97 protein-coding genes, 3 tRNA genes and 2 pseudogenes (2 of these 102 cut by a window edge) are annotated in these 115,343 nt (G+C 63.4%); 30 read left to right on the forward strand and 72 right to left on the reverse strand.

The annotated features are described in order from the left end of the window. From ACVWWJ_RS16990 to ACVWWJ_RS17005, 4 genes are all read right to left on the reverse strand, one after another. Positions 1-1,935: the 5' portion of a chemotaxis protein CheA gene (locus ACVWWJ_RS16990; protein WP_456968817.1), read on the reverse strand. It extends 45 nt beyond the left edge of the window; 1,935 of the gene's 1,980 nt are visible here — the first part of the coding sequence; it begins with the start codon at positions 1,933-1,935; its stop codon lies off the left edge, out of view. Positions 1,936-1,988: 53 nt separating this feature from the next. Beyond that, positions 1,989-2,351 carry a response regulator gene (locus ACVWWJ_RS16995; protein ID WP_046968490.1) on the reverse strand — a complete coding sequence of 121 codons (363 nt, stop codon included), beginning with the start codon at positions 2,349-2,351 and terminating at the stop codon, positions 1,989-1,991. Between the two features lie 10 nt (positions 2,352-2,361). Further along, on the reverse strand, positions 2,362-2,679 hold the full coding sequence (locus ACVWWJ_RS17000) for an STAS domain-containing protein (RefSeq protein WP_456968818.1): 318 nt from the start codon (positions 2,677-2,679) through the stop codon (positions 2,362-2,364). A gap of 352 nt (positions 2,680-3,031) precedes the next feature. Continuing rightward, positions 3,032-3,199, reverse strand: a complete 168-nt coding sequence (locus ACVWWJ_RS17005; RefSeq protein WP_456968819.1) for a DUF4926 domain-containing protein — start codon at positions 3,197-3,199, stop codon at positions 3,032-3,034. A 48-nt stretch (positions 3,200-3,247) separates the two neighbouring features. On the opposite strand from ACVWWJ_RS17005, the gene ACVWWJ_RS17010 reads away from it, so the two are divergent. Beyond that, positions 3,248-3,736, forward strand: a complete 489-nt coding sequence (locus tag ACVWWJ_RS17010; RefSeq protein ID WP_456968820.1) for a contact-dependent growth inhibition system immunity protein — start codon at positions 3,248-3,250, stop codon at positions 3,734-3,736. Positions 3,737-4,103: 367 nt separating this feature from the next. Here ACVWWJ_RS17010 and ACVWWJ_RS17015 read toward each other — a convergent pair whose 3' ends face one another. The 14 genes and pseudogenes from ACVWWJ_RS17015 to ACVWWJ_RS17080 form a co-directional block, all read right to left on the reverse strand. Beyond that, positions 4,104-4,280 carry an endonuclease toxin domain-containing protein gene (locus ACVWWJ_RS17015; protein ID WP_456968821.1) on the reverse strand — a complete coding sequence of 59 codons (177 nt, stop codon included), beginning with the start codon at positions 4,278-4,280 and terminating at the stop codon, positions 4,104-4,106. A gap of 42 nt (positions 4,281-4,322) precedes the next feature. Next, positions 4,323-5,410 (reverse strand): IS3 family transposase gene (locus ACVWWJ_RS17020; protein WP_456967568.1). Its coding sequence is split into 2 segments (ribosomal slippage): positions 4,323-5,158 and positions 5,158-5,410, totalling 1,089 coding nucleotides; the frame shifts between segments, so codons are not numbered across the junction. A 110-nt stretch (positions 5,411-5,520) separates the two neighbouring features. Next, positions 5,521-5,952 (reverse strand): annotated as a pseudogene (locus ACVWWJ_RS17025) (integrase core domain-containing protein); the annotation flags it as partial. Between the two features lie 565 nt (positions 5,953-6,517). Then, the gene (locus ACVWWJ_RS17030; protein ID WP_456968822.1) at positions 6,518-6,850 is read right to left on the reverse strand and encodes a hypothetical protein; all 333 of its coding nucleotides are present in this window, start codon (positions 6,848-6,850) and stop codon (positions 6,518-6,520) included. Positions 6,851-6,957: 107 nt separating this feature from the next. Next, positions 6,958-18,366, reverse strand: a complete 11,409-nt coding sequence (locus ACVWWJ_RS17035) for a hemagglutinin repeat-containing protein (protein WP_456968824.1) — start codon at positions 18,364-18,366, stop codon at positions 6,958-6,960. 44 nt (positions 18,367-18,410) lie between these two features. Then, complete coding sequence (locus tag ACVWWJ_RS17040; protein WP_456968825.1) at positions 18,411-20,066, reverse strand: ShlB/FhaC/HecB family hemolysin secretion/activation protein; 1,656 nt, start codon at positions 20,064-20,066, stop codon at positions 18,411-18,413. Between the two features lie 200 nt (positions 20,067-20,266). Next, positions 20,267-21,331, reverse strand: a complete 1,065-nt coding sequence (queA, locus tag ACVWWJ_RS17045; protein ID WP_456968826.1) for a tRNA preQ1(34) S-adenosylmethionine ribosyltransferase-isomerase QueA — start codon at positions 21,329-21,331, stop codon at positions 20,267-20,269. 213 nt (positions 21,332-21,544) lie between these two features. Next, the gene (locus ACVWWJ_RS17050) at positions 21,545-23,923 is read right to left on the reverse strand and encodes a hypothetical protein (protein ID WP_456968827.1); all 2,379 of its coding nucleotides are present in this window, start codon (positions 23,921-23,923) and stop codon (positions 21,545-21,547) included. Beyond that, positions 23,920-25,140, reverse strand: a complete 1,221-nt coding sequence (locus tag ACVWWJ_RS17055) for a DUF3142 domain-containing protein (RefSeq protein ID WP_456968828.1) — start codon at positions 25,138-25,140, stop codon at positions 23,920-23,922. The genes ACVWWJ_RS17050 and ACVWWJ_RS17055 overlap by 4 nt, the downstream gene beginning before the upstream one ends. A 59-nt stretch (positions 25,141-25,199) precedes the next feature. Continuing rightward, positions 25,200-25,802: a response regulator transcription factor gene (locus ACVWWJ_RS17060; protein ID WP_159893461.1), complete on the reverse strand. Its 603-nt coding sequence runs from the start codon at positions 25,800-25,802 to the stop codon at positions 25,200-25,202. Then, positions 25,799-26,932, reverse strand: a complete 1,134-nt coding sequence (locus ACVWWJ_RS17065) for a sensor histidine kinase (RefSeq protein ID WP_456968829.1) — start codon at positions 26,930-26,932, stop codon at positions 25,799-25,801. Before ACVWWJ_RS17065 ends, ACVWWJ_RS17060 begins: the two co-directional genes overlap by 4 nt. After that, positions 26,932-28,149, reverse strand: a complete 1,218-nt coding sequence (locus tag ACVWWJ_RS17070) for a sensor histidine kinase (protein WP_456968830.1) — start codon at positions 28,147-28,149, stop codon at positions 26,932-26,934. Before ACVWWJ_RS17070 ends, ACVWWJ_RS17065 begins: the two co-directional genes overlap by 1 nt. A 6-nt stretch (positions 28,150-28,155) precedes the next feature. After that, positions 28,156-28,935 (reverse strand): ABC transporter permease, encoded by a 780-nt coding sequence (locus tag ACVWWJ_RS17075; RefSeq protein WP_159893455.1) that lies wholly within the window; start codon positions 28,933-28,935, stop codon positions 28,156-28,158. Continuing rightward, positions 28,932-29,852, reverse strand: coding sequence for an ABC transporter ATP-binding protein (locus ACVWWJ_RS17080; RefSeq protein WP_456968831.1), 921 nt, complete (start codon positions 29,850-29,852; stop codon positions 28,932-28,934). The genes ACVWWJ_RS17075 and ACVWWJ_RS17080 overlap by 4 nt, the downstream gene beginning before the upstream one ends. Before the next feature lie 216 nt (positions 29,853-30,068). Between ACVWWJ_RS17080 and ACVWWJ_RS17085 the strand changes: the two genes are divergently transcribed. The 4 genes from ACVWWJ_RS17085 to ACVWWJ_RS17100 all read left to right on the forward strand — a co-directional run bounded on the left by ACVWWJ_RS17085 (position 30,069) and on the right by ACVWWJ_RS17100 (position 35,773). Continuing rightward, positions 30,069-31,568, forward strand: a complete 1,500-nt coding sequence (locus tag ACVWWJ_RS17085; protein WP_159893451.1) for an aminotransferase class III-fold pyridoxal phosphate-dependent enzyme — start codon at positions 30,069-30,071, stop codon at positions 31,566-31,568. Positions 31,569-31,767: 199 nt separating this feature from the next. Beyond that, positions 31,768-32,088, forward strand: coding sequence for a PsiF family protein (locus tag ACVWWJ_RS17090; RefSeq protein WP_159893449.1), 321 nt, complete (start codon positions 31,768-31,770; stop codon positions 32,086-32,088). A 173-nt stretch (positions 32,089-32,261) separates the two neighbouring features. Next, positions 32,262-32,900, forward strand: coding sequence for a uracil phosphoribosyltransferase (gene upp, locus ACVWWJ_RS17095; protein ID WP_456968832.1), 639 nt, complete (start codon positions 32,262-32,264; stop codon positions 32,898-32,900). 137 nt (positions 32,901-33,037) lie between these two features. Then, positions 33,038-35,773, forward strand: a complete 2,736-nt coding sequence (locus tag ACVWWJ_RS17100) for a lamin tail domain-containing protein (RefSeq protein WP_456968833.1) — start codon at positions 33,038-33,040, stop codon at positions 35,771-35,773. A 147-nt stretch (positions 35,774-35,920) separates the two neighbouring features. Here ACVWWJ_RS17100 and pip read toward each other — a convergent pair whose 3' ends face one another. Next, a complete protein-coding gene (gene pip / locus ACVWWJ_RS17105; protein WP_456968834.1) occupies positions 35,921-36,877 on the reverse strand; it encodes a prolyl aminopeptidase in 957 nt (318 codons plus the stop codon). 113 nt (positions 36,878-36,990) lie between these two features. After that, the gene (locus tag ACVWWJ_RS17110; RefSeq protein ID WP_456968835.1) at positions 36,991-38,373 is read right to left on the reverse strand and encodes an FAD-binding oxidoreductase; all 1,383 of its coding nucleotides are present in this window, start codon (positions 38,371-38,373) and stop codon (positions 36,991-36,993) included. Positions 38,374-38,496: 123 nt separating this feature from the next. Between ACVWWJ_RS17110 and serA the strand changes: the two genes are divergently transcribed. Next, entirely contained in the window at positions 38,497-39,732 is a 1,236-nt protein-coding gene (gene serA, locus ACVWWJ_RS17115; RefSeq protein WP_159893443.1) for a phosphoglycerate dehydrogenase, read from the forward strand. On the opposite strand, the gene ACVWWJ_RS17120 is transcribed toward serA, so the two are convergent. The 3 genes from ACVWWJ_RS17120 to ACVWWJ_RS17130 form a co-directional block, all read right to left on the reverse strand. Next, positions 39,726-40,139: a VOC family protein gene (locus ACVWWJ_RS17120; RefSeq protein WP_456968836.1), complete on the reverse strand. Its 414-nt coding sequence runs from the start codon at positions 40,137-40,139 to the stop codon at positions 39,726-39,728. The genes serA and ACVWWJ_RS17120 overlap by 7 nt on opposite strands. Then, positions 40,136-40,651, reverse strand: a complete 516-nt coding sequence (locus ACVWWJ_RS17125) for a helix-turn-helix domain-containing protein (RefSeq protein WP_456968837.1) — start codon at positions 40,649-40,651, stop codon at positions 40,136-40,138. The genes ACVWWJ_RS17120 and ACVWWJ_RS17125 overlap by 4 nt, the downstream gene beginning before the upstream one ends. A gap of 87 nt (positions 40,652-40,738) precedes the next feature. Beyond that, positions 40,739-41,686: a sensor domain-containing diguanylate cyclase gene (locus ACVWWJ_RS17130; RefSeq protein ID WP_159893437.1), complete on the reverse strand. Its 948-nt coding sequence runs from the start codon at positions 41,684-41,686 to the stop codon at positions 40,739-40,741. A 357-nt stretch (positions 41,687-42,043) separates the two neighbouring features. Between ACVWWJ_RS17130 and ACVWWJ_RS17135 the strand changes: the two genes are divergently transcribed. Both ACVWWJ_RS17135 and ACVWWJ_RS17140 read left to right on the forward strand, forming a co-directional pair. Beyond that, positions 42,044-45,112 carry a TonB-dependent receptor gene (locus ACVWWJ_RS17135; RefSeq protein WP_159893435.1) on the forward strand — a complete coding sequence of 1,023 codons (3,069 nt, stop codon included), beginning with the start codon at positions 42,044-42,046 and terminating at the stop codon, positions 45,110-45,112. A gap of 200 nt (positions 45,113-45,312) precedes the next feature. Continuing rightward, a complete protein-coding gene (locus ACVWWJ_RS17140; RefSeq protein WP_456968838.1) occupies positions 45,313-45,975 on the forward strand; it encodes a hypothetical protein in 663 nt (220 codons plus the stop codon). A gap of 160 nt (positions 45,976-46,135) precedes the next feature. On the opposite strand, the gene ACVWWJ_RS17145 is transcribed toward ACVWWJ_RS17140, so the two are convergent. The 9 genes from ACVWWJ_RS17145 to thrS all read right to left on the reverse strand — a co-directional run bounded on the left by ACVWWJ_RS17145 (position 46,136) and on the right by thrS (position 53,808). Further along, positions 46,136-46,212 (reverse strand) — tRNA-Pro (locus tag ACVWWJ_RS17145). A gap of 46 nt (positions 46,213-46,258) precedes the next feature. Beyond that, positions 46,259-46,615 carry a MerR family transcriptional regulator gene (locus tag ACVWWJ_RS17150; RefSeq protein ID WP_036114913.1) on the reverse strand — a complete coding sequence of 119 codons (357 nt, stop codon included), beginning with the start codon at positions 46,613-46,615 and terminating at the stop codon, positions 46,259-46,261. Continuing rightward, positions 46,596-46,895: an integration host factor subunit alpha gene (ihfA, locus tag ACVWWJ_RS17155; RefSeq protein WP_036114917.1), complete on the reverse strand. Its 300-nt coding sequence runs from the start codon at positions 46,893-46,895 to the stop codon at positions 46,596-46,598. The genes ACVWWJ_RS17150 and ihfA overlap by 20 nt, the downstream gene beginning before the upstream one ends. A 1-nt stretch (position 46,896) precedes the next feature. After that, positions 46,897-49,278 (reverse strand): phenylalanine--tRNA ligase subunit beta, encoded by a 2,382-nt coding sequence (gene pheT, locus ACVWWJ_RS17160; protein ID WP_456968839.1) that lies wholly within the window; start codon positions 49,276-49,278, stop codon positions 46,897-46,899. A gap of 33 nt (positions 49,279-49,311) precedes the next feature. Then, positions 49,312-50,304, reverse strand: a complete 993-nt coding sequence (pheS, locus tag ACVWWJ_RS17165; protein WP_456968840.1) for a phenylalanine--tRNA ligase subunit alpha — start codon at positions 50,302-50,304, stop codon at positions 49,312-49,314. A 99-nt stretch (positions 50,305-50,403) separates the two neighbouring features. Beyond that, positions 50,404-50,763 carry a 50S ribosomal protein L20 gene (gene rplT / locus ACVWWJ_RS17170; RefSeq protein ID WP_159894944.1) on the reverse strand — a complete coding sequence of 120 codons (360 nt, stop codon included), beginning with the start codon at positions 50,761-50,763 and terminating at the stop codon, positions 50,404-50,406. A 14-nt stretch (positions 50,764-50,777) separates the two neighbouring features. Continuing rightward, positions 50,778-50,975, reverse strand: a complete 198-nt coding sequence (rpmI, locus tag ACVWWJ_RS17175; RefSeq protein WP_046966439.1) for a 50S ribosomal protein L35 — start codon at positions 50,973-50,975, stop codon at positions 50,778-50,780. A gap of 358 nt (positions 50,976-51,333) precedes the next feature. Beyond that, entirely contained in the window at positions 51,334-51,861 is a 528-nt protein-coding gene (gene infC, locus ACVWWJ_RS17180) for a translation initiation factor IF-3 (protein WP_456969731.1), read from the reverse strand. Between the two features lie 45 nt (positions 51,862-51,906). After that, positions 51,907-53,808: a threonine--tRNA ligase gene (gene thrS / locus ACVWWJ_RS17185; RefSeq protein ID WP_159894946.1), complete on the reverse strand. Its 1,902-nt coding sequence runs from the start codon at positions 53,806-53,808 to the stop codon at positions 51,907-51,909. A 232-nt stretch (positions 53,809-54,040) separates the two neighbouring features. Between thrS and ACVWWJ_RS17190 the strand changes: the two genes are divergently transcribed. After that, the gene (locus tag ACVWWJ_RS17190) at positions 54,041-55,051 is read left to right on the forward strand and encodes an NAD-dependent epimerase (RefSeq protein WP_456968841.1); all 1,011 of its coding nucleotides are present in this window, start codon (positions 54,041-54,043) and stop codon (positions 55,049-55,051) included. Positions 55,052-55,206: 155 nt separating this feature from the next. On the opposite strand, the gene recD is transcribed toward ACVWWJ_RS17190, so the two are convergent. The 6 genes from recD to ACVWWJ_RS17220 form a co-directional block, all read right to left on the reverse strand. Beyond that, positions 55,207-57,084 carry an exodeoxyribonuclease V subunit alpha gene (recD, locus tag ACVWWJ_RS17195; RefSeq protein WP_456968842.1) on the reverse strand — a complete coding sequence of 626 codons (1,878 nt, stop codon included), beginning with the start codon at positions 57,082-57,084 and terminating at the stop codon, positions 55,207-55,209. Then, positions 57,081-60,728, reverse strand: a complete 3,648-nt coding sequence (gene recB, locus ACVWWJ_RS17200; RefSeq protein WP_456968843.1) for an exodeoxyribonuclease V subunit beta — start codon at positions 60,726-60,728, stop codon at positions 57,081-57,083. Before recB ends, recD begins: the two co-directional genes overlap by 4 nt. Further along, positions 60,725-64,150, reverse strand: a complete 3,426-nt coding sequence (gene recC, locus ACVWWJ_RS17205) for an exodeoxyribonuclease V subunit gamma (protein ID WP_456968844.1) — start codon at positions 64,148-64,150, stop codon at positions 60,725-60,727. The genes recB and recC overlap by 4 nt, the downstream gene beginning before the upstream one ends. Positions 64,151-64,217: 67 nt before the next feature. Beyond that, positions 64,218-64,637 carry a CopD family protein gene (locus ACVWWJ_RS17210; protein ID WP_159894952.1) on the reverse strand — a complete coding sequence of 140 codons (420 nt, stop codon included), beginning with the start codon at positions 64,635-64,637 and terminating at the stop codon, positions 64,218-64,220. Positions 64,638-64,697: 60 nt separating this feature from the next. Then, positions 64,698-65,024: a hypothetical protein gene (locus ACVWWJ_RS17215; protein ID WP_456968845.1), complete on the reverse strand. Its 327-nt coding sequence runs from the start codon at positions 65,022-65,024 to the stop codon at positions 64,698-64,700. Positions 65,025-65,117: 93 nt separating this feature from the next. Next, positions 65,118-65,675 carry a hypothetical protein gene (locus tag ACVWWJ_RS17220; RefSeq protein ID WP_456968846.1) on the reverse strand — a complete coding sequence of 186 codons (558 nt, stop codon included), beginning with the start codon at positions 65,673-65,675 and terminating at the stop codon, positions 65,118-65,120. 478 nt (positions 65,676-66,153) lie between these two features. On the opposite strand from ACVWWJ_RS17220, the gene ACVWWJ_RS17225 reads away from it, so the two are divergent. Then, a complete protein-coding gene (locus ACVWWJ_RS17225) occupies positions 66,154-67,077 on the forward strand; it encodes a hypothetical protein (protein ID WP_456968847.1) in 924 nt (307 codons plus the stop codon). A gap of 49 nt (positions 67,078-67,126) precedes the next feature. Here the strand turns inward: ACVWWJ_RS17225 and ACVWWJ_RS17230 are convergent. Continuing rightward, positions 67,127-67,201, reverse strand: a tRNA-Val gene (locus ACVWWJ_RS17230). A gap of 83 nt (positions 67,202-67,284) precedes the next feature. Beyond that, the gene (gene uvrB, locus ACVWWJ_RS17235; RefSeq protein ID WP_159894956.1) at positions 67,285-69,306 is read right to left on the reverse strand and encodes an excinuclease ABC subunit UvrB; all 2,022 of its coding nucleotides are present in this window, start codon (positions 69,304-69,306) and stop codon (positions 67,285-67,287) included. A 62-nt stretch (positions 69,307-69,368) separates the two neighbouring features. Here uvrB and ACVWWJ_RS17240 point away from each other — a divergent pair, with 62 nt between their 5' ends. The 3 genes from ACVWWJ_RS17240 to tmk all read left to right on the forward strand — a co-directional run bounded on the left by ACVWWJ_RS17240 (position 69,369) and on the right by tmk (position 71,133). Continuing rightward, entirely contained in the window at positions 69,369-69,977 is a 609-nt protein-coding gene (locus ACVWWJ_RS17240; protein WP_456968848.1) for a GspH/FimT family pseudopilin, read from the forward strand. Between the two features lie 48 nt (positions 69,978-70,025). Next, positions 70,026-70,102: transfer RNA gene (locus ACVWWJ_RS17245), tRNA-Asn, on the forward strand. 344 nt (positions 70,103-70,446) lie between these two features. After that, complete coding sequence (gene tmk / locus ACVWWJ_RS17250) at positions 70,447-71,133, forward strand: dTMP kinase (protein WP_456969732.1); 687 nt, start codon at positions 70,447-70,449, stop codon at positions 71,131-71,133. 538 nt (positions 71,134-71,671) lie between these two features. Here tmk and ACVWWJ_RS17255 read toward each other — a convergent pair. The 5 genes from ACVWWJ_RS17255 to ACVWWJ_RS17275 all read right to left on the reverse strand — a co-directional run bounded on the left by ACVWWJ_RS17255 (position 71,672) and on the right by ACVWWJ_RS17275 (position 75,490). Next, complete coding sequence (locus ACVWWJ_RS17255) at positions 71,672-71,845, reverse strand: hypothetical protein (protein ID WP_456968849.1); 174 nt, start codon at positions 71,843-71,845, stop codon at positions 71,672-71,674. An 876-nt stretch (positions 71,846-72,721) separates the two neighbouring features. Further along, positions 72,722-73,393: a Fic family protein gene (locus tag ACVWWJ_RS17260; protein WP_456968850.1), complete on the reverse strand. Its 672-nt coding sequence runs from the start codon at positions 73,391-73,393 to the stop codon at positions 72,722-72,724. Between the two features lie 842 nt (positions 73,394-74,235). Beyond that, entirely contained in the window at positions 74,236-74,757 is a 522-nt protein-coding gene (locus tag ACVWWJ_RS17265) for a hypothetical protein (RefSeq protein WP_456968851.1), read from the reverse strand. 326 nt (positions 74,758-75,083) lie between these two features. Beyond that, positions 75,084-75,308 carry a hypothetical protein gene (locus ACVWWJ_RS17270; RefSeq protein WP_159894960.1) on the reverse strand — a complete coding sequence of 75 codons (225 nt, stop codon included), beginning with the start codon at positions 75,306-75,308 and terminating at the stop codon, positions 75,084-75,086. Continuing rightward, complete coding sequence (locus tag ACVWWJ_RS17275; protein ID WP_159894962.1) at positions 75,308-75,490, reverse strand: DUF3606 domain-containing protein; 183 nt, start codon at positions 75,488-75,490, stop codon at positions 75,308-75,310. Before ACVWWJ_RS17275 ends, ACVWWJ_RS17270 begins: the two co-directional genes overlap by 1 nt. 197 nt (positions 75,491-75,687) lie before the next feature. Here ACVWWJ_RS17275 and ACVWWJ_RS17280 point away from each other — a divergent pair, with 197 nt between their 5' ends. After that, positions 75,688-75,849: a hypothetical protein gene (locus ACVWWJ_RS17280; protein WP_456968852.1), complete on the forward strand. Its 162-nt coding sequence runs from the start codon at positions 75,688-75,690 to the stop codon at positions 75,847-75,849. A gap of 55 nt (positions 75,850-75,904) precedes the next feature. On the opposite strand, the gene ACVWWJ_RS17285 is transcribed toward ACVWWJ_RS17280, so the two are convergent. The 10 genes from ACVWWJ_RS17285 to grxD form a co-directional block, all read right to left on the reverse strand. After that, positions 75,905-76,177, reverse strand: coding sequence for a DUF2845 domain-containing protein (locus ACVWWJ_RS17285; protein WP_159894964.1), 273 nt, complete (start codon positions 76,175-76,177; stop codon positions 75,905-75,907). Positions 76,178-76,261: 84 nt separating this feature from the next. Further along, positions 76,262-76,867 carry a DNA-3-methyladenine glycosylase gene (locus ACVWWJ_RS17290; RefSeq protein ID WP_456968853.1) on the reverse strand — a complete coding sequence of 202 codons (606 nt, stop codon included), beginning with the start codon at positions 76,865-76,867 and terminating at the stop codon, positions 76,262-76,264. After that, on the reverse strand, positions 76,867-77,001 hold the full coding sequence (locus ACVWWJ_RS17295) for a hypothetical protein (RefSeq protein ID WP_456968854.1): 135 nt from the start codon (positions 76,999-77,001) through the stop codon (positions 76,867-76,869). The genes ACVWWJ_RS17290 and ACVWWJ_RS17295 overlap by 1 nt, the downstream gene beginning before the upstream one ends. A gap of 49 nt (positions 77,002-77,050) precedes the next feature. Further along, positions 77,051-77,206 carry a DUF3309 family protein gene (locus tag ACVWWJ_RS17300; RefSeq protein ID WP_139980751.1) on the reverse strand — a complete coding sequence of 52 codons (156 nt, stop codon included), beginning with the start codon at positions 77,204-77,206 and terminating at the stop codon, positions 77,051-77,053. A 141-nt stretch (positions 77,207-77,347) separates the two neighbouring features. Further along, positions 77,348-78,745: a nucleotide 5'-monophosphate nucleosidase PpnN gene (ppnN, locus tag ACVWWJ_RS17305; protein WP_159894969.1), complete on the reverse strand. Its 1,398-nt coding sequence runs from the start codon at positions 78,743-78,745 to the stop codon at positions 77,348-77,350. A 336-nt stretch (positions 78,746-79,081) separates the two neighbouring features. Then, positions 79,082-82,351: a TonB-dependent receptor gene (locus ACVWWJ_RS17310; RefSeq protein WP_456968855.1), complete on the reverse strand. Its 3,270-nt coding sequence runs from the start codon at positions 82,349-82,351 to the stop codon at positions 79,082-79,084. Between the two features lie 268 nt (positions 82,352-82,619). Beyond that, positions 82,620-84,329: a lysophospholipid acyltransferase family protein gene (locus ACVWWJ_RS17315; protein ID WP_456968856.1), complete on the reverse strand. Its 1,710-nt coding sequence runs from the start codon at positions 84,327-84,329 to the stop codon at positions 82,620-82,622. Positions 84,330-84,516: 187 nt separating this feature from the next. Further along, entirely contained in the window at positions 84,517-85,113 is a 597-nt protein-coding gene (locus ACVWWJ_RS17320) for a YhgN family NAAT transporter (protein WP_456969733.1), read from the reverse strand. 60 nt (positions 85,114-85,173) lie between these two features. Then, positions 85,174-85,947: an SDR family NAD(P)-dependent oxidoreductase gene (locus tag ACVWWJ_RS17325; RefSeq protein WP_456968857.1), complete on the reverse strand. Its 774-nt coding sequence runs from the start codon at positions 85,945-85,947 to the stop codon at positions 85,174-85,176. Continuing rightward, positions 85,944-86,267 (reverse strand): Grx4 family monothiol glutaredoxin, encoded by a 324-nt coding sequence (grxD, locus tag ACVWWJ_RS17330; protein WP_159895234.1) that lies wholly within the window; start codon positions 86,265-86,267, stop codon positions 85,944-85,946. Before grxD ends, ACVWWJ_RS17325 begins: the two co-directional genes overlap by 4 nt. 107 nt (positions 86,268-86,374) lie before the next feature. On the opposite strand from grxD, the gene ACVWWJ_RS17335 reads away from it, so the two are divergent. Further along, positions 86,375-86,953: a superoxide dismutase gene (locus tag ACVWWJ_RS17335; RefSeq protein ID WP_159895232.1), complete on the forward strand. Its 579-nt coding sequence runs from the start codon at positions 86,375-86,377 to the stop codon at positions 86,951-86,953. Between the two features lie 177 nt (positions 86,954-87,130). On the opposite strand, the gene ACVWWJ_RS17340 is transcribed toward ACVWWJ_RS17335, so the two are convergent. Beyond that, positions 87,131-88,285, reverse strand: a complete 1,155-nt coding sequence (locus tag ACVWWJ_RS17340; RefSeq protein WP_200851882.1) for a 5-(carboxyamino)imidazole ribonucleotide synthase — start codon at positions 88,283-88,285, stop codon at positions 87,131-87,133. Then, positions 88,282-88,797 carry a 5-(carboxyamino)imidazole ribonucleotide mutase gene (gene purE / locus ACVWWJ_RS17345; RefSeq protein WP_159895230.1) on the reverse strand — a complete coding sequence of 172 codons (516 nt, stop codon included), beginning with the start codon at positions 88,795-88,797 and terminating at the stop codon, positions 88,282-88,284. The genes ACVWWJ_RS17340 and purE overlap by 4 nt, the downstream gene beginning before the upstream one ends. Positions 88,798-88,874: 77 nt before the next feature. Here purE and ACVWWJ_RS17350 point away from each other — a divergent pair, with 77 nt between their 5' ends. The 4 genes from ACVWWJ_RS17350 (at position 88,875) to ACVWWJ_RS17365 (ending at position 92,902) form a co-directional block, all read left to right on the forward strand. Continuing rightward, positions 88,875-89,165 carry a Trm112 family protein gene (locus tag ACVWWJ_RS17350; RefSeq protein ID WP_159895228.1) on the forward strand — a complete coding sequence of 97 codons (291 nt, stop codon included), beginning with the start codon at positions 88,875-88,877 and terminating at the stop codon, positions 89,163-89,165. Between the two features lie 78 nt (positions 89,166-89,243). After that, a complete protein-coding gene (locus ACVWWJ_RS17355; protein WP_456968858.1) occupies positions 89,244-91,526 on the forward strand; it encodes a DUF1631 domain-containing protein in 2,283 nt (760 codons plus the stop codon). 61 nt (positions 91,527-91,587) lie between these two features. Continuing rightward, a complete protein-coding gene (nadC, locus tag ACVWWJ_RS17360) occupies positions 91,588-92,466 on the forward strand; it encodes a carboxylating nicotinate-nucleotide diphosphorylase (RefSeq protein ID WP_456968859.1) in 879 nt (292 codons plus the stop codon). 40 nt (positions 92,467-92,506) lie between these two features. After that, positions 92,507-92,902: a DUF3301 domain-containing protein gene (locus ACVWWJ_RS17365; protein WP_159895222.1), complete on the forward strand. Its 396-nt coding sequence runs from the start codon at positions 92,507-92,509 to the stop codon at positions 92,900-92,902. A gap of 128 nt (positions 92,903-93,030) precedes the next feature. On the opposite strand, the gene ACVWWJ_RS17370 is transcribed toward ACVWWJ_RS17365, so the two are convergent. The 5 genes from ACVWWJ_RS17370 to petA form a co-directional block, all read right to left on the reverse strand. Continuing rightward, entirely contained in the window at positions 93,031-93,462 is a 432-nt protein-coding gene (locus ACVWWJ_RS17370; protein ID WP_159895242.1) for a ClpXP protease specificity-enhancing factor, read from the reverse strand. A 56-nt stretch (positions 93,463-93,518) separates the two neighbouring features. Next, on the reverse strand, positions 93,519-94,166 hold the full coding sequence (locus tag ACVWWJ_RS17375) for a glutathione S-transferase N-terminal domain-containing protein (RefSeq protein ID WP_159895220.1): 648 nt from the start codon (positions 94,164-94,166) through the stop codon (positions 93,519-93,521). 68 nt (positions 94,167-94,234) lie between these two features. Next, the gene (locus ACVWWJ_RS17380; RefSeq protein ID WP_200851880.1) at positions 94,235-94,990 is read right to left on the reverse strand and encodes a cytochrome c1; all 756 of its coding nucleotides are present in this window, start codon (positions 94,988-94,990) and stop codon (positions 94,235-94,237) included. Continuing rightward, entirely contained in the window at positions 94,983-96,272 is a 1,290-nt protein-coding gene (locus tag ACVWWJ_RS17385; protein ID WP_159895218.1) for a cytochrome b, read from the reverse strand. The genes ACVWWJ_RS17380 and ACVWWJ_RS17385 overlap by 8 nt, the downstream gene beginning before the upstream one ends. Beyond that, on the reverse strand, positions 96,272-96,871 hold the full coding sequence (gene petA / locus ACVWWJ_RS17390; protein WP_063573455.1) for a ubiquinol-cytochrome c reductase iron-sulfur subunit: 600 nt from the start codon (positions 96,869-96,871) through the stop codon (positions 96,272-96,274). Before petA ends, ACVWWJ_RS17385 begins: the two co-directional genes overlap by 1 nt. Positions 96,872-97,067: 196 nt before the next feature. Here petA and ACVWWJ_RS17395 point away from each other — a divergent pair, with 196 nt between their 5' ends. Then, positions 97,068-98,252 carry a S1C family serine protease gene (locus ACVWWJ_RS17395; RefSeq protein ID WP_456968860.1) on the forward strand — a complete coding sequence of 395 codons (1,185 nt, stop codon included), beginning with the start codon at positions 97,068-97,070 and terminating at the stop codon, positions 98,250-98,252. A 144-nt stretch (positions 98,253-98,396) separates the two neighbouring features. Here ACVWWJ_RS17395 and ACVWWJ_RS17400 read toward each other — a convergent pair whose 3' ends face one another. Further along, the gene (locus tag ACVWWJ_RS17400) at positions 98,397-99,665 is read right to left on the reverse strand and encodes a lytic transglycosylase domain-containing protein (RefSeq protein ID WP_456968861.1); all 1,269 of its coding nucleotides are present in this window, start codon (positions 99,663-99,665) and stop codon (positions 98,397-98,399) included. A 158-nt stretch (positions 99,666-99,823) separates the two neighbouring features. On the opposite strand from ACVWWJ_RS17400, the gene miaB reads away from it, so the two are divergent. The 5 genes from miaB (at position 99,824) to ACVWWJ_RS17425 (ending at position 104,857) form a co-directional block, all read left to right on the forward strand. Further along, complete coding sequence (miaB, locus tag ACVWWJ_RS17405; RefSeq protein WP_456968862.1) at positions 99,824-101,173, forward strand: tRNA (N6-isopentenyl adenosine(37)-C2)-methylthiotransferase MiaB; 1,350 nt, start codon at positions 99,824-99,826, stop codon at positions 101,171-101,173. Positions 101,174-101,178: 5 nt separating this feature from the next. Next, on the forward strand, positions 101,179-102,156 hold the full coding sequence (locus tag ACVWWJ_RS17410; protein WP_456968863.1) for a PhoH family protein: 978 nt from the start codon (positions 101,179-101,181) through the stop codon (positions 102,154-102,156). Beyond that, complete coding sequence (gene ybeY / locus ACVWWJ_RS17415) at positions 102,153-102,614, forward strand: rRNA maturation RNase YbeY (protein WP_456968864.1); 462 nt, start codon at positions 102,153-102,155, stop codon at positions 102,612-102,614. The genes ACVWWJ_RS17410 and ybeY overlap by 4 nt, the downstream gene beginning before the upstream one ends. Positions 102,615-102,732: 118 nt before the next feature. Beyond that, positions 102,733-103,602 carry a transporter associated domain-containing protein gene (locus ACVWWJ_RS17420; protein ID WP_159895206.1) on the forward strand — a complete coding sequence of 290 codons (870 nt, stop codon included), beginning with the start codon at positions 102,733-102,735 and terminating at the stop codon, positions 103,600-103,602. Positions 103,603-103,648: 46 nt separating this feature from the next. After that, positions 103,649-104,857 carry a lipoprotein N-acyltransferase Lnb domain-containing protein gene (locus ACVWWJ_RS17425; protein WP_456968865.1) on the forward strand — a complete coding sequence of 403 codons (1,209 nt, stop codon included), beginning with the start codon at positions 103,649-103,651 and terminating at the stop codon, positions 104,855-104,857. A gap of 18 nt (positions 104,858-104,875) precedes the next feature. Here the strand turns inward: ACVWWJ_RS17425 and ACVWWJ_RS17430 are convergent, their stop codons facing one another. Beyond that, positions 104,876-106,147 carry a hypothetical protein gene (locus ACVWWJ_RS17430; RefSeq protein ID WP_456968866.1) on the reverse strand — a complete coding sequence of 424 codons (1,272 nt, stop codon included), beginning with the start codon at positions 106,145-106,147 and terminating at the stop codon, positions 104,876-104,878. A gap of 258 nt (positions 106,148-106,405) precedes the next feature. On the opposite strand from ACVWWJ_RS17430, the gene ACVWWJ_RS17435 reads away from it, so the two are divergent. Together ACVWWJ_RS17435 and ACVWWJ_RS17440 are read left to right on the forward strand one after the other, a co-directional pair. After that, entirely contained in the window at positions 106,406-107,431 is a 1,026-nt protein-coding gene (locus tag ACVWWJ_RS17435) for a magnesium and cobalt transport protein CorA (protein WP_456968868.1), read from the forward strand. Between the two features lie 70 nt (positions 107,432-107,501). Further along, positions 107,502-108,233 carry an AAA family ATPase gene (locus tag ACVWWJ_RS17440; RefSeq protein WP_456968869.1) on the forward strand — a complete coding sequence of 244 codons (732 nt, stop codon included), beginning with the start codon at positions 107,502-107,504 and terminating at the stop codon, positions 108,231-108,233. Positions 108,234-108,264: 31 nt separating this feature from the next. Here the strand turns inward: ACVWWJ_RS17440 and ACVWWJ_RS17445 are convergent, their stop codons facing one another. The 5 genes and pseudogenes from ACVWWJ_RS17445 to ACVWWJ_RS17465 all read right to left on the reverse strand — a co-directional run bounded on the left by ACVWWJ_RS17445 (position 108,265) and on the right by ACVWWJ_RS17465 (position 112,120). Further along, positions 108,265-108,906: a hypothetical protein gene (locus ACVWWJ_RS17445; protein WP_456968870.1), complete on the reverse strand. Its 642-nt coding sequence runs from the start codon at positions 108,904-108,906 to the stop codon at positions 108,265-108,267. An 82-nt stretch (positions 108,907-108,988) separates the two neighbouring features. Continuing rightward, positions 108,989-109,260 (reverse strand): annotated as a pseudogene (locus ACVWWJ_RS17450) (integrase core domain-containing protein); the annotation flags it as partial. A 282-nt stretch (positions 109,261-109,542) separates the two neighbouring features. Beyond that, positions 109,543-109,902, reverse strand: coding sequence for a toxin-antitoxin system YwqK family antitoxin (locus ACVWWJ_RS17455; RefSeq protein ID WP_456968871.1), 360 nt, complete (start codon positions 109,900-109,902; stop codon positions 109,543-109,545). Between the two features lie 1,278 nt (positions 109,903-111,180). After that, positions 111,181-111,537, reverse strand: coding sequence for a hypothetical protein (locus ACVWWJ_RS17460; protein ID WP_456968872.1), 357 nt, complete (start codon positions 111,535-111,537; stop codon positions 111,181-111,183). 295 nt (positions 111,538-111,832) lie between these two features. Further along, positions 111,833-112,120 (reverse strand): DUF2750 domain-containing protein, encoded by a 288-nt coding sequence (locus ACVWWJ_RS17465; RefSeq protein ID WP_456969734.1) that lies wholly within the window; start codon positions 112,118-112,120, stop codon positions 111,833-111,835. An 8-nt stretch (positions 112,121-112,128) separates the two neighbouring features. Here ACVWWJ_RS17465 and ACVWWJ_RS17470 point away from each other — a divergent pair, with 8 nt between their 5' ends. Genes ACVWWJ_RS17470 through ACVWWJ_RS17480 form a run of 3 tightly spaced genes read left to right on the forward strand, consistent with a single transcriptional unit; the run spans position 112,129 to position 113,160 of the window. After that, positions 112,129-112,545, forward strand: a complete 417-nt coding sequence (locus tag ACVWWJ_RS17470; RefSeq protein ID WP_456969769.1) for a hypothetical protein — start codon at positions 112,129-112,131, stop codon at positions 112,543-112,545. Further along, positions 112,475-112,867: an AAA family ATPase gene (locus ACVWWJ_RS17475; RefSeq protein ID WP_456968873.1), complete on the forward strand. Its 393-nt coding sequence runs from the start codon at positions 112,475-112,477 to the stop codon at positions 112,865-112,867. The genes ACVWWJ_RS17470 and ACVWWJ_RS17475 overlap by 71 nt, the downstream gene beginning before the upstream one ends. Continuing rightward, complete coding sequence (locus tag ACVWWJ_RS17480; RefSeq protein WP_456968874.1) at positions 112,750-113,160, forward strand: AAA family ATPase; 411 nt, start codon at positions 112,750-112,752, stop codon at positions 113,158-113,160. The genes ACVWWJ_RS17475 and ACVWWJ_RS17480 overlap by 118 nt, the downstream gene beginning before the upstream one ends. Before the next feature lie 41 nt (positions 113,161-113,201). Here the strand turns inward: ACVWWJ_RS17480 and ACVWWJ_RS17485 are convergent, their stop codons facing one another. The 3 genes from ACVWWJ_RS17485 to ACVWWJ_RS17495 all read right to left on the reverse strand — a co-directional run. Beyond that, on the reverse strand, positions 113,202-113,972 hold the full coding sequence (locus ACVWWJ_RS17485) for a hypothetical protein (protein WP_456968875.1): 771 nt from the start codon (positions 113,970-113,972) through the stop codon (positions 113,202-113,204). A 214-nt stretch (positions 113,973-114,186) separates the two neighbouring features. Further along, on the reverse strand, positions 114,187-114,846 hold the full coding sequence (locus ACVWWJ_RS17490; protein WP_456968876.1) for a hypothetical protein: 660 nt from the start codon (positions 114,844-114,846) through the stop codon (positions 114,187-114,189). 97 nt (positions 114,847-114,943) lie between these two features. After that, a protein-coding gene (locus tag ACVWWJ_RS17495) for a hypothetical protein (protein WP_456968877.1) crosses the window boundary here: on the reverse strand, positions 114,944-115,343 show its 3' portion. The gene runs 29 nt beyond the window's last position; only the last 400 of its 429 coding nucleotides appear in the window; the start codon falls outside the window, past its right edge; the stop codon is at positions 114,944-114,946.

Genomic DNA, 115,343 nt, shown 5'->3' on the forward strand with positions numbered 1-115,343 from the left:
GTCGGCGATAAGCGCGACGGAGCCATCGGCGAGGATGGTCGCGCCGGAGATACCGGTCACGCGACGGTAGTTGGCTTCGAGCGACTTCACGACCGCCTGCTGCTGGCCGATCAGTTCGTCGACGAACAGGCCGATACGGGTGCCCTCGCCTTCCACGACGATCACGATGCCTTCGTCCACCGCGCGACGCTGCCCGGCACAGCCGAACACGTCGAACAGGCGGACGATCGGCATCCAGTTGTCGCGGAAGCGGAACAGCTCGCCACCGCCGGCCACGCTGCGGACGGTATCCGGCTTGACCTGCACCGACTCGATGATGGACACGAGCGGCACGATGTAGATTTCCTCGCCCACCGCGGCGGTGAGGCCGTCGATGATGGCGAGCGTCAGCGGCAAAGTGATGGTGAACGTGGTGCCACTGCCCTGCACGCTGCGAATGGCGACGGTGCCGCCCAGGTCCATGACATTGCGACGAACCACGTCCATGCCCACACCACGACCGGAAAGGTCCGTAGTCGCTGCGGCGGTGGAGAAGCCCGCCTCGAAGATCAGGTCGCTTACAGCCTCGTCGGACATCCCTTCGCCGGTGGCGATGATGCCGCGCTGGATCGCCTTTGCCACGATGGCGTCGCGATTGAGGCCGGCGCCGTTGTCGGCCACTTCGACGACGATCGAACCGCCGCGATGGAAGGCTTCCAGACGCAGGGTGCCGGTGTCGCCCTTGCCTGCGGCGAGGCGCTTGTCCGGCATTTCCAGGCCATGGTCGATCGCGTTGCGGACCAGATGGACCAGCGGATCGCCGATCTTCTCGAGCACGGTTTTGTCGAGCTCCGTGGTCTCGCCGCGCATGTCGAGCACGACCTTCTTGTCGAGCTTCTGCGCCAGGTCGCGGACCAGGCGCGGGAATCGGTTGAACACCGTGCTGATCGGCAGCATGCGGATGCTCATAACGCTTTCCTGCAGCTCGCGCGTATGGCGGCCGAGCTGGGCCAAGCCATGGCGAAGCATTTCAAGCTGCGAGGCATCGACGCCGTCGTTGAACTGGCTGAGCATGGACTGGGTGATGACCAGCTCGCCGACGAGGTTGATCAGCGTGTCGATCTTTTCGATGCCGACGCGGACCGAGCTCGACTCACTGTTGGCAGCGGGATCGCGCACGGCACGCGGGCCGGCGGCGGCCACAGGAGCAGCCACGGCAACCTCGGCGACCGGCGCCGGAGCGGCAAGGCGCGGCGTGACCGTCAGATCGCAATCGCCGTCCACCCAATCGAACACACCTTCGACAGCGGCGCGCTTGGCACCGGCGTCGAGGCGCAGCGTCCAGCCGAGGTAGGACGACTCGGCGTCCATGTCGGCCAGCGCGGGAAGCTTGCTGGCGTCGCAGGTGACCGCGAGGGGGCCGAGGGCCTCGAGTTCGCGGAACATGCGCGCCGGATCGTTGCCGGACTTCAGCAGGTAATCGAAGGGACGGAAGGCGATATCCCAGCCTTCGACCGCCTCGGCCGGTGCGGCAGCCTTCGCGGCTGCCACGGGAGCCACCGCAACGCCGGAGACCATGGCCGAGAGCTCGGCCAAGAGGGCCTGGCTTTCCGCCGTGGCGGCCGGCTGACCGGTCATCGACAGGGAAAGCATGTCGCGCACGGTGTCGCCCGATCGCAGCAACAGTTCCACCACGGCCTTCGCCATCGGACGGCGGCCGCTGCGGACCTCGTCCATCAGGTTCTCGGCGACGTGGGTGAAGGCGGCGACCTCGGTGAAACCGAACGTGGCCGCACCGCCCTTGATCGAGTGGGCGGCACGGAACACCACGTTGATCAGCTCCGGATCCTCGGCGCCCTCGTCCAGGGCGAGCAGGGCCTGCTCCATGGCGTCGAGACCATCGAGGCTCTCCTCGTAAAACGCCTTGTGGAATTGCGCCAGATCGACTTTGGACATGGGGAGACCCTGGAATTACCGGAACACTGAGGTGGAAACAGACGCGGCTGGGATCAGCCGAGGACGCGGTTGACCGTGGCCAGGAGCTGGTCCGGATCGAACGGCTTGACCAGCCAGCCCGTCGCACCGGCCGCCTTGCCTTCCATCTTCTTTTCCGGGTTCGACTCGGTGGTGAGCATGAGGATGGGGATGCCGCGGTAGTCCGCACGGGTGCGGATCTCGCGAACCATCGTGATGCCATCCATAACCGGCATGTTCACGTCGGCCAGGATCAGGTCGAACTTGTGCACGGCTGCCGAATCGAGTGCCGCCTGGCCGTTGTCGGCCTCTTCGACATCGTGGCCGGCGCCGCGAAGGGTGAAGGCCACCATGCTGCGCATGGAAGCCGAATCGTCTACCGCAAGAATCTTAGCCATCGGAGCACCTTCAGTTCACGCCGGCGCGAGCCGGCAGTTCAATCAATGAGTCAAGGCCCAGCACGGCCACGCCGCGCTGAAGGCTGTCGCTGGCACCGGTCCAGGTCACGGGAAGCCCGGCCGCACGCGCATCGCGGGAAAACGCCGCGAGCAGCTGCAGGGCCGACGTGTCCACCTGGGCCACCGCGGTACCGTCGAGTTCGACGGCATCGCCGGCGGCCAGCGCCTTGAGCAGGGTATCGCGCAAGGCCGGGGCCGCGGCGATACGCAGGTCCGCGTCGAGCGCCAGGGGCGCCCGCGTTGCGTCTTTGGAGGATTTCTTCGCCATCGTCCGATACCGGTTCGGCCCTGGGCGCGTGTCGCCCGGGGGTTCGTTCGATGGTCTTATCGGCCTTGGGGGGAAAAGCTTTAGGGGGTGGTGCTAGCGAGGTTCGCAACCGCCTGGTTCAGGAGAGATATCAAGGGCTCAAGCTCGAGGCTCCATGTGCCGCCGTCGATAGCTGGGTAGATGTCGATCTTGAGGCTCTTCACGGCTCGCGAGATACCTCGGCCAGCTGTCGAGGACCTTGCCACATCTCGAAGACGACATTTTCCCGATCCGGAAGGCTCGCGATATTTGCAGTTAGCTGACTCAGCTTTACTCGACCGGCTCGGTGTCGCCTGATCGTAGTCGCTCGTTTCTACGTGTCAATGACTCGGAGTTGAGATGCGGACAGCGAAAGGAGTGCAATCGTCTGCCCTTGCCCGTCTGAAAACTCGACCTCGTAACCTTCGACTGGCGAGCTATAAACCTCGATAACATATCCGCGCATACCTGCGCGCAACTGCTCGACGGGGATACGTGGCAACGAAGGGCGTGACGTTGAATGTCAAGGTCGTAGCTGGGGAGTGAGAAGATGTTGAAAGAGTCCAAGGCCGCAAGCGTCTCCATGAATGAAAGGTTCATTTGCGTCGAGACCTATTCGGGGCGTGGCCTGATGGGGAGGGATCCTGGTGGTGTGTGCGAATTCCATGGTCTTGATGTGCCTGAGTCCATCCTCGGCGACTCGTTACGTAGAGCTTTAGAAGCGAGTCGGTGGATAACGATGGAGGAGTACCCTGTTTTCTTCGATGGCGAACATTCAAGGCAGGTCAATCAAGCGTGGACTGAGCGCGCCATCGAACGTTTCGGCGGCAGGACGGAAGTTGCTATCTACAAAAAAATGGTCACGTGCTCCGTACGAAGTCAGGATGGCCTGATAATACTCAGGCCGAGTGTTCACGTGAAGCTGAAGGCATGGAGTGGCGATGGTGTATTGCCTTCTGAGTATGTCGAATTGGCGACATCCTCCACCGATGTGGCCCTCGGCGACGGCTTGCGATCGGCTCTTGCTAGGTGTAGATGAAAGCAGATCGCGAAGGGCTGGATTTGATTTAGACTGACGTCGACCTTTTTTCAGGCACTCCGACACTAGACTCGGGCCGCTCGCGATGTTGACCACGCGGTTTCGCCTCGGGAACGCGACAACACGACAACACGAGCCAACTGTGGGCTCGACATATCCACAAATTCCAGCCTGCCCACAGCGAAAGATGCAACGTCGGATATCGCCAACTTGTCAGAGCATCCGGGCACGCCGGCCAGCCCGAGACATATGACTTCCCAACGAAGAAGAGAGGCTTCGTTAAGCACGTTATATGCGGCGTGGATCGTGAATTCGCCAACATTCGCTCTACTGCGGCTTCATAGTCTACAGCACGCTTTATCTGTGCCTATTGCAAGTCTTTTGTGATGTGGGGCACCGCAACCTGAACTTCGCGCGACTGGATATCCGATGCATTGCGATTCTTACCGGAGAGTGAGTACTCAGTAAATCCGGCCACTGCGTCCGCGCTAGTTTTCAGAGATGAGTAAACCTGCTGGGGGTTAACAATGCGCGACGGGGTCATTCGTAAGCTTCCCCGTCAAGCAGACATTTCAAAACTAGAGCATCAGGCGGCTTGTTGACGGTACTCGCTGGGTGTCATGTTGCCCAACGAGGCGTGCGGTCGTTGCTCGTTGTAGTCGATGATCCACCAGTGCGCTGCTTCGCGTACGTCTTCGAGGCGAGCGAAGAGGTGTTGATCGAGGACTTCCTCGCGGAAGGTTCGATTGAACCGCTCAATGTACGCGTTCTGGTTGGGCTTGCCTGGCTGGATGTATCGCAAGGCCACGCCGTTAACCTTGAGCCATTGAACGAAATTCTCGCCCAGGAACTCCGGGCCGTTGTCCGAGCGAATCACCTGCGGCAATCCGTGGTCGCGCTTGATCTGCTCGAAGATGCGCACCAGCCGGGCCGATGTGATCGAGGTATCGACCTCGATGTGCAAGGCTTCCCGATTGAAGTCGTCGACGACATTGAAGGTGCGGAAGCGTCGGCCGCACGCCAGCGCGTCGCTCATGAAGTCCATCGACCAGACAGTGTCCGGATGCCTTGGCACGTAGAGCGCGACCCGCTCGCGCTTGGGAAGCCGCCGTCGCGCAGCACGTCGAAGGTTGAGCTTCATCGCTTTGTAGACTCGGTATATTCGCTTCGGATTCCAGTCCGGACGCGTGCGCCGCAGGATGGCGCAGCACTTCCAGAAGCCGCGACTGGGTCGGTCCTCGACCACCTTGGACAAGGCCGCGATCAGCTCCGCATCACGTACCGCGGGGTCAGCCGGCGGCCGGTAATACGCGGCGCGAGAAAGCCCGACGCATTCACAGGACCGGCGGAGCGGGCGCGCATGCACCTCGATGAGGTACTGCACCGCCTCACGCTTGCGCGCCGGCCCTAGAGTTTTTTTGCAATCAGGTCCTTCATCGCGACGTTGTCCAACGCCAGTTCCGCGTACATCCGCTTGAGCTGGGAATTCTCCGCCTCCAGCTCCTTGACCCGCTTCAAATCCGACGCTTCCATGCCACCGTATTTACTCTTCCACTGGTAGTACGTCGCCGAGCTGATCGCTGCCTGTCGGCAGATATCCTTGATCGGCACGCCTGCATCGGCTTGCTTGAGAATGGAGACAATCTGCGTCTCGGTGAACTTTGATTTCTTCATGGATCCTCCGGAGGGAAAGATGCCAGAAGTTCTAGTTCTTGTGTGTCTACCTATTGGGGAAGCTTACGCACTGAAGCGCCCCGGGTTCTGCGGAGGCCGTTTGGTTTAAGTCAGGCTGCTAGCGCGGCCTGCTCGGCGATGTTCCGATAGTAATTTGCTTCAGCCTCTGCGGGAGGGATATACCCAATCGGCGCTAACAATCGATGCTCGTTGAACCATGCGACCCATGTCAGGGTAGCCAGCTCCACTGATTCCTTGGTCTTCCACACCGTTCGGCGATGGATGACCTCGGCTTTGTAAAGGCCATTGATGGTTTCAGCCAGCGCGTTATCGTAGCTATCTCCTTTACTGCCGACAGACGGTTCGATGCCTGCTTCTGCCAGTCGCTCGCTATAGCGCACGGAAAGGCCCTCCGCGTCATCCAGAAGAGTGTGTCCGTCTCGCTCTATCTTCCAAAGCTCGATATATGCGTCAGAAAATACGGCTGCTTGCAATCTGCCCGCTACGAACGACTTCGCGAACTCGAAAATGACTACGCTCATCGCAGCACCATTCTTTGTGAAATCATCGAACCGCCTTGTTCCCGGAGAAGTTTGAATCCGGTGACATAACTACCAGATCGATCCACCGACCTAAGGCACTAAACGTTCCGATCAAGAGGTCAAGCATGCCTTGATGGCCGAGCAATCTGCCGATGCGCAACGCTCAGGAAACGGAAATAACCTGACCTCCGATGCAAACCACGTACGACTCAAGCCCAACGTGGGCTGGAAGTATGCTCATGATGATCCCACTACGGAAGTTCAGCCTCAAACTGTGACCATCCTCTACTGACGATCCGACTACATCGTCATTCAGACACTTGAACATCAAAAGACTTGTATAAGGATCTTCCCCATGGCCGAACTCTACTCCCCTGCTCACCTTCCATCCTAAATGGACACGAAATTATGATCTGCGCTTCCCCAGAAAAGTGGAGGACAAGCGACCCTATTCCAACAAGCACGCCCGAAAGAAAGAATTCCTGCAGTCCTTTAACGTCAGAGTCATTGATCATTTCTTCATGAGGCATAACTGGGATGCCTCACCACTCCTCGCCGTAGTTAGTTACTCACAAGAGCCACTAGCCGAAACACCGAAGTCGACGTATACGTCCTTTACAAGCACGTCCGGATGATCCCCTTTCTCGGGAACATAGAGCACGACGCGCCCTCCATTCAGCGTGTAGCCTAGATCGTCTTCATTCAATGACGAATCTCTCTCCAACAGCCACCCTGCGATGTCAGCTGCCTTCACTCCAAGCACGTTCCTTCCAAAGCAAATAAACTCGTTTGGCCGCATGATCTCGATGCCCTGAAGAACGTCATTCGCGTCGAAGTGAGCATGCACAGAATCCTTACAGTAGACATCAGTCAGGCTCTCGCTGAAGATCGACTTCATGAACTGAAAGGGCCGTTCCCCGAAGAGGACCTGGATATCCGATCGCGTCTGCCCGGAATAGAATCCGAGTAGAATTGTTTTCTCATAATGAAAAATCATAAACGGCCTTACTTTTTAAAATCTTCAGGATTTAATGTTTTCGCGTAATCAAGCATTTGCTGAATATTCGAATCGTACTTGCTTCCGAATTTTGCATGTATGTCGTCGACATCCATCTGAATAGCCTCACTAAGCTTCCCTTCGCTGATGAGCTCTTGCTGTTTTGCTCTGTACGCTTGAGCCGACGCACCCGGCCCGTAGCTAGCAGTCTTGGTATGGTCAGCGGGGTCCATCTTTATTGCCGGGCCGTCTTGGCTACTCACGAGTGATCCAGCATAGCAAGACTTCGCCGGACAATGATGTGAGTCAAATCCGTCGTTAACTGGTTTGCTCGTATCACGATGAGCGCCTCCGAGCGTATCGGCGGAACTCGCGTCACCATCCATGTGCGAAGATCCGATGCTGGCAATAGCGTTGTCAGCGTCCTGCACCTTATCCGAGAACCCGCTCGACTGCGCAACGATCGACTTCGCCGTATCCTTAATGGCGCCGCCGATCACGGACAAACTGGTATCCACTGCGACAGAAGCGATGACATTCGACGCAGGATGCACCACTCCCAGTTGCTCAGGAGTCTGCGCTGCGAATCCGTACGTACCGATCCACTGCGCCGTTGGGTCGACCAGGTACTCCTGTTTGACCGCCTGAATCTGGCCTGTGATACCCGACTTGTCGAGCACGAGGCCAATCCCGAACTTGGCTGGACCGCCAGTGGCGACTGCCACCATGTAGCCCAGTGCCTCTGCATTGTCTGCGCCAATCCAGTTGACGGCCTTCTCAACGCCCATTTCACCGTTGGAAACGACGCCTGTCAGTGCTACGCCAGCAGCCTGACGAATGCTGCCACTGATCTCACCCGCCGTCCTTTCCTGTGCCGACACGGGAGCTGCGTCTTCCACTGATCCTGTAGCCAGGTTTTCGACGGAGCCAACCGTGACCGAACCCGCGATAGTCGTAAGGACTTGTGCTTTTTCCGCGTCGGTGAGGTCCTTGAACGACCTGTCGTTGAACTCGTGCATGGATGTGGCTTCAATGACTGCCATACCATCCAGGTTCGCTTCAATACCAGGCACCGTCTGTATAGCGGCCAGTGCCCCTGGGTCTGCGCCAGCCTTCATGGCCTCGTCCATCAGGCGCAACTTGGCTTTCGCGACCATATCGTCGCCGCCCGTGGCCGCCACCAATGCATCGCGCCCCCACTGCATGGCCTGCGCGCGACCGTCGCGATAGTCGTAGAAGCCATTGGTTTGCGCGACGTTCGCCGTCGCTGTGCCGGTAGTGCCACCGCCGACCAACGTGCCAGCACCGTATCCCAAACCGATGGCGGCAAGACTCATCAAGCCACTCTTCTCGGCTACATCCGCGTCAATGCCATTGCGATGGAATCCGGCACTGAGCGCCGACAGAAACTGATCGTCGGCCAATGCTCCCGCCGCTGCGCCCGCAACGTTACCTCCCCCGAGATAGGCCGATACGGTGCCGACCATAATGTCTGCAGCGATCTTGTACGATCCGCCGTCGCTCCAATGGTTCATGTCTGCCATCGCGCTATCGCGCATAGCCAAGGCAGCCGCTCTCTCATCGTCGGTGGATGCGGACTGGTACGCCACCGACGCTTGCTCGAGGCGCGAATGCGCATCTTCACGCTCATCCTTGACGACCGTCTTGGTGACTGAATATCCGAGCTGACCTGCCGTTTGAAAGAGCTCTTCTTTCTCAGCGACCTTCTTCGCGTCGAAAATTGGATTTAGGCCACCGGCATCGATATCCGGCTTGCGATCCAATCCACTCAGGTCGGTGTCCGGCTGATTGCGAACGACGATGGCCCCTTCTGCTATGCCAGCGCGAGTCGTGCTATTGGCGTCTTTCGACTGCGGCAGACCGATGCTTCCTGAAAATCCTCCGCTTCCGGCGGAGATGCCACCGCTGACCGAGTGGTAGTCCGCTTTGTTTTCAATATCGCTGTACGTGAGAGACCCGGTACTCAGCGCGTTCTTGGCTGCGTCCGCAGAACTTGCGATGACGCCGCCCTTCAGGTCGGTGTTCCCTCCGACATAGATGCTGTACCCGCCGTTTCCGGCTCCGATGCCACTGACTTCATCAACGCTTTTGTAATTGCTTGTCGTCTTACCAACAGCGATGCTGACCTGGCTTCCGTAGCCGTACACATAGGTGCCACCCACCTGCCAGTACTGACTCGCATAGTCATTCGTAGCTTGCTGGCTGGCGATGTTGAGGTCGCCACCAATCGCTGCTACCACGGTCTCGCCCTTGGCTTGAGCGCCGAGAATATTGGTGTCGTTACCGGAGACGATGCTCAGCGTGTCCGAAGCAGTGACAGACGTATTTGCATTCGTTGTGCCGTTACCGTGCGCCATGCCCTTGCCGACACTAGCCGTGACATAGATGCCCGTCTGGCTTCCGACACTCAGCCCGATCTCGCCGCTGGCATTCGCGCTGCTACTCTTCTGCGTGTGCGCCTCGAGCTGACTCAGAAGATTCAGGTCGCCGGTGGCAGCAAGGGCGACGTCCTTTCCGGAAATCTGGCTGCCAATGACGTTGAGGTCTCCGTTTGTCGCAACGATTGCGACATCCCCATCGCTACGGATTGTGCTCCCCGCCGTCGTATCGTCGTGGGTAGTCGAATGACTGTTCGCCGTACTCGCTCCGAGGCCAACGCGAAGGCTGATACCCGTTGCTTTCCCGGTGCCTTCCGCGCCATCGTCGCCCGCGCCATCACCCGCAGCGGCACCCGACTTGATCCCCGAAGCAGCGTCATAGGCATCCACCCCAGCCTGAACCGCATACAACGCCTTCAGCCGATCATCATCCACCTGCCCCGCGCGGTGCGCCGACGCGTACGCGCCCTGCACACTATCGGCTACGCCCCCGGTAAGCCCAACATTAATCCCCCCGCTATGCACCGACTGCGTCTGCCGCGTATCGACCGAGCCAAGCCCGGCGTCGATCGTCACGTTCTGACCGATGATCGACGTGCCCGTATGGCTGAGCACGTCCGAGCCCGTGATATGGACATCCTGCCCCGCCGCCAGCGTCACCCGACCATCGGTGCTACCGATGAGGCTCCCCGTCGAGTCGACCTGGGTGACGTCCAGCGTGCTCTTCTGCTTCTGGTTGCCGATGGTGACGCTCAGACCATTCTGGATGAAGCCCGAGGTCGATACGCTCTGTTCGTGACCTTCGGCATGCGTGCTGAAGCCCGTGCCGATGATCAGGTCATGGCCGGCGGCGAGCGTGACATCATGGGTGCCGGCGATCTGGGCGGCTTGGGTCGTGACGTCGTGGTTCGCCGTGATCGTGACGGAATCGCCACTGATCGTCGTGCCTACGGCGACGCGGTCCTCGCTGGTGTCGAGGTTCTTGCGGGCCTGGGTTTCGTAGTTCCAGTCGGTCGGTAGCAGACCACGAGTCATGCCGGAACGCTTCGTGGCGCTGCTGTGGCTCTCGTCGTAGACGTCCTCCCCGGCCAGCAAGTTAACGTCATGGCCTGCGGACAGTGCGATGTTGCCGTTCGCTTCGACCTTGGCAGCCGTGGCCGTGAGGTCGTTGCCCGCGACCAGATGCACATTGTCGCCGCTCAGACTGGTGCCGACGGCGTACGTCTGCGAGACGTCGTCATGGGTGACTGTGGTCTTGCTGCTGAGCAGACCGCTCTTCTTTTTCTTGGTATCGGTAACAACCTCGTGCGTTTCGCCTTCGGCATTGAGCGTCAGGTCGTGTCCGGCCGCCAGGGTGAGATCGCCAGCCTTCGTGCCGATGGTTGCCGCATCGAGCGTGGCGTCGTGACCTGCGGCGATCTGCACGCCCGTCCCGGCATCCACCGTCACCCCACGCACCGTCTCGTCGGTAGTCGTCTGGGTGATGTGCTTCTTGCCTTCTTTCCAGCTCGCCGTGGTCGTCTGGCTATCTGTCACCGCCGTCATGTTCAGGTCGTTGCCAGCCTGCAATGCCGCGGCGCCGCCCGCCTTGATCTGGGTGCCTTCGAGTGTGGCGTCGTGACCTGCCGCCACCGCCAGGTTGCCACCGGCATCGAGGCTCGTCACATCGTGCGTGGTCTTGGTCGACGTTCCGTTCGTGGTCGCCGTGAGCGACAGGTCGTGACCGGCCAGCAGGGCCATGTCGCCGCCCGCATTGAGCGAACTGGCCTGCGCGCTGAGATCGTGGCCCGCCTGGACCACGAGCGATCCGCCCGCATCAACGGTGCTTCCCTGGGTCTGCGTGCTCCAGCGGGTGCCGCTCTGCACGGCGCCCAGGGTCAGGTCATTACCTGCCTGAAGTGCGGCGTTGCCACCTGCCTTAACCGTCGTCGCCGAGAGGTTCAGATTGTTCCCTGCAACCAGCGAGATATCCTTCCCCGCAATAAGCGTCAACCCCTCAGCCTGCGTCCCCGTAATCGAACTGCTCCACTGATACGGATGCGTCGTCGTAAGGCTCGACTCCAGCGACAGATCGTTCCCCGCCGCAAGCGCCAGGCTGCCGCCCGCCGAGACACCCTGCCCCGCGAGCGTGAGGTCGTGCCCGGCAGAAAGCAGCGCATCGCCGCCCGCGGTCACCGTGGTGTGATCGAGCGAAAGGTTGTTCCCCGCGCTGATCTGCAATCCCTGCGTCGCGGTAATGCTCGCTGCATCCATCCCGCGGCCAACCAGCCCACCCACGTTCTCAGAACGAATATCGCCCCCGGCAATCAGGCTAACGCCCGCGCCATCAATACGACCGTTGATGTTGGTGATGTTGTTCGTCGCTGCGATCGCAGTGAGCCCGTCACTGGAAATGCGCCCGGTGTTCAACAGATCCTGCGCGGTCAGCAGCGTGCTGTTCTGACCTTGAATCAGGCCGCCGTTGGATAGCGAACCCGATGCATCGATGCTCACGTCCTTACCCGCGATGACGGAACCCTGCGCAGTGAGCCCGAGGTTGCCGTTCGCGAGGTAAACCACCGGCACCAGCACTTCGTGGCCATCCACGTTCTGCTGCACCATCCAGACGACGTCCTGGGTGAGCGCACTCACCTGGGCAGCAGTAAGCGCCACGCCCACGCTGAGATTCATCGCCTGGGCGACGTGCGTGGCGTTGTCCATCAGCGACTGGTATTCCTGCAGGCCGCTGCTGTAGTCGGAAAGATAGGCGCGACCGGTGAGCTGGGTCACCTGGTTGACTACCAGCTCCTGCTCGTAGAAGCCGTCACCCAGCCGCATCATCGTGCGCGACGGATCCAGGCCAAGCTTGTCCAGCAGGTATTCGCTGCTGATGAACTGGCTGTAGTCGACGAACCGCGAATTGGTCTCGATCAGGTAGTTGCCGCTGGGCGCGTGGCCGAGCAAGGCCGCCAGATACGCGTTGCCGCGGAGACCGACCGAGCGCGCGGAGGCTACTGTCGACAGCGCGCTGGCGTCGACGCTGGCAGCCTCACCGCGAATGCTGTAGATGCCGCCGGTCGGCAGCGTTACGCCGGCGAGTGGCTCCCCCGCGCCGCCCAGCACCTGAGGTGCATGTCCCGTTGCCGGATCGATTTGGGCGCCGACAGGCAAGCCGGTCGCGCCCTGGGCATTGCCCTTGTTCAACGAGGAAAGGCCGATCGCCTGCGCATTCGGGTCCAGGCGCGTATTGCCCACCTGGCGACCATCGGGTGTCACGCCGCCGTTGGAGACGTTCACGCCGCCGATCGACACGCCCTGCGCGCCGGACATCACCGCGCCAAGCGCCGTGTAGTTGTCATGAATGTAGTCGGCCGGGTTGGTGTCCGGACGGTACGAATACGACTCCTTGGCGTTCTCCGGGTTGTTGTTGCAAAGACTCTGGTCGGTGCCGCAGCCGATGTGATGCGTCACGGCGACTGACTGGATGGTGCGTCCCGCAGCCAGCGAATTATTCGCCACAGTCTCGTTACCGAAGACCATGCCCGTACCGCCGCCCGCCCCCGCCTGGTTCACCGCGAGGAAACCGGCCGCCGCAATCGTCGAGGTGCTGTTATTCACCGAGCCGTAAAGCGAGATGTTGCCACCGGCGACGATCTGCGACTGCGCGCTGGCCGCGGAGACCACGGTCTCGTCGATCGTGTGGTACTCGGTGTAGGTCTCGTATTCCTGCACCTTGTTGATCGCGTACTTATAGTCCGACCGTGGCAGGGGCTGCGACGCGTCGGATTCCGCCTGCGTCAACGTGTGGCTGCTGGAATCCAGCACGCGCCGTACGTTGTTGATCTGGTTCGCCGCCAGCAGGATGCTGCCCTGCGCCTGGATCGAGCCTGAGAGGTTATCGATCCGAGCCGCGCGCGTATCGAACAGGCCCTGCCCGTTACGTGCCGCGCCAGCCACATTGATGTTGCCGAGGCTGAAGATCTGCGCGTCACGGTTGAGCAGGTAGTTGGTGTAGATGTCGACACTATTGGTCGCGGCGATGGTCCCGCTCTGGTAGGCGGCATTGTCCGTAGCGTGGCCAAGGTCGGCGCCGTTGATCACGGTGCCGGCCTGGATCGTCACGTCGCCGCCCATGATGCTGCCGGTGTTGTTCACCATCCCGGCATGCAATCCGACCGTGTTGCCCTGGATGCTGCCCGCGTTGGTGATCGTGCCGCCGGTGTTGAGCTGGGTATTGGCCGAATCGAGCAAGGCGCCCGCGCTGTTCGTGATGTTGGACGCGCTGACGGTCAGCCCATTGACCGCCTGGATGCTGCCGTTGTTGACGAACTGGCCGTCTACGGCGAGGTTGAAACCGCCATTCGCCTTGATGCTCGAACCTGCAGCCTGGATGTAATCGCCCGCCAGGTGCATGCCCAGGGTGTTGTTGGCGACGATGCTGCCCTGCCCGACGAGGTTGCGGATGTCGAGCACGACGTTACCGACGCCACTGACGCCGTCGATACCGGCCTGCACCGTGCCGTCGCTGTTGTCGAGGCTGGCCAGCGTGAGGTTGAGCTGGCGGCCGGCAGTGATCTTGCCGCTGGCGTTGTACGCCGCCGCGCCCGCATTGACGAAGCTGAAGGTGTTGCCCGCGTAGACATTGCCGCTGGTGTTGTCGAGTTGGCCCGTCCCGAGGGTCAGGTTGTTCGCCGCGACCAGCGTGCCGCCCTGAGCATTCGACACCGATGCCGCAGAGAGACTGGCGTCTCCTTGCCCGCCCATCGTTCCGCCACGGTTGTCGATACCGCCGGTGGACGTGAGCTGGGTAAGCGCGCCGCTCGCGTTGGCGATGCGGCCGCCCACGTTGGAGATCGAGGCAGAATTCAGCGTTGTCGCGCCGTTGGCCTCGATCCGGCCCGCATTGTTGTTGAGGCCGTTGGCCGCACGGAGATCGAGCGCACCGCGGCTTTGCAGGAGACCGCCCGTGTTGGCGAGCGTATCGGTAGCCTGCACGCTCAGCTGCGCGGCCGAGATGTTGCCCGCATTGACGAGCCTCGCCGTGGCGATCGTGGCAAGGCCGCCCGCAGCGATGGTGCCGGTGCCGTTAACCAGCGTTCCACCGACGCCCAGCGTCACGGCTCCCGGCGCAGACTGAATGGTCCCGCCGCTGTTGGCGAGACTGCCTGCCGTCAAAGACAGATTGCCGCCCGTAGCCTGCATGAGGCCGCCGGCATTGTTGACGCTGCCCGTTGTCGTGACGCCGAGCGTGTTGCCCGAGATCGCGCCATTGCTAAGGTTGCTCAGCGATGCTGCCGAAACCACGGTCGCGTCATGGGCGTTGATCAGCCCGCCATCATTGACCAAGGCCGTGCCCGCCGTGACGCGCGTCGCTCCGTTACCGGCGAGCGTGCCCTGGCGGTTGTCGATGTCCTGGTCGGCGCTGACGTCGAGCTGGCCTGTCCCGGCCAATTGCACCGTGCCGCCGGTGTTGACGAGTCGACCACCGTGCAAGGTGAGGTCGTTGCTGTTCGTGGCGATGGCGCCACCGCTGTTGTCGAACGTCCCAATGGTGCTGATCGTCAGGGCCGTGTTGCCCTTCTGCAGCAGCTTGCCACGGCTGTTGTCGATCGACCCCGCCTGAAGCAGGAGCGCATTCGCCTGCAGGCGTGCGTCGTGGCCATCCGTGCCGCGGTTGATCAGCGCACCACTCGCCTGCGCCGTCAACGCACCGCCCGCCGCAAGGTCGGCGGCGGTGTGGTCGATATTTCCGGCCCGGGCGATCAGGGTGGCGTCGCCACCGGCGCGTTGCGTGCCGGAGAAAAGGTCGAGTGCATTCGCCCGCGCGTCGAGCGTACGGCCGGCGAGAAGGCTGCCATGGGCGGTAAGCGTGTTATTGGCGAGTACGTGCAGGTCGCCGACGGTATCGAGTGTGCCGTCGGCCTTGACGCCTGCCGCAAGCACGCCAGCGACGTCTACGCTGCCGCCATGAATGGTCAGGTCGCCCGAGGACAGGGTGCGGCCATCGTTCTTCACCGCGGCGCCGCTGAGCGAAACCGCGTCGGCGGACAAGGTTCCCGCCTGATTTAGCGCCGCCCCGCTGGTGAGCGTCGCCGTGTGAGCCGTGATGTCGCCTTGCGTGACGATGTCGCCGGCGGCGTTGAGGGCGAGGTCGGTAGCCGCCAACTGGCCGTTCTGCCGAATAGCGCCCGATGCCGTTGCAACGACGCCCGACGCCGACGACACGACACCGCCAAGCGTGAGGTCGCCCTGCCGCGCTTCGAGATGCAGGTCGCCCTGCTGGGTACCGAGCGTTCCGGTCGAGCTGACGCTACCACCGCGCAGATCGACACTCTTCGCGACGATCTTGCCGGCGTTGTTCAGCGCGCCGGTCACGTCGATGGTGATGTCCTGCGCGCTGGAAAGCGACGCCGCCGCGCCTAGCGTGAACGTATCGGCGGCGATGTTGAAGGCCTGCCCCGTATAGAGGCTGCCCTGGTTGTCCAGCGCCGTGCGGGCGTGAAGATCGAACGCGCCATCGGTGGCGATGGTGCCGGTGTTGCCGATGCGGTTGGCCGTGATCGCAAGCGCCGATGAAGCCAGCAGCGAGCCCGCGTTCTGGACGTCGCCTGCCGTGTCGATAGTCAAGGCACCGCCGGCCTGCGTCGTACCGGAGAGTGCCAGATCGCCCTGCGCCTTCAGCGCGAGGTTCTTCGTGCTGGCGAGCGCGCCGGCGTTATCGACGCGGCCCGCCGTGACCGACAGGTCGCCGTTGCTTTGCAGCTTGCCATCGGCGGTCTGCAAAAGCGCGCCATCCACACGAACGTCGCCACCACCCTCGGTGGCGATGCTGCCGCGATTGTCGAGGTCACCCGCCGTATGCAGGTCCAACGTGCCACCGGCACGCACGCTGCCGATGTTGTGCAGGTCGTGTCCCGCGTCGAGCGCCAGCGAGCCGGTGACGGAGGTATCGCCGGCAATCGAAAGATCGCCCTTCGAAGCCAGCGTTGCCGAGGTCGCATTCATCGAACCGGACTGCGACAGCGCGGCAGCGGACGTCGCTGCGAGACGACCGGCTGCAACCGTCGTGCCTGCGAGCGCGAGGTCGCCCGCGGTCGTGACGAGGGACACGTCGCCCGACGTTGTGCCCAACTGACCGCTGCTGCGCAGGCTGCCCGCGCGAACGTCGAGACCCTGGCTGCCGACGATGCTGCCCTGATTATCGAGAAGGCCGACGCTCGTAAGCTTCAAAGCCCCCGCGGCGGTCATTTGGCCGGCCTGCGTCTGGCTGATGCTGGAGCCGTTGAGGGCGAGGACCTTTTCGGCGTGGATGCTACCGGTGTTGTCGAGCGCCCCATCGGCACTCACCGTGAGGTTGCCATCGCCATGCAACGAACCGCTATTGGAAAGGTCGCCCAGCGTATGAAGCTGTGCATCGCCGCGTGCGTAGAGTTCGCCGCTGTTATCGAGCGATTGCGCCACGGCATTCAGTCCGTTGACGGTGAGCTGGCCTCGCTGGCGCACAGCGCCCTGCGCGCGAAGGTTCAGCGTGCCCGCCACAACGGAGTTGCCAGCCAACAGCATGTCAGCCGTGCTGGTAACTGATGCATCGCCCTGCTGCGTACCCAGCTCGCCATGACTGACGATGTCCGCCGCGTTCACGGTCAGGTTGCGATTGGCGACGAGGCTACCGCCGTTACTGAGGTCACCCGCGGTCACCACCGAGAGGTCGGTACCAGCGAAGGCGACGCCGCCGGTCTGATTGGCGAGACGTGCCGCCTGCAGATCGAGACGACCGCCGGAGAGCACGGTCGCCGCATTGTTCAACTGGTTCGCTGCGCGCACGGCAACATCGCCACCACCCTGCACGGCGCCGGCGAGGATTGCGTCCCCGCGGCTCGCGATAGACAACGCGCCCGCTGCATCCACGATACCACTGCTGTTCACCGCGCCCGCATCGAGCGTAAGGCCGCTCCCCGCATGCAGCGTGCTTGCCGCTGTCGTCTCGAAGAGGCCGGCCGTCGACACGTAGCCGCTTCCCCCGAGCCCGTAAATCGTGCCGTCGTTGTGCAGCGTGCCCGAACGCAGGTCGAAGGACTGCCCGGCGTAGAGCTGGCCGGTATTGCTCAGGTTGCCCGGTGTCGAGATGGCTACATTGTTGGAAGCGACTGTCGTTCCGCCGAGGCGCACCTCACCCGCGCTGGTCAGTTCGAGATCCCCTGCCTGCGCGGCAATGGCGCCGCTGCTGACCACGCCCACGCCCGCTTCGGTGCCAACGAGACGGATCTTCTCCGCATACATGCCACCGAGGGCCGCAACGTCGATCGCCACCGCCGGACGACTGGCGTCGGCCGCATTCGCGCGCACCCCACCGTCGGCGTAGTTGGCATCATTGCTGCCCGTGACGACGTTGAGGTCCTTCGCCCAGAGCTGACCGTTCACCTGTACCGCGCGAGCGATGATGTCGGTGCGGTCGGCGACGGAGCCGTCGAGGCCGCCACTGCCGACGGTGATGCTGCCGCCAGTAACGTGAAAGGCGTCGAGGCTGCCGCTGCCACCGAACACGGGCGTGCCGGTGGTAAGCGTAAAGCGCTGGCTATTGATGACGCCGCAGCCGTCGCAGGTGATGCCGTACGGGTTGGCAATCACGACGGGTGCAGCCTGTCCACCGACTTCGATGTAGCCGCGCAGACTGCTGGGGAGCGCCGAGGTCACCTCGTTGAGGATCAGCGAAGCCGCGCCACCCTTGAGGTTATCGTTGCCGGCGATGTAACCGCCCAGCTGCGTACGGACGATGCCGGCGCTGTTATTAAGGATGACGCCGCGCTGGTCGACGTCGAAGCGCTGGTATTTGTTGTGCGACACGCCGCGCGCGTTGGGCGCGACGATGTCCACGACCGGCACGCCGTTCGCTGCCGAGTCCATCCGCGGACGGTTCGCTCCTGCGGCCGCATCGGGCACCTGCTGCGCCCACGACACCACCGGGATGCCTACCGTCGCCAGGGCGATTGCCAGCACCAGGCTGCGGATCGCCATCATCGTTCCCTTGATCGTCTTCATGACTATCCTCGTATCGGCCGCCCGTCTGGACGCCCCTGCCCGTTTCAGTACTGGTAGATGAGCTGGAAGCCCGTCGTCGGTTGTGCGGTGTCGAACCCGCGGGGCGCATGGATGCGTCGTCCCGCAAAGAGATCCCAGCTCAGGCCGCTGTAGCTGCCACGCAGGCCAAGCACTGCGCCGGTAAGTTGGCGTTGCCCCGCCCGCGTCGAAGGCCCGGCGACGCGGCCGATATCCGCGCCCACGTAAGGCGCGACCATGCCGAGCGGCAGCGTGAGGGTGTTGCGCAGGTAGGCACCGCGTTCGCCTGCCAGCGTCTGTTCGCCGTCGAAGCCGCGCACCGAGTAGCGCCCGCCGATGGTGATGAGTTCGGCGGAGGGAAGATGGTCGGTGGAGCGCTGCATGCGCAGGCTACTATCCCAGATCGCCTGGAGGCTACCGAGCACCAAGGGCTTGCTCAACGAGAGGTCGAGCGTGGTCAGGCCGTAGCGGTTGGTCGGATAACCGACCTGCGGGTCGTAGCCGATCCACTGGCTGCCGAACCAAGGCGTGCCACGCTGGTAGCCGAGCCGCGCGTCGATCTGCGCCTGGCCGATGTAATGACGGTGTACCAGCGCCAGCTCCGCACTGGCGACGCGCTGACGCTGGATGCCGACTTCCACGCCCTGGATGTAACTGTGCGCACTGCGCGCGGCCAGACGCATTTCGAGCGAGGTCTTGCTCGACGTGCCGCGTGTCAGCAGACGCTGCACGGTAATGTCGCTGGAAGTGGAACTGCCCGTCGAGCGGAAGCGGTTGTCGAAGCCTTCGATCCACTGCTCGTAGCGATACGTCGACACCGAGCCACTGAAGGTCCACCAGCCCAGCGGCACGCTATAGGTTGCGTTCTCGCTGAACGTGCTGCCGCCGTCGGGATGGGTGAACAACGCGTGCCCGGCGCCGATGGTGAACAGGTCGTTCCAGCCGAACGGATTGTCCAGCGAGAAGTTGAGGTTGCCCTGGTAACGGCCCGTGCCCTTGAGGCCGGAGTCGCCTGTGTCGACGACGACATGCCAGCGGCGCGTGGTGTGCACCGTGAGGACGACATCGGATTCGCCGACTTCCTCACCGGGCGCGATGTCCATCGTTACATCCTGCGAGGGCACGCGCTTGAGTTGCTCGAGGCCCTGCTCGATCGCGTGGAGGTTGAGCAGGTCACCCTCGTGGATCGGGAACGCCGTACGCCAGTCGAGCGCGGGCGAGCCTTCCGCGAACCGGACATGCCGCAGGATGCCCGGCACGAGGAGCATGCGGAGGTGGCCCTGGGAAATGTCCTGCGCCGGCACGCCGACCCGCGTCGTGACGTAGCCACGCGCAATGAGCAAGTTGGACAGACGATGCTGCAAGGCTTCCAGGCCCTCGCGGCCGACGCACTGGCCGACGAAACGGTCGAGGTAGCGTTGCGCCCAAGCGAAATCCGCCAGCCGCTCACCTTCGAGCCGAAGGCTTTGCAGGGGAAAGCATGGGGTCTCTTTTGGCAACGGCGCATCCACCCGCTCGACCTGGGTCGGCGGTGGGGCCTGGAATGGCGCCTGCTGGCGCTCGGTTTCCTTCTGATCGAGCTGCTGCGCGCGACGTAGCTGCTCTTGCTTGTCCAACGTGGTCTGCTGCGCCGCCACGGTAACGCTGGCACCGCCCGCAAACAGGAAAATCAGCCCGTACACCGTTGTGCGCCAACGGTCATCCCCTGTAACCCGCATCTTGCCACTACTCCAAACCGTCCTTGTTCATCGTGCGCGGCGCCCTTTCGGGGTCGCTGCGCACGGCTCTTCAATGAGCCGTTTCGGCAGGGATCGTAAAAACTTTAGGGCTGATTTCGCAAGGAAGGGTGAGCCGCGTCACGCTGCGAGAGGGGCTCCGGGCCTCAGCTGGCCTTCGCCGGAATGATCAGCATCGCGTCGCCGTAGGAGAAAAACCGGTAACGCTGCAGCACCGCGTAGCGGTACGACTCCAGGATCGCTTCCTTACCAGCCAGCGCCGAAACCAGCATCAGCAGGGTCGACTGCGGCAGGTGGAAGTTGGTAATCAGCGCATCGACGCTGGTGATCTTGTAGCCGGGGAAGATGAAGATCTGGGTCTCGCCGGCGAACGGGCGCAGCACGCCTTCGACAGTGGCACTTTCCAGCGCCCGGACCACCGTGGTGCCGACGGCAACAACGCGGCCACCAGCAGCGCGCGTCTCGCGGATCTTCTCCACGAGACCAGCACCGACGTTGAGCCACTCGCGATGCATCACGTGGTCGCGGACATCCTCCGCACGCATTGGCTGGAAGGTACCGGCGCCGACGTGCAAGGTGACGTAACCCATCTCGACGCCGCGCCCGCGGAGCTTGGCGAGGAGTTCTTCGTCGAAATGGAGACCGGCCGTCGGTGCGGCAACGGCACCGGGCTCGCGTGCGAAAACGGTCTGGTAACGCTCCTTGTCCGCTTCTTCCGCACCGCGCTCGATGTACGGCGGCAGGGGCATTTCGCCGAGGCGCGACAGCAGGCGTTCGAGGGGCTCCTCACTTTCAAAACGCAGCAGGAAGAACTCCCCCTCACGACCCAGCACGGTGATCATGCTGCCGTCGGCGAGTTCGATTTTCCCACCCTCCTTGGGCTTCTTGCTCACGCCGAGCTGGGCGCGGGCCTCGTGCGGGCCAGTGACACGCTCGATGAGAATCTCGACTTCGCCGCCGGTGTCCTTGCGGCCGTAGAGGCGCGCGGGGAGCACCCGGGTATCGTTGAAGATCAGCAGGTCGCCCGGCTGGAGCATTTCTGGGAGCTCGTAGAACTTCCGGTCCTTCTTCGTGTGGGCGCCCACGTCGACCACGAGCAACCGGCTGCCCGAGCGCCGGACCAGGGGGGCCTGGGCGATCAGGTCGGGCGGCAGGTCGAAGTCGAAATCGGATTTCTTCACGAGAGAGGGGTTCACGAGGCGGGTTGGCATTATCGCCCATCCCGACCGAAGCCGCTTTCTGTGGGAGCCGATTCATCGGCGAATGAGGACATGTGGGAGCCGATTCATCGGCGAAAAGCCAACGGAGCGGTGAAGCTGCACCGTTATCGCCGCTGAAGCGGCTCCCACACAGAACATCGTCGGCGTAGCCGGTTCCTTCAGGAAGCATCGCCGGCGCAGCCGGCTCCCACAGGAAGCATCGGCTTATCCAGCCATGGCTCGGCGTTTGCGGCGGCGGATGATGAGGTAGGCGAGGCCAGCCACCGCCAGCACGAAAACCGCTATCTCCACCGGCAGGTACTTGCGGATGACGTGCTTGACCGCCTTCACCTGTTCGGCGCGTTTCAGCTTGCGGGCGCTGGCAAAGTCGGGCTCTTCGCAGTTCCAGCCAAAGCTGTCGGCCCACTCCACGTAGGGGCCCTGCTTCACGTAGCGGGCGTAGTAGGCCTGGACACGACGCTGCCGCTCATTGAGGGGCTTGGTGGCGTCGCCGTCGGCGGCTTCGTTGTAGTCGGGCGGACCTTCCAGCATCCAGTTCGTCGCCATGCACAGGCTGGCGGCAAAGGCCTGCGAACGCGGCGGCAGCAGGTCGGCGGCGGAGACGGCTTTGTCGGAAGCGAGATAGCGATAGTGGAACCGACGATCCGGCTGGGCCGCGGTGTCGTTGAAACGCTGGCGCTCACCGGCGGTGACCAGGTCACCCTTCAGTGTCTCGGCGGTCTGGCCGCTGCCACCCTGGTAGCCGCCGCCGTTGTCACCAAAATCCGGACCCTGCTCGTAGCCGATCAGCTCCATGCCGTTCTCACGAGCGATCTTCGCAGCGGCGTAGCGGGCTTCCGCCTTGCCGATATCGGTCCAGGCGTGATCGCCGTCGTGGAGGTCCTTTGCGTACTCCTTTGCCTTGGCACGCAGGTCTACATCGCCGAAGCGAGGATCCAGCGTCGGCGCGAAATACGCATCGGCGTCGTCATAGCGACCGGCGCGCATGAGTCGACGCGCCAAGAGCCAGCGCAGACGATCGTTAAGCGATAACGGCTCGGCCGGATGATCCTTATCGGGCTTTGTGGTGGGCGCTGGTGAAGCGGGTGCCCTGGCGTCGACGAAGGCCTTGAGCTCGTCGGCGGTCAGTACGCGCTCGGCAACGTAGGTCATGTCGTTGCCGTACCCGGCACCGGACGCTTCGAGTTCGCTGTCGTAGACGTTACCGTCGCCGCCCACTGCGGTGGAGGCTTCGTACATGCGGGTCATCGCTTCGACGTATTCACCGCGGGCCAGCGCGAGCACACCCCGTTCGCCCATCAGGCGATGCACGCTGTCCGGCTCGAGTGCGGCTTTCGGATCGTCCACACGAGGAAAGGCCTTCGCGGCATCGGCATAGTCGCGCGCCGCGCCTTCACGATCGCCTTTGCGCAGCGCCAGCTTGGCACGCACCCAGGCAGCCAGCGGACCATCGGCTTTGGCGACCAGCTTCTCGGCATCGTCATAGCGACCGAGTTCGTAAGCCAGGGCGGCGAGGCGATCCGCCGCACTGACCTTGTCCATGCCGTTCTTCTGGATGGCGTCGACCAGGGCAGTGAGTGCCGGCTGTGGCTTGCCGTCCGAGGTCTGCGGGCTCACCCAGCTCAACGCATAGGTGACCAGGAGCCGCTGCGAGACGGGTCCGTCGATCAGTGCGTCCACCTGGTCCTGATTGCCGAGCACGGCGCTGGCGATGGATGCCAGCGACTGCACCGCGTTGTCGGAGCCGTGTCCGGCCTGCGCGGCATACAGTGCGATAGCGTGTTTCAGATCAGCTGGCGAGAGGGACGATGCACAGTCCTCGCTGTTGTAGAGGTCCACCCACACGCAGGGCTTCGCGTCCGCATACAGGCTCAGCCGTGCTTCTTCGCCGAAGCTCGCGACCGCGAGGCCCTGGACGTCGGACGCACCGGCGAGCACGCGAGCACGCACCTGCTGGAAAGCCTTCGCCGCCGCGTCGCGTTGGGTGGCGAAAGCCGGTGTGCCGGCTGCCTTCGCGGCACGCAATGCATGCACCTCGCCCAGCATATAAGCGGCCCAGGCGCCGCGATGCGTCGCCTGGTCCGGCGGCAGGGCGAGAACCTGTTCGAAGCTCGCCTGCGCTTTGTCCAGCGCATCGGCATCGAAGACCGCACACGGCGGCTTGCTCAGCGCTTCGCCGTACTGGCTCTCCGGTGCACCAGGGCAATCCTCTGTCGCGCGCGCCCAGTCGACCGCACCGGCAACGTAGGCTCGTACATCAGCCGGAAGGTCTGCTCCACCCTCGAACGCCAGCGCGCCGGTTGCCGAGGCCTGGAGCGTCTTCACGCGCTCAGCTTGCTCGGGCGACAGATCCGCCTTTGTCTTCGGCTCGGTCTCGTAGCGCCCTGCCTCGACCGCTTCCAGGCCGTCGCTGGCCGGGAGCAGATGCTGGGCCTCGAAGGCGAAGGTGTTCTGCGGAACGGCCTTCAGCGTGGCGGCGCGATCGTCCAGCATCTGGGTCGGGAAATCCGGGCCACAGGCCCAGGCGACCGCGCCGACGACGGCGAGCGCGAGACCGATCGCGAGCGTCTTCTGCTTCATCATGAAACGGGCGTTCCTTGTGCGGGTGTCGGTGAAAGAGTGAGCGGCGTACCGGGCTTGCAGCGTGCCCAGCCAATGGCGCGGCGTGTACGGGCAGGCACGGGACGTGCGTTCTCGGCGATGAGTTCGAGGGAAGCGTCGGTGCGCTGCAGGCGATAGCCGTCGATGCCGTCGGCCAGTTCGCAGGACGCCGGCAGGGCGACGCGCGACGGTGGTGCTGCGTCTGTCGCGCCTGCATTCTCCAGCATGATGTCGGAAGGCGCGTCTGCGGAAGAGCCCGGCTTCAACGTGAGCAGGAGCGGCTGTTTATCGAGATGACCGCTGACGACACCGCGCCACGTGGCGAGACTCCATGCCCGCGTGTCATCGACGGTTGGAAGGCGAAACCAGACGATGCCGGCGAGACCGCGGGGGCGATCCTGCGAGAGCTGCGCCACGAAGGCCATCACGGTGTCAGGGGCAGCATAGAGCTCCGACGACGCTGCACCTTCCGCCAGCGCGGCGCGCTCGCTTTCCACCGCGAGGAGGCTGCCATCGTCGTTCCAGCTCACACGCGAACCGTACGTCGGCAGTGCGACGCGAAAGGGCTTGCGGGTATGCGTCGCGAAGGCATTGACCCAACGATCGGCAACCACCGGATCGAACAAGCCCGCCTGCGGCGCCTGCACGGCATGCACCTGCAGCACGGACTCATCGGGGACGGCCAGCAGGACATCCAGGTCGCGCGAGCCGATCCACGTCGGCAACGCGGTGATCGAGAGGGAGAGCGATCCGAGCCGTGCGCGCAGTTGCCCAAGGAAGGCCGTATAGGCCGGCAGGCGCGCGGTCGGGCAGTCGTAGTCGATCTCGATGCCAGCCAGCTGCGTGGAAGGCCACCCCGTCGTGAGCGCCGCGATCCGCTCAGCGAGCACCTGGGCGTCGAAGCTCGCCAGCCTTCCGTCGATACGCACGACCAGCACGACAGGACGACCGCTCCGGGCCAGTGCGTCCCGATCGGGGGCAAAGGTGTGGAGAGCGCCGTTGCGATCGGCTTGCGCGACCAGCACGCGCCAGTCGCGCACGAGGTCGGACGAGCTCGCCATGGCCTCGCGCAGGGCGGGCGTCCACTGCCGCTGCCATACATAGGCATCATGGGTCAGTGGAGCCGGCGCGCGGCTGCAGGCGGCGACAAGCATCGCCGCGATCGCGACGATCGCCAGGGTCCGCAAGACGTGGGCCACTCCGATGACTTCCCTGAAACGCACGCCGGGAATGGCGAGCTACGGCCGCATTGTAGCGGTCAGAGCCAGCCTTTCTGGCGAGCCAGGCGGAAGGCTTCGATGCGGTTGGTCGCCCCTAGCTTGCCGATGGCCTCGGATAGGTAATTCCGGACCGTGCCGTGCGAAAGATTCAGCTGCGTGCCGATATCGCTGGCCGAGGCGCCCTCGCCCGCCAGACGCAGGACCTGCCGCTCGCGGTCGTTCAGGGGGTCGGCCTCGGACCATGCCTCGAGCGCCAGCTGCGGGTCGATGGCGCGACCACCGCGATGGACCATGCGCAGGGCTTCGGCCAGGTTCTCGGCGGGCGCGTCCTTGAGGAGGTAACCGCTGACACCGGCGTCCAGCGCACGGCGAAGAAAGCCGGGCCTGGCGAACGTCGTCACGATGATCACCTTCATCGGCAGCTCGTGGCGGTGGATACGCTGGGCGAGTTCGAGACCGGTCAGGCCGGGCATCTCGATATCGGTCACCAGCACGTCAGGTTTGAGCCGCTGCAGTTCCCGCCACGCAATCTCTCCATCCGCCGCAGAGCCGAGCACTTCGATATCGGATTCGAGGTTGAGCAGGGCCGACAAGGCGCCACGCACCATGGCCTGGTCTTCGGCAATCAGCACGCGAATCATGCCGGGCTCCCTTGCAGCGCCTGCGGCGCCGCAACCGCAATCGCGAGCACCGTGCCCTGCTTCGCCGGTGAGTCGATCGCCAGCTTGCCACCGACCTGCCGCACGCGCTCGCGCATGCCGGAGACCCCATTGCCGTGAGCGGCGAGTCCGCCACAACCGTTATCGGTGATGCGCATCGAAAAATCCTGTCCGTTACGGGTAATGACCACGCGCGCTTCGGTGGCGCGTGAGTGTCGATGAATATTGGTGATCGCTTCGCGCAGCACCAGCGAGAGCGCCGCTTCGGTCGGTGCGGGCAAGGCGAGACGCTCGGGCATGACGACGTTCAGCGCGATACCGGAGGCTTCGAGCATGAGGCGTGCGGAGACCAGTTCACTGCCCAGGTCTCCTGCACGCAGGCCGGTGACGGCGCTGCGCACCTCGGCCAGCGTATGGCGAGCCACGCGCTCGACTTCCTCCATTTCCTGTTGGGCACGAGCGGGATCGGCCAGCGCCAGGCGCTTGGCAAGCTCGGCTTTCAACGTGATCAACGAGAGGGTGTGGCCGAGCAGGTCGTGCAGATCGCGGCCGATACGCTCGCGTTCGGCGAGCGTTGCCAGCCGGCGAACTTCAGTTTGCGACAGGCGCAGTTCCGCATCACGACGTGCGCCACGCACGTAGAGGAAGTTGCTGAAACCGGCAGCAAGCCCCGCACCGAAGACGATAGCGACGTGCAGCAGCGGCACAGCGAAGGCGTAGACCCAGACCAGCGTGACCACCGTGGCAGCCACGACGCCAAGCAGCCAGGCGCGCGGATGCGGCGCATAGGCAAGCAGCGTCACGCCGATGATCACGTAACCCAGCGACAGCGGATTGACGACCCACAGGATGAAACCCATCACGACGATGCTGGCAGCGTGGAACGGCAGGCGCCGCAGCGGCGCGATATAAACGCCCATGTAGCAGACCAGGTACACCAGGATCGACAACAGCGTCGGTGCGAACCACGTCCAGGCGAAACCCCTCAGTGCGAGCGGCGTCTGGATCAACGCGTACAGCCAGAACACCTGCAGGCCTGCCTGCCAGCGCAGGTAGGTCGGCGACCGCAGGCTGCCGAGCAGGGAATCCGGGCTGGCGGATGGCATTCGCATCACGAGATCGGTCGCGGCTCGAACCCGAGCGCGTCGGGGACGGTGGTCGGTGCGAGCCGACGGTCTGCGGCCGTCAAAGGCACGGCGATGCGCACGCGTGTGCCCTTGCCGCGCTCCGATTCAAAAGCCAGTGTGCCGCCGAGGGCGCGTACGCGCTCACGCATCCCGCAGATGCCGTTGCCTTCCTCGCTCACACCACCCTTGCCGTTATCGGCGATGCACAAGGTCAGTTCACTACCCTTGACCTCGACACGGGCTTCCGCCGACGACGCATGCGCATGACGATGGATATTCGTCACCGCTTCGCGAAGGATCAGCGCGAGACCGGCTTCCAGGCGCTCGGGAAGTTCGGGCAGGTTGCTCACGTAATCGAACTCCACCATGGAAGCATTGAGCAGCAGGCGCGCGGAAGCCAGCTCACCGGCAAGCCCGGTGGCGCGGATGCCAGTGACGGCGGAGCGCACCTCGGCAAGGGCGTGACGGGCGACCGTTTCGGCTTCTTCCATCTCGCGGCGCGCGGCTTCCGTATCGCGATCGATCAGGCGACGCGACAGTTCAAGCTTCAGCGTGATCAGCGAAAGCGTGTGGCCAAGCAGATCGTGCAGGTCGCGCCCGATGCGTTCGCGCTCGGCCATGGCGGCGAGGCGGCGGACTTCGTCGTGGGAAAGTTTCAGCTCGGCGTCGCGTTGCGCGTTGAAGCGGTAGATGACGTTGATCGAGCCCACGCACACCGCGACGAAGCTGATCGTGGCCAGGATCGACGGGGGCCAGGTGTAAACGAAGGTGCCTGCCAGCACGAACCCGCCGATGACGAAGGCCATGCCGGTGTAGCAACGCCTGGGCGAGCCTTCGAAGCCCATGATGGCGCACGCGTAGATCATGAAGCACCCGCCGCCGCTCGCATTGATACCCATGATCGAATACGCGAGCAGGGCGACCGCGGCGGCGAACCAGGGCGACTGCCGGATCGGCCGGATGTAGCTGATCGCATAGATCGCCAGGAAGAGCGGGAAGGCGATCAGGGTCGCCAGCCACCAGTGCGGATTCAGCTTTTCCGCGAACACCAGGTCGCCGAAGACGTAAACCGTCCACACGAGATTGAACAGGCTGGCCAGGCGCAGGCGCGGCTTCTCGCGGAAGCGGTTCCAGAGCGAATCGGGCGTCGGCTGGAACCAGGAGCGGGCCATGCGGGTATCCGAGGAAAGGCGTGGGTTCATGCTACTTCAACCGTAGCGACGCAGGCGGCGCGCCGCGACGAACAGGAAGACCGTCGTGAAGCCGACCAGCACGAGCACATGAAGAAGCACGTTGCCCTGCCCCAGCCCGACCACCGAGAGCGCCAGCTGGTCCAGGTGGTAGGCCGGCCAGATCGGTGCGATCGACTGGATGAAGGAAGGCATGATCGACAGCGGGAACCACAAGCCGGAAAGGAAGGCCATCGGGAGGTAGACGAGGTTGACCACGCCGGGTGCGCCCTGCCCCTTCACGAGTGTCCCGATCAGCAGGCCGAGTGCGCAGAACGGCAGCACGCCGAGTATTTCGAGCACGAAGAACAGGGCCAGCCGCGAGGCGGGAAGCGACACGCCGGCGAGGAACACCGCCATGCACATCAGGATGATCGAGATGACAGCTGCTACGAGCACGGCCATGCACATCTTGCCGAGCAGATACGCACCGGGAGGCATCGGCATGGCGCGCTTGAGGGTGAGCAGACCCGTGTCACGTTCCAGCGCCAGCGACACACCAAAAGCGAACAGGCCCGGCGCCATCACGCCGAACGTCCCGTATGACGCGAGCAAATAGCGTGGCGCGTCCGCACTGTTCGAATGTGCGAGGAAGATGCCGAACATGAGGTAGAACACCGACGGGAACAGCAGCGTCGGCAATAGGAACCCGGGGTTGCGCAGGTAGCGCAGGCATTCCGACTTCGCTTCCTGCACATAGGCGTTGATCACCCGGCCGGTGGTCATCACCGGCGTGGCGGTGCTGTCGAAGGTGTTCATGCGGCCTCCTGGGAAAGATCGGTCGACTCGGATTCGCGGGTGATCTCGGTGAAAGCTTCGGCCAGGCCGGCACGCTGCACTTCGAGCTCGCTCAGTGTCGCGTCGTGGTCGAGAAGTCGACGCACGACAGTCTCGGCTTCGGCCGTGGCGACAGCGAGACGACCTTGCACCATCTCGGCTGAAATCACCCCGGGCCAGGTCGCGACCGTGGCGGCGGGTGTCGAGGTGATGCAGCGAATACGGCGTACGGCGACATGCGCGCGCAGGGCATCCACGGTGCCTTCGGAAACGACGCGTCCCTTGGCGATCACGCAGACGCGGTCGGCCAGGGCCTCGGCTTCTTCCAGGTAATGGGTGGTGAGGACGACGGCGCAGCCATCGGCGACGGCTTTGCGGATCGCTGCCCAGAGCGCCTGACGGGCGACGATGTCCATGCCGACCGTGGGCTCGTCGAGGAAGAGGATTTCCGGCTTTCCCGCCAGCGCCATGGCGAACTGCACGCGGCGTTGCTGGCCGCCGGACAGGTCCGCGTACTTGCGACCGAGAAGGTCGCCAATGCCCGCCAGGCTGGCGCATTCGGCGACCGTCCTCGGTGCCGGGTAGTAACTGGCGGTGAGGCTGATCAGTTCGCGAACCTTGAGGGTCGGTGGCAAGGCGGCCGATTGCAGCATCACACCGATACGCCGACGCGCCTCGATGTCCTGCGGATCGCGGCCGAAAAGGCTGACGCTGCCGCTGTCGGCCTGGAGCAAGCCGAGCAGCAGGCCGATGCTGGTGCTCTTGCCGGCGCCGTTGGGGCCCAACAGGGCGAGCAGCTCGCAACGGTGAATTTCCAGGTTGATTCCGTCCAGTGCGACGATGGCGCCGTAGCGCTTGCCGACCTGGTCCAGACGCGCAATGCAGGTGTCGTTGTTCATGGTGTCCTCCCTTGCGACGCAACATATTCCGTCGCAACCCCTTGGCGGCAGTCGCTTGCGTCATTGTGCGGATGTGACAAGCGTCACCCGGGGGTTACGCGGCCAAAAACCGCGTGATATGCTGGGGAAATAATCCCTTTACATATAGACACTTAGCGGCGTCTTAAGGGATAGGTCGGAACCAGTTCCGCGTCATTCGAAGTTGAGGAGTGGGTTATGGACGTCATCGGTCTTCTGCGCGATATGCGCAACTTTGGCGGTACGCCGCGTACGCAGGGCCTGGCCGACGCCACGGTCGAGCGCTTCGCCGGCATCGACCCCACCCTGGTCCAGGCCATTGAAGAGGCTGTCGCCTATCACCAGGCGCTCCGCGCCGACATGGGCGACTTCCTGCGCATGGACGAATCCGCGCAGATCGATCACCTGCAGTGCGGCCTGGTGAACTTCTACCCCGACGACGGCGTGAACCCCTACGTTCCCGCCGCTGCGCGCGGTCCCTGGGTCGTCACCCTCAAGGGCGCCGTGATCCACGACAACGGCGGCTACGGCATGCTCGGCTTCGGCCACAATCCGCAGCACATCGTCGACGCCATGTCGCGCCCCCAGGTCATGGCCAACGTCATGACAGCGAACGTTTCGCAGTTGCGCCTCTGTGAAGCGCTGAACAAGGAGCTCGGTCGTAACCGCGGCGGCAGCCCCTACTCGCACTTCCTCTGCCTGAATTCGGGCTCGGAATCGGTGACGCTCGCCGGCCGCATCGCGGACGTCAACGCACGCGTGATGACCGATCCGGGCGCGCGTCACGCCGGTCGCACCATCAAGCGCCTCGCCGTGAAGGGTGCCTTCCACGGCCGCACCGAGCGTCCGGCGATCTATTCGGATTCATCGCGCCGCAACTACCAGCAGCATCTGGCGAGCTTCCGCGACGAAGACACCCTGGTGACGGTCGAGCCGTACAACGTGGCCTCGCTGAAGGCAGCTTTTGCCGAAGCCGATCGCCAAGGCTGGTTCATCGAGGCTATGTTCCTCGAGCCGGTCATGGGCGAAGGCGATCCGGGCCGCGCACTCACGCCGGAGTTCTACGCCGCCGCGCGCGAACTCACCCGCGAGCACGGCACCCTGCTCCTGGTCGACTCGATCCAGGCCGGCCTGCGTGCGCATGGCGTGCTGTCGATCATCGATTACCCCGGCTTCGAATCGCTGGAAGCGCCGGACATGGAAACCTTCTCCAAAGCGCTCAATGCCGGTCAGTACCCGCTGTCCGTGCTTGCCGTGACCGACCGCGTCGCCGGCCTGTATCGCAAGGGTATCTACGGCAACACGATGACCGCGAACCCGCGCGCCCTCGATGTCGCCGTTGCTACGCTGGCGGAGCTGACCGACGAGGTCCGCGCCAACATCCGTGACCGTGGCCAGGAATTCCTGCAGAAGCTGGAAGGCCTCAAGACCGAACTCGGCGGCATGATCACCAAGGTCCAGGGCACCGGCCTGCTGTTCTCCTGCGAACTCGCCACCGACTACAAGTGCTACGGCGAAGGCTCGACCGAGGAATACATGCGCGAGCGCGGCGTGGGCGTCATCCACGGCGGCGCCAACTCGCTGCGCTTCACGCCGCACTTTCGCGTGACCAGCGCCGAGGTAGACCTCATCGTCGAAGAGATCCGCCACGCATTGAAGGAAGGCCCGCGGCGCTCGGCGTCGACCAAGGCCGCCTGACATCCGGGACCTGAAAGAGGTCCAAGGACCGCTTTAGTGTGGGAGCCGCTTCAGCGGCGATGGGTGCTGGCCAAGAGCATCGCCGCTGAAGCGGCTCCCACAGACGGCAGGCAGCAGACAGAGCGGGCGTAGCGGCACCCTGCACAGCGCGGTAAGCTCAGCCACGCCGGATTCGCCCGGCGTCACGTAGGGGTTTGCCATGTGTATGCAGCTTCGTGTCCTTGCCGTTGCTTCCCTGCTCGCCTTTTCCGCTAGCGCGATGGCCGCCCCGCAGGCAGCCGCCAAGAAAGAACTGACGCCGCAGCAACAGCGCATGTCGACATGCAATACGCAGGCGACCGGCAAGAAGGGTGATGACCGCAAAACCTTCATGAGCTCCTGCCTGAAGGGCGATTCCGCCGCCCCGGCTGCCAAGCAGACCCAGCAACAGAAGATGACCACCTGCAACAAGGACGCCTCGGCGAAGAGCCTGAAGGGTGACGAGCGCAAGACCTTCATGAGCACCTGCCTGAAGGGCTAAAAGCTCTGGCGGAACCTGTTTTGTGTGGAAACCTGCTTTGTGTGGGGGGACCTGCTTTGTGTGGGAGCCGATTCATCGGCGATGCTCCTGCGAGCACCCATCGCCGCTGAAGCGGCTCCCACACAGATCTCGCATGCGACAATCCCGGCATTCCTGCCATCGACTGCTTACCCATGAAAATCGTCGAAGTTCGCCATCCGCTCATCCAGCACAAACTCGGCCTGATGCGCCGCGCTGGCATCAGTACGAAGGAGTTTCGCGAACTCGCTTCGGAAGTCGCCGCGCTGCTTACCTATGAAGCCACGGCCGACATGGAAACCGAGTGCAAGATGATCGAAGGCTGGGCGGGCCCGGTCGAGGTCACCCACATCAAGGGCAAGAAAGTCACCATCGTGCCGATTCTGCGTGCTGGCCTGGGCATGCTCAGCGGCGTGCTGGAAATGATCCCTGCCGCCAAGGTGAGCGTCGTTGGCCTGCAGCGTGACGAAGAGACCCTCGAACCGGTCGCCTACTACGAGAAGCTCAGCGGTGGCATGGACGAGCGCACGGCGATCATCGTCGACCCCATGCTCGCCACGGCGGGCACTCTGGTCGCCACGGTGGACATGCTCAAGGCGGCCGGCGCGAAGAAGATCAAGGGCCTGTTCCTCGTGGCCGCACCCGAAGGCCTCAAGCGCATCGAAGCGGCACACCCGGATATCGAGATCTACGCCGCCTGCATCGACGACCACCTGAACGAGCTCGGCTACATCCTCCCCGGCCTGGGCGATGCCGGCGACAAGATTTTCGGAACCAAGCAGAAACCTTCCTGAGTCGTCGGGTGTGTCACATCCCCCTGTCATAAAATCGCGGCACACTCTGCCGGCGGGCTCGACAGGGGGAACGCCACGCAGGGGATTGCGCGGTGCTTCGGGTCGCATACAACTCAACGACTCGAGGGGATATTCGAATGCGTTTGACCACGAAACAGCGCGCCACATGGGCCGCGCTGGCAGGCCTCATGGCCGTTCTCCCGCTGCAGGCAGCGGACCTGACGATCACCCAGTTCCGCGTTCGCGGACCCGCCGGCGGCAACGACGAATTCGTCGAAGTGCAGAATACCGGCACCGCTGCACTGGACGTTTCCGGCTACAAACTCAACGCTTCCAATTCAGCCGGCACGACGGGCACGCGTTTCACCTTCCCGGCTGGCACGTCAGTGGCGCCTGGGTGTTTCCTGCTACTGGCGAACACCGCGGCTTCCGGCTACTCCGGTAGCGTGACGCCCGACCTGAAGTATTCGACAGGCGTGACCGACGACGGCGGCCTTGCCCTGCTCGACACGTCCGGCGCGCTGATCGACCAGGTCGGCCTGAGCGCCGGCTCGGCCTATAAGCTCGGCACCCCGCTTGCCACCCTCGGCAGCACCAATGCCGACCAGGGCTACGGCCGCAAGACGAATGCTGCCGGTTTCCCGCAGTCCACCGGTGACAACTCGGCCGACTGGGTCAAGGTCGCACCGACGGCGCCGCGCGCCAGCACATCGCCCTGCGTTGCGCAGGGTCCGAGCCTCTCCATTGCCGACGCCACGGTAAGCCTGCGTAACGGCGACGATGTCACCATGCCGTTCACCGTCACGCTGAGCCAGCCGGTCACGACCGACGTGACCGTGCATGCCGCAACCGCCGACGACACCGCCACGGTGGCCGCTGGCGACTACGACGCCGTCGACACCACCCTGACGATTCCGGCCGGTGGCAGCAGCGCTACGCTCAACGTCACCGTGCACGGCGCGAAGGCGGCTGGTCCCGACAAGGCACTGCGCGTCAACCTGAGCGGTGCGACGGGCGACGTCACGATTGCCAAGAGCGCGGCGGTTGGTGCGATTCTGAACGAGATTCCGGTGACCGCTGAAATCTGGCAGGTCACCGGCACGGGTCAGGTCTCCCCGCTCGTCGGCAAGCGCGTCGCGACCCACGCAAATATCGTCACGGCTGTCGGCCCCGCCGGCTTCACCATCCAGACGCCGGACAACCGCGCCGACGCCGACCCGCTCACCTCGAACGGTATCTATGTGTTCACCAGCGCCGCACCGACGGTGAAGGCCGGCGACGTGGTCGATGTCGAAGCCACGGTGGACAACTACTTCAACCTGCCTGAGCTGAAGAACGCGACGATCACCACGAGCATGCACGGTGCCCGCTTGCCGAAGGCCGTGGTGTTCGGTGACAGCGTTCCGTCACTCGACCCGAATGCGCTCTCCTGCGGCACGACGAACTACCAGTGCTACGTGGGCATGCGCGTCGTTATCGACAATGGCATGATCACCACCGGCAACCTGCGTTTCAGCAACGAGCCGTTTGCCGAGGTGTACATCACCGCGAATGGCACGCGCTCACTGCGCAAGCCCGGCGTTCGTTACACGGTACCCGTGCCTGACGGCGTGAACCTGCCGAACTGGTCCGGCAACCCCGAAGTGTTCAAGATGAACACGGCCGACTTCGGCGCCGTGCCGGTGAATACGCCGTTCAACGCGGGAACGACCTTCAAGGCGGAAGGCGTGATGTCCTACGCATTCGGCATGTACACGTTCATCCCGACGAGCATCACGGTCAAGAAGGCCGCCACCTTGCCGCGCGCGGTGGATTCGCGTCCCTTCTACGCCGCGCGCGTGGGTGCGTTCAACATGGAGCGCTTCTGCGATTCGGACTTCAACACGACCTTCACCTGCAGCGGCGACACCACCGAGCCGACGCCGGATCAGGTCAAGCTGAAGACACAGCGGCTATCGGCGTATATCGGCAGCGTGCTGAAGCTGCCGGACATCCTCTCGGTCGAAGAAGTGAAGAGCCTCGCGGTCCTGCAGGGCCTGGCCAAGCAACTGGGTGACGATTACCCGGCGCAGTACGAGGCCATCCTCCAGCCGGGTCACGATCCGAGTGGGATCAACGTCGGCTTCCTGGTCCGTACGGACCGTGTGCGCGTGATCGATGTCCGCCAGCTGGGCGCGGATGAAACCTGGGACGACGAAGGCTCCGTGTCGTTCCTGCACGACCATCCGCCGCTGCTGCTCACTGCCGACGTTCCGTCGATCCTTGGCCGCATGCGCGTCAACGTGATCGCAGTGCACCCGAAGGCTCGCCAGAACGTGGACAAGACGGGCGACGCCGCCGATCGTGACCGCGAGAAGCGCTTCCTCCAGGCCAAGTCGCTGGCCACCCAGGTGCAGGCGATCCAGACCGACCGGAAGAACCTGCTCGCGCCGCTGCTCGTGGTGGGCGACTTCAACTCGTATCAGTTCAGCGATGGCTTCACCGACGTGGTTGGCCTGATCGCCGGCCGTTACGACGACAGCCAGAACCTGCTGAAGCTGGGCAAGAACCTGGTCAAGCCGACGCTGTGGAATGCCGTGGACTCGGTACCCGAACAGGACCGCTATTCATTCCTGTTCACGGAGAACTTCGGGAATATCCAGGGACAGGCACCGCGGCAGGTGCCGACGCACCAGGTGCTCGACAATGCCCTGCTGAACACCGTGGCGCGTGGGCTCTTCCTGAAGATGCAGTACGGTCGCGGCAACCTGGACGCACCGGTGCAGACGCTGGACGATTCGGCCACGGCGACGGATGCGAAGAAGGCGATCGGTTCGTCCGACCACGATGGGTTCGTGGTGGATATGCTGACGCTGCCGTTGGGGTTGTTCTGATGTGATGCTGGCGCCCGGCTTCGGCTGGGCGCCTATCGCCGCTGAAGCGGCTCCCACATAGAGCCGATGCTTAATCCCCCTGTGGGAGCCGCTTCAGCGGCGATGCTTCTGAAGCCTCTGTGGGAGCCGCTTCAGCGGCGATGCTCTTCAGCCAGTAAACCGATCCGTTGCCGCCACCAACTCCCGCACGATCCCCGGCTCGAACGCAGAATGCCCCGCATCCTGCACGATCCTCAGTTCGGCCTCGGGGAAGGCGCGATGCAGATCCCACGCGCTACGCACGGGACACACCACGTCGTAACGGCCCTGCACGATAACGGTCGGGATATGACGGATCTTGTCGACGTCACGAAGCAACTGACCATCGACCTCGAAGAAACCCGCGTTGACGAAGTAGTGGCATTCGATGCGCGCGAAAGCCAGTGCAAACTCGTCCTCGCCGCTTGAGGCGATATGACCCTGGTCCTGATAAAGATAGCTCGTCGCCCCTTCCCACACCGACCAGGCGCGCGCGGCCGCCACACGAACGGCAGGATCACTGCTGGTCAGCCGCCGGTGGTACGCACTGATGAGGTCGCCGTGCTCGGCCTGCGGAATCGCGGAGAGAAAGGTCTCCCATGCATCCGGGTAGAGCATGTCGCAGCCACCCTGGTAGAACCACTCCAGCTCCGAACGGCGCAGCATGAAGATGCCACGCAGCACCAGTTCACTGACGCGCGTCGGGTGCGTTTCGGCGTAGGCGAGCGCGAGCGTGGAGCCCCACGAGCCGCCGAAGACCTGCCACTGCTTAATGCCGAGATGCTCACGCAGGCGCTCGATGTCGGCGACCAGGTCCCAGGTGGTGTTGTCGGTCAGTTCCGCATGCGGCGTGGATTTGCCACAACCGCGCTGGTCGAACAACACGATGCGGTACTGCTTCGGGTCGAAGAAACGGCGGCAACGCGGGTTGGTGCCACCGCCGGGGCCGCCATGGAGGAAGACCACCGGCTTTCCCTTGGGGTTGCCGCTTTCCTCGAAGTAGAGGGTATGCAACGGGGACACCTCGAGCATGCCGCTGTTGAACGGCTCGATCGAGGGGTAGAGGTCGGGGGAGTCCTGGGCCATGGAGGGCGGGTCTTTGATGTCGGGGAGATGACAAGGCTAATGGGGAGCCCCGCCGGACGCCACACCCTGAGAGCCAGGACCCTGTAGGAGCCGATGAATCGGCTCCTACGACGTCATAAAAGCTTGCCGGGATTCATGATGTTGTTCGGGTCCCAGACGGCCTTGATGCCACGCATCAGGGCGATTTCCGCTTCGCTGCGCACGCTGCCCAGCCAGGGCTTCTTCACCAGACCGATGCCGTGTTCGGCGGAGATGCTGCCGCCGTGGCGATGCAGGGTGTCGACCAGTAGCGAGGTCACGTGCTCGCATTGCTCGACGAACACGGTGTTGTCCAGATCGGCAGGTTTCAGCACATTGATATGAAGATTGCCGTCGCCGATGTGGCCGAACCAGACCACGTCGAAGTGCGGGTACTCCGCCGAGAGCAGGGCCTGCATCTCGGCCATGAACGCGGGCACGGCAGAAATCCGCACGGAAACATCATTTTTATAGGGTTTATGCGGAGCAAGACTCTCCGTGATGCCTTCGCGCAAACGCCAGAGCGACGCTGCCTGGGCTTCGCTCGAACTGATCGCCCCGTCCACCACCCAACCTTCATTGAGGCAGCTCTCGAAAAACGAGAGCGCCGCCGCTTCGGCCTTGTCGTCCGGCGCATCGAACTCGGTAACGACATAGAACGGATGCGTTTCACCGAAGGGGCGCTGGGCGCCGTGGGCCAGCACATGATGCAGGGCGCGATCGGTGAAGAACTCGAAGGCACCCAGTGTCAGCCGATGTCGCGCCTCGGCAAACACCTTCATCAAGGCATCCATCGCCGGCACGGCAAGCAACATGACCTGGGACGGCGGCGGAGGCGACGTCAGGCTCAGCGTGGCCTCGACCACGATACCGAGAGTGCCTTCGGAGCCGATCACGAGATGCCGCAGGTCGTAGCCGGAAGCGTTCTTGACCAGCCCGCGGTTGAGATCCAGCAGCTCGCCGGTGCCCGTGACCACCTTGAGCCCCGCGATCCACTGACGCGTATTGCCATAGCGGATGACGCGGATGCCACCGGCGTTGGTCGCGATATTGCCGCCGATCTGGCAGGAGCCACGCGCGGCGAAGTCCACCGGGTAAAGCAGGCCGTGCTCCCGCGCTGCGTTGTGCACCGCCTCCAGGGCGATGCCCGGCTGCACGGTCAGGGTGCGGTCGATCGGGTCGAAGGCGAGCACGCGGTTCATCCGGTCCAGGCTGACCACGATCTCGCCGTGCGCCGCGACGGCGCCCCCGGAAAGGCCAGTCCGGCCGCCCGACGGCACCACGCCCACACCGGCGTCGTTAGCCCAGCGGACGAGGCCCTGTACCTCCTCGACCGTCGCGGGAAAGGCGATCGCCAGGGGCGCGGGTGTCCAGCGCCGGGTCCAGTCGCGCCCGTGATGTTCGAGGTCGCCGGGTTCGGTGGACAGCTTCAGCCCAGGCAGCAGGCGGGCAAGGTCGGACAGGCGCGGGTCGGTCATGGGGGTCTCGCTCGGGTGTCGAAGGCAGGTTGCCAGCGCGGCGGCCATGCGTCCACTGCGCTGCAACATGAACGCCCTACTCTGGCATAGTGAGCGTCTCGCCTACGGATCTGAAGCCCGGCCATGAAGCGCACGTCGTACCCGAAAGAAGACATCAAGGTCCTGCTGCTCGAAGGCGTCAGCCGCAGCGCGCTGGACACCTTCCGCCAGGCCGGTTACTCGCAGATCGAGTTCCATGAGAAGTCGCTCTCCGAGGACGACCTCAAGGAGCGCATCGCCGACGCGCACATCGTGGGCATTCGCTCCCGCACCCACCTCACGGCCGAGGTCCTTGCCGAAGCGCGCCGCCTCATCGCGGTCGGCTGCTTCTGCATCGGCACCAACCAGGTGGACACCGCCGAAGCCGAGCGCCTCGGCGTGCCGGTGTTCAACGCGCCCTACTCCAACACGCGCAGCGTGGCCGAGCTGGTCATCGCCGAGACGATCATGCTGGTCCGCCGCATTCCGGAGAAGAACGCCGAATGCCATCGCGGCGGCTGGTCGAAGTCGGCCGCCGGCAGCTTCGAGGTCCGCGACAAAGTGCTCGGCATCGTCGGCTATGGTCACATCGGTACCCAGGTCGGCGTCCTCGCCGAGTCGCTGGGCATGCGGGTGATCTTCCACGACGTGGAAGCCAAGCTTTCGCTGGGCAACGCGCGCCCCGCCGCCAGCCTTGAAGACCTGCTCGAGCGGGCCGACGTCGTTACCCTGCACGTGCCGGAAACGGCACAGACGAAGAACATGATCGGCGCAGCGGAAATCGCCCGCATGCGCCCCGGCTCGATGCTGGTCAACGCCTCGCGCGGCACCGTCGTCGACATCGATGCGTTGGCGGCAGCGCTACGCTCGAAGCACCTTGCCGGCGCGGCCATCGACGTTTTCCCGGTCGAGCCCAAGGGCAACACCGATCCCTTCGTCTCGCCGCTGGTCGGCATGGACAACGTCATCCTCACCCCGCATGTCGGCGGCAGCACCGCCGAGGCGCAGGAGAACATCGGGATCGAGGTCGCGTCCAAGCTGGTCCGGTACAGCGACAACGGCAGCACGCTTTCCGCGGTGAATTTCCCGGAAGTCTCCCTGCCCGGTCACCCGACCAGCCGCCGCCTGCTGCACATCCACCAGAACATTCCCGGCGTGCTGTCCCGTGTCAACGAGGTGTTCTCCCGGGCTGCCGTCAACATCGACGGCCAGTACCTGCAGACCTCCGGCCAGGTGGGCTACGTGGTGATCGACGTGACCACGACCGAGGAGCACGCCGCCTCGTTGCGCAATGAACTCGCGGCGATCAACGGCACACTGAAGGCGCGCGCCCTTTACTGAGGGCGCCGCGACTCGATCATCTTCCAGCCGTTGCCCGAGGGGTCACGGAAGTTGGCATCCACGGCACCGTACCGCTCTTCCGGTGCCTGGGTGAATTCCACGCCGCGAGCACGCATGCGCTCGTAGGCGCCACGGCAATCGTCCACATTGAGCACCAGTGGCGGCATGGCACCCTTCGCCACCATTTCGCTCATGGTCTGCGCCGTGGCGTCGTCCAGCACCGGCGCCTGCGGCCTGAACAGCCCCAGTTGTAGCGATGGCTGCTCCGGATGCTGCACCGTCAGCCAGCGAAAATCGCCGTTCTGCGCGTCGGTATGGACGTGAAAGCCCAGCTTTCCGACGTAGAAATCGAGTGCTTCGTCCTGGTCGCGCACGTACAGTCCGACGACTCCGATACCCTGGCTCATAAGAACTCCGGTTTGTTGGGAGCCCCTTTTTTACCAGTCCGTTCCCGGCGCCGCTTCTCCGAAACTGCGGTCGTGATGTCCGGCCGGTAAGCGGCGCTCACGAAGCAGTGAGGAACACGCGCAAGGTCATGCCGCCGAGCGTTCTCGAAGGCGCGCCATTCGCTGGGGCTTTTTGCGTTTACATCGCGGAAAACGCGGCCGAACGTACCCAGGCTGTTCCAGCCTGTCTGCAGCGCGATCTCGAGGATGGGTAGTGCCGTGTCGCGTAGCAGGGCCTTCGCCCGCTCGAGCCGGCGGGTGAGCAGGTAACGGTGGGGTGGCAGGCCGAACGCCTGCCTGAAGGACCGCGCGAAGTGGGCCTCGGAAACATGGCTTACCCGTGCCAGCCGCGCGACGGGCCATGGCTCGTGCGAGGCGGCATCCATGCGGTCTTTGGCGCGCAGCAGGCGGCGGAGGAGCTCCGGGTCCTGATTGGGGGCGGCGGCGGAGCCGATTTTTGGGGGCGTTGCCATAGGGCTAGCACCCTATCGCCGATGAATCGGCTCTCACAAGGGGCGGGCCCCGGTCCTGTGGGAGCTGCTTCAGCGGCGATTTCTATCTCACTCGGCGCCTTCGGCGACGACGCGCGCACGGCCGCGCTGCTTGGCCAGGTAAAGGCGGCGATCCGCGACGGCGATCGCTGGCAGGATTTCGTCGCCCTCCTTCGGCACAAGGGTATGCACGCCGGCGCTGAGCGTCAGGCGTTTGCCGGAGCCGAGCCCGGCATGCGGAATCATGGCTTTCTCGACCAGGTCCAGGCATCGCCATGACAGGGCGAGCGCGGTGGCCTCGTCGGTGTTCGGCAGCATCAGCACGAACTCCTCGCCACCAAAGCGGCAGAGCAGGTCGTCCGGATGCCGCACGATGTTCGACAGGGCCGTGGCGACGCGCTTTAGGCACTCGTCGCCTTCAAGGTGACCGTAGTGATCGTTGTACTGCTTGAAGAAGTCGATATCGAGAACGACCAACGACAGTGGCTGGCGGCTCTGCCGCGCATCGCGCCAGGCCAGCTCCATCACCATGTCGAATCGACGACGGTTGGCGACGCCCGTGAGGCCGTCCTTGAACGACAGTTCCTCGAGCTCACGCTGCATGTCGAGCAGTTTTTCTTCGGTGCGCTTGCGCTCTGAGATGTCGAACATGAAGCCGATCAGCGCGTTCGGCGAGCCATCGGGATTGCGCACGACATGCACCACATCGCGAATCCAGACGTATTCGCCGGTCTTGGTCAGCGCGCGATAGTCGGCCTCGTGGTCGACGCCCGCCTGCGACTGCGCCACGCAGAAATCGAAAACCCAGGCGCGGTCTTCCGGATGCATGCGGTCGGCCCAGTCCTGCACGGTTGCCCAGGATTGCGGCGCCCATCCCAGCAGCGCTTCGATCTGCGGCCCGATGTAGGCGAAGCGCAGCGTCGCCCATTCGATTTTCCAGGGAATGGCCCGCGTGGATTCGAGCAGGGTTTTATAAACCCCGATGTCTTCCTCGAGAACGATGTCTTCGATGCTCATGCCTACCCTTATCCCCCGACGGCTTCGCCAGTGTAGCGGCGGCATCGCCCAAAGATTAAGGACGGGTGTTGCTGACGCAATCGTCTAATCTTACGAAAATTCGTAAGATTCTATTGACAAGTGCCGGAAGGGCCCCTTACTTTCGGCATTACCTGGTACCTGAGAAATCGTCATTCAGCGACGCAGGGCCAGGGCGCAAAGGGAACTTGTGGGGGGTAGGTCGTACTGGGAAAACGTTCGCTCGGGGGAGTGAACGTCGAAGTGTGCCCGACGCCCGATCACCCGCGAGAGCCCATTGGAACGAACGACCATTCGTTTTGGTGGCCCACTTTCTGGGCCGATTTCGGGGAGTCACACATGTATCTGCACAGCATCCGTCAACGCGGAGGCTTCCGGCCGACCGCTTTGGCCATCGCGCTCGGCCTTTCCATCGGCGCCATTGCTCCCGTCATGGCCCAGTCCACCACCGGCTCTATCTTCGGCCAGGCACCCGCTGCCGCAGGCGGAACCGTCAGCGTCACCAGCGACACCGGCCTCACCCGCGACGTGCCGGTCGACGCCGACGGGCGCTACCGCGTCGGCAACCTGCCACTGGGCAGCTACACCGTGAGCCTGAAGCGCGATGGCGCTGTTGTCGATTCGCGCAAAGATGTGCAGATAAAGGTCGGCGGAAGCACCGATGTCTCGTTCGCCGGCGCGGCCACTGCAGCCACTGCGGCAGGTGCCCAATCGCTCGATTCAGTCACCGTCACGGCAAACACGCTTCCCGCGATCGACGCGACTGCCGTCGATGCGCGCACGGTCATCACCTCCGAAACCCTTGCGCGACTGCCGCTGGGCCGCAACGCCGAAGCGATCGCCCTGCTGGCGCCTGGCGCCGTACCGGGGTCGAGCAACCTCGGTGCCGGTCGTTATCGCACCGTCTCGTTCGGCGGTTCCGGTGCTTCGGAAAACGCCTACTACGTTAACGGTTATGCGACGACGGACCCGTACCGCAACCTGGGCGGCGTCGGCCTGCCCTACGGCGCGATCGATCAGCAGGAAGTCTATACGGGCGGCTACAGCGCCAAATACGGCCGCTCCGATGGCGGCGTGATCAGCCAGGTCGGCAAAGCCGGCACGAACGACTGGCATTTCGGCGCGCAGGTGCTGTGGGAGCCGAGGTTCGCTGCGTCCACCGCCGGCAGCATCTATTACAAGAACGCCACGCTGCCCGATGGTTATGGCTACGAAGACGAAACCAAACCCGGCACGATTTATCGTAATCGCAAGGACAACACCAAGTGGACGACGACCTACAGCGCGTATGTCGGTGGTCCGCTGATCAAGGACAAGCTGTTCTTCTTCGTCGCCGCTGAAGCGGAGAAGTCGGAAGGTACGTCGACTGCGGCGATCGACGCCAACCCGGTGGCGAACAACCACTACACGTACAACCTGCCGAAGTACTACGCCAAGGTCAACTGGAACATCAACGACTCGAATATCCTCGAGTTGACCGGCATCCATTCCACGGATGAGCAACGCGGCACGTATTACAACTACGACTACGACACGCGTAGCCAGGGCGCGGCCCTCGGCTCCAATGCGGATACGTCCAAGCTCACGTCCAAGTACGCCATTGCGAAGTACACCAGCTACATTACCGATGACGTGACGCTGACCGCGACGTACGGCAAGAGCTGGACCGACGACTACCTGCAGAATCCGACCCCGAACATCGACCAGCAGCCGTACATCGACCGTCCGTTCAACGAAAATCCGGCGCTGATCGGCGACAACCCGCTGACGAACCTGAATACGTCGACCACCTCGCAGGATCCGGGCGCGAACAGCAAGACCCGTGGTCTTCGCCTCGATCTCGAGTGGCAGCTCGGTGACCATCACCTGGCTGGCGGTATCGACAACATGCATTACCAGGGTCACAACGTCGGCACATCCACCAGCGGACCGGGTTACTACTGGCGCTACGGCCGGGCCTCGGATCCCACGGCACCCATCAGTACCGCGCTGGAAGTCGGCCCGCCGGGTGGCGACGGCTATTACGTCCAGAGGCGCATTTTCTCATCGGTAACGAGTATGTCCCTGGACCAGCGCGCCCAGTACCTTGAAGACAGGTGGCAGGTGTCCGATCGGGTGCTGCTCAGCATCGGCGTGCGCAACGACCGCTTCAAGAACCTCAACGACCAGGGCCGCACCTATGTGAACAATGCGGCCCAGTGGGCTCCCCGCCTGGGTGCCGCGTGGGATGTCTTCGGCGACTCGTCGCTGAAGATCTACGGCAACTTTGGCCGTTACTTCCTTGCCCTACCGAACAACGTCGCCGTACGCGGAGCCTCGCCGTCGACGCTAACGCAGGAATACTTCGACTACACCGGCATCGACAGCCTGGGTCGCCCGACCGGCCTGACCCCCATCGGTGCCGGCCCCCGGTCCCCCGATGGCGAATACGGCCAGCCCGTCGATCCGGAAGCCGTGGCGGCGCGCGACCTGCGCTCTCAGTACCAGGATGAAGGCATCGTCGGCTTCGACAAGATGCTGGGCAGCGACTGGGTGACCGGCGCGAAGATCACGGTACGCAAGCTGCGCACCGCCATCGACGATGTCTGCGACACCGGCAAGATCGCCGATAAGCTGGACGCCGAAGGCATCGATCCGGACACGGTGTCGATCCCGGGCTGCGTGATCTTCAATCCCGGCTTCACCAACACCTTCAGCCTCGCTAATGCCGACGGCGTAGGCCGTACCGAAGTGAAGATGAGCGAAGCCGACTGGGGCTTCAACCAGAAAGCGATCCGTCGTTACTACGCACTCGACCTGTACCTGGAGCACCCGTTCAACGGCAAGTGGCAGGGTCGCATCGACTACACCTTCTCGCGCAGCTACGGCAACACCGAAGGCCAGACCAAGTCCGATATCGGCCAGACCGATATCTCGAAGACGCAGGACTGGGATTCGGCGGAGCTGATGCTCAACGCAAACGGCCTGCTGGCGAACGACCGTACGCATCAGATCAAGGCCTACGGCGCCTACCAGCTGACCCCGGAATGGATGCTCTCCGGCAACCTGCGTCTCGCGTCGGGTGCGCCGAAATCCTGCCTGGGTTATGAAAACGCCAACGAAGATCCGGATCCGATCGGTTATGGCTCGTCGTACCACAACTGCAATGGCCTGCCGTCGCCCCCGGGGCAGAAGCGCAACGCGTGGTATCGCCAGCTCGATCTCGCCGTGACCTACCGCCCGTCTTACTTCGACAACAAGCTGGCGTTCGGGCTGAGCGTGTTCAACGTCTCCAACGAGCGCAAGCCGCTCAATACGTTCTCGACGTATGAGTCCGACACGCCGAAGACCGTGCTCAACAACTACGACGTGGGTCAGTACTACCAGACGCCGCGCTACGCGCGACTGACGGCGACGTACGACTTCTGATCCCGGTGCGTTTCGATTCAACCGACTACTAAGAACAACATCCCAGGGACGGGAACCAACAAGCTAATCCCCAGATCGCCGCCTGCTCCCACAGGCGGCTTTTTTTTGCTTTCGTTTTCTGTGGGAGCCGGTCGTCCCGGGGTCAACCTAACGGCCTGCATCGCGTTGGTCATTCCATACCGGGAATCAGGACACACACGATGCACCGTTTTTCCCCTGCCCTGCGTGGCCTTACGCTCGCCTGCGTCGTTGCCCTCGCCGCGTGCGCCGGTGACCGCATCAGGCTGGCCGCCACGCCCGAGCACCCGCATTCATTCGATGGCCATTGGGTCGTCGACGTATCCCATAGCGAGGATCCAGACGCAGCGCCAGCGGCGGGCGGTGGCGGTCGCGGCATGGGTGGTGGTGGCCACGGTCACGGCGGCGGCATGGGTGGCGGTGGCGGCATGGGCGGTGGCGGCATGGGCGGCGGCGGTCGCCACGGTGGCGGCACGGGCAGTGGTGCAAACGCAGGCGGGGCCAATAGCGCAGCCAATGGCAGCGAGAACGGCGAGATGATGCGCCGCGCTCTCCTTCTTCCCAACACGCTGGATATCGCCCTGCAGCCCGGGAACCTGCTGATCACGCCTGACGGCCATCCGCGGAACGTGCCGATGGTGACCGGCAAGGACACCGCTGACATCACACGGGCGGGCTGGGATGGCGACGACCTCGTGGTGGTCGTTCACATCGATGACAAGCGGGGGGACATCGTGCAGCACTACGAGGTGGCGCCCGACCACTCGCGCCTGGTGGTGACGACCGAGTTCAGGCGGAAGTCGAAGACTGTTTCCGCGGTCCGGGAATTTACCGCTGGCAGCTGATTGCTTTGTGTGGGGGCCGATTTGGTGAATGGGGGTTGCTGCGTCGGCGCTTCGTTGGCTTTTCGCCGCTGAAGCGGCTCCCACATTTCCTTGATTCGCCGCTGAAGCGGCTCCCATAAAAAAAACGGCGCCCCAACAGGGGCGCCGTTTTTTTGAATAATGGTCGGGGTGGCGAGATTCGAACTCGCGACCACTACACCCCCAGCGTAGTGCGCTACCAGGCTGCGCTACACCCCGACGAGCAAACGATTGTAGCAGCAACGCCGTGGCCTGCGGAAGCAGTTCAGCGACGAAGGAGGGTCAGTACTTCTTCCAGTTCGAGACGCACCTGACGGACGATCTGGTGCGACATGCTCGCTTCCATACGAGCCTGCGGGCCTTCCAGGCGGGCGCGGGCGCCCGTGATGGTGAAACCCTCGTCATAAAGCAACGAGCGGATCTGGCGGATCATGAGCACGTCGTGACGCTGGTAGTAGCGGCGGTTGCCGCGACGCTTGACGGGCTTGAGCGCCGGGAATTCCTGCTCCCAGTAGCGAAGGACGTGCGGCTTGACGCCGCAAAGCTCACTGACCTCACCGATGGTGAAGTAGCGCTTCGCCGGGATCGCCGGAAGTTCGGTGTTATTCCCTGGATCCAGCATAACCCTCGACTCTTACCTTGAGTTTCTGACCAGGACGGAAGGTGACAACCCGCCGGGCCGAGATGGGAATTTCCTCACCGGTCTTGGGATTCCGACCGGGCCGCTGATTCTTCTGCCGAAGGTCGAAATTTCCGAAGCCGGACAACTTGACCTGCTCACCTCGCTCGAGCGCCTCGCGCACGACTTCAAAATACGCGTCTACGAATTCCTTGGCCTCACGCTTGTTGAGACCCACGTCGAGGAAAAGCCGCTCGGCCATTTCCGCCTTGGTCAGCGCCATCTTATCCTCGCAGTCTTGCCTTGCATGTCTTCTCCAATGCCCCGACCGCATCTGCCACGCGAGCGTCGGCATCGTCGTCAGTAAGGGTGCGTGAAGCGTCCTGTAAAATCAAGCCCATAGCGAGACTCTTTCGTCCTTCATCGATGCCCTTCCCGGCGTATCGATCGAACAGACGGATCTCCCTGAGGACCTCGCCGAGCGCGCCACGCACGGCCGCCTCGACTGCGGACCAGGACACCTCTTCCGGCAACTCGACGGCGATATCGCGCCGGACAGCCGGGAAACGGGCCACCTTTCCCGCGCTGGGAAGACGACGGGCGAGGATCGACTCCAGTGCAAGTTCCATCACATGGACATCGGGACCCAGATCCAGTGCCTTAGCCAGTGCCGGGTGCAATGCGCCGAGGAAGCCGACCGGCTGGCCATCGCGAAGTACGCGTGCGCCACGACCCGGGTGCAGCCAGGACGGCAGGTCGTCGGTGTCGACCGACCAGCGCTGGGCCTCGCCGGTGTGAGCGACCAGGGCATCGAGATCGCCCTTGAGATCGAAGAAGTCGACCGGACGCGTAGGCTCACCCCACTGTTCCGCACGAGCCGCACCGCTGGCAACGAGGGCAACCCGGCCCACTTCGTCGGGTGCGCCGCCGGTGGCGTGGAAGCTCCGGGCGACCTCGAAGAGGCGCACGCGCTCCTGCTGGCGTGCGCGGTTATGCCGCAGCGCCTCGATCAGGCCCGGCAGCAACGAGGTGCGCATCACGGCAAGATCCGCGGAAAGCGGATTGGCCAGCGGCACCCAGCCCTTGTCGACACCCCAGGTGGTGAGCAGATCGGCATTGACGAAGGACAACGTCACCGCCTCGAAGTAGCCACGTGCGGCGATCTGGTCGCGCAGGGCCATTTCGCTCAGGCGGGCTTCGGGCTCGGACCGCAGGGCGATCTGCCCTGCCGGGATGTGGGTCGGAATACGGTCGTAGCCGTGGATGCGCGCGACCTCTTCGATGAGATCTTCTTCGCGCTCGATGTCGAAGCGACTGCTCGGCGGCGTGACTTCCCAGCCATCGGCGACTTCGTTCAGATGCATGCCGAGGGCAACGAATATCCGGGTGACTTCGCTGCCGGCGACATCGATACCCAGCAGGCGGCGCAGGCGCGCATGACGCAACATGACCGGCGGATGGTCCGGGAGGTAGGCCAGCTTCTCGGCTACCGTGACCGGCCCGGCCTGGCCTCCGGCAATCTGCAGCAGCAGTTCGGTCGCACGCTCCATGGCGCGCAGGGGCAGCGCGGGATCGACGCCGCGCTCGTAGCGATGCGAAGCGTCCGTGTGCATGCCGAGCTTGCGCGCACGCCCCATGATCGCGGCGGGCGCGAAGTGCGCGGCCTCGAGGAACACGTTACGCGTGGTGTCGGTCACGCGCGAGTCGTAGCCACCCATGATGCCGCCAAGAGCGAGCGCACTGGCTTCATCCGCAATGACGACGAAGGAGGGGTCGAGCTTCACGTCGCGACCGTCAAGCAGCTTGACGACTTCGCCCTGCGTGGCGTGACGGACGATGACGGCACCCGTGAGCTTGTCGTTGTCGAACGCGTGCATCGGGTGGCCGAGCTCGAGCATCACGTACTGCGTGATATCGACGATCGCGCTGATCGGGCGGATACCCGCGCGGCGCAGGCGCTCGGCCATCCACAACGGCGACGACAGGCTGGCGTCCACGCCTTCGACAACGCGTCCGACGTAGCGCGGCGCGTCCGCGCCGGCATCCAGCCGGACCTGCCGTGCGGCGCTGGCAGTAACGGGTGCGCTCGCGGCACCGATCGCTTTGACGCGACTACCGAACAGCGCAGCGACGTCGTGCGCCAGGCCATTGAGGCCGAGCACATCCGGACGGTTCGGCGTGATCTTCAGTTCGATGCTGGCGTCCGGCAGGCCGAGGTAATCGGCGAGCGGCGTGCCAACCGGCGCATCCGCAGGCAGTTCGAGCAGGCCCGATGCATCGGCATCGATGTCGAGCTCCTTCGCCGAGCACAGCATGCCGAAGGATTCGACGCCACGCAGCTTCGCCGCCTTGATGTCGACGCCATTCGAAAGCTTCGCACCGACCTTCGCCAACGGCACGCGAATGCCCACGCGCGCATTCGGTGCACCGCAGACGATCTGCAGGAGCTCGCCCTGCCCCGCGTCCACCTTGCAGACCTGCAGGCGGTCGGCTTCGGGATGCTTGACCGCTTCGACGATCTCGGCGACGACCACATGGTCGAGGTGCCCACCCAGCGGGGTGACTCCCTCGACTTCCAGTCCGGCCATCGTCAGGGCGTGAACCAGCGTCGCGCGATCCGCGTCGATGGCAACCAGTTCACGCAACCAGTTTTCGGAGAATTTCATGGGAGCGACTCGTTAACGTGGATTCGACGGCGATCAGGCGAACTGGCGCAGGAAGCGCAGGTCGTTTTCGAAGAAGGCGCGCAGGTCGCCTACGCCGTAACGCAGCATGGCGAAGCGCTCCACGCCCAGGCCGAAGGCGAAGCCCGTGTAGCGTTCCGGATCGATGCCGCAGTTCTTCAGCACGGTCGGATGGACCATGCCGCAGCCGAGTACTTCGAGCCAGCGCTCGGTACCATCTTCGGCATCCCAGCGAATGTCGACTTCAGCCGAGGGCTCGGTGAACGGGAAATAGCTCGGGCGGAAGCGCATCTCGAAGTCGCGCTCGAAGAACGCGCGGATGAACTCCGCCAGCGTGCCCTTCAGGTCGGCGAAACTCGATGTCTCGTCGACCAGCAGGCCTTCGATCTGGTGGAACATCGGCGAATGCGTCTGGTCCGAGTCGCTGCGATAGACCTTGCCCGGCGCGATGATACGGATCGGCGGCTGGCGGCCCTGCATCGAACGGATCTGCACCGGCGAGGTATGGGTACGCAGCAGGCGCCCGTCACCGAAATAGAAGGTGTCGTGCATAGCGCGCGCCGGATGATGCGGCGGGAAGTTGAGCGCCTCGAAGTTGTGCCAGTCGTCCTCGATCTCGGGACCGTCGGCGCGCTGGTAGCCGAGGCGGCCGAAGATATCGGCGATGCGCTCGAGGGCGCGTGTAATCGGGTGGATACCACCGTATTCGCCGTCGCGCCCCGGAAGGGTCACGTCGATGCGTTCGGAGGCGAGGCGGCGATCCAGTTCAGCCTGCTCCAGGGAGGCCTTTCGCGCCGCGATCGCGTCGGTCAGGCGTTCCTTGACGCGATTGACCTCCGCGCCGCGCGCCTTGCGCTCGTCGCCGGAAAGCTGGCCCAGCGCCTTGAGCGCTGCAGTCACCGCACCATTCTTGCCCAGCAGCCCGACGCGAACGGCGTCGAGTGCCTCGAGCGAGGTTGCAGCTTCGATGTCGCGCAGGGACGCGTCGATATGCTCGATCGATTCCATCGGATTTCCTGACGTGGAAAAAAAATGGGGAGAAGGCCAGGCCTTCTCCCCACGTTATCCATCATCGCGCGGTATCGCTACCGCGCGTGGTAAAGCGGATTACGCAGCCAGTTGGGCCTTGGCCTTCTCTGCAATCACGCCAAATGCCTTGATGTCGCGCACGGCGAGGTCAGCGAGGACCTTGCGGTCGATCGCGATCTCGGCCTTGGCCAGGCCATTGATCAGGCGGCTGTACGACAGGCCGTACTGACGAGCGGCAGCATTGATACGGACGATCCACAGGGCGCGGAACTGGCGCTTGCGCTGCTTACGACCGATGTAGGCGTACTGGCCAGCCTTGATGACGGCCTGGTTGGCTACGCGGAAGACCTTGCGACGGGCGTTGTAATAACCCTTTGCACGGCCGAGAACTTTCTTATGACGACGACGGGCGGTAACGCCACGCTTAACACGAGCCATGGTTCAACCCTCCCTTAAAGGTACGGCAGCATGCGAGCCACACTCTTGGTGTCGCAGGCTTTCACGTGATTGGGAGCGCGCAGGCCGCGCTTACGCTTGGTCGACTTCTTCGTCAGGATGTGCGACTTGAAGGCGTGACCAGCCTTGAACTTGCCCGACGCGGTCTTGCGAAAACGCTTCGCTGCCGCCCGGTTGGTCTTGATCTTGGGCATCGGAATGCTCCGTATTCGGGTTGCTGACTGTTCCGGCGGCGAGCCCAGGGGCATCGCACTTTCCTTCCTGCCGGGTACGGTAGTTCGGCCCATCCATACGGGCCGAGCCGGCGATGATACCGAATCGTGAAGGCCTGCGCCAGTAGGGCCAGGGGCCTGAGGGCTCTTTGTGGGAGCCGACTCATCGGCGAACGGGACTTGCGGAAAACTGGCCCGCTGCGCGGGATCGCCGCTGAAGCGGCTCCCACAAGGGGTAAAGCATCGCCGCTGAAGCGGCTCCCACAAGGGGCAAAAACATCGCCGCTGAAGCGGCTCCCACAGAAGCGGCTCCCACAAGGGGCGCCGCTTCCGGGGTGGTTCAGATCTTCTTCTTGGGGCCGATCATCATGACCATCTGGCGACCTTCGAGACGGGGGAAGGACTCCACCACGCCGTCTTCGCCAATATCGGTCTGGACCCGGCGGGCCAGATTCTGGCCGAGGTCCTGATGGGACATTTCGCGGCCGCGGAAGCGGATGGTGACCTTGACCTTGTCGCCTTCCTCAAGGAACTCGCGCATCTTGCGGAGCTTGATGAGGTAATCGCCTTCGTCGGTGACGGGGCGGAACTTCACTTCCTTGATTTCGACCTGCTTCTGCTTCTTCTTGGCAGCCGAGGCCTTCTTCTGGGCTTCGAACTTGAACTTGCCGTAATCCATGATCTTGCAGACCGGCGGATCGCCGTTCGGCTGGATTTCGACGAGGTCCATGCCCAGGTCTTCAGCGGCCTTGATGGCGTCTTCGGTCCGCATGATTCCGAGCTGCTCGCCTTCCGCGCCAAGCACGCGGACCTGCGGGACACGGATGTCTCTGTTCTTGCGATTACCCTTGTTATCGGTCGTAGCGATACCGCTATCCTCCAGAAGATTGAACCACGTGCCGGACGCGAGCGATCAGCGCTGCGTCTCGACCTTAAGCTTTTGCACGAACTGGGCCACCGGCATGCTGCCGAGGTCCTCTCCGCTACGGGTACGTACGGAAATGGTTCCCGTTTCCTTCTCGCGGTCGCCGACCACGATGAGATAGGGCACCTTCTGCAACGTATGCTCCCTGATTTTATATCCGACTTTCTCGTTGCGCAAATCGGCCTCGACCCTGAAGCCTTGTCCGACAAGGGTTTGGGTCACCTCGCGCACATAATCGGCCTGAGCATCAGTGATGCTGAACACTACTGCCTGAATGGGGGCAAGCCAGGGCGGAAGCAAGCCCGCGTGGTGTTCGATCAGGATACCGATGAAACGCTCCATCGAACCGACGATCGCCCGGTGCAGCATGACAGGATGTTGGCGCTGTGAGTTCTCGTCCACGTACTCGGCACCGAGGCGCTCGGGCATCATGAAGTCGACCTGCATGGTACCGACCTGCCAGGCACGGCCGATCGAGTCCTTCATGTGGTACTCGATCTTGGGGCCGTAGAAGGCGCCCTCACCAGGCAGCTCCTCCCATTCCACGCCGGCCGCCGACAGGGCCGCACGCAGGGCGTGCTCGGCCTTGTCCCAGACCTCGTCGGCGCCGATGCGCTTTTCCGGACGCAGCGCGATCTTCATCGCGATGTCGTCGAAACCGAAGTCGGCATAGACCTTCATGGCCTGGGCGTGGAACGCCGCGACCTCGTCCTCGATCTGCGCCGGGGTGCAGAAAATGTGGCCATCGTCCTGGGTGAACGCCCGCACGCGCATGATGCCGTGGAGCGCGCCCGACGGTTCATTGCGGTGGCAACCGCCGAACTCGCCGTAACGGATCGGCAGGTCACGATAGCTGTGCAGGTGGGTGTTGAAGATCTGGATGTGGCCCGGGCAGTTCATCGGCTTGAGCGCATAGGTGCGCTTCTCCGACTCCGTGAAGAACATGTTCTCCTGGTAGTTGTCCCAATGACCGGACTTCTTCCACAGGCTCACGTCCATGATCTGCGGACCGCGGACCTCCTTGTAACCGCTGCTGCGGTACACGCCGCGCACGTACTGCTCCACGGCCTGCCAGATGGCCCAGCCCTTCGGGTGCCAGAACACCATGCCCGGCGCTTCTTCCTGCATGTGGAACAGGTCGAGCTGCTTGCCGATGCGGCGGTGATCGCGCTTTTCGGCTTCCTCGAGCTGAAGCAGATAGGCCTTGAGGTCCTTGTCGTTCAGCCACGAGGTGCCGTAGATGCGGGTCAGCATCTCGTTGTTGGAATCGCCGCGCCAGTAGGCGCCGGCCACCTTCATCAGCTTGAACGCGCGCAGCTTGCCCGTATTGGACACGTGCGGGCCACGGCACAGATCGGTGAACTCACCCTGCGTGTAGAGCGAGAGCTCCTCGTTCGCCGGGATGCCCTCGATGATCTCGGCTTTGTATTCCTCGCCGATGCCACGGAAGAAGGTGATCGCCTCGTCGCGGGTTTTCACCGAGCGCGTGACCGGGACCTGCTCCTTGACGATCTTCTCCATCTCCGCCTCGATGGCGACGAGATCGTCCGGCGTAAACGGCCGTTCGTAGGCGAAGTCGTAGAAAAAGCCGTTGTCGATCACCGGACCGATGGTGACCTGCGCGCCGGGAAACAGGCGCTGCACGGCCTGGCCGAGGAGATGCGCCGTGGAGTGGCGCAGGATATCCAGCGCCTCGGGGCTCTTATCGGTGACGATTTCGAGGGCGGCATCGTGGTCGATCGTGTAGCTGGCGTCGACCAGCTTGCCATCGACCTTGCCGGCCAGGGTAGCTTTGGCGAGGCCGGCACCGATCGAAGCGGCGACGTCCTGCACGGAAACGGGATGATCGAACGGGCGCTGGCTGCCGTCGGGTAGCGTGATCTGGATCATGGTTGCAAATTCCGGACAAACAAAAAGGGCGCCAGACGCCCTTCGGTGACGACGAAGACGTGGCGTGGGATCAGGTTGGGAGGCGCGTAGTCCGCATGTCGCACTCTCGGCCGGCGTTACCGCGGGCCACCTTGGTCGCGTGGATATCGGGCAAAAGCTAGATCACACGTGCTGCCGTGTCAAATCGGCCGTCCGTTAGACTAGGCGGATCGCTCCACTGGCAGACTCCTGAATGCGCATCCTGGTTACCGGCAGCGCCGGCTTCGTCGGCTCCCACCTCACCGAGCGGCTGCTCGCGCGGGGCGACACCGTGCTTGGCTTCGACAACCACAACGACTATTACGATCCCGCCCTGAAAGAGGCGCGTGTCGCGCGTTTCGCCGACCATCCGAACTACACGCACGTGCGGGCCGACCTTGCCGACCAGGCGGCCGTCGACGCGGCGTTCGACGCCTTCCAGCCGGAACGGGTCGCACATCTCGCCGCCCAGGCTGGCGTGCGCTATTCGCTTACCCACCCGCATGCCTACGTCCAGAGCAACCTGGTCGGTTTCGTCAACATGCTCGAAGCCTGCCGCCGGCTCGCCGTGGGGCATCTCGTCTATGCCTCGTCGAGTTCGGTCTACGGCGCCAATCGCAAGATGCCCTTCGCCGTCGAGGATGCCGTGGACCACCCGGTAAGCCTCTATGCGGCCACGAAGAAATCCAACGAGTTGATGGCCCATACCTACAGCCATCTTTTCAGTCTGCCGACCACCGGGCTGCGCTTCTTTACGGTGTATGGCCCCTGGGGCCGACCCGACATGTCGCCCATCCTGTTCGCCAGCCGCATCATGAAAGGCGAACCGATCGACGTGTACAACCACGGTAACCACAGCCGTGACTTTACGTACGTGGACGACGTGGTCGAAGGCGTGATCCGCACCCTCGACCGTCCGGCGCAGCCGGATCCCACCTACGACCCGGTCGCGCCCAACCCCGGCAGTTCGGCGGCGCCCTACCGCGTGTACAACCTCGGCAACGACGAGCCGGTGCAGCTGCTGGACTTCATCGGCCTGCTGGAGAAGCACCTCGGTCGTTCCGTCGAAAAGCGCCTGTTGCCGATGCAACCGGGCGACGTGCCGGATACGTGGGCGGATGTATCGGCGCTGCGGCGTGACGTGGGGTATGCGCCGTCGACGTCGATCGACGAGGGGTTGGGGAAGTTTGCGGCTTGGTTTAAAGAGTATTACCGAGCCGATTGAGTCAGAGCATCGCCGATGAATCGGCTCCCACAGGGAGCAGGAGCATCGCCGATGAATCGGCTCCTACGGGGAGCAGGAGCATCGCCGATGAATCGGCTTCTACAGGGAGCTGGCTGCTTTTGTGGGAGCCGATTTATCGGCGATGGGTGCTCGCGTCACAACAGCCGACGCAGCAACCCCGACGCCCGACGCGTCTTCCGAGACACCGCGTAGCCAAGAATGTCCGGTGCGGCGAGCAGCGTGAAGTGGGTGCGCGCCCGTGTCACTCCCGTATAAACCAGCTCCCGCGTCAGCACCGGCGACGGCTCCGGCGGAAGGGCCAGCGCCGTGTGCTCGAACTCCGAGCCCTGCGACTTGTGTACCGTCATGGCGTACGCCGTGTCCACCGCGGAGAGTCGGCTCGGCACGACGAAACGCACCCGCTCACCGCCCTGCTCGTCCATGACCGCAAAGGCCACGCGCAGGGCCATGCCGCCCTGCCCGTCCGGCGCCCAGAGTGTGACGCCCACATCGCCGTTCATCAGGCCCAAAGCGTAATCGTTGCGCGTCACCATGACCGGGCGCCCTTCGTACCACCCCGTCACCGCCTCGATCAGGCCGCGATCGAGAAGGCCCTGGGCGATGCGTTCATTCTGTTTGTCCACGCCGGCGTCGCCGTGGCGCGTGGCACAGAGCAACTGGAACCGCGCGTACGCCGTAAGCGCACCGGCTCCCCACTGCTGGAACGCGTCGAAAGGCGCGTCGATAGGGGGACGCTCACGCTCGATCCAGTCGAGATAGTGCCGATGTCCGGGCGCTCCGTCGCGGCCGTCGATCGCCAGCGCCGCGATGGATGCCGGTGCCGGCGCGACGACAGCAATATCGCCACGCGCGCTGGCAAAGGCGCGCGTGACCGCGGCCGCGTCACCTGCATTGATCGCCTGCGCCAGGGCACCAATGCCGCTATCCGTGCCGAAGCGCCGGCTTCGACGCAACATCACGACGCGCTGGTCCAGCGGCCGCGCATCGACGGGATCCGTCCACGCACCGACGTCGACGCTGCAGACCGCGTCGAGCCACTCGCGGGTGGCGAGGTCGTAGTGACCGGCGTCCGCGCGCGCGCAGAGGTCACCCAGCACGGCACCGGCCTCCACGGAGGACAGCTGGTCCTTGTCGCCCAGCAAGATCAACCGCGCGTCGCGCGGCAGCGCGTCGAGCGTCGCGGCCATCATCTCCAGGTCGATCATCGAAGCTTCGTCGATAACGAGGACATCCAGATGCAACGGGTTGTCCCGGTCGTGACGGAAAGCCCGCGTGTCCGGACGGCTGCCGAGCAGACGGTGCAAGGTGGTGACTTCAGCGGGAATTGCCTGTTTCACGGCAGCATCCACATCGAGCCGCTCGATCTGGCCGGCAATCGACGCGTTGAGACGCGCGGCGGCCTTGCCGGTGGGCGCCGCCAGACGAATGCGCAGGCGGGGTTCGTTACGCTTATGCGCCAGTGTCTGTAGCAGACCCAGCAGCCTGACCACAGTAGTCGTCTTGCCCGTACCCGGACCGCCGGTAATGACAGCGAAGGCGCCGCGCGCAGCGATAGCACACGCAACCCTCTGCCAGTCGAGGCCATCGGTATCGGCAGGAAACAGTCGATCCAGCTCTTGCGCAAGATCAGCAGGCACGTCGACAGGCCCCAACCGCGCCACGATCGACTCGGCGACCCGCGCCTCGTCACGCCAGAAGCGACGAAGGTAGAGCAGCCCGCCATCGAGGACGAGCGGTGTGTTCGGCTCCCCGACAGACGAGCCGACCAGGGAGGATGTCAGCAGCCAGCTCTCCGCATCGGCCAGCATCGGTTCGACGGCGGCGAGCGCCTCGACCTCGACGCAGATATGACCCTCACCCAGCTCACGACTGAGCAATGCCGCCGCCATGATCACGCGCCCATCGCCACCCTCGTCGAGGCTGGCGCTGAAGCGCGCAAAGGCGCGATCCACCGCGCGCAGCTTTCCCTCCAGCACGCCGCGGTCGAGCCAGGTCAGCACCTGCGGGTTCATGCGGGCACTCCCTCGAAAAGCGCATCGAGCGCATCGATCATCGCGCGCACGGGTCGCTCGACGTGCACACCGTGGCCATTTCCATCGACGCCGCGCAGGTAGATGTAGACGGCGCCGCCGATATGCGTGTCGTAATCGTAGGCATCCCCGAGCCGCGCGCGAAGCTGGCGATGCAGGGCCAGCAGGTAAAGCGCGTACTGGAGCTCGTAGCGGGAGTCGAGGATGGACCGACGCATCGCCGCAGGCGTGTAAGCCTGCTCGTCCACGCCCAGCCAGTTCGATTTGTAATCCGCCACGTACCAGCGTCCCTCGTGCTCGACAATGAGATCGATGAAACCCTTCAGCATGCCGTTGACGCGGTCCGCCGTAAGGATGGGCCGCGGGGAGCCATCCAGCGTGTACGCGCGAACGACGCGGTCGAGCGCCAGGGTATCCACGCGGCGCGCTTCGAACAGGAACTCCAGTTCGGCGCGATAACGCGAGGGATCGTCCAGCGCGCCCAGGGCAAGCGATCCTCCCTCCGGAAGCGGCAGCGGCGTACGCAGCAACACCTGTAACCATTCACTGAGCACGTCGATCGATGCCTCCCAGCCGCGACGCTCGCAACGTCGGGCAACGGTTTCACGCAGGCGGGCAGGATCCGCGGCGATCTGCGCGAAACCTTCTTCCGCGATCCATTCGAGCAGGTCGTGAAGGAACGTGCCCGCCTCCGCGCCCCGCTCAAAGGCATGGATCGTCGCGGCCTCCACCGGAGCTACCGCTGTCTCGCCTGCATATTCGACGATGACATCGTCGGTGGCTGTCTCCGGCGCGGTCGCTTCGCTATCCGCGTAGCGCAGGGCGCTGTAGCTCGCGATCCACCACGGGTCAGCCTTCGCCATATGTGCCTCACGCGCAGGTAGCGGCCGCTCGTCGCTCACCGGCGCCACATGGATGCGTTCGTCCGGCGCCGGCATGTAGTCGACGCTGATGGCGGGCTCGTCCTGTGCCAGTCCACGCAGAAGGCCTTCGATGGCGCCGTTCTCGATTTCCTGGCCACCGCTCAGCAGGTAACCGAAGGCGGACCGGTGCAACTGGGGATTCTTCGCCGCGTTGTAGCAGACCGGCGCAACACCAAGCCAGCTGGCGTGCCGGGCGCGAGTCATGGCAACGTACAGCAGGCGCAGGTCCTCCTGGAGGGAAGCGCGCTCCGCGGCCTCCTTTGCCACCCGCACCGATTCGCCAGCGGCTTCATGGCCAGACGAGAGCAGCTCGTGCTGCGCTCCGGAGCCATCGTGGTAACGATACCCCTGTCCCGGACGCGAGCCGCCGCTCGCACAGACGAAGGGCAGGAACACCAGGGGATACTCAAGGCCCTTGGACTTGTGGATGGTGACGACCTTGACCAGGTCGTCGTCGCTTTCCAGCCGGACCACCTGGTCATCGCCCGTGTGGCTGGCGGAATCCGCGATGCGATCAGCGAGGTAGCGAATCAGCGCCTGCTCGCCTTCGATCGTCGATGCCGCCTGCTGGAGCAGTTCCGCGAGATGCAGCAGATTGGTGAGCGCGCGCTCGCCACCGGCCTGCATGAGCAGTCGCGCCGGCAGATCGAAAACGTGGAGAAACCGATGGACCATCGCCAGTACGCCCGCACGGCGCCAGGTCTCGCGAAGGTCGAACAGCTCCTGGCCGCGGCGCTCCCAGTGGCGCTCGTCGACATTCAGCCTTTCGAGTTCGGCATAGCCCAGCAGAAGCGTGCGCGTGGCGAGCGCAGCCCGCATGGCGGTATCCGACGAGGGCTCGGCAACGGCACGAAGCCAGAGCAGCACGTCGTGGGCTTCGATGCTCTCGAGCACCGAATCCCGATCGGAGAGGAACACACTGCGCACGCGACGTGCCGACAGCGCCGAACGAATTTCCGACGCTTCGTTGTGGCTACGCACCAACACCGCGATGTCAGCCGGCTTCAATGGAGTGACGACACCGTCTTGCGCGAATCCCGTGCGCCCATCCTTTGCCGCCTCCAGAAGGCGCACGATCTCCGAGGCGCAGGCTTCGGCCATCTGCTCGCGATACAGACGCACGCCCACCGGCACTTCGTCGTCGAGTAGCCAGAGGTGCAGCGCGGGCTGGTCAGCGCCGGCGACGACGAAGCGCTCGGTCCGCCCACGGGCCTGCACCCGGTTGAAGGGCAGGCCCTGTTCGGCGAAGTGAAAAGCGCCGCCCGGATGGTTCTCTGCCCGTGCAAAGAGCGCGTTCACCGCGGCGACCATGCCTTCGCTCGATCGATGATTGGTATCGAGGCTGTAGCGCGGCGCTTCGGCTTCGTTGCGCGCGGACAGGTAGGTATGAATGTCGGCGCCGCGAAATGCGTAGATCGCCTGTTTCGGGTCGCCGATGAGCAGCAGGCCGACATCCGGGTTGCGAGCATAGACCGCGCGGAAAATGCGGTACTGCAGGGGATCGGTATCCTGGAACTCATCGATCAGCGCGAGCGGATATTGCCTGCGAATGGTCTCTGCCAGCTCGCCGCCGGATTCCGATGCCAGTGTGCGATCGAGGCGTGACAGCAGGTCGTCGAAGCCGATCTGCGCTCGCCGGCGCTTTTGCGCGGCAAAGCGCTCGCGTACGCGCTCGACGGCGTCCGCCAGGATTGCGAACCGAATGGCAGGCTTACCCGCCTGCCATTCGTCCCAGTGCCCGATGGCGCCGAACGCCGGGTGCTCAGGTCGGGCACCGCCCTTGCTGACAGCCCCCTCGAGCCGGGACGAGCCGTAGCGCGCCACATCGACGGCACCCTTCTCCCCACTTTCGAGCCAGTGGCGCACCCCGGCCAGATTCCGCTCGAGGGAGGCCGGCTGATGGATGTTGTTCTTCAGCGCTTTGGATCGCACGGCGTCGCGCAGCAAGGTCTCGATGCGTTCGACATCGCCCATCCACGCCTCACGCGCGGCAGCCAGGCGACGGGCATCTTCGTCTTCCCAGTCACGCAGGCTGGCGAAAAGCGCGCCGACGTCCGTCGTGTCGAGCGCCTCGCCGTTGACCCTCAGGGTGGTCTCGCCGCCGAAGAGCAACGGTCGCAGCGTCTGGATCAGCGCATCCGGCGTCTTCCACTCCGCAAGCACCGCGGCCACCTGGCGTGCGTCCAGCGGATAAAAAGCCTGGCGCCAGTAATCGCGCACGCATTCGGCGAGCAGTTCACTTTCGTCGGGCTCCAGTGTCTGCACGAATGCGTGGCCGCTACCGAACGCGTGCTGCGTGAGCATGCGCTGGCTCCAGCCATGGATCGTGAAGATGGCGGCCTCGTCCATCCACTGCGCCGCCAGCTCGACACGCCGCGCGCAGGCGGCATGCGAGGCTGCGGGGTAATCGGCGAGTAACTCGGCAAGGAACGGATCCTGCGACTGGCCTGCGCGGAAGGCGCGGGCGGCGTCCACCAGGCGCGCACGGATGCGTTCACGTAGCTCCTGCGTCGCCGCCTCGGTAAAGGTCACGACCAGGATGTTCGGCGGCAACAGGGGCTGCGGGATACCGTGACCGAGTACCGCACGCACATAGAGTGCCGCGATGGTCCAGGTCTTGCCCGTGCCGGCGCTCGCCTCGATCAGTCGAATGCCGGACAACGGCATGGCCAACGGGCGCAGCGGTTCCATGGCAACGCTCATGACACCTCCACGCGCAGGGCGCCAAGGAAATCCCGATACGGCGCCAGGCACTCGGCGAAGCCCGCTTCCAGCAACGATGCAAAACGCGGGAAGGCGCGGAGCAGGTAGGGATCGTCGTCGAGTTCGCCATGCGCGCGCTCATGCGTGGCTTCGTACGTGGCGCGCGCGACGCGCGGCGCCTCTTCCGGCGAGGGCGCTCGCAGCCAGGCGAGGGCCGTCTTCACCGCGACCGGCCTCGGTGTCGCCATGCCATCGCGCCACGCGCGCACCAGCGTAGCCAGCATCGCCATGGCATCGTCCGCCGCGAGCGGCGTGAGCACGACCGTGGCATCCGGTCCGATGTAGCGCGTAGTGACGGCCAGGCCGGCTGCCTGTGCGACGAGATGATCGACCCAGGGCATGACAAGGCGGTGCGCGCGCGGCGTGCCGTCAGCATCCAGTACGTTGGAGGGTGACAGAAGAAAAGCAGCGAGCCGGCCGTCATCGTCGGCGCGCAGGTCGGCCAGCCAGTCCTCCACGGTGATCCCATCAACCTCGATGCGCACTTCACGCTTGCCTGCGTCGTGTGGCCAGGCGCGCCGCTCAGTGACGAAACGTCCGTAAACAGCGCTCGCGACGGCCTCGATATCCACGCGCACCGGCGCCGCGAAAGCGCCCATGGGCAGGGCACCGCTGCGCTGCAGCTTCGCCGCGGCGTCACCGATCGCCTGCGTCGCGGCGCCTTCGCTGCGCAATGCGGCACGCAGCAGCACGTCGGCCATGGCGAAGCGACCCAGGCTGTCGACGGCGAAAGGCTCTTGCTCGTCGCCACCCGCCTCCGCGGTCTCGAAGCGAACGCCGAGGCGCGCCTGGAAGAACTCGCGCACCGGATGCCGCAGGAAGCGACGCAGCAGGCCGAGGCCGATAGGGCGTTCCACGATGATCGGCGCGAGGTCGGCGTCGGGCACGCGTTCGACGCCGTCGTGCGCCTGGCGCCATTCCCTGGCGTAAGTGAACAACCGGGGATCGTTCGCGCGGAAATAGGTGTGGCTGAAGGGCTGGAGGGGATGTTCGACGGTGAGTACGGGCAAGAGCGCGGCACCGCCCTGCCCCTCCCACGCGGCGGAGAGGTAATCGCGCAGCTGCCCGACCAGGACTGACGGCGCGCGTTCCGCGTTATCGCGCGCACTGCGCCCTACCCAGCCGATGTGCAGCGCATCGCGTGCGGAAAGCAGCGCCTCGAGGAACAGGTAGCGATCGTCTTCGCGACGGGAACGATCACCCGGCCGCCAGGCACCCTGCCTGGACATGAGGTCGAAATCCATCGGAGGACGCGCCCGCGGGTAGTCGCCGTCGTTCATGCCGAGCAGGCAGACCAGACGGAACGGAATCGCACGCATGGGCATCAGCGTGCCGAAGCTCACCGCGCCGGCAAGAAAACGCTTCGACAGGCCCCCCTGGTCGAACTGGCCGAGCCATGCTTCGCGCACGACGTCGATCGGCAAGGCGTCGTCGAAGGACGCCTCCATGCATGCCCGCTCCCACTCGTCGAGTGCATCGCGCAGCCGCTCGATGCGCATGCCGTCGTCGGGCTCGGCCGCTTCGAAGAAGTCGCGCAAGAGCAGACGCAGGCGCACGCCCCACTCCGTGGCCGACGCGGGCTCGCGCATCGCGTGCCAGTGTTCGCCCAACCGCTCGAGCAGATCGGCCAGCGGCCCGACCAGGCTGGCATCGAGTCCACCGACTTCAGGATAGGGTTCGATATCGCCCCAGGCCTCGCCCGCGCCAACCGCGTAACCGAGAAGCATGCGACGCAAACCGAAGGCCCAGGTGTTCTGCTCGAGCGCAGGCAGGTCGAGCGACGCGCGCTGAGCTGCGTCGAGACCCCAACGGATGCCCGCCCCCTCCACCCATCGATGAAGCAGCGGGAGGTCGTCCTCGCCGATGCCAAAGCGTTTGCGTACGGCAGGAACATCGAGCAGATCGGCCATCTCGCCAGCGCCGAACCGCGATTCCGTCATGCCGAGCAGGACGTCGAGCGCCATGACCACGGGCACGGTGCCACGCGCCGCGCGATCGGCAACGCTGTAGGGAATGAAGCGAGAATCGTCACGCGGCACGCGGCCGAAGACGGCATCGATGTGCGGTCCATACGTTTCGATGTCCGGCACCATCACGATGACATCGCGTGGCAGGATGGGGTCGCCGGCCTGCGCGGAGGCTTCGAAGCGCGCCAGCAGCTGATCGTGAAGGATCTCGACTTCGCGCTGCGGTCCGTGGGCCACATGAAAGGCTATCGATGTATCGCCGTCGTCGATCGGCCGGGGCGTTGCCGGCAACGGCTCGAGGTCGAGAATGGCCGACTGCACCTGCCCCAGCAGGTGGCCCGATGCTGGCTCGGCGAACAGATCGATGCGCTGGTCCCAGGCATGGAAGCGCTCGCGATAACTTTCGGGAAGGTCGAATTCGTCGAGCAGACGAATGTAGTCGCGCCCCTGCTTGCCCCAGGCAGCGAGGAGCGGATTGGCATGCAGGTGCATGTCGTCGTCGGACAGCTCGGACGGCATACCTGGCTTCGCCGCCTGGCGACGGCGTTCTGCGCGCAGGAGCTCGCGGTCGTCGACGATGTCGGCCCAATAGTGCCGACAGGGATTCATCACCACGAGGACGATCTGGGACCAGCGAGCCAGCGCGGACAAGGCTTCCAGCGTCTGCCTCGGCAGCGACGACATACCGAACACGACGATACGGCGCGGCAGAGCCTTTGGGCGTTCGATGGATTCATTGACGGCCCGGAGGAAGCGCGCATGCACAGCGGCTCGGTGGCCGTCAGCCTCCTCGACACCGACATCGTCCAGCAGGCGCCGCCAGAGTGCCGCCTGCCAGCGGTCAGCCGCCGCCATCGCGGGCGCCGCGCCACGCGCGTCACGCAATACGTCACGCCCGGCGGCCCAGTCATCGAGCCAGTCCGCGCGATAAACCTGATATTGGTCGTAAAGGTCGGCCAGACGTTCGGCCAGTTGGTGACACTTGCGCGAGTCACCGTCGGCGCCCAGGAAGGCGGCGAGCGGCTCGAACGCGGGCTCGCGGGCGACCGACGGCAGCAGGCGCATCAAACGCCAGACCAGGCGGGATTTGTCGAAGGGCGACTCCGGAGGCACGGCATCGCGACCGAGGATCGCGCGGTAGGCTACCCAGAGGAAACGCCCCGGCAGCTCGACCTTGACCGCAGCGGCGATGCCCAGCCCGCCGTCTTCGACGGAACGCGCCAGCGCCAGCCGGAACCACTGGGCGATGCCGTTGGACTGGACCAGGACCCATTCATCCTCGAGGGGACTGAGCGGCGTCCGGCGCAACCAACCGACGAGCACATCCCGCAACTCTTCGAGCCGGTTGCCGTGCAGCACCATGAGGCCTGGTGCGATGTCGTTCCCGTCGCTCAACCGGCGAATTCCCTGTTCATAAGGTCAGCACCGATCATGACCGATCCGGGTCGCACGGGGCGAGACCTCAGAACGGCTTGGCGACGACGAGGTAGACGATGGCCAGCAGGATCAGCACGGGCAGTTCGTTACCAATACGCAGCGCCTTCGAGGATGGCAGCGCCCCACCGGCGATGCTGCGCTTAAGCGCCCGGCCCGACCAGATGAAGTAGCCAAGCATCACCGCCACCAGGGCAAGCTTCGCATGCAGCCAGCCACCGCTGATGTGGAAGTAGAACCAGAGGATGAGGCCGAGCAGGAGGGCCACGCCAAACATGCTGTGGCCGAACTTGTACAGCCGGCGCCCCATGAGCTCGAGCCGCGCCTTTACGGCAGGTTCGTTGCCCGCCTCGGCGATATTCACGAGGATGCGCGGCAGATAGAACACCGTCGCCATCCAGGCAATGACAAACACGATGTGCAGGGATTTGATCAGTAGATAGGCCACGCACGGCGCTCCATCGGGAAAGGCGTGAGTGTAGCGGGTCGAATGGTGGAGGCGCGCGGCCTACGACGGACTGGATACGAACATCTTCGCGACGTTGACGGCAAACGCCAGCATGGCGGCAAAAACGCCGGACGCCAGGATGACTCCCAAGGCTCGCTCCTTCCAGCGGGTCAGGATGTGTACCTCAGCCGAGACTTCCTTGATTCGGGCGTCGACCCCGTCGAGGCGGACATCGATTCCGTCAAGCCGGACGTCGATCCCGTCGAGCCGTCTGTCGATGCCATCGAGCCGTCTGTCGATCCCGTCGAACCGTCCATCCATGCGCACTAATTGAATCTGAATGTCGACCAAGGCGGCGGCGACGGAGTCGCTGGGAACGTTAATCACAGCAGGAGTCGCGGCTAATTCCGCCCTGCGGGGTCGATGCCGAGGTGTTCCCCTGCGTTTACTCATTGCCTTTTCCATGGAGTCGCACCGAGGTCAGTGCGCAACGACGCCGATCCACTTGGGAATGGCGTCAGCGAGATAGCCGAGGATGGCCAGCAGACCGGTACTTGCGATCAACATGCCAGCTGCACGTTGCTTCCAGTCGCTGAGGTCGCTGACCCTGGATTCGACCCTGCCAAAACGAGTTTCAACCTTACCGAACCGGTCATCGACCTTTTCGAACCGGGAATCTACTTTGTCGAAGCGCGCATCCACCTTATCGAACCGGTCACCAGCCTTGTTGAAACGCTCATCCACCTTGTTGAATCGCGTGTCTACATTGACCTCGAACCTTCCCAGACGATCGTCAAGGCCGTCGACACGTTGAATAATCGCCACGGTTCTTTCGTCGATCCGCGCCAGCTTGGTTTGCATGTCATGTGACGTTGCCTGCATGTCACGCATCGCTGCCTGCGTCTCGCGCGCGGCCAGCTGCATCTCGATCGCCGTAGCCTGCATGCCTTGCATCGTGGCTTGCATAACCTGCATCGTGCCCTGCAGGTCGTGCACGGTGCCTTGCATGTCGTGCATGCTGCCCTGCATGTCGTGCATGCTGCCTTGCATCTCGTGCATCGTGCCCTGGATACCCTGGACAGCGACGAAGAGGGGATCGCCCGGAAGCAGTTCGTGCGACCGGCTTCTCGTGGAACGGGTGGACGGATAGGGCCGATCAGGCTGACGCGGGCCACGTTTACGCACGGGTTGCTCCATGGGATCGCTTCCTGCTGGACGAGATGTCTTAGCCAGGGTCGTGGCTAGCGTGGGCCAGGGGCGTGGGTCAGGTCATGAGAATTCCGACCGATTTCGCTGGCTGTGCTCAGTAGGTTGATGCGTCCGCGGCGAGAGGCCTATCCGTCCAAGGCGACAGATGACGTGGGCACTGTGCCTTAGCCATGCGCGGGCGAAGCCACGGTGGCAGGGTATCGAGTCTGCTCGGGATGCGTGGCCCAGGCCCGCTCTGGACCAACGAACTCATTTACTATTGACGGAAGCCGACTGCGGCGTTTCAGCTTACGGGGAGACAGGGATCGTGTACTCGCTCGCGCAAAACCGCTACCTTTTTCAGCTCGGCGTGTCTTTGATGCTGCTCGGCAGCGCCTGCATTGGCCATGCGTCGGCGCGCCAACTTGCCTCACCGCAGGCGGAGCACTCCCAAGACGTTGCAAACCAAAAAACGTTCGAACATGCCGTCGCCGCACAACACGCCGCCGTAGGCAAAGAAAATTCCACGACCCCGAGCGCTGCCTGGGCTGGCGACTATTATTTCGGCGATGGCCTGGGCCAGAACGTCCACCTATCTGTCTCGCCGCGTTCGGGCATTGCTGCCACGTGGAGGGGCTGCCTTGGTACTTACGCAGCTAACAAGGGAAAGGTGGTTCCTCAAGCGGACGGCAGTCTGCTTCTGAAGTACGAGCAGCCCAACGATCCGAAAGGCATCGGTTTTGCTGACCACGTCATACCTGTCCCCTGGGGCGACCGCATGTACATGATCTCCGAGGGCGAACTTCCGGCATTCGCCAGTGCAGTGAATTTGGGTGACGAGCCGCGGGAAGGCCAATCGGGTTCGTTTCTCCTGCGCCAGGGAGACGAATCGCGCAAAGTACACGGGCTACCCGTCCTCCCACCTCGCCAGCAGTCGCTGATTCGCGAAGTACCGCTCGAAGTCGGCGTGGTCTCAGCGAATCGGCTGCCCAAGAACAATGCCGACACATTCGAATGCCGGTTTCGGCTGAAACTGGATCGCGGTGCTAACGACGGGCTGGCCAGCGGAATGAACCTGGTAGCGATCAGGATCGGTGCAGGAAGTCGCCTCGCCCTGGAACAAACGACACCAACCCGCGCCGTTGGCACCATGAGCCTGTTCGGCGATGAATGCGCAAAGCCGGATCAGTGGCCTTCGACCAGGACTCGCTTTACAACTGGCGCATATCGCGCAACAAAAAAGGAGCCGTAAAAGGCTCCTTTATCGCTTTCTTCAAGCCACTTCTCGCTTTATGGAAAAGTGGTGGGCGGTACAAGGATCGAACTTGTGACCCCTACCATGTCAAGGTAGTGCTCTACCGCTGAGCTAACCGCCCGAAGAGCTGCGCAGTTTACCGGCGCACGGCAGGGTCTGCAAGAGGTCCCGGCAGATTTTTTTCTGCCGGGACCCGCCATGGCCCTAGCGCAGGGATCGTTCCCTCACACGGTGTATCTCGTCGCGAATCTTGCCGGCCTCCTCGAATTCGAGGTTCTGGGCGTGTTTGTACATCTTCGCTTCGAGCTTCTTGATCACCGAACCGGCCTGTTCCGGCGTGAGCGATCCATAGTCCGCAGCCTCCTCAGCCACCTTCTTCGCCTTCTCACCGCGCTTGCCCTTGCCGCGCGACCCGAAGTCCGAGCGGGCGCCTTCCATGATGTCGGCGATACGCCGGACCACGGTGGTCGGGATGATGCCGTTGGCGGCGTTGTACTCGATCTGCTTCTCGCGACGGCGGGCGGTCTCCTCCATGGCGACCTTCATCGACCCGGTGATTTCGTCGGCATAAAGAATCGCCTTGCCGCGGACGTTGCGCGCTGCGCGTCCGATCGTCTGGATCAACGAGCGATGGGAACGCAGGAAACCTTCCTTGTCGGCGTCGAGGATGGCCACCAGCGATACCTCGGGCATGTCCAGGCCTTCGCGAAGAAGGTTGATACCCACCAGCACATCGAACTCACCCAGTCGCAGGTCGCGAATGATTTCCGTGCGCTCGACGGTGTCGATGTCCGAGTGGAGATAACGCACCTTCACGTCATGCTCGGAGAGATAGTCGGTCAGGTTCTCCGACATGCGCTTGGTCAGGGTCGTGACGAGTACGCGATCACCCATTGCTACGCGCAGCCGGATCTCGCCGAGGAGATCGTCAACCTGCGTGCGTACCGGCCGCACTTCGACTTCCGGGTCGATCAGGCCGGTCGGTCGCACAACGAGCTCGACCACACTGTCGTCGGAGCGCTCTATCTCGTACTTCGCAGGCGTAGCCGAAACGTAAATGGCACGCGGCGCGCGCCGCTCCCACTCCTCGAAACGAAGTGGCCGGTTATCCATCGCCGAAGGCAACCGGAATCCGAACTCAACCAGCGTCTCCTTACGCGAACGATCGCCTTTGTACATGGCACCCAGCTGCGGCACGGTCACGTGCGATTCGTCCACGACCATCAAGGCATCGGGCGGCAGGTAGTCGAACAGCGTCGGCGGCGGCTCCCCGGGCCCGCGACGTGTCATGTGCCGCGAATAGTTCTCGATGCCCTGGCAAAAGCCGACCTCGGCCATCATCTCCAGGTCGAATCGCGTGCGCTGCTCGAGGCGTTGCGCTTCCACCAGCTTGTTGTCGCGGTACAGCTGCTCGAGCCGCTCGGAAAGTTCGACCTTGATCGTCTCCATCGCATTGAGCACGCTCTGGCGCGTGCTCGCGTAGTGCGTCTTCGGGTACACGGTGTAACGCGGGACCTTGCGCAGCACCTCGCCGGTGAGCGGGTCGAAAATCGAAAGGTTCTCCACGTCGCCATCGAACAGTTCGATGCGCAGCGCCTCGGCTTCCGACTCGGCCGGGAACACATCCACGATTTCGCCGCGCACACGGTACGTACCGCGACGCAGTTCCATTTCGTTACGCACGTACTGCAGCTCGGTGAGCTGCTTGATCAGTGCGCGCTGCTCGATATGTTCACCACGCGAGAGAATCAGGCGGAGGCTCATGTAGTCCTCCGGATCACCCAGTCCGTAGATGGCCGACACCGTCGCCACGATCAACGAATCGCGGCGTGACAGCAGCGCCTTGGTGGCGGCCAGTCGCATCTGCTCGATGTGGTCGTTGATGCTCGAATCTTTCTCGATGAAGGTATCCGAGGCCACCACGTACGCTTCCGGCTGGTAGTAGTCGTAGTAACTGACGAAGTACTCCACCGCGTTGTTCGGGAAGAACTCCTTGAACTCGCCATACAGCTGCGCCGCCAGCGTTTTGTTCGGCGCCAGCACGATGGTCGGCTTCTGGATCTTCTCGATCACATTGGCGATCGTGAACGTCTTGCCGGAGCCTGTGACGCCCAGCAGGGTCTGCGCCGCGAGGCCGGCGTCGAAGCCCTCGGTCAGGCGGCGGATGGCCTCGGGCTGGTCGCCGGAGGGTGCGAACGGGGAGACGAGCTGAAAGCGATCTGTCATGGCTGACGATATGCTGGTTCGGACCCCAAGTTTAAAGCGCCCACGCCTACAGGATGTGAGGCATGGCGCCCGCAGACGGCCAGCGCGGCCCAGAGCACGATCTGCGGTTTCCCCTTCCGGACACCGCCGTGACTCACCCACTCCCCAGGGGATTTACCTGGATCGAGATCCTGACGGTCCTGGCGATCGGGGCCATCCTCGCCGCCATCGCGGTCCCGTCCCTATCGGACGCCATCGCCAGGCACGAGCTTCGGGCGGCGACCACGGCGCTCGCCAACAGCCTCCAGCACGCGCGAGAGGCCGCGCTCCATCGCCCGGGAGGCGCCGAGGTTTGCCCGAGTGAGGACGGACGCCGTTGCACCGAGCGAACGGACTGGAGCGTGGGCTGGATCAGCCGGGTTCACCATACCCGCGACGTCTTCGCCGTCGAGGACGCACTGGGTCCCCGCCTGACGGCCGTGACCGTGGGCAGCCGGACAAAAATCGCCTTCGCGCATCCGGAGGACAGGAACGGGGCCGAACCGTTCAACCAGACCGTGGCGCTATGCCTGCGCGGCAAGCCCGCCACTACCGTCACCATCGTGATCACCCGGAGTGGTCACAGCCATGTGGAAGCCCCATCGCCCGAGGTCGCACGCGCCTGCGGCGCGCGTCATTCACGAAATCGTTAAGACCCGCTTGACAGCCCCACCTCACATCAAGACAATACGCAGCTCCCCGCCCGAATAGCTCAGCCGGTTAGAGCACTTGACTGTTAATCAGGGGGTCGTTGGTTCGAGTCCAACTTCGGGCGCCAGGTATTCAAAGGGCTTGCAGCGATGCAGGCCCTTTTCTTTTGCCTGATGTGTAAATTGATGTGTAAAAAAGAAGGCTGATTTGGGGTCCCAAGGGGGCGCTGCGTGAGACCCTTGGGAGAGACGATCGCCGGGCTCCTCTAACCGTATTGCTCGCGCCATACGCGAATAGCGCCATGCGCTGACGCGATAGCCTTTCCCTGGCCGCGGGTCTCGCAATAGCGCAGGTCACAGCAGTCGATATTCCACCACGTCGGCGGCCCGGCGGCGCGCTTTTCGCCAGCGGCCCGTATCAACCGATGCCAATCGGATGAAAGTGGACTCTCGATCCGGTAAAGTCCCCACGATGGCACCTATTCCTATTCCCGGTGGCCTGCTGATCGTCGTTGAGGGTATCGACGGAGCAGGCAAGACGACACTCGCTCGCACGCTCAAGCGCGAGCTGGAGCAAACGGGCGCGGCCGTATCCCTCAGCAAAGAACCTACCGCCGGGCCGTGGGGCATGCAGATGCGCGCCTCAGCGGCGGATGGACGACTCGCTCCGGCGGAGGAACTGCGGCTGCTCCTTCTCGATCGCCATGAGCACGTCGAAACGTTAGTCCTTCCGGCGCTGGGGCGCGGCGACATCGTGATCCTTGACCGGTACTTCCCCTCGAATGTGGCCTATCAAGGCGCCGCAGGCATCAGCGTCGATGACCTGATGGCCGCGAACGACTTCGCTCCGCGACCCGATTTGCTCATACTTCTGGACCTCGACCCGGAAACGGGCCTTGCCAGGATTCACGCACGCGGCGACAAGCCGAATCATTTCGAGACGCCGGGCAACCTCTCGATGTGTCGCAGCATCTTCCTTGACCTCGGGCTGGCGAATACGGTCAAGATTGATGCAAACAGATCAGCCGATGACGTTGCGGCTTCAGCCCGGGATCACGTGACGAAGGCGATCGCAAGGAAGGTCGTAGGGGTACATGGTGCAACTCCCGCTGGCGGCGATATCTTGCTCGGCTACCTTCCGCCCATCGCAAACAGCTGAGTAAGAACGCTCGTCGGTGGCCTTCGGGTTTCTTGGATCGAGCCTTCGCGGGGCATGATGTGGCGGTCGATGGCCCAAAATATCTGGGCTTGGTGGTGCTTCGCCCATCACCTGCCCAGCGATTCGTCTGATCTAAAGCCCTAATCTGCCCGTCTATAGGATGGGTCGAAGCCTCGTTAGGGAATGCGCCTACCCGCTAGGTCTCGAGCATCTTTCGAGTCGGTCCTACGGTGCGGCCGCTTCAGTCCGAGAATATCGCGGCTCCTATAGTCCTAGGCGCCTCCCAGATGATGTTCATCGGCAAGGCCTATCCGACTGCCGCCTCGGCGCGACGACCCGGCTAGCTCCGGGCCCCTTTCCCGCAGCGAGCTAACGTCCGTCGGGAGGGGGGAGTAGATACCGCACACAGCGTCCTATCGCTCGAAGCGACACTCTTACCGATCGACTGACTGGGTCGCGTTTCAGCCTCTCGAGGCAAACGTCGATCTCGTCGTCCAGAGGGAGTAGGTCCTTGCGAAGACGTGCGGTAGTGTCGCGCTTACTGCGCGGGTAGGTTGCTATTTGCCAGAATGAAGTCGCTTTGTATCAATTGGTGCTCACGGAAAAAGTCATCCGGCAGGGTACTGAAGCGCAGCATGGCTGGCGAGGCGCTGGCATCCTTGAAGACGCTGCGCATCGCCAACGAACTGCCCGTGCTGATCCTGCTGGCCATCGTCTATCTCGTCGTCGCCAAGTGGTTCCAAGGTTTCCTTGCGCCAAGCCCGGAACAGCCGCGAGCATCGTGTTGCCTTCCACGCAAGACTGTCTCAGGCTCCGTTCACCCCCAACGGCTGATGAGCTTGCGGCCGGATTCATGCGGCATACTTTGTGCGGGGAATCGACATGGTCGATTCCCCGCAGGGCCCACAACATTTAACGTTTACTGGCAAAGTTCGTACAGGCCCGGGCCGCCCCCCCAGACGCCGCCATTAGCAACCTCATATGAGCCGAAAGTCCCGTAGGGACCTTGCTCATCTAGTGACGCAAGAACGCCAGCCCCTAGAATTCCATTGAATCCCATTGGCACGCCTGCGTTACTGCTATACGGTCCGTGCAAAAAAGCGAATATCTCGCGTTGGCCGTTCGAGTAGGTTACGGAGATTACTTGCTTCCCCGGTCGATCAATCGTCCAGGCGCCATTAAAGTATGGCCACCAAGACGAAACGTCCTGCACCGCGCTAGCGAGCCGTGTGTTGTAGTCAGACGCGCAGCTTGCTTGCACGGGATTGTCCGGGCGGCGCGGAACTGCGGTGGCCCAGCCTAGGACATCCGTAAGCGCAACCGCGACGTAGGTGCCGCCTCCCCCACCTCCCGCGCCACCTAGACATTGTGGTTCTGTCGGATATTGTTCACACAGCGTGGGCAAACCACTTCCTGGGCCGGGCTGGGTGCATACCTGACTTGGATCAAGGTTGCATGACTCCGCAAACGCGGAACCCGAAGCAAATACGATCCCTGCAGCGAAGCAGAGCTGAATCAATGAAGCTAGTTTCGTTGAATGACCATTGCCAAACATCCTCATCTCCTTGAATTGATGGAAATCGATCGATCAATCTAATAGCTCTAAATAAGGCTGATAGTTTTTGTTCTCCCGTATCTCCCAAAATGAAAAGATGAATCGTGAATTTATATCGGAAAACTTCATTGCATAGCGATAGGCGGCGCCTTCTGGCACACGAAGGAACCGCTTGAGCATTCGAAATAGAAGTACCCGAGCGGTACGGCCATTTCCGTCGAGAAACGGGTGGGCAACTATGATAATAATCGCGATGCAGGCGATGGAGAAATCATCCGTTGGAGGTTTTTTTTTCTGGTATTCAAAAAGCTCAGAAAGCTGTTTGGCAACGTCGGCCCTCGCATCGGACGTTGGGGAGAAAAAAGTCGCCCATGGATGCTTGTGCGACACGACGAGGAGTGGCCGATCCCTATAGCCGCATCTATGCCGGAAGTGCCTACCCATAGCTAAGTTAAGAGATTCGATTGAGCTTTGCAGGGATCGCGCGCTTAGCGAGATTGGCCTGTCGAATTCAGTTAATAACTCCCCCTGCGGGATAGGCGCCTGGCTTTTCAGTAAAGATTCGAGAAGGCCTAGAGGCAATCGATCCGCGGCTTCCCGGTCACCCGTGAACAGGCGACGACCAGACGCCCGATAGGCGGAATGAAACTCCGCGACCCATCCTGTTGGCAGCAAAAACTCTCTCGTCGACTGTCCGTTAGTCATGTAGCTTCGATCCCCATTCGTCTGTAGGAATGCTACGTGCACAGAAAAACCGGGCGTATGTTTTTTCGGCAGGAAATTGCGAAATCTCTTCTTAGAGGCTAGATCCGTGACGTACCAAGCAAAACGTTCTTATCGCTAGGACACGGCTGGGCGGCCCGGCTACGTATATGGCCGGGTGTGAAGTGGTCTGCTCAATTTGTCGCCGAATTAAAACAGGGCGCTTTTTTGGCGGTTCGCGGGAACCAGCGGGCGTTCGACAACATCTATTGCTGGCGCGACGAATCGTTGCATCTCGGCAGCCTATCCCGGGGACTTCTGGGTCGGCGGAGCTGTTCGAGGACCTCAACGGAGCGGTGAGGATCTTCATCCCGACGAATTTCATCAAGGTCGCGCTGGGCGCACAGAAGCTTATCGCTCGCGATCGATACGGCCGTCGGCGAGCGCGCGCAATTTCTTATATGCGGCGAGCCGGACGCCGAACGCCTCGCGGCGCTGAGGCTCGACAGGAGCCTCCAACTGCCGAAGCCGCGGCCCGCACGACTTGTTGCTGCTCTAGGGGGAGTCTCGCAACGCGTAACGCGACAACAACAGCTGCAAAGGTCGCAATGGCAGCCAGCACGCTTCCCGCAGCACTGATCCATTCGGCCCAATGAACTTACTCACCCCATTCAGAGTGCGGCGGGTGCACAAGAAAACAGCATACGAAGAAACCAATAACGGCGCCGACAAAACCAGCCCATATGATGCGCATTCCCGTGCGTGGAATTCCCATCCTGATAAATGACGCCATGTGCGAGACCCGGGCGGGCCGCAATCTCCTGCCTGCATCGAAATCCGCGCAGTCAGTCCTCGCCCCGGTCGACGATGCTCGTCCCGCCGTGCCGCTCAAGGACCCTTCGCGCTTCCAGCAGGTCAGGCCTCGCGCGCTTGAGTTCGGTGGCGGCTGTGGTGCCGAGACTGTAGTAGTCGCTGAAAATCGAGCCCAGACCATGCTTCCTCTCCTCCCAGCTACCAATTGTGAGCATCCTTCTGTGTATCGCCCGCCCGCTCGAAATCGCGCGACCCAGCGTCAGCGCGGTGCTTCCTGGGAAGAATCGGAGATACGGCTTGAGACCATCTAGCGCTGCGAAGTTATGGCGCGCAGCGACCCCAGCCGTACGCAGAATTTCATCTTCGTCACGGGCTTCGACCGCAGCCAGAAAGCTCTCCTCAATTCCCTTAGCGAGCCTCTGGATACGATACACGGCATCGTAAAAGAGACTCGCAGCCACCCGACGCCTGGACCTTGCATCTATAGCCCTTCGGACACCGCCGTGACCGATCGCGATGAATATCCCAAGCGCGGTACGATGGCGGCTGCCCACGTACCCTGCTCGTTGGCGTTGAGCGAGTACCACCAGTGAACGATGTCCAGCGGACTGGTGTAAAAAACCCGTCCTCCGCAGGAGAATCGATCCATGCGTAGCCTCCGTTTCCAGATGAATAGCCTCATGGTGAGGACACAAGGCAATTGGCGCAATAACGAGGAGGCTCCACAAAACTAGTGACGAGAAACTTAGGCTCACCTAGAGCGAACTGGACGGGACCGACCGGCAAAGCGCTCGGGCGCTCACGCGCACACCTTGGCGCGATTGGGCTAAAAGCCCAAGTGAGCACTTCGCGGCCGTTTTCTGTGCGTCACCAGCGTGCATCAGAACGGCACGAGCACCCAGCCGCCGGATACGCGCTCGCGCAACACTTCGACAGCGCGGCCTTTGCCTTTCATGGCGGAGGCACGCGTCAGCGCGAATTCCACCGCCGTGCCTTCAGTCTGGAAAACATGCTTCGTCGCGCCGGGAAGCAACACCGTCCACGTCCGAAGGTTCATCGACGGATAGAAAACGAACACGCGCAACGGGCGAACGACACCGTCCATCAGCGACGACGTCGCAGTTCGGCGCGCACGTCGGAGGACTGGCCGCCCACGCGGAGTACCGCATCGCGCAGGGACGTTTCGGACACGCCGAGAATGCGTGTCCAGTAATTCATGTCGGTGCGCAGCTCAAGGTCGATCTTGGTAGCGTCGGCCGGGCCGACTACCTGTTTCTGTGTTTCCATGACGTGCCCTCGCTGTCAGACCACGTTTGCCACGTGGTGGGTTACGTCGGTGTTACGGCTATCGCGCTGCCGGGCCCACCACGTTACACCCATCTAACAACTGAAAGCGCATGTTGGATGACCCGGGCTTCGTTTGGCCGGATCCACCCCCGGGCTGATGCTGCCGGGTTTCGTCCCGCCCAACTCAGACGATGGTCATGCCCCCGAAGAAACCAGTCACCCAGTCCGTAGACACGCCGCCGCCGGATCGCTCATCGGCCGCGTTCATTTCCTACGTGTACTCGCACAACCGCCGCGCGCCCCTGCCGGAGACGCCGCGCAGCACGCCCCTCAAGGGCCCGAAGAAAACCGCTAGCTGATTCGTCGTGGACGGTGGTCCCGAAACCGGGATCGCCGTCCATCCCTGACGAAGCCTCAGCTGTCGATCTGGGTAATCGAGCGAACGCGCCCGTTCACCACTTCGACCTGAACCGACTTACCCTTCTCGAAATACTCCAGCCGGTAGCCCTGCAGGCCACCGCGGGTCGTTTCGATCGGCGTTTCGCGATCCGGCTTACCCGCAACCTGGCGAAGGCGGCCCTCGCTATCTCCCGTTGACACCACCTGGGAGCCCACGCGGAAAGTGTCCGCCGCGGCGACGCCGCAGGACAAAACGGTGGCAAAAAGTGCAGCTGCGATGCGTTTCATGGGGAACTCCCTGTCGATGTCCGTGCAGGCTATATCCCTCGACGCCCGAATCCAAGACGACGACCGGCACATCCCTGCGGGCATTCAGGGTCTGGAGACGTGGGGATTACCTGCCACCAACCAGCGCCAGAGGAGATCGGTCCCCTGGCGAATACCGATCCGTGCCGATCCGGGCACGTTTTCCGGAGCAGGCACCCCGTCGTCGAGCATCGTGTAGGCCTCGCGAGCCCGAACCAGGTCGATGCCGTTCTGCTCGCCCGTGATGCCCATGGCCTGGGCCAGCCGCGCCGGGCCGCTGCACAGCTCCCTGTCGCGCTTCACCCGTGGCCGCGCCTCACGCATCCGCTCGATGCCCGCGACCGGCTCCAGAGCGCGTATGAGGACACCGTTACCTTCATCCACGTCACCGCAGACGACGTTGGCGCACCAGTGCATGCCGTAGGTGAAGTAGACATACATGTGCCCCGGCGGGCCGAACATCACGGCGTTGCGCGGCGTCTTGCCCCGGAAGGTGTGAGCCGCAGGATCGATGGCACCGACGTAAGCCTCGACTTCAACAATCCGCCCTGCCCGGCCATCGGAGCACGCAAGAATCTTGTTGAGAAGGTCGGGACCGACGTCACGAGCGTCGCGGCGGAAGAATGAGCGCGGGAGGATCTCTCCTGGCCAGCGCGGTCGACGCGTCGCCATCAGGTATCCAGCGGATCGCCATCGGTGTCCGGATCCGGGCCGGGGCGCTCGACGGGCTCGTGGTCGAACGGCGGCGGCGACGTGCCGGGAGGGAGCTTGTCGGTGTCGGGAACGGGGCGGTGCGGGCGGGACATGACTTCCTCCAGCGGCGTCGGGGCGCTGACCGCCCCGACGCCGGGGTGATCAGAAGACGCCAAGCAGCCAGCAGACCAGGATGATCGCGAGGATAACGCCGATGCCGCCGCTCGGGCCATAACCCCAGGAACGCGAATAGCCCCAGGTGGGAAGGCCACCAACGAGGGCGAGAACGAGGATGACGAGCAGGATGGTAACGAGCATGGGTGTCTCCGGCAGTGGATTCGGAGTGCATCGTTGCGCAGCGGGTCGTCTAGGACGTGTGACGCGCGGGCCGGGCCCGCGCCTTTCGTTCAGATTGTAGAAAGACGGCGCCGCGCGAGGCGCGACGCCGTCTAAGTAGTTTTACGTACGCACGACGTAGCAGGGCTCGTAAGCCGTGCCACCGGGAAGCTTCATGCGGTGCTGCCCGACGAACGCCTTCAGCAGGTCGTCCAGGGCACGCATGATCTCTGGCTCGCCGTCGATCACGAACGGGCCGAACTGTTCGATCGCACGCACGCCCTCCTCCTTGACGTTGCCGGCAACGATGCCCGAGAACGCACGACGCAGGTCGGCCGCCAGTTCGTGACGCGGACGGTCACGATGCAGGGCAAGACCCGCCATCGCCTCATGCGTGGGACGGAACGGCTGCTGGAAAGGCAGCGGGATGTCCAGCGCCCAGTTGAAGAAGAACGCGTCCTTCGTGTCCAGGCGGTGGTTACGCACCTTGTCGATGCCGGTGACCATCGCGTGCGCGACAGCGGCCGGGTCGTCGATGATGATCTTGTAGTGCGTAGCGATCTCATCACCAAGTGCGAGACGCAGGAAGCGGTCGATCTGCTCGAAGTACGACGCCGAGTTCTTCGGGCCGGTGAAGATCAGCGGGAACGGTATGCCCTTGTTTTTCGGCAGCAACAGGATGCCGAGCATGTACAGGATTTCTTCCGCCGTACCGACACCGCCCGGAAACACGATGATGCCGTGACCGAGACGGACGAAGGCCTCGAGGCGCTTCTCGATGTCCGGCATGATCACCAGGTTGTTGACGATCGGGTTCGGCGACTCCGCGGCGATGATGCCCGGCTCTGTCACGCCGATATAGCGATTGCCCTTGCGACGCTGCTTGGCGTGCGCAATGGTCGCGCCCTTCATCGGGCCCTTCATCGCGCCCGGGCCGCAACCCGTGCAGATGTCCATGGCGCGCAGGCCGAGCTGGTAACCCACCCGCTTGGTGTACTCGTACTCGTCGCGCGAGATCGAGTGGCCACCCCAGCAAACGACCAGGTTGGGATCGATCTGCGGACGCAGGATGCGTGAGTTGCGCAGGATCTCGAACACGGCGTGCGTGATGCCTACGCTGTCGTCCAGGTCGAACGCGCCGGCTTCCAGCTGCGTCGACACATAAACGATGTCGCGCACGACGGCGACGAGCAGCTCGTTGATGCCGCGGATGATGCGGCCATCGACGAAGGCCTGTTCCGGGGCATTCTTCAGTTCGATCTTGATGCCGCGGTCTTCCTGCAGCACCTGGATATCGAAGTCGGGATACTTCCCGAACATGCTGCCCGGATCGTCCGAAAGGTTGCCCGATGTCAGTACCGCCAGCGCGCAACCGCGCAGCAGCTGGTGCAACCCGGACCCGCTGGCGTCGCGCAGGCGCGCGACCTCGTTGCGGGAAAGGATATCGAGGCCGCCGGCCGGCGAAACGCGGGCGCTGACCGTCTTGCCGGATACCGGCTCCCCGAACTGAATGGCATTCATGGTGTGACTCGTCCTTCTGACCGCGAATTAGCGGCGAACCCCGCTCCGGATCGGGAGCGGACCGCCTAGGATCACGCGCGGCGGGCGCAGGGGTCAAGAGCACCCCCTCCTGCGGGAGCCGCTTCAGCGGCGAAACGGGACATGTGGGAGCCGCTTCAGCGGCGAAACGGGATATGTGGGAGCCGCTTCAGCGGCGAAAAGCCTACGGAGCGATGACGCCGCCCCCCATCGCCGATGAATCGGCTCCCACAAAAAGCCACAAAAAAAGCCACAAAAAAAGCCGGCACCTTTGCAGGTGCCGGCTTTCGTTTGAGACGGTCCGTTGTCCCGTCGAACTTAGAACGTGTACTTCACCGTCAGCAGGACGGACCAGCGCTGGGCGAGGTCGTCGTTGTTGTTGACGTAGGTCGGAATCGCGAGCGGCTGGTAGTTATTACCCGAGGAGTAATTCTTGCCCGTGATGTCGTAGATGTACTTGTTCGTCGCGGTGTCGATACCGGCGTAGTCGGCCAGACCGCGGCCGCCCGGGAAGTTCACGCGCTTCTCGATACCCCAATGCTTGTTCAGCATGTTGGTGAAGTTGTAGATATCAAGCTTGATCAGGCCCTTGTTGCCCTTGAAGATGCCCGGGATTTCCTGGCTGAAGCTCAGGTCGATCTGGTTGATCCAGCCCGCACGGTCGCCGTTACGCGCGGCCGTCTTGCCCTGCTCGTGCTTGAGGTAGTCGTTGTTCTGGATGTAGTCATAGAACGACTGCTGCAGCGCGGCGCTGGTACCGGCCTTGAACTCGACCTGGCCTTCCTTGGGAACGAAAGCGACGTCGTTGGTCTGCCCGTCGCCGTTGGCATCGTTGCCGAAGGCCCAGGTGTACGGGGCGGCCGAGTGGCCGTCGTAGAACACGCTGGCGGTGGTGTTGTACTGGCCGAAGAAGGCGTGCTGCCAGGTCAGCGCGGCGATCACACGACGCGGGGTCGAGTAGTTCGACGTGCTGGCCTTGTCTTCGTTCGAGTTGAGGACGTAGTTGTTGTTCCAGTTCGAGCTGGCGACGCTGGAGGTACCCGGATTGACTTCCGTCGAACGGCTCCAGGTGAAGCCGACCATGCCGGACCAGTCGTCAGAGAAGTTCTTCTTCAGTGAAAGTGCCAGGCTATCCGCCTCACCCTTGCTCGTATTGCCCAGCTCGATGTTGTTACCGGAGAACTTCGAGTTGGCGTTGTTACGCGCCCGCTGGCCAGTCGCATTCGCGGCATCCGTGGTCCGGTAGTAGTTGGCACGACCATCCGGGGCAATTCGCATGGGTGCGCCGAGGTTGGTGTTCTTGAAGTAGATGGCATCGCGCTGGTCGATATGCTCGTAATCAACCGTCGCGACCAGGCCCCACCACGGCAGCTCCTTGTCGAAGCCAAGGCTCAGCTTCCAGGCCGTCGGGATGTTCCAGTCCTTGGTGACGGTGTTGACCGTCATCGTGCCGCCTGCCGCACCATTGTTCTGCGCGGCAGCGTTGGAACTGAAAGCCGGCAGGTTCGTGGTGCAGGGGAAGGTGCCACCGTTCGTCGGGCCGCAGGCATACTGGGTCTGGGTCACGCCGGAATTCGAGAAGATGTTACCCAGCCACACCGCCGGCTGGTTGGTCACGAACAGGCCAGCGCCACCACGCAGCTGCGTCATGTGCTCGGTGTTGAACTGGTAGTTGAACGACATGCGCGGCTGGAAGACGCGGTGGCCGTCGATGTTGTACTGGTTGGTCTGGCCGTAGTTCGCCGGAGCGGCGTAAGTCGCGTTGTACAGCGGCTTGTCGTTCATCAGCGGAATGTCGACGCGGAAGCCGTACTGGATCGACAGGTTCTGCGTTGCCTGCCACGTATCCTGCAGGAACACGCCCCACTGCTGCAGGCTGTACTTGGCGGCAACGTCGTTGAGGCCCAGATTATCGGCCGGACGGTTGTACGAGTACTTCCAGTACTTGCCGTTGGCGAAGTTGGCGAGACCGTTGTTGGCGCCGTTCGCAGCCGGCAGTTCTTCGAAGGTGTAGCTGCCGAAGGCGCCCTGCAGGAACAGGTTGTAGTAATCGTCCTTCTCGTAGTCGAAGCCGCCCTTCACGGTGTGGTCGCCGAGGTACAGCGAGCCGGCCCATGCGGCGTTCCAGGACTTCACGTTAAGCACGTTCTGCTGGCTCGAGAACTCCGAACCGAACTCCACCGCGCCGCCGTTGGCGAGCGTGGTCGGGTAAACCGTCACGTCCGGCATGTCCGGGCCGTTCGGCGTGCGGTTCTGACCGAACTTTGCGTACGACAGGGTCGTATCGCTGGAGAAGATGTCGGACCAGTCGTCGTAGAAATGCAGCGCGTAGGACTTGTTGTCGACGCTGGTGTTGTACCAACCCGTCGACAGCACCAGCTTGGTGTCGGAGCCCGTGATGATGGGCTTCTGTTCCTTGGTTTCGCTGTAGGTGAAGCTGGCGCGGTGGTTGTCGGTGATGTTCCAGTCCAGCTTGCCGAGGTAGCGCTTGTCCTGGAGGTTCTGGTTACCGCCGCCGACCGAGCCGATGTCGCCAAAACCGAGGCCCTGGGCGATGCCGCGAATCTGGTTGAGCTGCGCCGTGGTCAGGTTCTTGACCGGGATGGTCGCGCCGGAATCGGACGGGCCGTACGGGCTACCCGAACCGATCTGCTCGCTCTTCTCGTACAGGCCGAAGAAGAACAGCTTGTCCTTGATGATCGGGCCGCCGACGGTGCCGCCTGCGGTGAACTGGCGATCAAAGCCGGCGTACGGCTTGTTCGCTTCGTTGTCGCCGATCATGTTCTGGTTCTGGAACGCGTAGTACACGGAACCGTGGAAGTCGTTCGTACCGCTCTTGGTGACGGCGTTGATATTGGCGCCGACGCCGCGACGCGTGGCCACGTCGTAGTTCGCGGTGGAGATGTTGTATTCCTGGATCGCGTCCTGCGAGATCGGCGTGCCGAGGGTCGGCAGGCCGTTGGCGTTCAGGCCGAACGGGTCGTTCGCCGAAACGGAATCGACCGTGATGTTGTTGTAGCGGCTGTTCTGGCCGACGGCCGAGATTTCGCCACGTGCACGATCCGACACCACGATGCGCGGGTCGAGACGGACAACGTTCTGGATGGAACGACCCGGCGTCGGGATCGACTCGAGCTGCTGGTTCGAGATGTTGGTCGACAGACCCTTGTTGTCCGGCGAGAACGTCTGCGACAGCGAGCTAGCCGACACGGTGACGCCTTCGAGCGCCTGGGCGTTCGCACCGGCAGCCTGCTCGGCGGTGAGGTTCACGGCATTGGTCTGGGCCAGCTGCAGGAACACGTTGTCCTGCTGGGCGACCGTGTGGCCGTCCTTGGTGGCGGTGACGTCGAACGGACCGCCAACGCGCAGGCCCTGGGCGGAGTAGCGGCCCTCGGCATCGGTCTGGACGATCTTGGTGGTGCCGGACGGCTCGTGGACGAGCTTCACTTCGGCGTTGGCCACCGGCTTGCCGCCGGCATCCAGGACGCGACCGCTGATGGCGGAAGAAGTGTCCTGCGCAAAGGCAGGTGCCGCGAGCAGCGATGCGATCGCGAGCGGCAGAAGTTTGGCGCGGATACGGCTATTCATCTAATGGTCTGCCCTGTGTCTTGCAACGAAAATTTGGCCGAACGAAAGGCCACCTGGCGGTTAAGCCGGGCTGACGCAGTCGTTGAGCGATCCCCAATTTTTTTTACGAGTGGCCGATGTGATCCGGATCACGCAACCGATCCGGGCGGCGACACTTGTTAAGCGAACTTTAACGGGATTCTATGACAGATTCGTAACATTTTCACGCAACATTGATAAATACCACTTTTTCCTAGAGGTGCGCCGTTTCGGCGCACCTCCATGAATCTCAAGCAGTTTTACCAAGGTAACGGGATCGCTTCGCAGGTTTCAGGGAAGCCAGATCGAGCATCACGAGGCCGTCGACGCATCCGGAGAAGTCCGGATCTTCGCCAAACGCAAGAAACTGGACGCCCGTGGGCTCGACCAGATCGACGTATTGGCGGTACAGCACCGGCAGGCTCACGCCAAGGGCGTCCAGACGGTGTTTGAGCATGCCCAAGCCAGCGGCAGGGTCGAGGCCTTCCAGCTCGGCGCGGATCGCGACGCTTGTCGCGTCGGGCACGACGAATGGCAGACGGGCGGTGGCAAGGCCTTGAACACCAAAGAAATGCTGGTGCGCCACGGTGATCCACTCGCGCGCCTCACGCGGCATGCTGACCGACATGCTCACCGGCCCGAACACGTAGTGAAGTTCCGGATGGCGCTGCAGGTAAAGGCCGATGCCCTGCCACAGGTAGTCCAGCGCACGCGAACGCCAGTAGGCCGGCGCGACGAAACTGCGGCCCGCCTCAAGACCTTGCGCCAGACGCGATTCGAGCGCCGGCGAGTAATCGAAAAGACTTGAGGTGTAGAGCGCCGACATGCCCCGCTCGGCGATCAGGCGACCGCCGTGACCGAAGCGATACGACCCGACGATGCGCAGGGCCTTGGGATCCCAGAGCACCAGGTGTTCGTAGTAGGGATCGTAAGCATCGAGATCGCGACGCTTGCCGGTACCCTCGCCGACGCGGCGGAACGTGAGTTCGCGCAAACGACCGATCTCACGCAGCGCGGCACTATCTTGCGAGCCCTGCAACAGCAGGATGCGCTTGCCATCGGGCAGGTCCGCAAGAAATTCGGCCTTGTCCAGCTCGGCGACGACGCGCTCGATCGGTTCCGGGTGCGCCAGCGGCGTTTGTCCGCCGAACACCAGGTCGCGACCGCGGCCCACGCGGTACACGTGGCGCCGCATGAGTTTGGCGGCCTGCTCGGGCGAACCGCCGCTGAGCTTCTTGAGCTCTTCCGCGTCGACGAGCTTGCCGATGCGGAAACCCACACGCTGCTTGCCGGAGGTCGCTTCACGCGGAAGCATCGCCGTGCTCAGCGGCTTGGCCAGCATCGATACGCCGTAGAACATGGCCGAGTTGCGAGCGGCGATATGCACGGGCAATACCGGCACGCCGGTACGCATGGCAATGCGCGCAAAGCCGTCGGACCACTTCGCATCGCGAACGCCACCCGGGCCCATGCGGGAGACTTCTCCCGCGGGGAAAATCACCAGGACTTCGCCAGCCTCGATCGAACGGAAGATGCCACGCATCTTCGATGCGCCACCCTTGCCGAACACGTCCACCGGCAACAGCAACGGGCCGAGCTGCGGCACGGCCGCGAGCACGTCGTTGCCCAGGATGCGCACGTCGCGGCGCACGGTGCTGATCATCTGCAGGAGCGCAATCGCGTCCACCATGCCCAAGGGATGGTTGGCGACAACGAGCAGCGGCCCTTCCACGGGAATGTTTTCGCGCTCGCGCTCCGTGATGCGACAGCTGACGCCGAGGTAATCCAGCGTGCGCTCGCAGAAGTCGAAGCCCAGCGCCGTGCCGGCGTGGTCGAGGGTCTGGTTGAAGCGGCTCTCGTGGGCGAGCTTTTCCAGCATGCCGACGAGGGGTTTACGAAGCAGTGGGTGCTGGTCCAGCCAGGGGATGCGCTCGGCCAGGGTCTGATCGATGCTCAGCATGACTTGGGCTCCCTTTGACTGCGGACGGGGAAAACCGTGCGGGGCCGGGGCGGAGTCGTGATTTTCATACCTTCGAACGTCCTCAGTGCCCCTTGAGGGGGCTACGACACGTGCCCAAAGGTAGACGGCGCCTACCCCCGGACATGCTCGCGTTGAATTATGACAGCAACCCTACTGCCTCGTATGTTCATACGGCAATGTGCAGATAGGCAGACAGGCCGGTCAGGAACATTTGCACCGACAAGGCGATCAGCAGCATGCCCATCAGGCGCTCGAGCGCGGTGAGTACACTCTCGCCCAACCACTTGAAGAGGAAGGTGGAGCTGAGCAGGATCACTGCCGTCGCCAGCCAGGCCAGGAACAGGGCGATGCCCCACTCCGCTGTACGGCCAGGTTGTGAATTGGTCAGCAGCAGGAGCGCCGCCATCGCGGAGGGACCGGCCACGCCGGGAATGGCCATGGGCACGATGAAGGGCTCGCCCTCCCCCTGCTTGCCGAACACGCCACCCTCGACGGGCGGGAACACCATGCGGATACCGATCAGGAACAGCACGATGCCGCCACCGATGCTGACCGACTCCTGACGCAGCTGCAGCACCCTGAGGATGTACTGACCGCCGAGCAGAAAGCCGATCAGCACCGCGAGGGCGATCAGCAGCTCACGCACCATGACCTTGCGGCGGCGTTGCGGCGGTACATCCTTGAGCAGGGCGAGGAATAGCGGGATGTTGCCCAGCGGATCCATGATCAGGAACAGCAGGATGCCCGCGGACAACGTCGTCATCTGCGCTTCCATGTGGAACTCCTTTGTGGCGCGCCCTTGAGGCCAGGGCGTCGCAATACGTCAGTGGGTGTGGCGAATATCCAAGACAGCACCGCGCGCATCGGCGCCGGCACCAGAAAGCAGGTAAACGATGGCCTCTGCCGATGCCGTGGGCAGCGGACGTTCGAGGGTGTTCTCGCCGTAATAGGCAGCGCGGCGCAGGGCTGTGCGCATCGGCGCGGGAAGCAGGGCATGCACGCGCATGCTGCCCTTGCCATTCTCGGCATGCAGTACGGCGGCCATGCGCTCCACGGCCGCCTTCGACACACCGTAGCCGCCCCAGTGCGCACGCGACACCAGGTCGGCGTCGTCGAACACGAACACGACGGCACTGTCATCGGCCTTCGTGAGCAAGGGCATGCAGGCCTGCGTGAGGGCGAAGGGCGCAGAGACGTTCACCTGCATCGCCCGCAGCCAGTCGTCCGGCTTGTGCATGGCGATGGGTGTCAGCTCGTTGAAGTGAGCCGCGGCGTGGACCACGCCGTCCAGGCGGCCAAATTCCTTCTCCAGGCCGTCGGCGAGCGCGGCGTAATCGTTCGGCGTCGCGCTTTCGAGGTCCAGTGGGTGAATGACCGGCTCGGCACCACCGATCGCGACGAGTTCGTCGTAGAGCTTTTCCAGTGCTCGCACCTTGCGTCCCGTGATGACCACGGTCGCTCCGGCGCGGACCACGGCCTTCGCGGTTTCGCCACCGAGGCCTCCCGTGGCGCCGGTGACGACGATGACGCGGCCAGCGAGCGAGCCCGTACCCGGGGCCCAGCCCTCAGGCAGGCCCACGGATGCCCATGCACTCACGACTCGGCCCCGGCGACTTCCACCGCCATGCGCTTGAGTTCACCGGCGGCGTGGAGGTCTTCGACGATGTCGCACCCACCGATGAACTCGCCGAGCAGGAACAGCTGCGGAAAGGTCGGCCAGTTCGAGTAATGCGGCAGCCCTGCGCGCACGCGCGGATCGGCCAGGACGTTGACCGAGAAGAAGTTCGCGCTGGCGGCCTCGAGCGCTTTGACAGCGCGATCGGAGAAGCCGCAGGTAGGAAATTCCGGCGTGCCTTTCATGAAAAGCACGATGGGATGCGCCGCTACGGTGGCCTTGATCTCGTCTACGACGTCCATAGGTCGGATTTCATCATTAGAATGCTGATAGTTGCGTAGTGTAGCAGTGACGCGCCTTGCGCCCTGCTTGTCCCTTTCCCCCCAGCCAACGCTAAGGAGTCCCGCACATGGCGATCGAACTTCCCCCGCTTCCCTACGAGAAGAACGCCCTGGAGCCGCACATCTCCGCTGAAACCCTCGAGTTTCATTACGGTAAACACCACCAGACCTACGTCACGAACCTCAATAACCTGATCAAGGGGACGGAGTTCGAGGGCAAGGACCTGGTCGATATCGTGAAGTCCTCCTCGGGCGGCATCTTCAATAACGCCGCGCAGGTCTGGAACCACACCTTCTACTGGAACTCGATGCGCGCCCCGGGCGGCGCCGAGCCGCCGGCCAAGCTCGCCGATGCCCTGACCAAGGCGTTCGGCGGCGTCGACAAGTTCAAGGAAGAGTTCGCCAAGAGCGCCGCCGGCAACTTCGGCTCGGGCTGGACCTGGCTGGTGCAGCGCCCGGATGGCTCGCTGGCCATCGTCAACACCTCCAATGCCGCCACGCCGATCACCGGCAGCGACAAGCCGCTGTTCACCGCGGACGTCTGGGAGCACGCCTACTACATCGACTACCGCAACGCCCGTCCGAAGTACCTGGAAGCGTTCTGGAACATCGTCAACTGGGACTTCGCGGCGAAGAACCTCGCCTGATTTCCTGATGTGGAACGAAAAAAGGCCAGGTCTCGCGACCCGGCCTTTTTTGTAGGAGTTTTTTTGTGGGAGCCGCTTCAGCGGCGATCCCGCGGCAGCGGGCCAGCGATTGGCAAGCACCCATCGCCGCTAAAGCGGCTCCCACAAGGAGCGGGAGCGGGCTCTTCACCGCAGGGGTTAGCCCAGCAGGTCGACAGCGGGGGCTACCTGCTCTTCGCGACCCAGGGCCGCACCGACTTCGGCCAGGCGGGTGCGCAAACTGCCCGCATCAGGCGCACACAGCGTGGCGTGACCGACCTTGCGACCGGGGCGAGCCTCCTTGCCGTAGTCATGCCAGTGGCTGTCGACCGCTGAAAGCACCGGCGTCGGGTCGGGCATGTCGCCGATCCAGTTGAGCATGGCGCTGGCGCCGCGCACGCCAGTGTCGCCCAGCGGCAGGCCGAGGACGGCGCGCACGTGGTTCTCGAACTGGCTGGTGTGAGCACCCTCGATGGTCCAGTGGCCCGAGTTGTGCACGCGGGGGGCCATCTCGTTGCCGAGCAGATCCCCACCGCAGACGAACAACTCCAGCGCAAAGACCCCGACGTAGTCGAGTGTCTCGGCAATCGTCCGGGCGTGGGCGACGGCGGCCTGCTCCAACGCGTCCGAGGTACCGGGAGCGGGTGCGAGGCTAAGCGAGAGAACGCCGTCGACGTGCCAGTTGCGAGTCAACGGCCAGGTGCGGAAATCGCCATCACGGCCACGAACCGCAACGACCGAGAGTTCGCGATCGAAGGGCACGAAGGCCTCGAGGATCAGGCCGACCGATGCGGCGGCCTCGCCGAGCGCGGCCCAGGCGGCATCGATATCGTCTTTGGTCTTGAGCCGGAACTGGCCCTTGCCGTCGTAGCCCAGGCGACGTGTCTTGAGGATCGCCGGCGCGCCGATGCGCGCGACCGCACGAACCAGGTCGTCGCGATTGTCGACCGGCTCGAAGTCCGGGGTGTTCAGGCCGGAGGCACGGAACAGGGTTTTCTCGGCCAGTCGGTCCTGGGCGACCGACAGCGCGCCCGGATTCGGGAAGACGTGGGTCAGCCCGGCCAGACGCTCGGCTGTCGCGGCGGGGACGTTCTCGAAATCGAAGGTGACCACGTCCACGCGGGCGGCGAAGGCTTCCAGCGCCGCGTCGTCGTTCCAGTCGGCGACCACGAGCTCACTGACCTGGCCGGCGCAGGCGTCAGCCGAGCCGTCGACCACGAGGGTGCGCACGCCCAGCGGGGCGGCGGCGAGTGAAAGCATGCGGGCGAGCTGGCCGCCACCGAGGATGCCGACCGTAGGCAGTTTGCGGGTCACGTGCGCGGATCCGGATTTTCCAGGACCGTGCGCGTCTGCTCGGCCCGGAAGGCGTCCAGCGCGGCAGCCACCGAGGCGTCGTGCAGGGCCAGGACCGAGGCCGCCAGCAGGGCGGCATTGGTTGCGCCCGCGCGGCCGATGGCCAGGGTTCCCACCGGAATGCCGGCCGGCATCTGGGCGATCGACAGCAGGGAATCCATGCCGTTGAGGGCCTTGGACTGGACCGGCACGCCGAACACGGGGAGAGCCGTCTTCGCGGCGATCATCCCCGGAAGGTGGGCGGCGCCACCGGCCCCGGCAATGATCACCTGGATGCCGCGACCACGGGCGGTGTCGGCGTAGTCGAAAAGGAGGTCGGGGGTGCGGTGGGCTGAGACCACGCGAACCTCGTGCACGATCCCCATGCGGGTCAGCGTGGTCGAGGCGTGCTCCATCGTTTCCCAGTCCGAACGCGAGCCCATCACCACGCCAACGCGCGGTGCGTTCGCCTCGTTCACCTCGTTGGAAGTCATGGCCGGAGCACCCAAAAGTCGCTATTGTAAGTGCATTCCCGATCTACATACAGGTTGGCCCTTTGCGGCCGCTCCCAATGGACAAGCGCCTAATCGACATCCTCTGTTGCCCCGTCAGCAAGCGACCGCTGCGCCCGCTCACGGCGACCGAACGCGACAACCTCAATACCGCCATCCGCGCCGGCAGCCTCGACACCGTCGCTGGCGAAAAAGTGGCCGAGCCGATCACCGAGGGGCTTATCACCACCGACGGCAAGCTGGTCTATCGGGTAGAGGACGGCATCCCCGTCATGCTCCCCGAGGCGGGCATCGGCACGACCCAGTTGCAGGGCTTTACGGCCGAATCCGGCCTCGCGCAAAATCCGTGACGCGAGTCACACTTTAAAGCATCCGTTCCCGCACAATGGCCCCTCGGGCGGGGGCCAGTAAGAATCCAGAGAAGCGTGATGACCAACGCGAGTGAGCCGTCCAACGTCGTTGACCTGAGCCAGCGCCTCGACCCGCGCAGCGAGCGTGTGGGCGCCCTTCTGGTCACCGTGCGGGGGCTCGCTACCAAGCGCCTCCACGCGCTCGCGACCAACATGTTCGAGAACATCGACGACGCCCTCTTCGACCTTGCCGAGAAGGCGGAGAACAATGCGGCACAGACGCAGTTCTTCGATGGCATGCGCGAAGTCCGCAAGAAGCGCGCCATCGTCGAGCGCACCTTCCTCGGCCAGGTCGCCCGCGATCTGGCCGATTTTTCAGCCGGCCGCACCCGCGCTCCCAATGCCGATGGCGCCGCCCGCCCGCTGGCCAACATCGAGCTGAGCCTTGTCGGCGAGAACGAGCTGGAAGAGTCGCTCGCCATCACCAGCATGATCGGCAAGAACGAGCAGCGCCTCGCGCGCGCCCTCTTTGCCGTCAACCAGCGCCTGTCCGTGATCTGCGGCGGCGCCAAGATGGACGACGCCTCCAACCCGGTCGGCCCCGCCGCCCTGGCGGCCGCCTTCCGCCAGGCCATGCGCGAGCTGATGGTCGAGGTGCGCGTCAAGCTGATCATCTACAAGCTGTTCGACCGCTATGTGCTTGCCGGCATCGACGAGCTCTACGACGACATCAACAACGAGCTGGCCGCCGCGGGCGTGCTGCCGCAACTGCGCCACGAAATCTCCACGCGCCGCAGCGACGCACCGGCACCCATCGGTCCGGCCACCAACGCCGTGGCGCCCCAGCAGGCCGCAGCCAGCGTGCCGGTCACGGATGTCGCGGCTGCCGAGTTCATGCAATCTCTGCACGCCCTGTTCTCGGCACGTCGCGACAGCGCGTCCCTGGTCATGGGCACTGCCACCTCCGCGCCGATCCAGACCGGCCCGCTGCCTAGTGCCGGCGAGCTTCTCGGTGCGCTGACCCTGCTGCAGAGCCAGATCGCCAGCCTGCCCTCCCACGCGACATCCCTGGCTACCCAGGCCGATGTCACGCGCGATGTCGCTCACCTGAAAGAGCAGCTGCTCGCGCAGATCGGCCAGCTCCGCGGCCAGCACACCTCGCACGTGTCCGGCGTGGATGAAGACACCATCGACCTGGTGGGCATGCTCTTCGAGTTCATCCTCGAAGACCACAACCTTCCGGCCGAGATGCAGGTGCTGCTCGCGCGCCTGCAGATTCCTTACCTGAAGGTCGCCCTGCTCGACCGCCGCATGTTCGCGCACAAGTCGCATCCGGCGCGCCAGTTGCTCGATGCCCTCGCGGATGCCGCCAAGGGTTGGTCGGCGGAAGCCGATCGTGACGGCCGCCTGTTCGACAAGGTGAAGTCGATCGTGGAGCACCTGCTTCACGACTTCGACGACGACGTAGTCATCTTCACGCGGCTCGCCGGCGAACTGCAGGAATTCCTCGACGTCAGCCGCAAGCGTGCCGAGCTCGCCGAGCAGCGCGTGGCCGAATCCACCCGCGGCCGCGAGAAGCTCGAACAGGCGCGTCGCCGCGCCGCTTCGGAAATCGTCACCCGTATCGGCGGCGCCGCGTTGCCGCCACTGATCTACGGTGTGCTCACCCGCGCCTGGGCGAACTACATCGTGCTCACCCTGCTTCGCCAGGGCGACGAGTCCCCCGAGTTCCACGAGTCGCTGCGCTTCATCGACGATTTCATCGCCAGCGCGCGCCCGGTCTACGACCTCAACGGTCGTCGCGACCTGCGCTCGCTGCTGCCGGGTATCGAACGCTCCCTGCGTCGCGGCCTGGCTTCGGTGGCCTTCCAGGAAGGCGACACCGAACAGCTGCTCGGCCAGTTGCATGCGTTCTATCGCCAGCAGCTGGGCGAATCCACGCCTGAAACCGAGTCAGGCACGCTCGTTTCCAGCGTCCTGCCGCTGCCGGAATCCATCCAGGCGATCGAAGAGCCCACCCTCGAGCCCGAGCAGGACGACGAAAACGAAGCCCTGATGGACGAAGCCTTCGACGAGCGCAACCTCGCCCAGGCCCGTGACCTCAAGGTGGGACAGTGGCTTGAATTCACGGGCGAAGACGGCACGACCGATCGCGCCAAGCTGTCCTGGGTCAGCCCGATCAGCGGCCGCTTCCTGTTCGTGAACCGTCGAGGCCTCAAGGTCGCCGATCACAGCCTCGCCGGTCTTGCCCAGGCCTTCGCCAACGGCACGGCACGCCTGCTCGACTCCACCCTGCTGTTTGACCGCGCGATGGACGCCATCGTCGAGCGCCTGCGCCAGCCGGAAACTCCCGCCGCGTGACTCCCCAGGGACGGAAGGCCGCGCTAAGGTAGCGGCCTTCCTCCACGGACAGCCCGACACGATGCGCTCTCCCGATACGCGACACCTTGCCGACGCCCTGCCGCCGGCCAGTGAGATTCTTGCCGACGTCAAACGCGCTTTCGCCGAGGACATCGGTCCGGGCGACGCGACCGCCGATTTGCTCGACGCGGATGCGACCGCGACGGCCGTGCTGACCTGCCGCGAAGATGCCGTGCTCTGCGGCTCAGCCTGGTTTGAAACCGCGTTCCGCGAACTCGATCCTGAGGTCCGCATTGAATGGCTCGCGCACGATGGCGACCGTGTTCCTGCCGGATCGACCGTTTGCCACCTTGCCGGCAAAGCCCGCGCCCTGGTGACCGCCGAGCGCTCGGCCCTCAATTTCCTCCAGCTGCTCTCGGCCACGGCGACGGTCACGTCGCGCTATGCCGATGCCATCGCCGGAACGCGCACGAGGGTGTTGGACACGCGCAAGACCTTGCCGGGCCTGCGGCGGGCCCAGAAGTACGCTGTGCTTTGCGGCGGCGGCACCAATCACCGCATCGGCCTGTTCGACGCGATGATGCTGAAGGAAAACCACATCATTGCGGCGGGCGGGATTCCTGCCGCCGTCGCGGCTGCGCGCCGGATCCATCCGACGCTTCCGCTTATCGTCGAAGTGGAAACGCTGGACGAGCTGGGCCAGGCACTGGAAGCCGGTGCCGATCGCGCACTGCTGGATAACTTCACGCCTGCGATGCTGACCGAGGCCGTAGCGTTCACCGCCGGGCGCATGCCGCTGGAGGTCTCGGGCAATGTCGAGATCGATACGATCCGGGCTATTGCGGAGACCGGGGTCGATTTTATTTCGAGTGGGGCACTGACCAAGAACGTGCGGGCGATCGATCTTTCCTTGAGGCTGGATGTGAAGCACGGGGGCTGAGGGGCTTGTGGTCCTGCCGACGCGGCCACACACTGACCCCATGGCTTCCTTCTCCGATCTGTTCTGGCTCATGGCCCTGGCTGCTGGTATCGCCAGCTGGTATCGGTTGACCCGTGCACGCGAGGTCGCGGTACGAGCCGCGGCGGCACTCTGCAAACGGAACGGGCTCCAACTGCTCGATCAGAGCGTCGGCCTACGTTCCATTCGCCTGCAGGGCGTCGACGGAGTGCGCCGCCTGGAGCGCTGCTATGTCTTCGAAGTAAGCGAAGACGGCCAGACGCGCGAGATGGCGCGTCTGTGGATGGCCGGCCATGAGGTGGTGAGCTTTTCGCTGCCGATGGCAGGCTCGCCCGCGCTGGAGACGGTGGTCGCTACCGATTCGATCGTGCATGGCGCGAACGTCATTTCTCTGGCCGACCGGCGCCGGCTGCACTGAGGCAGAGATCGTGTGGGAGCCGGCTGTGCCGGCGATGGGTTTACCGCAGACTGGCTATCGCCGCTGAAGCGGCTCCCACACAAAACTCCCACACAAATAAGCAGAACCCGCCGTCAGGCGGGTTTTGTTTATTTGACGACGCGAAGGTGTGGCGCGCCGCGCTTGGGGCGGTCATCGTCGCCGCCGGCTGACGGTGCCGGGGCTTCAGCCTCATCGGCAGCTTCGATACCGTCGGTGGGCAGGGTTTCGTTTTCATCGGCGGGGAACATCATGCCTTGGCCGTTTTCCTGCGCGTACAGCGCCAGCACGGCGTGCATCGGGATGACGATGGACTGGCTGACGCCAGAGAAACGCGCCTGGAAAGCGATGCGGTCGTTGCCGAGGTCGAGATGGGCGACGGCACGCATGGCCAGGTTGAGGACCACCTGGCCATTCTTCACGACATGGGCCGGCACCTTCACGCCCGGCTGCGCCGCGTCCACGAGGACGTACGGGGTCAGGCCGTTATCGCTGATCCAGTCGTAAATGGCGCGCAGCAGGTAGGGGCGATTGGAGGTCATGCCCGTGCTTTCGTTCGTATCCATGGGCACAGTTTACGGGATACGCGGTAACGAGGCTAACTAACGGGCGCGAAATTGAAGTCCGGACGCATGTTGCGCTCTTCGGGCGTGAGACTGCGGGCGAAGCCCTGACTGTGGAAGAGGCGCTCGCCGTAGTCGACGATCGGCTTGCCCTCCTTCCCCAGGTCGACGCCCAGGTGCGGAAGGCGCCAGACCACCGGGGCGACCAGGCAATCGATCAGGCTCATTTCCGGATTGAGGAAGAACCGCGAAGCGCGGAACAGCGGTACCGACAGAAGCAGGTGCTCGCGCAGCCGGCGGCGGGCGCCGTCGGCCGTCTTGCCGCCCTCTCCGATCGCCTCGATCTCGGGCAACCAGTCGTTCTCGATTCGCCAGGTAGCCAGACGCAGACGGGCCCGGGAAAGCGGATCGATGGGCATGAGCGGAGGATGCGGATAGCGCTCGTCGAGGTACTCGACGACGATCATCGGGTCGTAGACGGTCAGGTCGCGATCGACCAGGGTCGGCAGGGTGCCGTAGGGGTTTAGCTCGAGCAGGTCGGGGGTGGGCTCGTCGGCCTTCAGGATGATCCGGTCGTACGCCACGCCTTTCGCCGCCAGCACCAGCCGGGTGCGGTGGCAGTGGATATCGTCGGCGCTGGTGTACAGCGTCAAAGCCGTTCGCGAACGAGCATTCTGGACCATGCGTGCGAGCCCTCTCCCTGCCGCAAATGAAACGGGGCGACCGGTCAGGCCGCCCCGAGGGACATCATTCAGTGGTTTTCGTGAACGTCTTTCCAGTACTCGTGCTTGACCAGGTACAGCAGGAAGGTAAGCAAGGCCAGGAACAGGACGACCCACACACCGACCGACTGCCTTTCGAGGACGGCCGGCTCGGCCGTGTACTCGAGGAAGGTGGCCAGGTCGCGCGTCGCGCCCTTGAACTCTTCCGGGGTCATGCGACCCGGCTGGGAGAGTTCGAGCTTCTCCACCATCGCTTCGTGGCCCGGCGAGGCTTCGGAATGCACGGCAACCTGCAGCCCCTGCAGTTCCCACAAGGGGTTCGGCATGGACGCGTTCGGGAAGACCGTGTTGTTCCAGCCGACCGGGCGGCTCGGGTCGAGGTAGAACGAGTTCAGGTAATTGAAGATGAAGTCCACGCCCTTGGCGCGCGCTTCGAGCGAGAGATCCGGCGGTTCCTTGCCGAACCAGGTCTTCGCCGAATCGGCCGGCATGTGCGAGATCACCGGTTCGCCGAACTTCGCACCGGTGAAGTTGAGGTTGGACATCACCTCGTCTTCGCTCAGGCCGAGATCACTGGCCACGCGCGAATAACGCACGTACTTCAGCGAGTGGCAACCGACGCAGTAGTTGAAGAACAGCTTGGCACCGCGCTGCAGCGAAGCCCGGTCGTTGACGTTCGTACCTGCCGAGGGCAGGCCCTCACCGCCTTCAGCGGCGAGGGTAGGAACGGTGGCGACGAGCAGGCCCAGCGCCAGGGCCATGGCGGATAGATAGCGCTTAATCATGCGTCGTCACCCGTTCCGGAACCGGCTTGGTCTTCTCGAGACCGAAGTGCGTGTACACCCAGATGAAGATGAAGAACCCGAAGTAGGCCAGCGTCATGACGCGGCCGAAGGCGTTCTCCAGCGTGGTCGCATCCGCACCCGGGAACCACTCGGGGATCAGCTCGGCGGTAACGCCGGCGCCGACTGCACCCAGGGACAGGAACGAGATCACCAGCACGGCGAGCGCAATGCGGTAACCCACGCCACGGAAGCGCACCGAGCGGACTTCACCGCGATCCAGCCATGGCAGCAGGGCCAGCATCAAAATCGAGCCGAACATGCCGATCACGCCCCAGATGGCCGTACCGAAGAACGACGGGATCATGCGCAGGATCGCGTAGAACGGCGTGAAGTACCACGACGGCTTGATGTGCGTCGGCGTCACCAGGTTGTTGGCCGGGGTGAAGTTGTCGTGCTCGAGGAACCAGCCGCCGAAGGTGGGCGCAAAGAAGATGATGAACGCCGCGATCAGCAGGAAGAAGCCCACGCCGACCAGATCCTTCACCGTGTAGTACGGGTGGAACGGGATAGCGTCGATCGGCTTGCTGGCATCCCAGCGATTGCCCTTCGGGCCGTGCTTCACGTCCACGCCGTCCGGGTTGTTCGAGCCCACTTCGTGCAGCGCGGCCAGGTGGAGGACCACCAGCAGCAGGAGCACCAGCGGCAGCGCGATCACGTGCAGCGCGAAGAAGCGGTTGAGCGTGGCATCGGCGGGCAGGAAGTCGCCCATGATCCATTCCACCAGGCCGGGGCCGATGTAGGGAATGGTGCCGAACAGCGAGATGATGACCTTCGCGCCCCAGAAGGACATATTGCCCCACGGCAGCACGTAGCCCATGAAGGCTTCGGCCATGAGCACCAGGAAGATCAGCATGCCGAGGATCCACACCAGCTCGCGCGGACGCTTGAACGAGCCGTACATGATGCCGCGGAACATGTGCAGGAACACCACCACGAAGAACAGCGAAGCACCCGTGGAGTGCATGTAGCGGATCAGCCAGCCCCACTCCACGTCACGCATGATGTACTCGACGGAGTTGAACGCCTCTAGCGCACTCGTCTTGTAGTTCATGGTGAGGAAGATGCCGGTCACGATCTGGTTGACCAGGACCAAAATCGCCAGCGAACCGAAGTAGTACCAAAGATTGAAGTTCTTCGGTGCGTAGTACTCGGTCATGTGCTTACGGAACGTGGGCGCCAGGTTCGGCGCGCGTTCGTTCACCCAATCGAATAGGTTTGCCATCAGCCGGCCTCCTTCGGATCGACACCGATCTGGATGTGCGTGTCGTCCACGAAGTGGTACGGCGGCACGGGGAGGTTCTTCGGTGCGGGCACGCCGCTGAACACACGGCCCGAGAGGTCGTAGCGCGACTTATGGCAGGGGCAGTAGAAGCCACCCTTCCAGTTCGCGTCGAACGGCTCGGGCTTGATGTCCGGAACGAAGTCGGGAACGCAGCCCAGGTGGGTGCACAGGCCGATGACGACCAGCCACTCGGGCTTGATGGAACGGGTTTCGTTCGTCGCGTACTTGGGCTGTTGTTCCGTGTTGGACGACTGCGGATCCAGCAAGCGGGGCTCGAGGCCCTTCAGCTGCGCCAGCTGGTCCTTGGTGCGATTGACCACGAAAACGGGAAGGCTACGCCATGCGAAAGTGACCTTCTGGCCCGCATCGATGGCGCTGATATCGACCGTGACAGGCGCACCTGCCGCCTTAGCCCTTGCACTTGGTTCCCACGACTTAATGAAGGGCACGACCGCCGCGACCACTCCCACACCACCTACGACTGCTGTCGTAACGGTAAGGAAGCGACGGCGCCCGTGATCGACGACTTCGTTCGCCATCAGGCTCTCCGGAACTTTGCCATTGAGGTTGCGGACCCCTATTGCCGGTTCTTTCGGAAATCGGCTTCCGCAAATCGCGTCAGTGTAACGTCAGCACTAGCCACGTACAATAAACTGGACGCCACCCTATCCCATAAGGGGCAAGGGCTGCCATGGGCACGGCGATGCGACGACGACAGGAATCCCTCGTTTTTAGATGAAACACGCCGCCCGCACGCTCGCTTTCATTGCCCGCTTTGTCGTGCTCGGCCTCGCCGTGGCCTTCATCATCGGCTTGTTCTGGCCCGGTAGCGGCGCCTTCCTGAGGCAACGCTTCACCGCTCCGGCCGGTATCACGGCAACGACCACGGGCGATTCGCCCTCCTCCGGCCCGGCCTCCTATGCAGACGCCGTGGCCAAGGCGGCACCGTCGGTCGTCAACATCTACGCCAACAAGATGGTCACCGAGGTGCCGCGCCAGCTCTACTCCGATCCGGTGCTGCAGCGCATTTTCAGTGTACCGACGGGGCCGGCGCGCACGCGGCGCCAGCAGAACCTGGGCTCGGGCGTGATCGTCAGTGAAGATGGTTACGTATTGACCAACAACCACGTCATCGCCAACGCCGACGACATCCAGCTGCTGCTCTACGACGGCCGTGTGGCCAAGGCGAGGGTCGTCGGCTCCGACGACGAGACCGATCTGGCCGTGCTCAAGGTGGACGCCGGCAACCTGCCTGCCATCCACATGACCGACGCCGATCGCCGCCCCCGCGTGGGCGACGTGGTGCTTGCCATCGGCAATCCCTTCGGCATTGGTCAAACCGTGACCATGGGTATCGTCAGCGCGATCGGACGCCAGCTCAACCTGTCCAGCCTGGAGAACTTCATCCAGACCGACGCCGCGATCAACTTCGGCAACTCCGGCGGCGCGCTGGTCAACGCCCACGGCGATCTGGTCGGCATTAACACCTCGCTGATCGGGCAGGCCGTCGGCGCCGAAGGCATCGGCTTCGCCATTCCGGTGGCGAGCGCCCGCAACGTGCTCGACCAGATCGTGCAGACCGGCCATGTGGTGCGCGGCTGGATCGGTGCGGACTACGGCGCCGTGCCGATTTCGGCCGACAGCGGTCTGCCCTCCGCGGCGCGCGGCGTGGTGGTGAACGACATTTCCCCCGGCGGCCCGGCCGCCATGGCTGGCATCCAGCAGCGCGATGTGCTGTTGAAGATCGGCGGCGAAGACATCCTCGACCCCTCCGACCTGCGCCGGCGCGAAGCCGCGTTCAAACCCGGTACGGCCATCGATATCTCCGGCCTGCGCAGCGGCGCACCCTTCACCAGCAGCATCACCCCCACCCAGCGCCCACCCACGGCGCCGATGCAGGCGTTGCAAGGCGCCAGATAACTGTCTGTGCTGCCTGTGCTGTCTGTGCTTTGTGTGGGAGCCGATTCATCGGCGATTGGGTGCTAGCAGGAAGGCACCATGTCAGGGCATCGCCGCTGAAGCGGCTCCCACAAGGAGCAGGCCCTCACAGGGCCAACACCTGAATCAGCTGCCGCGGGAGGCTAGCGGCACGTTGGTGCTGGCGTGCTGCTTGAGCATCTGGCCGTAACGCTGGCGGAGCACGCCTACGCGCTCGACGTACACCTGCGTTTCGTCATACGGGGGCACGCCGTTGTACTTCTGCACGGCACCCGGCCCGGCGTTATACGCCGCCGCAGCGAGGCGCTCGTTGCCCTTGAAGTTCTTCAGCAACAGCGCGAGATAGCGCGCGCCGCCGCGAATATTCTGATTCGCGTCGAAGGCGTCCAGCACACCCATATCGCGGGCAGTGCCCGGAATGAGCTGCATCAGGCCCTGCGCACCGGCGACCGACAGCGCACGTGGGTTGAACGCGCTCTCCGCATGGATGATCGCCCGCAGCAGCGCCTCGTCCACGCCGAACTCGCTGCTCGCCGAGGAGATGGCATCGCCATACGAGCTGATGTTGAGCGCGACGCTGTTCCAGTCGATCTTCGAATGGACATCGCACGCGGCGCAGGTCGCGATGTAGGTGAAGAGCATCTTGATGCTCCCGCCCTTCTCCGCGTTACCGGCCTGGGGAATATTGGTGTATTCGACGCCGCCATCGGCGCGGGTGATGCGATAGACAGCGCCGCGTAGCACACGCGAGCCCTTCGGCTGTTCGGGTGCGGGCGCCGTGGCCAGGTCGGTCGAAGCAGACTCGCGGTAGTCCCAGGTGCCCTTGGGCGCGCGGATGGCGGGGGCAGCGGCGACGGCTGCGGCGACAGGCGTAGCCGCCGCTGACGCTTGCGTTGCAATTCGAGGAGGCCCCAGCGCCGTGGCGGTGGTCGAGACCGAGCCCTCCACCGCAAGGACGTTGGCAGCGGGTACCAGCCCCGCCGCCGCAAGATCGTCGTTCCGCCCGGGGGCGAGGACCACGCTGCCGATCACGCCCTTCAGTGAAGGCGCCGCCTCGACCGTCTGAAACGCAGATGCTGCCGAACCCGCTGAGGACGTCTCAGCCGCCTGAGCCGTCCGGGGCGCCGGGGCCAACGGCATGACAGGCCGGGCCGGGCGCGCCGGCGCCATGTTCGCCAGGCGCTTGCAGTCCTTGTACCCGGCGGTGCTGCCGGAGAACACGGTTTCACCGGTCGTGCCGACACATCTATATAGGGCACCTGCCGAGGCCGGCCCCGAGAGCAGGCCTAAAAACAGCACAACAACGCCCGCAGCCCTTCGCAGGGCCGTCCGGGAGAGCAGAAAACGGCAGGCGGGATGGCCGGCGCTTTCCCCTGGCGTCGCGTCGTGAACCATGGGCGCGAGTGTGCCCGAGCACCCCGGCGGTGCCAAGAGCCAATAACGTGATGTTCTTCACGTAAGCCATTGATCCACCGAACCCTGTGGCAACACCGGTGGTGGCGGCGTAAACTGCGCGGTTCGGTAACTCCCCACGAATCACGGTATCCCGGCGCATGAGCGGCAAGCTTTTCATCAAGACCCACGGCTGCCAGATGAACGAGTACGACTCGGCCAAGATGGCTGACGTCCTGTTCGCATCGCACGGTCTCGAGTTGACCCAGGACGAGGCGGAAGCCGATGTCATCCTGGTCAACACCTGTTCGATCCGCGAAAAGGCCCAGGAAAAAGTCTTCAGCCAGCTCGGCCGCTGGAAGGCCCACAAGGCCGGCGGCAAGCCGGTACTGATCGGCGTGGGTGGTTGCGTGGCTTCTCAGGAAGGCGATGCCATCCTCAAGCGCGCGCCCTACGTGGATCTCGTCTTCGGCCCGCAGACGCTTCACCGTTTGCCGGAAATGATCGAAGCCCAGCGCGCCAGCGGCAAGTCGCAGGTCGACATCAGCTTCCCGGAAATCGAGAAGTTCGACAGCCTGCCCGAGCCGCGCGCCGAGGGCCCGACCGCCTTCGTCTCGATCATGGAAGGCTGCTCGAAGTACTGCTCCTACTGCGTGGTGCCCTACACCCGCGGCGAGGAAATCAGCCGTCCGTTCGACGACGTCATCGTCGAGGTCGCACAGCTCGCCGAGCAAGGCGTGCGCGAGGTGAACCTGCTCGGCCAGAACGTCAACGCCTACCGCGGCCCGATGCACGACGGCGACATGGCCGATCTCTCCGTGCTGATCCACGCGATCGCACAGATCGAAGGCATCGGCCGCATTCGCTTCACCACCTCACATCCGCTGGAGTTTTCCGACTCGCTGATCGAGGCCTACGCGAATGTGCCGCAGCTGGCCAACTACCTGCATCTTCCGGTGCAGGCCGGCTCGGACCGCATCCTCTCGGCCATGAAGCGCGGCTACACCGCGCTCGAGTTCAAGCAGAAAATCCGCAAGCTGCGCGCCGTGCGCCCGGATATCTGCGTGTCGTCGGACTTCATTGTCGGCTTCCCCGGCGAAACGGAAGACGACTTCGAGAAGACCATGAAGCTGATCAACGACATCGGCTTCGACCAGAGCTTCTCCTTCATCTTCTCGTCCCGCCCGGGCACGCCAGCGGCCAACCTCGCCGACGAGACGCCGGCCGCGGACAAGCATGCGCGCCTGATGCGCCTGCAGGCCGCGATCAACGAGAACGCCCGCAGCATCAGCGAGGCTATGGTCGGCACCGTGCAGCGTGTGCTGGTCGAAAAGCCCAGCCGCAAGGATCCCAACGAGATGACCGGACGCACCGAAAACATGCGCTTCGTGAACTTTCCGGGCCATGCCCGGATGATCGGCCAGTTCGTCGACGTGGTGATCACCGAGGCGATGTCCAACTCCCTGCGCGGCCGTGTCCGCCTCGACGAAGAGGTCGCGCTCGCCTCGTGAATGCCATGAGCCAGCTTGTCCAGCGTGATTTCTCCCTCGAGCCCGAGGACAACCTCCGCCTCGCCAACCTCTGCGGCCCGCTCGACGAGCACATCCGCCAGATCGAACTGCGCCTGGGTGTCGAGATCGACCATCGCGGGGCGACGTTCCGCGTGATCGGTGACGAACTCACGGCGCGCGCCGGCGAGAAGGTACTCAAGGCTCTCTATACGGCGGCCGAACACGAAACCCTCAACGGCGCAGTGATCAACCTGCACCTCGCCGAGTCCGGCATCGACGCACTGGCCGACCAGGCCGCGGAGTCGTCGCAGGAAGTCGTGATCAAAGTGAAGCGAGGCGTGATCAAGGGCCGCGGACCGAACCAGGCCCGCTACCTGCACGCGATCACCAGCCACGACATCAACTTCGGCGTGGGTCCTGCCGGTACCGGCAAGACTTACCTTGCCGTAGCCAGCGCCATCGAAGCGCTGGAGAACAACCGCGTGCAGCGCGTGCTGCTGGTGCGCCCCGCCGTGGAAGCCGGTGAGAAGCTCGGCTTCCTGCCCGGCGACCTCAGCCAGAAGATCGACCCCTACCTGCGCCCGTTGTACGACGCGCTGTACGAGATGGTCGGCTTCGAGAAGGTCGCCAAGCTGATCGAGCGCAACGTGATCGAGATCGCGCCGCTGGCCTATATGCGCGGCCGTACGCTCAACGATTCGTACGTCATTCTCGACGAAGCGCAGAACACCACGGTCGAACAGATGAAGATGTTCCTGACCCGCATCGGCTTCGGCTCGGTCGCGGTGATCACCGGCGACGTCTCCCAGGTAGACCTGCCCCGCAACATTCGCTCGGGCCTGCGTCACGCCATTGAAGTGCTGCGCGGCGTGGACGGTATCAGCTTCACCTTCTTCACCTCGCGCGACGTGGTCCGCCACCCGCTCGTGGCCAAGATCGTTCGCGCCTACGAGGCCTTCGAGCAGAAGGACGAAGCCCGTTGAGCAAGCTCGACGTTGCCGTGGGCTATGCCGCGCCGCGTAAGGGCGTGCCCGCGTCCGCCAGCTTTCGCCGCTGGATCGAGGCGGCGCTCAAGGGCGCGAAGCGTCGGAAGGCCACCGAGGTGTCCGTGCGCATCGTCGACACCGAGGAAGGCCAGGCCCTGAACCTGCAGTATCGAGGCCGCGACTACGCGACCAACGTGCTCTCGTTCCCGGTCGAGCTGCCCCCCGGCGTGAACCTGCCGCTCATCGGCGACCTGGTCATCTGCGCCCCCGTCGTCGCCCGCGAGGCCGCCGAACAGGGCAAGAAGCCCGCCGACCACTGGGCCCACCTCACCATCCACGGCACCCTGCACCTGCTGGGCTACGACCACATCGACGAGGCCGAAGCCGAGACGATGGAGGCGCTGGAGACCAAGGTCCTGGCTGGGCTAGGCATCGCCGACCCGTACATCGCCTGATCCGCAGCTCCCTGTGGGAGCCGCTTCAGCGGCGATGCTCCTGCTCCATCCCCTGAACCGTCACAGGATTTCCGTTAGACTCCCCATTCCGCCCATTCGGGCCGAATATCAAAGAGTAATGAACGAGGACCCTGGCAGTACCAACGGCCCTACTCACCGATCCTGGTGGGACCGTCTGGGCCACATGTTTTCCGGCGAGCCCCGCAACCGCGATGAACTGATCGCCGAACTGCGCACCGCCCAGGCCAACGGCCTGCTCTCCAACGACACCCTGACCATGGTCGAGGGTGCGATCAAAGTCACCGAGCTCAGCGTCGACGACGTCATGGTCCCCCGGGCCCAGATCGTCAGCCTGCCCGTCGATGCGCCGTTGCCTGAAATCCTGGCCGCCGTCGTCGAATCCGGTCACTCGCGCTTCCCCGTGCACGGCGAAGACAAGGACGAAGTCCTTGGCATCCTGCTGGCCAAAGACCTGCTCCAGTACTTCGGCCAGAACGACGGCGGCAACGTGCGTGCCCTGCTTCGCCCGGCCGTGCTCATTCCCGAATCCATGCGACTCAACGTGCTGCTGGCGGAATTCCGCCTCACGCGTAACCACATGGCCCTCGTGGTCGACGAGTACGGCGGTGTCGCCGGCCTCATCACCATCGAGGACGTCCTCGAGCAGATCGTCGGCGAGATCGACGATGAGCACGACGACGAGGAAGACCCGATCCTCGCCACCCAGCTGGACGACGGTGTCTTCGCGGTGAGCGCGCTCACCCCGATCGCCGACTTCAACGAGGTGGCCGGTGCGCATTTCTCCGATGAAGAGTTCGACACCATCGGCGGCATGATCACCTCCGAGTTCGGTCACCTGCCGAGCGTGGGCGAGGAAATCACCATGGGCGACTTCGTCTTCCGCGTCACCGAAGCCGACGACCGCCGCGTGCTGCACTTCCATGTCACGCGTGTCAGCGGCAACGGTAACGGCAACAACGGGGCCTGATCCCCTTCCTCCAAGCCATGCCTGCGGGCAAGGATCACGCCCCACGATGCGCTACGCCCTGCTCCTGTTCGTTGCCCTGTGTTTCACTCCGGTAGCCCGCGCGGGCATCGTCGATGCCCCGCCGGCCAACCTCGAAATCTCGCTGATGACCTACGGCCCCGGTGACATCTACTGGGAGCGTTTCGGCCACGATGCGCTGGAAGTACGCGACACCGTGAGCGGCGAAGCCGTCGCCTTCAACTACGGCGTGTTCGACTTCGACCAGAAGGGTTTCATCGTCAATTTCGCGCGCGGCATCATGGCCTACCGCATGGACGCCGAGACCACGCAGTCGGACGTCGAGTTCTACGCGGGCGAAGGCCGTTACGTACGCCGCCAACGCCTCGCGCTCGACAACGAACAGAAAGACAGCCTGCGCCGCTTCATGCTGTGGAACGTGCAGCCGGCCAACGCCGGCTACAACTACGATTACTACGCCGACAACTGCACCACGCGCGTGCGCGATGCACTGGACGGCGCACTCGGTGGCGCACTCAGCCGCCAGCTGCGCGAGCGCCCCGGTGGCATGACGTACCGCGAGCAGACCGCGCGCCTGATGAGCAACCAGGCCTGGCTGATGCTCGGCATGGATCTCGGGCTCGGCCCGTATGCCGACCAGCCGATGACGGCGTGGAAGGAAGCGTTCCTGCCGATGGTGCTCGAGGAAGAGCTGCGCCAGGTGCGTATCGGCGATGGTGCCGATGCACATCCGCTTGTCGCTCAGGAAGACACCCTCGCGCAGAACAAGCTCGATCCGCCGCCCGAGAAGGCACCGGACCTGCGCTGGCCGCTGCTGATCGCTGGCCTGCTGTGGGCGATTCCTTTGTCGTTGCCCGCATTCACGCGTAATCGCGTGGCCCGCGGCGTGTTCGTTGCCGCGGGCACGCTTTTCACCGTGTTCGCCGGACTGGCCGGCCTGTTCATGCTGGGCCTGTGGACGCTGACCCTGCATCGTTCCGCCTGGGGCAACTTTAACCTGCTGGCGTTCCAGCCGTTTGCCTTGTTGCTGATTCCCGGCATCTGGCGACTGCGGGTGGCCGGCCGGCAGATCGGCCACCTCGCATCGCGGGTCACGGGCGTCTCCGCCGTGGCCTGCGTCATCGCCTTGCTGCTGCACCTGTGGCCGGAGTTTCCGCAGCGGAACATGCCTTGGTTGCTGCTCGCACTGCCGTGCTGGGCTGCCCTTTTCGCCACGTTCTGCCGCCGGCACGACTGAGCTCGCCAGCCGCGCTACTTACTTGCGAGGCACGAGCGTCTTCAGTGCGTTCCACAAGCGTGTGCGCAGCTTTTCGTTCGCCGGCACGGCCGCCGACCTGACCAGTTCGGCGATCACGGCGTCCCCGCTTTCGAAGACGTAACCGACGTCGCGCAGGTAGCCTGCGCCCCAGGTTTTCAGCTCGTCGATATAGGCCACGCCGGCGTCGAACTTCGCCTGCGTGATGACCTCGCCCTCCAGGCTGAACATGCGCAGCAGATGCGCCTTGTCGCCGCAGATACCGCTGTTGAGCGTGAGCACCGGGATCACCGGCACACGCATCGCCACATCGCGATACCAGAGGTTGAACTCGTACGGACGCCGATGCAGCGCGTCGGGACGGTCGCGATCCGCCCAGTGCGCCTTTGCCTCGTGGAAGAACTGGCGCATGTAGTAGAAGTCGTGCGCGCGGCGGACGAAGGAGACGAGCGCGTCGATCGCCGAGAAGACGATGCGGCCGATCGCACTCGACGCGCCTGCGGTCAGGCCCTCCGCCACCAGCTGGGCGCCGCCCTTCAGCGTCTTATAAACATCCCCAGCTAAGGTAAGGTCCATTGCCCGTTTGATACCGTCGATGGTCGTAGCCGGCGTGCCAGGAAGCACGCTGAGGTGCTTGCTGCGGGCGTGCACGAGGTAGCGTTTGCAGCCGGTTTCCAGCGCATCGACGATGCCGCCTGCCGTGGTGAGACCACTGAGGATGAAGGGCTGGGCCTGCGCAGCGGCGGCGCCGGCGATGGTCTGGGTGATCGACCTCAGCAGGCCGGGGCGAGAGGCCCAGATACCTGCGGCTGCAGCTGCGACAGGGGTGACGGCAGCAGCGGCTCCCGTGGCACCGGTGAGTTGCTCCTGGGCGGCGGCGGCGATGAGCGTCGTCATGCGCTCCAGCTCCTTGCCCAGGGCGTCGCGCAAGGCGCCCTCTTCCGGGGTTGCCGCCGGTGCGGACGCCGCCGCTTTCAGGCGCGCGGCGTCGATTTCACGAACGGCCTCGTTGGCCCGGATGGCTCGGTCGAGTGTCTCGGCTAGCCTGGCCGGATCGTTCTTGCCGGGCGGCACGACCGGCTTGACCGGCCGGCTGCCGAGAAGGTCGAGGACGCCATCCGTGCTGAAGGTGAAGCGGTCTTCGTCGCAGGCGATGTTGGCGAAGAGGTAGACGATGCCCAGGCGGGCATGGGTCATTTCTTCAGTCATGAAGGCCGGGAGACCCTCGTTCGGGTCGGTGTTCTGGGGAGATTTAGCGTTGGTCGAGGTCACGATACATTCCTTGTGATCATGGGTTCGGTGTCCCGTGGGTCATTGGCTCATGAGCCGCAGGGTGCGGGGTACCCCGACGGGTATCGCAAGATTTCGCGATCTTGCCCGCCGTGGTCCCACCCTTTCACCCTATGAGGTGCATCGGCGGAGAAAAATCCGCCCGCCGCTGAACCTGCTTACGGCGGCGCCCGAGCGCATGTCGGCCTATTCCGATTCTGCGATTGCCCCGTCACACAGGGGGCGGCATCATGCCCGCCTATGGAAACCGTCTCGCTGCTCCCCGAACCCGTCGCTCCGCCCGATTCCAACGGCGGCATGGTCGTCAATTGCGTGGCCTACCGTAATGACGGCTGCCGCATCGGCGACATCACCATCGACGCGATCAGCGACGTGCTGAAGGAGCCCGACACCTTTGTCTGGGTCGGTCTGCACGAACCCGACGAAGCGCTGCTGCTGAAGCTGCAGGAAGAGTTCAACCTGCACGACCTCGCCATCGAGGATGCCCAGCTCGCTCACCAGCGCACCAAGATTGAAACCTACGGCGACTCGCTCTTCATCGTGGCGCAAACCGCCCAGGTGGTCGGCGGCAATATCGCCTTCGGCGAAACGCAGATTTTTGTCGGTCAGCGTTACTTCGTCACCGTGCGTCACGGTGCATCGCTGTCGTATGCGCCTGCGCGCCGCACGTGTGAGCAGTCCCCCGAGTTGCTTGGCATGGGACCGAGTTATGCGCTGTACGCGGTGCTCGACTTCATCGTCGACAACTTCCTGCCGATCATCCGCGACTTCCGGCAGGAACTGCACGAGCTGGAGAACGATATCTTCGCCGAGACGTACAACCGGCAGACGATCAAGCGGCTGTATGACATGCAGCGCGAGTTGATGACGTTGCGGCTCGCGGTCGTGCCGCTGCAGGACATCGTGGCGCAGTTGACGCGGCTGCATCCGCATTTGATTCACGATGAGTTGCGGGCGTATTTTCGTGATATTTACGATCACGTTTTCCGCGTCAACGAATCGATTTCCGCAATGCGCGAAATGCTTGGGGCGGCTATTAGTGTGAACCTTGCGCTCGTCACCTTTGGGCAGAATGAGGTGATGAAGAAGCTGGCTGGTTGGGCGGCGATGCTGGCTGCGCCTACCCTGATCACGAGCTGGTACGGCATGAACTTCGCGCATATGCCTGAGCTACAACAACCCTGGGCCTACCCCGCCATCACCTGTCTGGTAGCCTGCGTCGTAGGCGTTATCTTCATAGCGCTAAAACGCAACAAGTGGTTCTAACGCCCGATGCTCTTGTGGGAGCCGATTCATCGGCGAAAGGGTGCTCGCGAAAACACACGGACCGTCCCCAATGACCTCCTTAACCGCCAGCCACTACCTCCTAGACATCAAACTCCGTCGAGACCGCGTCCCCAGCTTCGAAACATACCCCTACTCCCTCCCCGCCATCAAAGAACTAGGCACCCTGAAGCTCCACCCCAAGGTGACCTTCATCGTCGGCGAGAACGGCAGCGGGAAGTCGACGTTGCTGGAGGCGATCGCCACCGCCTGGGGATTCAATCCCGAGGGCGGGACGAAGAATTTTAACTTCGGGACGCGGCGGTCGCATTCGGAGTTGCATGAGGCGCTGACCCTGGTCAAGGGAATCAAGCGAGCTAAGGACGGATTCTTCCTTCGGGCCGAGAGCTTTTTCAATGTGGCGACTGAGATTGAAAGCTTGGGTGTGGGCGAGTTCTATGGTGAACGGCCGCTTCATGAGCAATCGCACGGCGAGTCGTTCTTTGCTCTGATGACGAATCGATTTGGCGGTAACGGGCTGTACATCCTCGACGAGCCCGAGGCTGCGTTATCGCCTGCACGACAGTTAGCAATGTTGGTACGGATGCATGAGCTGGCGGGGATGAACTCGCAGTTCATCATTGCTACGCACTCGCCGATTCTGATGGCTTATCCGGAGGCGGATATTTATCAAATTGACGAATCGGGGCTAGTTCGGACGGCTTATGAAGAGACCGAGCACTTCTTGGTCACTAAGGCGTTCCTGGGAAATCCGACTCGGCAGTTGGCGTTGCTGCTGGAGTAAGTTTACGGGGCGTCGACACCACCAGCGAAACTCAGCGATGGGCGCCCCCAACTCCCGCAGTGCGCTTTCTCAGGAAATCGATGTAAGCGTCGTTCTGCGCGTCGGTGTACCCGAGCAGGCGCCCTTGCATTCGCTCCATTCCCTCCGACCAGCAACCCTGATCGAGAATATCCAACAACAAGAGGTAGGCGTCCATGCGCCAGACCTCAGAGGGGAGCGCGTACAACACGTCGCGACATGGCCGTCCCGATCGCGGGGTCTCTCTATCTCGCTTAATTAATCGGCCCGCCGACACATAGGGAGTAAAAATCTCTTCGGGAACGATCCCGTTATCGGGCACGTCAGGCATGTCGTCGACAAAAGCGGCGAGCGGCTTTTCACCAGCAAGCAACATCCTGAGCTCCCTGCCGGTATGAACAGGGTAAGGCAACTCGTCCCAAGCCGACCAGGCTCGGAGCCAGCCGTTGAGGGACGAATTATGAGGAGTCAAGTCGAAGCGATCAACGATGCGTTCGACATCGCTTGCAGATAATGGAAGCGAATCGCCTGGACGCAACGGATGCCCTTTTCCCGCCAGCGCAAGCAAGTCATCTCCTTGTTCAGTCTCGAGGACGAGAGCCTCTGCAACCTCGCTAGTCGCAGCATCGCTTAGCTCAATTACGTACTTCGCCACCACGCTCTCCGATTGCGGACTGTTGCTCCGCTGGCCTGCATAGTGCAGCCAAACCACGCTGTCGACCACCCGTTAGTTAGTGTCAACCATAACCCGAGGTTGCCGGGTCATTTCGCTGCCTGAACTCGGCGGGCGTCAGCCCTCCAAGGCTGCCGTGGGGTATCTCGCGGTTGTAGTCGGTCAGCCAGAGCTCTGCCTGCTCGCGTTCAGGTCCCGGAACAGGTGCATGTCGAGGACACCACGCCGGAAGCTGCCGTTGAAGCGCTCGATGACGCCGTTCTGCATGGGCCTTCCCGGCTCGATGAAGTCGAGCTTGATGCCTTTGCGTTCTGCCCATTCCGCGAGCGCCAGAGCCCCGACCAGCTGGATCTCTTCGCAACAAAGTAGAGTCGGCGGTCAGTGAGCGTTCGGCAGGTAAAGCTTTCACCGCCTACGTGGATGGCCTCTGTCGGCCTGGAAAGGAACGTTGGGGCGAACGATATCCGACTCAGACTCGGCGATCACGCTCTGATGTAGTTGGCCCACCAATCCGTCGAAAGCCAATGACCCCGAGCCCCGTCGCAAAACCGCCAATAGCAAAGTTGATCTAACCGAGGAACAGAAGATCAGCTAGCCCTCGGGGCCACGTGCGCCGGACTAACTGCGAACCCGCCGCACTGTTCCATCTTCGTTGTAGTCGATGAAGCCCGGCTGGCGCTCACCTTGCGCCATGTCTCCGTCGCACTCCAGCTTACCGTCATCCCACCAGCGCCGATATCGGCCGGAGTAAAAACCATCGACCATGGTTGCATCCAGCGTCATATGGCCGTCGCGACTCCACTCGCGAACGACGCCGTTTGCGATGCCACGCTTGAAGGCTGCTTCCCCGAATAGCTGGCCGTTATCGAACCACATCCTGTGGAGACCATCCATCTCCGCACCAGCGGTACTCCACTCGGCACGGAGCATCCCATTCGGGTGGTAGATTTTGTGCACCTGCCGTTCTTCGGATGCCATGTTCACTTCATGTCGGCCATGCTCCAGGGTTAAAGCGCTTCGTCAGGAAATCCTTCAATGCAGAGGCCGCGCCTATCCGCCGCGCGTTCGAGGCACGCTCGATACCATCGGCTCGGATCATCTGCGGGACCCATCCCGCACCACTGCTCACAACGATGAGCCTCTGCTCGTACTTCCTATAGCACCTGTCTGGATTGTCACTCCCAGGCGGGCAAAAATCCATCCCAGGGATGGACTCACCCGTAGGGATAACAATGACGTCCATGACCATTCCGCCGACTGCACTCGCTGGCGGTAAGCTTCCCAGGCGGCCGAACGCGCAGCAGCATTCGCAGAATTCAGGCAACCGATCAGCGAGCTCGTCGTTTCCAAGGGATGGATCGGCCGGTGGGTGAAGCGACCTTACCGATAGTTATTGGCTGCGTCGAAAACGTGGTCCCACGTCAATGGGACGCGCCTATGTCCTCATTTTTGGCACCATCCTTGGACGGAAGCGGAAGCCGGTCAATCGTGACGAGTCGGTTGCCCCTCCAACCTTTAATAGGAATTCCGCGCTTCGTGACTTCATCATCGAGGAGCGAAAGCAACTCGTGCGCGCCGTCGATGGTTGGCAAGATCATGATGAACGAAAATGGCCATAGGCGTCTGCTCGCCTGGAACGAGCAGGCTGGGGCTTTGCCGGTCCGCGAGTCCACGACACCGCACCGAACGGCGACGATATTCTCCCAACGTAGAGTTCGGCCTCGAAATCCATAGAATGATCTCGAAATGCCGGCGTCACTCACCACGACGTCACGAAAAACGAGGCTCGCGAAAAGGATCATGAAGAGAGCGACGACGATGACACTACTGACGTATATCCCATCACCAGGCCGGTACCGCACGATTGCCATTCGAAGGACATATGCTACGGCCACTGCGAAGACGACCGATAAAATAAGTCCCAGGCTCTGCTTGTTACCGTAACGAAATCTGCGTTCCATCAGATGCCTATCACCACGCCATTCTTGGCCACGGAAAATGTTGATCCTCCGGCGGCTGCGACTTCGCGCGGTCACGAAGCGGGTCAATGGCGCCGACGAGCGCATTCATGTCGCCAGACATTAAGCCACCGTAAGCGTCACCCATAACGCCGAGGCCTATGTCGCCAGCACCTGCCACCAAGGCTTCGTCTGGGATAAGGGGCACAATTGCTCCTACGCCGGCCGCGCATCTGCATCGTTTCGATATTGGCTTTTTCGAGTGGCATACGTTGCGCGCCACACAGGCTATGTCGACCTACTTCTGAATCGCCCGCTGCACGACCTCGCCGGTCTTCGCGTCAACCAGGTATGACATACCACCACCCTTGATGCTCTTATCCCTGGAAACGACGAGGAAATAGTAGTTATCGCCGCGATCTTCAACGATGACATCATACCCTCGGAGACAGGTATCCATACCCCCGCGGCCATCGCACGTATGCTTTTCTGCCAGAAACGTTAGAAAGTCATCATGCACGCGACCTCCAAACGCTAGGCCCATGAAGGGTATCCTCGGTTTGACGGTTGGTCGCTCTGTCTCACCGTGGCTTCGCTGGCAGCCAGCGGCCGTGAAGAAAAGCAGTAAACCGACATATCTAGTCGCGACGTTCATCAATACCACCATCCACTTGATTTCAACAATGTCTCGGTAGCTCCCCCGCTGCGACTTGGCGTCGGGTATATCGCTTTATCTCGCCGGCTGGCGTGCCGAGATACCCAGGCACGTTAGGAAATCCAGCGCGGCAGCTAGGCCTGCTCCTGGATTGAGATATCGAGCGGTCCTCACGATAGGGCGACAACACGCTTGAGTTCTGGATGAGCTTGCTCGAATGTGGGGGGAGATCAGGGGCGCCAGTGCTCATGAAGGAGACTGAACGTCTATTTAGTCCGGCCTCCTGCTGTACGATTCAGTACCAGGTGTCCTCGTACTCCCGAAGCCGTTGTGCAAGATCGAGCGGGGGCACGAGAACGCCGTTATCGGTGGGGGTGTAGAAAACCCCAACGGCAATGCCATGCTCATCCAGGCTCGGAAGAAACGCGTCTATAAACACCGCCAGGGACATGGCTTCCGGGACGCAGTCGGCCCACTCGCCAACACAGTAGCGTTGGACGTACTCCTCGAAGGGCCATACATTGAAGATCGTCAGGTCCGACGAGTTCACCGACGTGACCCAATCCCCTTCCTGATACCCCAGATCGTTTCATGACCCACCACCCTTTTTACGAGATATTCAACGCGTTCCGCTCGTGGGAGGGCGGATACGACCTCAATCTCAGCTTGTTTCAGAGCTGTCATCTACTTTGCCGCTCTCGGTTTCTTGGCCCAGCCACCATTATCCAGTTTGTGCTGCCCGCGGTGTATATCGGCATCTTGAAGGCGCGAATCTTCGTAGCCGAATCCCTTCGCCGCCTCGCGTCCGCGATCGTGAGTTGGTTGTCCGTGACGGGGGTTCGACAACGCGCCAATGCCGTTGAAGATGAATCGCCGTATTTGAGACTGCAGGCAACGACCATTCAACCCACGATCGACCGGCAAGGAGCATGTCGCCATGAGTTCACTGGACGCGGAACATTACCTGCTCGACGTGAGATTGAGGCGGGAACGTATTTCGTCATTTGAGACTTATCCGTTTTCGCTTCCCGCAGTGAAGGAGCTCGGCACCCTAAAGCTGCACCCCAAAGTCACCTTCATCGTCGGCGAAAACGGCAGCGGCAAATCGACTCTACTGGAGGCGATAGCGACCAACTGGGGATTCAATCGCTGGGGAAGAGCGTCAGGCGGGCGAAGGATGGGTTCTTTCTTCGAGCTGAAAGCTTCTTCAATGTGGCTACCGAGATTGAAAAGCTCGACGCTGAACCCGCGCCGGCGCCACCTATCATCGATTCCTACGGTCATCGATCGCTTCACGAGCAGTCGCACGGTGAGTCGTTCTTTGCGTTGATGATGCATCGGTTTGGCGGAAACGGGCTCTACATCCTCGACGAGCCCGAGGCTGCCCTTTCGCCCTCGCGGCAACTAGCGGTGTTGGCGCGCATCCATGAACTTGTCCGGATGAAGTCGCAGTTCATCATCGCTACCCACTCACCGATCCTGATGGCTTATCCGGATGCCGAGATATATCAGATCGACGAGTCGGGCTTGGTGAGGACAGCCTACGAAGAGACAGAGCACTTCTTGGTGACGAAGGCGTTTCTCGGGAATCCGGAGAGACAGTTGGCCTTGTTCTTCGAGTGATGCTGCTATCGCCCTAGCATCTGACTGACGGCAACCTCCAATCAAGACTTCCAGGTAAGCACGAGGTCAAGACCCAGTTCGCATATCGCGACGAGGTGCTCTCTCGAGAACGTCGGCCCCCCATCGAAGGCGTCCTGAATGTGCTCGCAGACCAAGGCTCGTTGTGGGAAGCCACCGGAGTTATCGGGCCGGAGATCATGAAGCCGTCCGAGAGCAACCTCGATTCCCGCCGAAAAATCGGTGGCTTCTCCGAGCAACGTGCAACTGGCGTTCGGCGCCAGATACGACTCGCGCGGGCCGACCGCCGCGTCGACCCAGAATCGGTACCTGTGATTCGGCTGCCCCTCCTCCACGTCTTCGACGACTGCAGCACGGTCTTCTTCAGTCCCCTCCGCATCCGACGAAACGAGGTAGTTGTCGAGGCAGATCGGAACACCCAGCAGGCCGAGCTTCTCGATCAGGTCTCCCATCAGGTAGACCATCGATGATGGCGCCTGATGAAAGCAGCCTATCCACCAATATGCCTTCCCAACTGCGACGAAGCTCTCGAGACGATCCCTAACGGGAAACAGGCGTTCGACGCTGGATTGCAGTGCGTCTTCGAGTGATGACCATATCTGGTAGCTTCCGTCATCATCTCCAAATTTCGGGTATTGCCATCGATGCAGGTCGAGCGCGGGCCTCCAGGGCGTCGCTCGCCGAATGACGTGACGGTGGTCGCCAAACAAACCCAATGCCCTGTCAACAGCATCCACGTCCAGCGTGTCGCCCTCAATGCGTAGCACGCACGTGTATTCGGCATCTGCAGCCACGGGCTATCCTTTCGATACGAGATTAAGGGGTTAGATCGGATGGTGAAAGCGACCGACGGGAGCTCATGCGCCAATGTCATTCGCGGAAAGCGGAATTGATTCGTTGGGACGTAACGACAAGAACATCAACTATCTCTTCCGTCGCCGGGTCGCTTCGCTCGATGATGTATTAGCCAATGCGCCCTCCTTGTCTCGTCACAATAGGGGTTTTCGCTCATCGGTCGCTCTCGATGAGGCTCGCACGCGCGAATGACGCGACCAGCGAGCCATGCGGCCAGAAGCGAAGCGTCAATCGACCGCGCGCACCGTCGCTCTCAACGATCGCCTCGTAAATGTTAAGCGTAACTTCCTCAAGAGAACTCTCGATCTCCCTGGCGTCAAGAAGAGTGATCTCGCCAGAACGCTTTCCACGATATCCGGGGAGCCCCCGAAAGTTGGCATCGATGTCGTTGGTTTGAATCACCAGGCGATCCGAGGTGCCGCGAACCCAGGTCAGGGACACAACGCAATCATGCAGTTCGCCTTTTGAATCGACGATAGCTGCCAGCTCGGACGCGGAGAGCAGACGACCGGAACTCATGCGACGTCCGTTGTCGACGTTGCCATTGTCGTGGGCGGCGCCAGGGTCAGGCCGACTCCACCAAAGAACGTTGACTGTCTGCGCCATGGTCAATATCCAGCCAGAAGCAATGCCGACGATGGCGACCAATCCGCAAATGGCTGCCAAGCCGTTCCAACCCATGTGCAGGCTTAGGAACACTCCTCCGACACCACAACCACCGACCAGCAGCGCGAGCAGCATGAAGCGCATCAGTCGCCAGTACGTGGGAAGCGCCGCTGGAATTGCCTCCGAACGGAAAAGTCGTTTGATCACTGGTGATCGTGCCTCTCGACCAGCTGTGCACCGCGGCATGCTTTTTTCATAGCTGGCAACCTGCGAGAACAGTACAGATTGGCTGGATCCACGGCCTTCAACGGACCTCTTCCTTCTTGCTCTCTTTCGCGCCCGAGCAAGTCGCGGGGCGAGATTCGTCCTCTACAAGAGCGGCTATCCTGGCATCTCTTGCGACCACGTCGTCACACTGCTGCATGAGCATCCACAGAACACGAGGATCGGCGACGAGTCGCAGGCGATCGGTCCAACTGACCGGCTGAGGCCTCGTCAGCATGAGACCCTCGCGCCGCACCTTGAGGTCATTCCGCAGGTCGCCGATCGCTTTTGGCGAATCCTCATTCAGGCATCGAACCCAATGCCTATCCGCCAGAAGCTCAGCCACGTCGTTGCGGTACTGCCGGTCGACGTATTCGAAAAACATCTCGCTAAAGCCTAGCCAGAAACCGAACCATGCACACGAAAGGCACGCGACGACG

The organism is Luteibacter sp. HA06 (assembly GCF_054061215.1).

Excerpts from the sequence above, each read along its gene's own strand:
- ACVWWJ_RS16995 (WP_046968490.1), bottom strand. The coding sequence starts at position 2,351 with ATGGCTAAGATTCTTGCGGTAGACGATTCGGCTTCCATGCGCAGCATG.
- ACVWWJ_RS17000 (WP_456968818.1), bottom strand. The coding sequence starts at position 2,679 with ATGGCGAAGAAATCCTCCAAAGACGCAACGCGGGCGCCCCTGGCGCTC.
- ACVWWJ_RS17010 (WP_456968820.1), top strand. The coding sequence starts at position 3,248 with ATGTTGAAAGAGTCCAAGGCCGCAAGCGTCTCCATGAATGAAAGGTTC.
- ACVWWJ_RS17015 (WP_456968821.1), bottom strand. The coding sequence starts at position 4,280 with ATGACCCCGTCGCGCATTGTTAACCCCCAGCAGGTTTACTCATCTCTG.
- ACVWWJ_RS17030 (WP_456968822.1), bottom strand. The coding sequence starts at position 6,850 with ATGAAGTCGATCTTCAGCGAGAGCCTGACTGATGTCTACTGTAAGGAT.
- ACVWWJ_RS17035 (WP_456968824.1), bottom strand. The coding sequence starts at position 18,366 with ATGAAGACGATCAAGGGAACGATGATGGCGATCCGCAGCCTGGTGCTG.
- queA (WP_456968826.1), bottom strand. The coding sequence starts at position 21,331 with ATGCCAACCCGCCTCGTGAACCCCTCTCTCGTGAAGAAATCCGATTTC.
- ACVWWJ_RS17050 (WP_456968827.1), bottom strand. The coding sequence starts at position 23,923 with ATGATGAAGCAGAAGACGCTCGCGATCGGTCTCGCGCTCGCCGTCGTC.
- ACVWWJ_RS17060 (WP_159893461.1), bottom strand. The coding sequence starts at position 25,802 with ATGATTCGCGTGCTGATTGCCGAAGACCAGGCCATGGTGCGTGGCGCC.
- ACVWWJ_RS17065 (WP_456968829.1), bottom strand. The coding sequence starts at position 26,932 with ATGCGAATGCCATCCGCCAGCCCGGATTCCCTGCTCGGCAGCCTGCGG.
- ACVWWJ_RS17070 (WP_456968830.1), bottom strand. The coding sequence starts at position 28,149 with ATGAACCCACGCCTTTCCTCGGATACCCGCATGGCCCGCTCCTGGTTC.
- ACVWWJ_RS17075 (WP_159893455.1), bottom strand. The coding sequence starts at position 28,935 with ATGAACACCTTCGACAGCACCGCCACGCCGGTGATGACCACCGGCCGG.
- ACVWWJ_RS17080 (WP_456968831.1), bottom strand. The coding sequence starts at position 29,852 with ATGAACAACGACACCTGCATTGCGCGTCTGGACCAGGTCGGCAAGCGC.
- ACVWWJ_RS17085 (WP_159893451.1), top strand. The coding sequence starts at position 30,069 with ATGGACGTCATCGGTCTTCTGCGCGATATGCGCAACTTTGGCGGTACG.
- ACVWWJ_RS17090 (WP_159893449.1), top strand. The coding sequence starts at position 31,768 with ATGTGTATGCAGCTTCGTGTCCTTGCCGTTGCTTCCCTGCTCGCCTTT.
- upp (WP_456968832.1), top strand. The coding sequence starts at position 32,262 with ATGAAAATCGTCGAAGTTCGCCATCCGCTCATCCAGCACAAACTCGGC.
- ACVWWJ_RS17100 (WP_456968833.1), top strand. The coding sequence starts at position 33,038 with ATGCGTTTGACCACGAAACAGCGCGCCACATGGGCCGCGCTGGCAGGC.
- pip (WP_456968834.1), bottom strand. The coding sequence starts at position 36,877 with ATGGCCCAGGACTCCCCCGACCTCTACCCCTCGATCGAGCCGTTCAAC.
- ACVWWJ_RS17110 (WP_456968835.1), bottom strand. The coding sequence starts at position 38,373 with ATGACCGACCCGCGCCTGTCCGACCTTGCCCGCCTGCTGCCTGGGCTG.
- serA (WP_159893443.1), top strand. The coding sequence starts at position 38,497 with ATGAAGCGCACGTCGTACCCGAAAGAAGACATCAAGGTCCTGCTGCTC.
- ACVWWJ_RS17120 (WP_456968836.1), bottom strand. The coding sequence starts at position 40,139 with ATGAGCCAGGGTATCGGAGTCGTCGGACTGTACGTGCGCGACCAGGAC.
- ACVWWJ_RS17125 (WP_456968837.1), bottom strand. The coding sequence starts at position 40,651 with ATGGCAACGCCCCCAAAAATCGGCTCCGCCGCCGCCCCCAATCAGGAC.
- ACVWWJ_RS17130 (WP_159893437.1), bottom strand. The coding sequence starts at position 41,686 with ATGAGCATCGAAGACATCGTTCTCGAGGAAGACATCGGGGTTTATAAA.
- ACVWWJ_RS17135 (WP_159893435.1), top strand. The coding sequence starts at position 42,044 with ATGTATCTGCACAGCATCCGTCAACGCGGAGGCTTCCGGCCGACCGCT.
- ACVWWJ_RS17140 (WP_456968838.1), top strand. The coding sequence starts at position 45,313 with ATGCACCGTTTTTCCCCTGCCCTGCGTGGCCTTACGCTCGCCTGCGTC.
- ACVWWJ_RS17150 (WP_036114913.1), bottom strand. The coding sequence starts at position 46,615 with ATGCTGGATCCAGGGAATAACACCGAACTTCCGGCGATCCCGGCGAAG.
- ihfA (WP_036114917.1), bottom strand. The coding sequence starts at position 46,895 with ATGGCGCTGACCAAGGCGGAAATGGCCGAGCGGCTTTTCCTCGACGTG.
- pheT (WP_456968839.1), bottom strand. The coding sequence starts at position 49,278 with ATGAAATTCTCCGAAAACTGGTTGCGTGAACTGGTTGCCATCGACGCG.
- pheS (WP_456968840.1), bottom strand. The coding sequence starts at position 50,304 with ATGGAATCGATCGAGCATATCGACGCGTCCCTGCGCGACATCGAAGCT.
- rplT (WP_159894944.1), bottom strand. The coding sequence starts at position 50,763 with ATGGCTCGTGTTAAGCGTGGCGTTACCGCCCGTCGTCGTCATAAGAAA.
- rpmI (WP_046966439.1), bottom strand. The coding sequence starts at position 50,975 with ATGCCCAAGATCAAGACCAACCGGGCGGCAGCGAAGCGTTTTCGCAAG.
- thrS (WP_159894946.1), bottom strand. The coding sequence starts at position 53,808 with ATGATCCAGATCACGCTACCCGACGGCAGCCAGCGCCCGTTCGATCAT.
- ACVWWJ_RS17190 (WP_456968841.1), top strand. The coding sequence starts at position 54,041 with ATGCGCATCCTGGTTACCGGCAGCGCCGGCTTCGTCGGCTCCCACCTC.
- recD (WP_456968842.1), bottom strand. The coding sequence starts at position 57,084 with ATGAACCCGCAGGTGCTGACCTGGCTCGACCGCGGCGTGCTGGAGGGA.
- recB (WP_456968843.1), bottom strand. The coding sequence starts at position 60,728 with ATGAGCGTTGCCATGGAACCGCTGCGCCCGTTGGCCATGCCGTTGTCC.
- ACVWWJ_RS17220 (WP_456968846.1), bottom strand. The coding sequence starts at position 65,675 with ATGCACGACATGCAGGGCAGCATGCACGACATGCAAGGCACCGTGCAC.
- uvrB (WP_159894956.1), bottom strand. The coding sequence starts at position 69,306 with ATGACAGATCGCTTTCAGCTCGTCTCCCCGTTCGCACCCTCCGGCGAC.
- ACVWWJ_RS17240 (WP_456968848.1), top strand. The coding sequence starts at position 69,369 with ATGGCGCCCGCAGACGGCCAGCGCGGCCCAGAGCACGATCTGCGGTTT.
- tmk (WP_456969732.1), top strand. The coding sequence starts at position 70,447 with ATGGCACCTATTCCTATTCCCGGTGGCCTGCTGATCGTCGTTGAGGGT.
- ACVWWJ_RS17255 (WP_456968849.1), bottom strand. The coding sequence starts at position 71,845 with ATGGCCAGCAGGATCAGCACGGGCAGTTCGTTGGCGATGCGCAGCGTC.
- ACVWWJ_RS17260 (WP_456968850.1), bottom strand. The coding sequence starts at position 73,393 with ATGACTAACGGACAGTCGACGAGAGAGTTTTTGCTGCCAACAGGATGG.
- ACVWWJ_RS17270 (WP_159894960.1), bottom strand. The coding sequence starts at position 75,308 with ATGGACGGTGTCGTTCGCCCGTTGCGCGTGTTCGTTTTCTATCCGTCG.
- ACVWWJ_RS17275 (WP_159894962.1), bottom strand. The coding sequence starts at position 75,490 with ATGGAAACACAGAAACAGGTAGTCGGCCCGGCCGACGCTACCAAGATC.
- ACVWWJ_RS17280 (WP_456968852.1), top strand. The coding sequence starts at position 75,688 with ATGCCCCCGAAGAAACCAGTCACCCAGTCCGTAGACACGCCGCCGCCG.
- ACVWWJ_RS17285 (WP_159894964.1), bottom strand. The coding sequence starts at position 76,177 with ATGAAACGCATCGCAGCTGCACTTTTTGCCACCGTTTTGTCCTGCGGC.
- ACVWWJ_RS17290 (WP_456968853.1), bottom strand. The coding sequence starts at position 76,867 with ATGGCGACGCGTCGACCGCGCTGGCCAGGAGAGATCCTCCCGCGCTCA.
- ACVWWJ_RS17295 (WP_456968854.1), bottom strand. The coding sequence starts at position 77,001 with ATGTCCCGCCCGCACCGCCCCGTTCCCGACACCGACAAGCTCCCTCCC.
- ACVWWJ_RS17300 (WP_139980751.1), bottom strand. The coding sequence starts at position 77,206 with ATGCTCGTTACCATCCTGCTCGTCATCCTCGTTCTCGCCCTCGTTGGT.
- ppnN (WP_159894969.1), bottom strand. The coding sequence starts at position 78,745 with ATGAATGCCATTCAGTTCGGGGAGCCGGTATCCGGCAAGACGGTCAGC.
- ACVWWJ_RS17310 (WP_456968855.1), bottom strand. The coding sequence starts at position 82,351 with ATGAATAGCCGTATCCGCGCCAAACTTCTGCCGCTCGCGATCGCATCG.
- ACVWWJ_RS17315 (WP_456968856.1), bottom strand. The coding sequence starts at position 84,329 with ATGCTGAGCATCGATCAGACCCTGGCCGAGCGCATCCCCTGGCTGGAC.
- ACVWWJ_RS17320 (WP_456969733.1), bottom strand. The coding sequence starts at position 85,113 with ATGACGACGTTGTCCGCGGGCATCCTGCTGTTCCTGATCATGGATCCG.
- grxD (WP_159895234.1), bottom strand. The coding sequence starts at position 86,267 with ATGGACGTCGTAGACGAGATCAAGGCCACCGTAGCGGCGCATCCCATC.
- ACVWWJ_RS17335 (WP_159895232.1), top strand. The coding sequence starts at position 86,375 with ATGGCGATCGAACTTCCCCCGCTTCCCTACGAGAAGAACGCCCTGGAG.
- purE (WP_159895230.1), bottom strand. The coding sequence starts at position 88,797 with ATGACTTCCAACGAGGTGAACGAGGCGAACGCACCGCGCGTTGGCGTG.
- ACVWWJ_RS17350 (WP_159895228.1), top strand. The coding sequence starts at position 88,875 with ATGGACAAGCGCCTAATCGACATCCTCTGTTGCCCCGTCAGCAAGCGA.
- ACVWWJ_RS17355 (WP_456968858.1), top strand. The coding sequence starts at position 89,244 with ATGACCAACGCGAGTGAGCCGTCCAACGTCGTTGACCTGAGCCAGCGC.
- nadC (WP_456968859.1), top strand. The coding sequence starts at position 91,588 with ATGCGCTCTCCCGATACGCGACACCTTGCCGACGCCCTGCCGCCGGCC.
- ACVWWJ_RS17365 (WP_159895222.1), top strand. The coding sequence starts at position 92,507 with ATGGCTTCCTTCTCCGATCTGTTCTGGCTCATGGCCCTGGCTGCTGGT.
- ACVWWJ_RS17370 (WP_159895242.1), bottom strand. The coding sequence starts at position 93,462 with ATGACCTCCAATCGCCCCTACCTGCTGCGCGCCATTTACGACTGGATC.
- ACVWWJ_RS17375 (WP_159895220.1), bottom strand. The coding sequence starts at position 94,166 with ATGGTCCAGAATGCTCGTTCGCGAACGGCTTTGACGCTGTACACCAGC.
- ACVWWJ_RS17380 (WP_200851880.1), bottom strand. The coding sequence starts at position 94,990 with ATGATTAAGCGCTATCTATCCGCCATGGCCCTGGCGCTGGGCCTGCTC.
- ACVWWJ_RS17385 (WP_159895218.1), bottom strand. The coding sequence starts at position 96,272 with ATGGCAAACCTATTCGATTGGGTGAACGAACGCGCGCCGAACCTGGCG.
- petA (WP_063573455.1), bottom strand. The coding sequence starts at position 96,871 with ATGGCGAACGAAGTCGTCGATCACGGGCGCCGTCGCTTCCTTACCGTT.
- ACVWWJ_RS17395 (WP_456968860.1), top strand. The coding sequence starts at position 97,068 with ATGAAACACGCCGCCCGCACGCTCGCTTTCATTGCCCGCTTTGTCGTG.
- ACVWWJ_RS17400 (WP_456968861.1), bottom strand. The coding sequence starts at position 99,665 with ATGGTTCACGACGCGACGCCAGGGGAAAGCGCCGGCCATCCCGCCTGC.
- miaB (WP_456968862.1), top strand. The coding sequence starts at position 99,824 with ATGAGCGGCAAGCTTTTCATCAAGACCCACGGCTGCCAGATGAACGAG.
- ACVWWJ_RS17410 (WP_456968863.1), top strand. The coding sequence starts at position 101,179 with ATGAGCCAGCTTGTCCAGCGTGATTTCTCCCTCGAGCCCGAGGACAAC.
- ACVWWJ_RS17420 (WP_159895206.1), top strand. The coding sequence starts at position 102,733 with ATGAACGAGGACCCTGGCAGTACCAACGGCCCTACTCACCGATCCTGG.
- ACVWWJ_RS17425 (WP_456968865.1), top strand. The coding sequence starts at position 103,649 with ATGCGCTACGCCCTGCTCCTGTTCGTTGCCCTGTGTTTCACTCCGGTA.
- ACVWWJ_RS17435 (WP_456968868.1), top strand. The coding sequence starts at position 106,406 with ATGGAAACCGTCTCGCTGCTCCCCGAACCCGTCGCTCCGCCCGATTCC.
- ACVWWJ_RS17440 (WP_456968869.1), top strand. The coding sequence starts at position 107,502 with ATGACCTCCTTAACCGCCAGCCACTACCTCCTAGACATCAAACTCCGT.
- ACVWWJ_RS17455 (WP_456968871.1), bottom strand. The coding sequence starts at position 109,902 with ATGGCATCCGAAGAACGGCAGGTGCACAAAATCTACCACCCGAATGGG.
- ACVWWJ_RS17460 (WP_456968872.1), bottom strand. The coding sequence starts at position 111,537 with ATGAACGTCGCGACTAGATATGTCGGTTTACTGCTTTTCTTCACGGCC.
- ACVWWJ_RS17470 (WP_456969769.1), top strand. The coding sequence starts at position 112,129 with ATGACCCACCACCCTTTTTACGAGATATTCAACGCGTTCCGCTCGTGG.
- ACVWWJ_RS17475 (WP_456968873.1), top strand. The coding sequence starts at position 112,475 with ATGAGTTCACTGGACGCGGAACATTACCTGCTCGACGTGAGATTGAGG.